105 protein-coding genes and 1 other RNA gene (2 of these 106 cut by a window edge) are annotated in these 114127 nt (G+C 71.2%); 62 read left to right on the forward strand and 44 right to left on the reverse strand.

Going from position 1 to position 114127, the window contains the following annotated elements; all coding sequences use genetic code 11:
* Positions 1-63: the 5' portion of a multifunctional oxoglutarate decarboxylase/oxoglutarate dehydrogenase thiamine pyrophosphate-binding subunit/dihydrolipoyllysine-residue succinyltransferase subunit gene (locus ISG29_RS04300; RefSeq protein WP_407940154.1), read on the reverse strand. 3615 nt of this gene lie to the left of the window's left edge; 63 of the gene's 3678 nt are visible here — the first part of the coding sequence; it begins with the start codon at positions 61-63; its stop codon lies beyond the left edge, outside the window.
* A gap of 230 nt (positions 64-293) precedes the next feature.
* Here ISG29_RS04300 and ISG29_RS04305 point away from each other — a divergent pair, with 230 nt between their 5' ends.
* Complete coding sequence (locus ISG29_RS04305) at positions 294-989, forward strand: hypothetical protein (protein WP_194502067.1); 696 nt, start codon at positions 294-296, stop codon at positions 987-989.
* Entirely contained in the window at positions 986-1885 is a 900-nt protein-coding gene (locus tag ISG29_RS04310) for an LCP family protein (RefSeq protein WP_194502068.1), read from the forward strand. The genes ISG29_RS04305 and ISG29_RS04310 overlap by 4 nt, the downstream gene beginning before the upstream one ends.
* 92 nt (positions 1886-1977) lie before the next feature.
* On the opposite strand, the gene ISG29_RS04315 is transcribed toward ISG29_RS04310, so the two are convergent.
* A complete protein-coding gene (locus ISG29_RS04315; RefSeq protein ID WP_194502069.1) occupies positions 1978-3498 on the reverse strand; it encodes a hypothetical protein in 1521 nt (506 codons plus the stop codon).
* A 380-nt stretch (positions 3499-3878) separates the two neighbouring features.
* On the opposite strand from ISG29_RS04315, the gene ISG29_RS04320 reads away from it, so the two are divergent.
* On the forward strand, positions 3879-5147 hold the full coding sequence (locus ISG29_RS04320; protein WP_194502070.1) for an HNH endonuclease signature motif containing protein: 1269 nt from the start codon (positions 3879-3881) through the stop codon (positions 5145-5147).
* A 515-nt stretch (positions 5148-5662) separates the two neighbouring features.
* Here the strand turns inward: ISG29_RS04320 and rnpB are convergent.
* The 4 genes from rnpB to ISG29_RS04340 form a co-directional block, all read right to left on the reverse strand.
* An RNA gene (gene rnpB, locus ISG29_RS04325) (RNase P RNA component class A) lies at positions 5663-6064 on the reverse strand.
* A gap of 29 nt (positions 6065-6093) precedes the next feature.
* A complete protein-coding gene (locus tag ISG29_RS04330) occupies positions 6094-6930 on the reverse strand; it encodes a transglutaminase family protein (RefSeq protein ID WP_194502071.1) in 837 nt (278 codons plus the stop codon).
* Positions 6930-7868 carry an alpha-E domain-containing protein gene (locus ISG29_RS04335; protein WP_194502072.1) on the reverse strand — a complete coding sequence of 313 codons (939 nt, stop codon included), beginning with the start codon at positions 7866-7868 and terminating at the stop codon, positions 6930-6932. Before ISG29_RS04335 ends, ISG29_RS04330 begins: the two co-directional genes overlap by 1 nt.
* Complete coding sequence (locus ISG29_RS04340; RefSeq protein ID WP_194502073.1) at positions 7862-9424, reverse strand: circularly permuted type 2 ATP-grasp protein; 1563 nt, start codon at positions 9422-9424, stop codon at positions 7862-7864. Before ISG29_RS04340 ends, ISG29_RS04335 begins: the two co-directional genes overlap by 7 nt.
* A 181-nt stretch (positions 9425-9605) precedes the next feature.
* On the opposite strand from ISG29_RS04340, the gene ISG29_RS04345 reads away from it, so the two are divergent.
* Complete coding sequence (locus ISG29_RS04345; RefSeq protein WP_194502074.1) at positions 9606-9818, forward strand: hypothetical protein; 213 nt, start codon at positions 9606-9608, stop codon at positions 9816-9818.
* A gap of 9 nt (positions 9819-9827) precedes the next feature.
* A complete protein-coding gene (locus ISG29_RS04350; protein ID WP_194502075.1) occupies positions 9828-10109 on the forward strand; it encodes a hypothetical protein in 282 nt (93 codons plus the stop codon).
* A gap of 13 nt (positions 10110-10122) precedes the next feature.
* Here ISG29_RS04350 and ISG29_RS04355 read toward each other — a convergent pair whose 3' ends face one another.
* From ISG29_RS04355 to ISG29_RS04380, 6 genes are all read right to left on the reverse strand, one after another.
* On the reverse strand, positions 10123-11685 hold the full coding sequence (locus ISG29_RS04355) for a hypothetical protein (protein ID WP_194502076.1): 1563 nt from the start codon (positions 11683-11685) through the stop codon (positions 10123-10125).
* The gene (locus ISG29_RS04360) at positions 11685-13199 is read right to left on the reverse strand and encodes a hypothetical protein (RefSeq protein WP_194502077.1); all 1515 of its coding nucleotides are present in this window, start codon (positions 13197-13199) and stop codon (positions 11685-11687) included. Before ISG29_RS04360 ends, ISG29_RS04355 begins: the two co-directional genes overlap by 1 nt.
* A 99-nt stretch (positions 13200-13298) precedes the next feature.
* Positions 13299-14570 carry a PQQ-dependent sugar dehydrogenase gene (locus ISG29_RS04365; protein WP_194502078.1) on the reverse strand — a complete coding sequence of 424 codons (1272 nt, stop codon included), beginning with the start codon at positions 14568-14570 and terminating at the stop codon, positions 13299-13301.
* A gap of 38 nt (positions 14571-14608) precedes the next feature.
* Positions 14609-15493, reverse strand: a complete 885-nt coding sequence (panB, locus tag ISG29_RS04370) for a 3-methyl-2-oxobutanoate hydroxymethyltransferase (RefSeq protein WP_194502079.1) — start codon at positions 15491-15493, stop codon at positions 14609-14611.
* Between the two features lie 98 nt (positions 15494-15591).
* On the reverse strand, positions 15592-16350 hold the full coding sequence (locus ISG29_RS04375; RefSeq protein WP_194502080.1) for a hypothetical protein: 759 nt from the start codon (positions 16348-16350) through the stop codon (positions 15592-15594).
* 61 nt (positions 16351-16411) lie between these two features.
* Positions 16412-16918, reverse strand: a complete 507-nt coding sequence (locus tag ISG29_RS04380) for a VOC family protein (RefSeq protein ID WP_194502081.1) — start codon at positions 16916-16918, stop codon at positions 16412-16414.
* Between the two features lie 75 nt (positions 16919-16993).
* On the opposite strand from ISG29_RS04380, the gene galE reads away from it, so the two are divergent.
* From galE to ISG29_RS04400, 4 genes are all read left to right on the forward strand, one after another.
* On the forward strand, positions 16994-18013 hold the full coding sequence (gene galE, locus ISG29_RS04385) for a UDP-glucose 4-epimerase GalE (RefSeq protein ID WP_194502082.1): 1020 nt from the start codon (positions 16994-16996) through the stop codon (positions 18011-18013).
* Positions 18014-18240: 227 nt separating this feature from the next.
* Positions 18241-20301 (forward strand): NAD(+) synthase, encoded by a 2061-nt coding sequence (locus ISG29_RS04390; RefSeq protein ID WP_194502083.1) that lies wholly within the window; start codon positions 18241-18243, stop codon positions 20299-20301.
* Positions 20302-20400: 99 nt separating this feature from the next.
* A complete protein-coding gene (locus ISG29_RS04395) occupies positions 20401-21000 on the forward strand; it encodes a hypothetical protein (RefSeq protein WP_194502084.1) in 600 nt (199 codons plus the stop codon).
* Positions 21001-21031: 31 nt separating this feature from the next.
* A complete protein-coding gene (locus ISG29_RS04400) occupies positions 21032-21814 on the forward strand; it encodes a GntR family transcriptional regulator (protein ID WP_328827925.1) in 783 nt (260 codons plus the stop codon).
* Between the two features lie 15 nt (positions 21815-21829).
* Here ISG29_RS04400 and ISG29_RS04405 read toward each other — a convergent pair whose 3' ends face one another.
* On the reverse strand, positions 21830-22198 hold the full coding sequence (locus ISG29_RS04405; protein WP_194502085.1) for an ArsR/SmtB family transcription factor: 369 nt from the start codon (positions 22196-22198) through the stop codon (positions 21830-21832).
* 110 nt (positions 22199-22308) lie between these two features.
* Between ISG29_RS04405 and ISG29_RS04410 the strand changes: the two genes are divergently transcribed.
* The 3 genes from ISG29_RS04410 to ISG29_RS04420 are packed head-to-tail and all read left to right on the forward strand — an operon-like array spanning position 22309 to position 27832.
* Complete coding sequence (locus ISG29_RS04410) at positions 22309-23826, forward strand: 4Fe-4S dicluster domain-containing protein (protein WP_194502086.1); 1518 nt, start codon at positions 22309-22311, stop codon at positions 23824-23826.
* Between the two features lie 17 nt (positions 23827-23843).
* Positions 23844-26705 (forward strand): molybdopterin-dependent oxidoreductase, encoded by a 2862-nt coding sequence (locus tag ISG29_RS04415; protein WP_194502087.1) that lies wholly within the window; start codon positions 23844-23846, stop codon positions 26703-26705.
* Positions 26702-27832: an Mrp/NBP35 family ATP-binding protein gene (locus ISG29_RS04420; RefSeq protein ID WP_194502088.1), complete on the forward strand. Its 1131-nt coding sequence runs from the start codon at positions 26702-26704 to the stop codon at positions 27830-27832. Before ISG29_RS04415 ends, ISG29_RS04420 begins: the two co-directional genes overlap by 4 nt.
* 9 nt (positions 27833-27841) lie before the next feature.
* On the opposite strand, the gene ISG29_RS04425 is transcribed toward ISG29_RS04420, so the two are convergent.
* From ISG29_RS04425 to ISG29_RS04435, 3 genes are all read right to left on the reverse strand, one after another.
* The gene (locus tag ISG29_RS04425) at positions 27842-28420 is read right to left on the reverse strand and encodes a rhodanese-like domain-containing protein (RefSeq protein ID WP_194502089.1); all 579 of its coding nucleotides are present in this window, start codon (positions 28418-28420) and stop codon (positions 27842-27844) included.
* Positions 28421-28484: 64 nt separating this feature from the next.
* Positions 28485-29684 (reverse strand): NAD(P)/FAD-dependent oxidoreductase, encoded by a 1200-nt coding sequence (locus ISG29_RS04430; protein ID WP_207792660.1) that lies wholly within the window; start codon positions 29682-29684, stop codon positions 28485-28487.
* 45 nt (positions 29685-29729) lie between these two features.
* Positions 29730-31121, reverse strand: a complete 1392-nt coding sequence (locus tag ISG29_RS04435; RefSeq protein WP_194502091.1) for an MBL fold metallo-hydrolase — start codon at positions 31119-31121, stop codon at positions 29730-29732.
* Positions 31122-31271: 150 nt separating this feature from the next.
* Between ISG29_RS04435 and ISG29_RS04440 the strand changes: the two genes are divergently transcribed.
* From ISG29_RS04440 to ISG29_RS04450, 3 genes are read left to right on the forward strand one after another with little or no spacing between them, the layout of a single operon-like run.
* Positions 31272-31619 (forward strand): rhodanese-like domain-containing protein, encoded by a 348-nt coding sequence (locus tag ISG29_RS04440; RefSeq protein WP_194502092.1) that lies wholly within the window; start codon positions 31272-31274, stop codon positions 31617-31619.
* On the forward strand, positions 31619-32518 hold the full coding sequence (locus ISG29_RS04445; protein ID WP_194502093.1) for a sulfite exporter TauE/SafE family protein: 900 nt from the start codon (positions 31619-31621) through the stop codon (positions 32516-32518). Before ISG29_RS04440 ends, ISG29_RS04445 begins: the two co-directional genes overlap by 1 nt.
* Before the next feature lie 30 nt (positions 32519-32548).
* Complete coding sequence (locus tag ISG29_RS04450) at positions 32549-33958, forward strand: MBL fold metallo-hydrolase (protein ID WP_194502094.1); 1410 nt, start codon at positions 32549-32551, stop codon at positions 33956-33958.
* Between the two features lie 200 nt (positions 33959-34158).
* Here ISG29_RS04450 and ISG29_RS04455 read toward each other — a convergent pair whose 3' ends face one another.
* From ISG29_RS04455 to ISG29_RS04465, 3 genes are all read right to left on the reverse strand, one after another.
* On the reverse strand, positions 34159-34626 hold the full coding sequence (locus tag ISG29_RS04455; RefSeq protein WP_194502095.1) for a hypothetical protein: 468 nt from the start codon (positions 34624-34626) through the stop codon (positions 34159-34161).
* Between the two features lie 99 nt (positions 34627-34725).
* Positions 34726-34890: a hypothetical protein gene (locus ISG29_RS04460; protein WP_194502096.1), complete on the reverse strand. Its 165-nt coding sequence runs from the start codon at positions 34888-34890 to the stop codon at positions 34726-34728.
* A gap of 58 nt (positions 34891-34948) precedes the next feature.
* A complete protein-coding gene (locus ISG29_RS04465) occupies positions 34949-37117 on the reverse strand; it encodes an MMPL family transporter (protein WP_194502097.1) in 2169 nt (722 codons plus the stop codon).
* 132 nt (positions 37118-37249) lie between these two features.
* Here ISG29_RS04465 and ISG29_RS04470 point away from each other — a divergent pair, with 132 nt between their 5' ends.
* The 3 genes from ISG29_RS04470 (at position 37250) to ISG29_RS04480 (ending at position 39635) form a co-directional block, all read left to right on the forward strand.
* Positions 37250-37609, forward strand: coding sequence for a hypothetical protein (locus ISG29_RS04470; RefSeq protein ID WP_194502098.1), 360 nt, complete (start codon positions 37250-37252; stop codon positions 37607-37609).
* An 80-nt stretch (positions 37610-37689) separates the two neighbouring features.
* Positions 37690-38280, forward strand: coding sequence for a dephospho-CoA kinase (gene coaE / locus ISG29_RS04475; protein WP_194502099.1), 591 nt, complete (start codon positions 37690-37692; stop codon positions 38278-38280).
* Positions 38277-39635 carry a glycoside hydrolase family 3 N-terminal domain-containing protein gene (locus ISG29_RS04480; protein ID WP_194502100.1) on the forward strand — a complete coding sequence of 453 codons (1359 nt, stop codon included), beginning with the start codon at positions 38277-38279 and terminating at the stop codon, positions 39633-39635. Before coaE ends, ISG29_RS04480 begins: the two co-directional genes overlap by 4 nt.
* A gap of 36 nt (positions 39636-39671) precedes the next feature.
* Here the strand turns inward: ISG29_RS04480 and ISG29_RS04485 are convergent, their stop codons facing one another.
* Positions 39672-40664 (reverse strand): sigma-70 family RNA polymerase sigma factor, encoded by a 993-nt coding sequence (locus tag ISG29_RS04485; protein WP_194502101.1) that lies wholly within the window; start codon positions 40662-40664, stop codon positions 39672-39674.
* A 298-nt stretch (positions 40665-40962) separates the two neighbouring features.
* Between ISG29_RS04485 and manA the strand changes: the two genes are divergently transcribed.
* Positions 40963-42144, forward strand: a complete 1182-nt coding sequence (manA, locus tag ISG29_RS04490; RefSeq protein WP_194502102.1) for a mannose-6-phosphate isomerase, class I — start codon at positions 40963-40965, stop codon at positions 42142-42144.
* Between the two features lie 15 nt (positions 42145-42159).
* Here manA and ISG29_RS04495 read toward each other — a convergent pair whose 3' ends face one another.
* Both ISG29_RS04495 and ISG29_RS04500 read right to left on the reverse strand, forming a co-directional pair.
* Positions 42160-44322, reverse strand: coding sequence for a S9 family peptidase (locus ISG29_RS04495; RefSeq protein ID WP_194502103.1), 2163 nt, complete (start codon positions 44320-44322; stop codon positions 42160-42162).
* Positions 44323-44332: 10 nt separating this feature from the next.
* On the reverse strand, positions 44333-45712 hold the full coding sequence (locus ISG29_RS04500) for a DNA polymerase IV (RefSeq protein ID WP_194502104.1): 1380 nt from the start codon (positions 45710-45712) through the stop codon (positions 44333-44335).
* 233 nt (positions 45713-45945) lie between these two features.
* Here ISG29_RS04500 and ISG29_RS04505 point away from each other — a divergent pair, with 233 nt between their 5' ends.
* Both ISG29_RS04505 and ISG29_RS04510 read left to right on the forward strand, forming a co-directional pair.
* Entirely contained in the window at positions 45946-46905 is a 960-nt protein-coding gene (locus tag ISG29_RS04505; RefSeq protein ID WP_194502105.1) for a DUF4192 domain-containing protein, read from the forward strand.
* 54 nt (positions 46906-46959) lie between these two features.
* On the forward strand, positions 46960-48432 hold the full coding sequence (locus ISG29_RS04510; RefSeq protein WP_194502106.1) for a glutamate--cysteine ligase family protein: 1473 nt from the start codon (positions 46960-46962) through the stop codon (positions 48430-48432).
* 27 nt (positions 48433-48459) lie between these two features.
* Here the strand turns inward: ISG29_RS04510 and ISG29_RS04515 are convergent, their stop codons facing one another.
* Complete coding sequence (locus ISG29_RS04515; protein ID WP_194502107.1) at positions 48460-48909, reverse strand: hypothetical protein; 450 nt, start codon at positions 48907-48909, stop codon at positions 48460-48462.
* A gap of 141 nt (positions 48910-49050) precedes the next feature.
* Between ISG29_RS04515 and ISG29_RS04520 the strand changes: the two genes are divergently transcribed.
* From ISG29_RS04520 to ISG29_RS04545, 6 genes are all read left to right on the forward strand, one after another.
* Complete coding sequence (locus ISG29_RS04520; RefSeq protein ID WP_194502108.1) at positions 49051-49347, forward strand: hypothetical protein; 297 nt, start codon at positions 49051-49053, stop codon at positions 49345-49347.
* Positions 49344-50474 (forward strand): hypothetical protein, encoded by a 1131-nt coding sequence (locus ISG29_RS04525; RefSeq protein ID WP_194502109.1) that lies wholly within the window; start codon positions 49344-49346, stop codon positions 50472-50474. Before ISG29_RS04520 ends, ISG29_RS04525 begins: the two co-directional genes overlap by 4 nt.
* On the forward strand, positions 50471-51235 hold the full coding sequence (locus ISG29_RS04530) for a hypothetical protein (RefSeq protein ID WP_194502110.1): 765 nt from the start codon (positions 50471-50473) through the stop codon (positions 51233-51235). The genes ISG29_RS04525 and ISG29_RS04530 overlap by 4 nt, the downstream gene beginning before the upstream one ends.
* Positions 51228-51812, forward strand: coding sequence for a hypothetical protein (locus ISG29_RS04535; protein WP_194502111.1), 585 nt, complete (start codon positions 51228-51230; stop codon positions 51810-51812). The genes ISG29_RS04530 and ISG29_RS04535 overlap by 8 nt, the downstream gene beginning before the upstream one ends.
* Before the next feature lie 18 nt (positions 51813-51830).
* On the forward strand, positions 51831-52403 hold the full coding sequence (locus ISG29_RS04540) for an HhH-GPD-type base excision DNA repair protein (protein WP_207792661.1): 573 nt from the start codon (positions 51831-51833) through the stop codon (positions 52401-52403).
* A gap of 113 nt (positions 52404-52516) precedes the next feature.
* Positions 52517-53950 carry an RNA polymerase sigma factor gene (locus ISG29_RS04545; RefSeq protein WP_328827942.1) on the forward strand — a complete coding sequence of 478 codons (1434 nt, stop codon included), beginning with the start codon at positions 52517-52519 and terminating at the stop codon, positions 53948-53950.
* 245 nt (positions 53951-54195) lie between these two features.
* Here ISG29_RS04545 and ISG29_RS04550 read toward each other — a convergent pair whose 3' ends face one another.
* Positions 54196-55041: an EamA family transporter gene (locus ISG29_RS04550; RefSeq protein WP_194502113.1), complete on the reverse strand. Its 846-nt coding sequence runs from the start codon at positions 55039-55041 to the stop codon at positions 54196-54198.
* Positions 55042-55130: 89 nt separating this feature from the next.
* Positions 55131-55373 (reverse strand): DUF7455 domain-containing protein, encoded by a 243-nt coding sequence (locus ISG29_RS04555; RefSeq protein ID WP_207792662.1) that lies wholly within the window; start codon positions 55371-55373, stop codon positions 55131-55133.
* A 394-nt stretch (positions 55374-55767) separates the two neighbouring features.
* Between ISG29_RS04555 and ISG29_RS04560 the strand changes: the two genes are divergently transcribed.
* Complete coding sequence (locus tag ISG29_RS04560) at positions 55768-57831, forward strand: DNA gyrase/topoisomerase IV subunit B (RefSeq protein WP_194502287.1); 2064 nt, start codon at positions 55768-55770, stop codon at positions 57829-57831.
* 76 nt (positions 57832-57907) lie between these two features.
* Positions 57908-59659, forward strand: coding sequence for a glycoside hydrolase family 3 protein (locus tag ISG29_RS04565; RefSeq protein WP_194502115.1), 1752 nt, complete (start codon positions 57908-57910; stop codon positions 59657-59659).
* Positions 59660-59671: 12 nt separating this feature from the next.
* Here ISG29_RS04565 and ISG29_RS04570 read toward each other — a convergent pair whose 3' ends face one another.
* Genes ISG29_RS04570 through ISG29_RS04585 form a run of 4 tightly spaced genes read right to left on the reverse strand, consistent with a single transcriptional unit; the run spans position 59672 to position 65113 of the window.
* Positions 59672-60172: a beta-class carbonic anhydrase gene (locus tag ISG29_RS04570; RefSeq protein WP_194502116.1), complete on the reverse strand. Its 501-nt coding sequence runs from the start codon at positions 60170-60172 to the stop codon at positions 59672-59674.
* The gene (locus tag ISG29_RS04575) at positions 60169-61908 is read right to left on the reverse strand and encodes an MFS transporter (protein WP_194502117.1); all 1740 of its coding nucleotides are present in this window, start codon (positions 61906-61908) and stop codon (positions 60169-60171) included. Before ISG29_RS04575 ends, ISG29_RS04570 begins: the two co-directional genes overlap by 4 nt.
* Positions 61909-61922: 14 nt before the next feature.
* Positions 61923-62636 (reverse strand): LppX_LprAFG lipoprotein, encoded by a 714-nt coding sequence (locus ISG29_RS04580; protein ID WP_194502118.1) that lies wholly within the window; start codon positions 62634-62636, stop codon positions 61923-61925.
* A 5-nt stretch (positions 62637-62641) separates the two neighbouring features.
* The gene (locus tag ISG29_RS04585; protein WP_194502119.1) at positions 62642-65113 is read right to left on the reverse strand and encodes a DNA gyrase/topoisomerase IV subunit A; all 2472 of its coding nucleotides are present in this window, start codon (positions 65111-65113) and stop codon (positions 62642-62644) included.
* Between the two features lie 89 nt (positions 65114-65202).
* On the opposite strand from ISG29_RS04585, the gene ISG29_RS04590 reads away from it, so the two are divergent.
* The 5 genes from ISG29_RS04590 to ISG29_RS04610 all read left to right on the forward strand — a co-directional run bounded on the left by ISG29_RS04590 (position 65203) and on the right by ISG29_RS04610 (position 71890).
* Complete coding sequence (locus tag ISG29_RS04590) at positions 65203-67929, forward strand: bifunctional acetate--CoA ligase family protein/GNAT family N-acetyltransferase (protein WP_328827948.1); 2727 nt, start codon at positions 65203-65205, stop codon at positions 67927-67929.
* 28 nt (positions 67930-67957) lie between these two features.
* The gene (locus ISG29_RS04595) at positions 67958-68608 is read left to right on the forward strand and encodes a sulfotransferase family 2 domain-containing protein (RefSeq protein WP_194502120.1); all 651 of its coding nucleotides are present in this window, start codon (positions 67958-67960) and stop codon (positions 68606-68608) included.
* The gene (locus ISG29_RS04600) at positions 68608-69201 is read left to right on the forward strand and encodes a DUF5998 family protein (RefSeq protein ID WP_194502121.1); all 594 of its coding nucleotides are present in this window, start codon (positions 68608-68610) and stop codon (positions 69199-69201) included. Before ISG29_RS04595 ends, ISG29_RS04600 begins: the two co-directional genes overlap by 1 nt.
* An 11-nt stretch (positions 69202-69212) precedes the next feature.
* Entirely contained in the window at positions 69213-70343 is a 1131-nt protein-coding gene (locus tag ISG29_RS04605) for an alkaline phosphatase family protein (protein ID WP_194502122.1), read from the forward strand.
* Positions 70344-70621: 278 nt separating this feature from the next.
* Positions 70622-71890, forward strand: coding sequence for an HNH endonuclease signature motif containing protein (locus ISG29_RS04610; RefSeq protein WP_194502123.1), 1269 nt, complete (start codon positions 70622-70624; stop codon positions 71888-71890).
* Positions 71891-72164: 274 nt separating this feature from the next.
* On the opposite strand, the gene ISG29_RS04615 is transcribed toward ISG29_RS04610, so the two are convergent.
* The gene (locus tag ISG29_RS04615; protein ID WP_194502124.1) at positions 72165-72824 is read right to left on the reverse strand and encodes a thymidine kinase; all 660 of its coding nucleotides are present in this window, start codon (positions 72822-72824) and stop codon (positions 72165-72167) included.
* Between the two features lie 293 nt (positions 72825-73117).
* Entirely contained in the window at positions 73118-73588 is a 471-nt protein-coding gene (locus ISG29_RS04620) for a hypothetical protein (RefSeq protein WP_194502125.1), read from the reverse strand.
* 79 nt (positions 73589-73667) lie between these two features.
* Between ISG29_RS04620 and ISG29_RS04625 the strand changes: the two genes are divergently transcribed.
* Positions 73668-74513: a sulfurtransferase gene (locus ISG29_RS04625; RefSeq protein ID WP_194502126.1), complete on the forward strand. Its 846-nt coding sequence runs from the start codon at positions 73668-73670 to the stop codon at positions 74511-74513.
* Here the strand turns inward: ISG29_RS04625 and ISG29_RS04630 are convergent.
* Positions 74494-76503, reverse strand: coding sequence for an SDR family oxidoreductase (locus ISG29_RS04630; RefSeq protein WP_194502127.1), 2010 nt, complete (start codon positions 76501-76503; stop codon positions 74494-74496). The genes ISG29_RS04625 and ISG29_RS04630 overlap by 20 nt on opposite strands.
* 61 nt (positions 76504-76564) lie before the next feature.
* Positions 76565-77509, reverse strand: coding sequence for a septation protein SepH (gene sepH / locus ISG29_RS04635; RefSeq protein WP_194502128.1), 945 nt, complete (start codon positions 77507-77509; stop codon positions 76565-76567).
* 127 nt (positions 77510-77636) lie between these two features.
* Between sepH and ISG29_RS04640 the strand changes: the two genes are divergently transcribed.
* The 5 genes from ISG29_RS04640 to ISG29_RS04660 all read left to right on the forward strand — a co-directional run bounded on the left by ISG29_RS04640 (position 77637) and on the right by ISG29_RS04660 (position 82473).
* Complete coding sequence (locus tag ISG29_RS04640) at positions 77637-78272, forward strand: trimeric intracellular cation channel family protein (protein WP_328827953.1); 636 nt, start codon at positions 77637-77639, stop codon at positions 78270-78272.
* A gap of 74 nt (positions 78273-78346) precedes the next feature.
* Positions 78347-79996, forward strand: a complete 1650-nt coding sequence (locus tag ISG29_RS21510; protein ID WP_194502130.1) for a histidine kinase dimerization/phospho-acceptor domain-containing protein — start codon at positions 78347-78349, stop codon at positions 79994-79996.
* Positions 79997-80006: 10 nt separating this feature from the next.
* Entirely contained in the window at positions 80007-81146 is a 1140-nt protein-coding gene (locus ISG29_RS04650; protein WP_194502131.1) for a ferrochelatase, read from the forward strand.
* The gene (locus ISG29_RS04655; protein ID WP_194502132.1) at positions 81143-81985 is read left to right on the forward strand and encodes an inositol monophosphatase family protein; all 843 of its coding nucleotides are present in this window, start codon (positions 81143-81145) and stop codon (positions 81983-81985) included. Before ISG29_RS04650 ends, ISG29_RS04655 begins: the two co-directional genes overlap by 4 nt.
* A gap of 197 nt (positions 81986-82182) precedes the next feature.
* The gene (locus ISG29_RS04660) at positions 82183-82473 is read left to right on the forward strand and encodes a DUF4193 domain-containing protein (protein ID WP_194502133.1); all 291 of its coding nucleotides are present in this window, start codon (positions 82183-82185) and stop codon (positions 82471-82473) included.
* 14 nt (positions 82474-82487) lie between these two features.
* On the opposite strand, the gene ISG29_RS04665 is transcribed toward ISG29_RS04660, so the two are convergent.
* Together ISG29_RS04665 and ISG29_RS04670 are read right to left on the reverse strand one after the other, a co-directional pair.
* A complete protein-coding gene (locus ISG29_RS04665; RefSeq protein ID WP_194502134.1) occupies positions 82488-82796 on the reverse strand; it encodes a DUF4235 domain-containing protein in 309 nt (102 codons plus the stop codon).
* Between the two features lie 24 nt (positions 82797-82820).
* Complete coding sequence (locus ISG29_RS04670; protein ID WP_328827957.1) at positions 82821-83276, reverse strand: DUF3093 domain-containing protein; 456 nt, start codon at positions 83274-83276, stop codon at positions 82821-82823.
* A gap of 43 nt (positions 83277-83319) precedes the next feature.
* Here ISG29_RS04670 and dut point away from each other — a divergent pair, with 43 nt between their 5' ends.
* From dut to ISG29_RS04690, 4 genes are read left to right on the forward strand one after another with little or no spacing between them, the layout of a single operon-like run.
* Positions 83320-83811 (forward strand): dUTP diphosphatase, encoded by a 492-nt coding sequence (dut, locus tag ISG29_RS04675; RefSeq protein ID WP_328827959.1) that lies wholly within the window; start codon positions 83320-83322, stop codon positions 83809-83811.
* Positions 83808-84437 carry a DUF3710 domain-containing protein gene (locus ISG29_RS04680; protein WP_194502137.1) on the forward strand — a complete coding sequence of 210 codons (630 nt, stop codon included), beginning with the start codon at positions 83808-83810 and terminating at the stop codon, positions 84435-84437. Before dut ends, ISG29_RS04680 begins: the two co-directional genes overlap by 4 nt.
* Before the next feature lie 33 nt (positions 84438-84470).
* On the forward strand, positions 84471-84848 hold the full coding sequence (locus ISG29_RS04685; RefSeq protein WP_328827961.1) for an OB-fold nucleic acid binding domain-containing protein: 378 nt from the start codon (positions 84471-84473) through the stop codon (positions 84846-84848).
* Complete coding sequence (locus tag ISG29_RS04690; protein ID WP_328827963.1) at positions 84845-85558, forward strand: DUF3159 domain-containing protein; 714 nt, start codon at positions 84845-84847, stop codon at positions 85556-85558. Before ISG29_RS04685 ends, ISG29_RS04690 begins: the two co-directional genes overlap by 4 nt.
* 37 nt (positions 85559-85595) lie before the next feature.
* On the opposite strand, the gene ISG29_RS04695 is transcribed toward ISG29_RS04690, so the two are convergent.
* Together ISG29_RS04695 and ISG29_RS04700 are read right to left on the reverse strand one after the other, a co-directional pair.
* Entirely contained in the window at positions 85596-86276 is a 681-nt protein-coding gene (locus tag ISG29_RS04695; protein WP_194502138.1) for a potassium channel family protein, read from the reverse strand.
* Positions 86276-86938, reverse strand: coding sequence for a potassium channel family protein (locus tag ISG29_RS04700; protein WP_194502139.1), 663 nt, complete (start codon positions 86936-86938; stop codon positions 86276-86278). The genes ISG29_RS04695 and ISG29_RS04700 overlap by 1 nt, the downstream gene beginning before the upstream one ends.
* 83 nt (positions 86939-87021) lie before the next feature.
* On the opposite strand from ISG29_RS04700, the gene ISG29_RS04705 reads away from it, so the two are divergent.
* From ISG29_RS04705 to ISG29_RS04725, 5 genes are all read left to right on the forward strand, one after another.
* On the forward strand, positions 87022-89067 hold the full coding sequence (locus ISG29_RS04705; protein WP_194502140.1) for an APC family permease: 2046 nt from the start codon (positions 87022-87024) through the stop codon (positions 89065-89067).
* Complete coding sequence (locus tag ISG29_RS04710) at positions 89064-90170, forward strand: class I SAM-dependent RNA methyltransferase (protein WP_194502141.1); 1107 nt, start codon at positions 89064-89066, stop codon at positions 90168-90170. The genes ISG29_RS04705 and ISG29_RS04710 overlap by 4 nt, the downstream gene beginning before the upstream one ends.
* A 416-nt stretch (positions 90171-90586) precedes the next feature.
* Positions 90587-91306, forward strand: a complete 720-nt coding sequence (locus ISG29_RS04715; RefSeq protein ID WP_194502142.1) for a helix-turn-helix domain-containing protein — start codon at positions 90587-90589, stop codon at positions 91304-91306.
* On the forward strand, positions 91303-92025 hold the full coding sequence (locus ISG29_RS04720; RefSeq protein WP_194502143.1) for a hypothetical protein: 723 nt from the start codon (positions 91303-91305) through the stop codon (positions 92023-92025). The genes ISG29_RS04715 and ISG29_RS04720 overlap by 4 nt, the downstream gene beginning before the upstream one ends.
* A 2-nt stretch (positions 92026-92027) precedes the next feature.
* Entirely contained in the window at positions 92028-93002 is a 975-nt protein-coding gene (locus tag ISG29_RS04725) for an ERCC4 domain-containing protein (RefSeq protein ID WP_194502144.1), read from the forward strand.
* A gap of 339 nt (positions 93003-93341) precedes the next feature.
* Here ISG29_RS04725 and ISG29_RS04730 read toward each other — a convergent pair whose 3' ends face one another.
* The 7 genes from ISG29_RS04730 to ISG29_RS04760 form a co-directional block, all read right to left on the reverse strand.
* Entirely contained in the window at positions 93342-94802 is a 1461-nt protein-coding gene (locus tag ISG29_RS04730) for a DUF2079 domain-containing protein (protein ID WP_194502145.1), read from the reverse strand.
* Positions 94803-94857: 55 nt separating this feature from the next.
* Positions 94858-96348: a HAMP domain-containing sensor histidine kinase gene (locus tag ISG29_RS04735; RefSeq protein WP_194502146.1), complete on the reverse strand. Its 1491-nt coding sequence runs from the start codon at positions 96346-96348 to the stop codon at positions 94858-94860.
* On the reverse strand, positions 96345-97022 hold the full coding sequence (locus ISG29_RS04740) for a response regulator transcription factor (RefSeq protein ID WP_194502147.1): 678 nt from the start codon (positions 97020-97022) through the stop codon (positions 96345-96347). The genes ISG29_RS04735 and ISG29_RS04740 overlap by 4 nt, the downstream gene beginning before the upstream one ends.
* A gap of 111 nt (positions 97023-97133) precedes the next feature.
* Complete coding sequence (locus ISG29_RS04745; RefSeq protein WP_194502148.1) at positions 97134-97817, reverse strand: hypothetical protein; 684 nt, start codon at positions 97815-97817, stop codon at positions 97134-97136.
* 118 nt (positions 97818-97935) lie between these two features.
* Positions 97936-98916, reverse strand: coding sequence for an ABC transporter ATP-binding protein (locus ISG29_RS04750; protein ID WP_194502149.1), 981 nt, complete (start codon positions 98914-98916; stop codon positions 97936-97938).
* Positions 98913-99713 carry an ABC transporter permease gene (locus ISG29_RS04755; RefSeq protein ID WP_328827972.1) on the reverse strand — a complete coding sequence of 267 codons (801 nt, stop codon included), beginning with the start codon at positions 99711-99713 and terminating at the stop codon, positions 98913-98915. Before ISG29_RS04755 ends, ISG29_RS04750 begins: the two co-directional genes overlap by 4 nt.
* Positions 99714-99729: 16 nt before the next feature.
* On the reverse strand, positions 99730-100536 hold the full coding sequence (locus tag ISG29_RS04760; RefSeq protein ID WP_207792666.1) for an ABC transporter permease: 807 nt from the start codon (positions 100534-100536) through the stop codon (positions 99730-99732).
* Positions 100537-100824: 288 nt separating this feature from the next.
* On the opposite strand from ISG29_RS04760, the gene acnA reads away from it, so the two are divergent.
* The 13 genes from acnA to ISG29_RS21515 form a co-directional block, all read left to right on the forward strand.
* Positions 100825-103497, forward strand: coding sequence for an aconitate hydratase AcnA (gene acnA / locus ISG29_RS04765; protein WP_194502150.1), 2673 nt, complete (start codon positions 100825-100827; stop codon positions 103495-103497).
* A gap of 47 nt (positions 103498-103544) precedes the next feature.
* Positions 103545-104249 (forward strand): sulfite exporter TauE/SafE family protein, encoded by a 705-nt coding sequence (locus ISG29_RS04770; protein WP_328827976.1) that lies wholly within the window; start codon positions 103545-103547, stop codon positions 104247-104249.
* 58 nt (positions 104250-104307) lie between these two features.
* On the forward strand, positions 104308-105642 hold the full coding sequence (locus ISG29_RS04775; RefSeq protein WP_194502152.1) for a hypothetical protein: 1335 nt from the start codon (positions 104308-104310) through the stop codon (positions 105640-105642).
* Positions 105629-106123, forward strand: coding sequence for a SigE family RNA polymerase sigma factor (locus tag ISG29_RS04780; protein WP_194502153.1), 495 nt, complete (start codon positions 105629-105631; stop codon positions 106121-106123). The genes ISG29_RS04775 and ISG29_RS04780 overlap by 14 nt, the downstream gene beginning before the upstream one ends.
* Positions 106124-106209: 86 nt before the next feature.
* Positions 106210-106488: a hypothetical protein gene (locus tag ISG29_RS04785; RefSeq protein WP_194502154.1), complete on the forward strand. Its 279-nt coding sequence runs from the start codon at positions 106210-106212 to the stop codon at positions 106486-106488.
* A gap of 89 nt (positions 106489-106577) precedes the next feature.
* Positions 106578-107789, forward strand: coding sequence for an EfeM/EfeO family lipoprotein (locus ISG29_RS04790; RefSeq protein ID WP_194502155.1), 1212 nt, complete (start codon positions 106578-106580; stop codon positions 107787-107789).
* Positions 107786-109027 (forward strand): Dyp-type peroxidase, encoded by a 1242-nt coding sequence (locus tag ISG29_RS04795; protein WP_328827978.1) that lies wholly within the window; start codon positions 107786-107788, stop codon positions 109025-109027. The genes ISG29_RS04790 and ISG29_RS04795 overlap by 4 nt, the downstream gene beginning before the upstream one ends.
* Before the next feature lie 38 nt (positions 109028-109065).
* Positions 109066-110775 (forward strand): phospholipase C, encoded by a 1710-nt coding sequence (locus ISG29_RS04800; protein ID WP_194502156.1) that lies wholly within the window; start codon positions 109066-109068, stop codon positions 110773-110775.
* A 120-nt stretch (positions 110776-110895) separates the two neighbouring features.
* Entirely contained in the window at positions 110896-111975 is a 1080-nt protein-coding gene (locus tag ISG29_RS04805) for an NAD(P)H-dependent amine dehydrogenase family protein (protein ID WP_194502157.1), read from the forward strand.
* 61 nt (positions 111976-112036) lie between these two features.
* Positions 112037-112771: a glucose 1-dehydrogenase gene (locus ISG29_RS04810; RefSeq protein ID WP_194502158.1), complete on the forward strand. Its 735-nt coding sequence runs from the start codon at positions 112037-112039 to the stop codon at positions 112769-112771.
* A 41-nt stretch (positions 112772-112812) separates the two neighbouring features.
* Positions 112813-113112, forward strand: coding sequence for an MTH1187 family thiamine-binding protein (locus ISG29_RS04815; protein ID WP_194502159.1), 300 nt, complete (start codon positions 112813-112815; stop codon positions 113110-113112).
* On the forward strand, positions 113105-113710 hold the full coding sequence (locus ISG29_RS04820) for a DUF3105 domain-containing protein (protein WP_194502160.1): 606 nt from the start codon (positions 113105-113107) through the stop codon (positions 113708-113710). The genes ISG29_RS04815 and ISG29_RS04820 overlap by 8 nt, the downstream gene beginning before the upstream one ends.
* Before the next feature lie 117 nt (positions 113711-113827).
* On the forward strand, positions 113828-114127 hold the 5' end (the start) of the coding sequence (locus ISG29_RS21515) for a glycoside hydrolase family 26 protein (RefSeq protein WP_194502161.1). Its footprint extends 708 nt past the window's final position; the window shows 300 of its 1008 coding nt (coding positions 1-300); the start codon lies at positions 113828-113830; its stop codon lies off the right edge, out of view.

Consider the following 114127-nt stretch of genomic DNA (forward strand, 5'->3'; position numbering starts at 1 on the left):
CTTGAAGTAGTCGGCCCACTGCGGGTCGACGCTGGCGGGGTCGCGGCGGTACTGGTCGTACATCTCCTCGACGAGCCACTCATTGGCGCCGAAGTCGTCGCCGACCTCTGCTGAGCGGGTGGTGGTGGACTTGCCAGAGGACTGCGGCACGGCCTGGATCGCCTCTTCCGATGAGCGCGCGGGTTGGTGTTTTTCGACAGCCCAAGGCTAGTGCCCCGCGGCCTCAAATACACGGGGGATCGCCACCCATCGGGCAGGGTGTCACGAACGTCTCGTCCGATGGGAGGACACCGATGCTGCCAAGCCCTCGAGAGGGAGCCGGAACCGAGCTGCGGCTGCGCGTGGGGCGCGCCCTGGTCGTGGTCGTGACCGTGCTGCTCATGGGAGTCGCCGGCGGGTGCTCGAGCGACGAGGACGCCGGTCCCGCCGGCCGCGGACACCAGGACGCCGGCACGCAGGCGACGCACCGCGACGTCCGTACCCATGTCGTGGTGGGGCAGGTCACCGGTCTGCTGAAGCGGCAGCAGCGCGAGCAGGTCGCCGGCCGGGTGGCAGCGGTGGTGGACCGCTGGTGGGAGGCGTCGTTCGTCGGTGTGGACTACCCGCATCGGCGCTTCCGGAGCTCCTTCCCCGGATTCACGCCCGGAGCGCGGGACCAGGCCTTCGCCCAGCGAGACGTGATGACCGCGCGGCGCATCGGCTCTCGCATCGACGGTCTCCACGCGCTGCGGCGCCGGGTGGCGGTCGACGTGCTGGCCGTCGGCGGCCGTCCGCGCAGTGCGACGGCGCGGGTGCGGATGGACCTACAGACCACGGGTGGACTCGAGCAGCGCATCCGGGTGCAGGGCCAGCTGTTCCTCACGCTCTCGAAGGGGTGGAAGGTGTTCGGCTTCGACGTGACCCAGCAGCCGATGCCGCGACATCAGAGCACCCCGGAGAAGGCCCACAAGAAAGCGCAGGGGAACGACTCGAGGAAGGGACGACGATGAGACGGTCGGTGCGCACGGTCGTGCTCGGCGTGGTGCTGGCCCTGATCGCGCTGGTGGTGCCGACCTCGCAGGTGCACCCGGAGCAGGCGACGCTGGTGGCGGTGAGGCAGGCACGCGGGTTGGACGTCGACCCGCACGTGGTGTGGATTCTCGCGGTGGGCTCCGACGCGCGACCAGGGCAGCTGATGACGCGCACCCGTGGCGACGCGCTCCAGCTCGTCGGTATCGACACCCGCACCGGCGCGGCGGCAGCCATCGGAGTCCCGCGGGACTCCTTCGTGGACATCCCGGGCCACGGTTACGACAAGATCAACGCCTCGATGGTGTTCGGTGGCCCGCAGTTGCTCGCACGGACGGTCGGCAACCTGGTGGGCATTCGGCCGGACTTCGTGTTCGTGACCCGATTCCCGTTCTTCGAGGACATGATCGACGACATCGGTGGCATCACGGTCGTGAACCCACGCCCCTTCTCCGACTCCGCCCTGAAGCCGAAGGGTTTTCGGGCCGGACGCATCAGCCTCGACGGCTATGCCGCGATGGCGTTCTCCCGGATCCGCCACGACCTGCCCCGCGGTGACTTCGACCGATCGGCCAACCAGCAACGGGTGCTGCGCGGGATCCAGGCCAGGGTCGCGCAGCGCGCCGCGGAACCAGGGTTCATCGACCGCGGTGTCTTCTCGGTGCTCCAGCACACCTCGACCGCGCTGGGCCCGGCGGCGCTGTTCCGCCTGGCGCGCGCCGTGGCGGCCGTGGACCCGGCCAAGATCACGACCTGCGTCGTGACCGGCTCCATCGGCACGGCCGGCGCGGCCAGCATCGTGCGTCCGAACGTCGCGCAGGCGCGCCGGCTCGGACATGCCGCACGCAGCGACGCCACCCTTCCGCGCGGCTGCTGACGCCCTCGGGACGCCACCGACCCCGCCCGGCGGATGCCGGACGGGGCCAGTGGTGGAGCGAGGAGAGAGGTGCGATCAGGTCTCCGCCGGGGTCAGCGGGGGTAGATCGCGGACTCGGCCCAACCGACCTTGAGGTTGGCGACACCGGGGATGTCGACCTTGATCGCGGAGAGGTCGGCGCCGTAGTAGGTGCGGCGGCGCACCTGGCCGAAGGTGATGAAGTTCTCCTGGCCCGTGAGGTCGTCGACGAAGCTGATCGTCTCACCGATCTTCAGCCCCCCGGCCGGGATGATCGACTCGCCGTTGTGGGTGATGTCGGCGACCCGGAAGATCGGTGTGTTGGTGCCGCGCACCCGCTGACGCTTCACGTTCTTGCCGGGCTTGACGAGGTCGAGCTTCGAGGTGGCCCCGGTGATCTTGAGGCCGAGAGCCGGGATCTCGAGGGCGCCGAGGCGGCTCTTGACCATGGACTTGGCTCGGCCGTTCTTGAGCTGCTTGCCCATGTAGGAGTAGGTCAGGCCGGTCAGCTTGGCCACACCCAGGTCGGCGCCTTCGGAGGTCACTCCGAGCGGGATGCTGCGGGTGCCGAGCTTCTTGGTGACGACGTCGCCGCCGGTGCCCTCGCACGGGATCGACTCGGTGCCGATGCCGCCCATGTGCAGCAGGGACACGTCGTCCGAGAGCACGCCGGCGTTGAAGTCCAGACCCATCACGGTCGAGCGGAAAACGCCCGAGCGGACCGGCTTGGAGATGCGGGACGACGCGTAGCCGAGCTTGAGCAGGGTCTCGTCGTTGGGCTCGTCGGGCGTGGTGTCGACGACGATCTGGAGCGCGTTCGCGCCGGAGGAGGCGAAGTTGCTGCCCTTCGGGTGCTTGGTGAACGTCTTGCCGAGCGCGATGGTGCCCAGGCCGGGGATCTGGATGACGCCGACGTCGGTCAGCGCCTCGAGCAGCTGGTTCACGGTCGCCGTGACGGGCTCGGTGATGTCGCTGGGCTGCACGCCGATGATGTCGAACAGCGTCTGGAGGGTGCTGCCGACCTCGTCGGAGGTGGTGTCGTCGGGCAGGTCGATGGTCAGGCCGCCGAAGGTGAAGCTGGGGTCGGCGCCGTAGGTGTCCGTGGACTTGTCGTAGAACGAGTCCGCCGTCGTGGTGAGCCCGTCCAGCGAGATGGTGGGCAGCGAGACGATCTGCGGCAGGCCGTCGGGCGTGAGGTTGAGCTTCACGTGGGCGATGGTGTTGATGCCGCGCACGCCGGTGATGGCGCCGTCGGTGTAGGTCTGGGTGTCGGACTTCGACGCCGAGACGTTGATGAGGTCGTTGGGGATCGGCAGGCTCGTGGAGCCGAGGCCGTAGGAGGTCCGCTGCTTGCCGGCCGTGCGCGTGCAGGCCTGGATCAGCTTGGCGTCCTTCACGGTCTTGAGCTCGACACCGCCGATGTTGACCTTGGTGCCGAAGGCGACGGCCTTCATGCCGAAGTCGGTCAACTCCGATGCGGCGCCCTTGGCGTCGGCGCCGTCGGCCGAAGCGGTCGGACCGCTCGCGAGGGTTCCGGCGAGCCCGGCGGCGCACACGGCGGAGACCGCCACGGCCCGGGTCAGGGTCTTGTTCACTCTGGCTCTTCTTTCGTCAGCGCTTCGTCAAGCGGAGTCGTCGTGTCAGGAAGAGTGCTGCACACGCTTCCCCTCCCGTGACGAGTTGTGCGAAAGCACCTCGTCTAGGAGTCCAAACGGCCCGGGGGAGTGTGAGTTAGGTGACGAGGGAGGGTGGTCCAGACTGGTCAAATCGGGCCATTCGGCCGTGGGTGCGACCGCGCTCGTCGCTGACCCGTCACCAGTTTTCACCTGACCTGCCACGAGTTTTCACGTGACCTGCCACGAGTTTCGGGGCCGGCGTGGAGCGAGGTCACGGTTGGGTCACGGTCTTCGGTGAGGCCGCCGGATGGGCGGTTTTCGGGGGCTGGTTGTCGGTGGTGCCGGCTTGACTGATCCACATGAGTTCTCTGGTGGCCGAGCCACTCGATCACCCGATCGGTCGGGTAGTCGAGCAACTCGATGCTGCCTTGGACGACGCCGAGTCGCTGTCGCTGTTGGGGCTGGACCAGGCCACGACGGCGGGGGCGTTGAGCGTGTTGACGGCGTTGGAGTCACGCCTGGTCGAGCTCGAGCACCGGGTGCTGGCGCACGCGGGCGAGGTCGTCGTGGCGGACACCACCGGCGCCGTTCAGACCTCGGCCTGGCTCGCCGGCACCGCCCGGTTGACCCGTGCCGAGGCGCGGCGGCGGGTGTGGCTGGCCCACGCCCTCGAACGCTACGAGGTACTCCGGGCCGCGTTCGCCGACGGAGTGGTGAACCGGGAGCAGGCACCCGTGATCGCGGGCGCCCTCGACGACCTCCCCGACGACCTCGATGCTGATCTGGTCGAGAAGGCCGAACGCTTCCTCGTCGAACAAGCAGCCCTCCACGATGCCCGGGATCTGCGGGTGATGGGTCGGCATCTGTTGGAGGTCGTCGACCCCGAACGCGGCGAGCGCGAGGCCGCGAAGAGGCTCGAGGCCGAGGAAGAACAAGCTGCCCAACGGGCTCGGTTGACGATGAGCGATGACGGGCACGGGACCGTGTTCGGACGCTTCCAGCTACCCGTCCTGCACGGTGCGATGCTGCGCAAGGCGTTGGATGCGATCCTCGCCCCCGGCCACTGGAACAGCGAGGGCCATGAACCGAAGGCGAACCTGACCACGCCGCAGCAGAACGGTGAAGCACTCTGCGAGCTCCTCGAAACGCTCACCGAGCGGGATCTGCCCACCACCGGCGGCCTCGGCGCGACCGTGGTGGTGACGATGACCCTCGATGCGTTGCGCGGTGGCTTGACCGAGGCCGTGCTTGACACCGGCGACCGGCTCTCCGCGGCCACCGCGCGCAGGTTGGCGTGTGGAGCGAATCTGGTCCCGGTGGTCCTCGATGGTGACGGGGTGCCGCTGGACCTGGGTCGTGGGCAGCGGCTCTACTCCAAGGGCCAACGCCTGGTCCTCGCCGTCCGGGACCGGCACTGCACCGCCGAGGGGTGCGACACGCCTGCCCATCGCTGCCAGGCGCACCACGACACCCCCTGGTCACAAGGAGGGCCCACCGACCTCGCCGACGGCCGGTTGTTGTGCTGGCGGCACCACCGGATGGTCCACGACCCCGGCTGGGCCTACGAGATACACCGCACCGGCCCACCCGGCACCCGATCCACCATCAGGTTCAGACTGCGAAACTGAGCGGAGCGTGCCGTTGACCAGCATGGTGCTGCCGGGCCGCGTGATCGAGACACGGCGAGGCGTGTCGACGGTTCGAGCACGTCGCCGGCAGGGCGCACGTCGACGCCTACGGCTCCGGCTCCCGCCCTGATAGGAACCCATCACGTCGTGGTATGCAGCCAGCACGATCGGATCTCTGCTCAACCTGGTGGGCATCTGTTTCCTCATCGCCGCGCAGGTCGGCGCATCTCGCGATCGCGACCGGCGCGAGCGAGCCACCGGCCAGCGTCCGCAACCCATCCGATACATGGGGCGGGCCCGACTCTTTCGCGGCTTCGCCACGGGCCTTCATTGCAGTGGGCAGCGTCGTTCTGCTGGGCGGCGTCGTCGCTGGGTGACCTCGGTTGAGAAACCGCTTCCCCGACGGAACGCGCGGGCGCTGGCGCCGACCCCTTCGTGGGGGAGGGGCACACCCCCCAGTTCTGCGCAAGATGCCACCCCCTGGCCCGCGTTTGTGGAGGTCAGGGGGCTGAGGTGGGACGGGCTGGCCAATAGGCCGGGTTCTGTCTCGCTGCACGTAGCCGGCAGCAAGGGCGACCATCCATCTAGGCCCACCGTTGCCGATGGGCTCGAGCGGCCTACCCGCGCACTCGGGCGAGCAGCCCTCGAACGTGCGCGCACCACCTCTCGGTGGCTTCTTGGCCTTGCTCCAGGTGGGGTTTGCCGAGCCGGCCGGGTCGCCCCGGCCGCTGGTGGTCTCTTACACCGCCCTTTCACCCTGACCGCATCGGCGAACCGATGTGGCGGTCTGCTCTCTGTGGCACTGTCCCGCGGGTTGCCCCGGGTGGGCGTTACCCACCACCTTGCCCTGCGGAGCCCGGACCTTCCTCGACACACCCGGCGTGAGCCCGGTGTGGCGCGGTCGCCCGGCCAGCCCGTCCACCGACCAGTGTAGGGCGCGACGGACTCAGTCGATGCGCGTGATCTCGACGACGACTTCGTAGGAGCCCGGCTCGGCGTTGGCCACGATGCCCGCCAGCGGAGTGGCGTCGTCGTGGTCGCGACCCTTGGCCACCGACACGTAGGTGTCGCCGATCTCGCAGAGCCGGGCGGGGTCGTAGCCGTGCCACGCGTCGTCCCACCACTCGATCCAGCCGTGCTCGTCGGCCCGCACGGTGGTGCCGATCTGCGGATCGGCGTCGGGGTGGGAGTAACCGGAGACGTAGCGCGCCGGGATGCCGAGGGTGCGCAGGGCACCGATGGCCAGGTGGGCGACGTCTTGGCAGGTGCCGGAGCCAGCGGCCCACGCGTCGGCCGCCTGGGCCAGTATCGGAGCCCGGCAGGTGGTCGAGACCTGCTCGTGGACGACGCCACACACTCGACGCGCGATCTCGCCAGGCAGTCCGCCCTCGGCCTTGATCGCTTCGGCCCGCTCCACCAGCTCTTCCGGCGGCTGGACCCGCGGTGGGAGCATGAGGAACTCGGTCCAGCGGTCGGCGACCTCGCGCTCGGCCATCTGCTCCCAGGAGAGCGTGGCCTCCTCCGAGGGACTGCGGCCGGTCTGCACCGTGCAGGTCGCCTCGACCACGAGTGCGTCGTGCGGGTCACTGATCTCGAACGCGGTGACCAGGGAGCCGAAGTAGTCGCGGTACTCCGAGATCCATGGTTGCGGGGTGATCTCGACGCGTGAGTGCACGACGATCTGGCCCGGTGTGGTGACCGGGGTCAGCCTGGCCTGGTGCAGGCCAGCCGTGGCCTTCTCGTCGTAGCCGACGGTGGTGGTGTGGCTGATCCGCAACTGCATCAGTGGCTCACCTCTGTCCAGGTCTTGGCTTCGGCGCCGGAGAAGTAGCGGCGGGTCACGGCGTCCGTGGCCATCGCGCAGGTGCGCTGGAGACGCTCCATCTCCGTGGGCAGGTCGGCGACCAGCTCGGAGAGCGAGCGGTACTCCAACTCGGCGCGCATGCGACCGAGCAGCCGCTCGGCCTCGTTCTGGAAGCCGGCCCGTGCCCCGGCCGCCTCGAGATTGATCAGGCACTGCTCGGCCCGGTTGAGCGAGAACACGACCGATCGGGGGAAGAGCCGGTCGAGCAGCAAGAACTCGGCCGAGCGCCGCTCGGTCTCCAGGCCGCGGTAGGTGCGCAGGAAGGCCTCGTGGGCGCCGCAGGCTCGCAGGGTGCTGGTCCAGCCGGAGTCGCTGCCCGAGGCCAGCGCCGAGGAGGCGATAAGGCGCGAGGTCATGTCGGCGCGCTCGACGCAACGGCCGAGCACCAGGAAGTGCCAGCCCTCGTCGCGCACCATCGTGGCGTCGGCGGTGCCGTTGATGAGCGCCGCTCGCTCGCGTGCCCAGTTGAACACCACGGGTGAGCGCAGCGCCGCGAACTGGCCCGACGGGATAGCCCGATAGGTGGTGTTGATGGCCTCCCACATCGTCACCGAGAGCGTCTCGCGTGCCCGGCGCGCCGACTCCCGGGCTGCCGCGAGGCTGGCCGCGATGGACGAGGAGTGGTCGGGGTTGTAGCAGAGACGGTCGAGCACCAGGTCGAGCCCCACCTCGAAGTCGGGCTCGTAGGCGTCCTCTATGCCCATGATCGACAGCAGCGCGCGACATGTCGCGTCGGCGTCGATGGTGGCGTCCTCGAGGATGAGCTGGGTCTGCACGTCGAGGATGCGCGCGGTGTCCTCCGCACGCTCGACGTAGCGGCCGATCCAGAACATCGACTCGGCGATCCGGCTCAGCATGCGTCGTCCCCCTCCTCGAGCAGGTCGAAGCCGTGCTCGTCGGCCAGCTCGTGCAGCGCCTCGATCTGGGCTCCGGCCTGCATCTGCTGTTGGCGCTGCATCTGCTGGGACTGTCTCGCGGCGCTGGGGCCGGCCAGCACCCAAGTGTCCTTCGAGCCGCCACCGCGTGAGGAGTTCACGATGAGCTCGCCCTTGGCGAGCGCGACGCGGGTCAGGCCGCCCGGCAGCACCCACACGCGGTTGCCGTCGTTGACGGCGAACGGTCGCAGGTCGACGTGGCGCGGACCCAGCTCGTCGTCGATGTAGGTGGGCACCGTGGACAACTGCACCACGGGCTGGGCGATCCACGCGCGCGGGTCGGCCAGCACCTTGGCGCGCAGCTCGTCGAGCTCGGCGGCGTCGGCGCGGGGCCCGATGACGATGCCCTTGCCACCCGAGCCGTCGACCGGCTTGAGCACGAGCTCGTCGAGCCGGTCGAGCACCTCCTCGCGGGCGTCGGCGTCGCCGCACCGCCAGGTGTCGACGTTGCGGAGCATCGGCTCCTCGTCGAGGTAGTAGCGGATCAGGTCGGGCAGGTAGGTGTAGACGAGCTTGTCGTCGGCGACACCGTTGCCCACGGCGTTGGCCAGCGTGACGTTGCCGGCGCGAGCGGCGTCGATGAGACCGGGGCAGCCCAGCACGGAGTCGGGGCGGAAGTGCACCGGGTCGAGGAAGTCGTCGTCGATGCGGCGGTAGATCACGTGCACCGGCTCGAGGCCCTTGGTGGTGCGCATCATCACCCGGCCGCGATTGCACTCCAGGTCGCGCCCCTCGACCAACTCGACGCCCATGGTGCGGGCGAGCAGGGCGTGCTCGAAGTAGGCGCCGTTGTAGACACCAGGGGTGAGCACCACGACGGTCGGGTCGGCGACGCCGGCCGGCGCGGCGGCGCGCAGGGCCTCCAGGAGCCGCTGCGGGTAGCTGGCGACGGGCCGGATGCGGTGCTGGCGGATCGCCTCGGGCAGCGCGGCCGAGATGGCGCGGCGGTTGGTCATCACGTACGAGACCCCGGACGGCACCCGGCAGTTGTCCTCGAGCACCCGGAACTCACCGGCGTTGTCGCGGATCAAGTCGATGCCCGACACGTGCACGCGTACGCCGTTCGCGGGCCGGATGCCGGCCGCGGCGCGGTGGTAGTGCGAGGAGGTCGTGATGACCCGCCGGGGGATGACGCCGTCGTCGAAGACCTTGCCGGCGTCGTAGACGTCGGCGAGGAAGGCCTCGAGCGCCTTGACGCGTTGTTGCACGCCGCGCTCGATACCGGACCAGGTGTCCATCTCGATCACGCGCGGGAGGATGTCGAGCGGGAAGGCTCGCTCCTCGCCACCGATGTCGAAGGTCACGCCCTGGTCGAGGTAGGCGGACTGCAGCGCCTCCACCCGGCCGGTGAGGTCGGCTTTGGTCATCGACGCCAGCGATGAGTTGAGCCCCTCGTAGGTCGGACGCAGACGGTTGCCGTCGAACATCTCGTCGAAGGCGGGACCATCCGATTCGTAACCCTCGAACATCCCCGTCATGCGTCGGACCCTATCGACACGGGTCGGTGATGCCAGGTCCGCGGGGGTGTGTTCACCGGTTGTTGACGAACTGTCGCCGTGGCGGCGTGATGCAGGTCTCACGTGCCGGGTCGTGGTCCGGTTCTCAAGCCTGCTCGGGTCTTCGACCGGGCGCACTCGTGGCTGGCGGTACGGTCGAGGCATGGCCGACGGATCACCCGATGAGTTCTGGTACTGCGTGAAGCACCACCGCGTGGAGTCCGGGGAGGATCTGTGCAAGATCAAGCACCGCCTCGGCCCGTACAAGACGCACGGCGAGGCCGAGCGGGCGCTGGAGACCGCCCAGGCGCGCAACGAGGCGTGGGAGGAGTCCGACCGCGAGTGGGACGCCGGGTCAGAGGCAGGCGACGACTAAGCGCCGCCCGTGCAGATCCACCGCCGTCCGCGCTACCGCCAAGACGGCATCTCCCCGTGGCCGTTCGTCGGCCTCATCGGCATGGCCGCGGTGTTCTTCCTCGTCGCCGCCAGCGGCCCGTTCACCCCGTGGTGGGCGCAGACCCTGCTGTTCCTCGGGTGGGGCGCCGCTCTCGTGGCGGCCATCCGCTGGTGGGAGCCGCACCCCGCTCGGGTCGTGTGGGTTCCGCTCGCCTGTGGCGTCATGTGGTTCGTGGTGATCCTGGCAGGCGTCTCCGCGCTGGGTTGGTGAACGGGGCCCAGTCTCACCTCAGCGCCCAGCGCAGCACGCGGATGCGGAACTTCGAGACGTCGTAGCGTGTCCCGGCGGGTGCGTCGAGCTGCCAGACGACGTGGTGTCGGCCGGTCGCGGAGTCGAGGCTCACGAGGTCGTGGTTGGGGGACCGGACGGTGTCTCCAGGGTGCTCGCCCCACGTGCCGTCGAGCCGAGCCGGGCGCGCCAGCCGGTGACGGCGGTCCTGAAAGGCCAGGTCCAGTGCAGCCGACCTCGTACCGCGGGCGGCGCCGCCGACGACGGTGATGCGCAGGCCGCGATAGCGGTCGTTGCGCGTGTGCTTGGTGGGCGTGAAGCCGGCCGGCAGGGCGGCGCCGAACGCGGCCGCGATGTGGCCCTGGGAGCGGTCCGAGCAACGCGTCAGTGTCACGAACCCCAGTGAGCCGGCACCGCCGTGGCTCGAGGGGCGCTTCAAGGTGGAGCACCGCCCGACCGCCGTGCCACCCATCACCGAGCCTGCTCGCACGGTGCGCTCCCACTCGACGCGCTGCAGGCGTTCGGTGCCGACGTGCATCGGGCCGAGATCCCGCTCGGTCCGGTTTCCGGCCGGGTCCGTGGCGACGAGGCGCACCTCGAAGTCCCCCACCAGCGGGTGGGCTCCGCGGTGCGGCGGCACCCAGCGGTCACTGCCCTGGTGGATGTTGGCGACGTGCACGACGGTCCCGTCGTGATCGAGCACCTCGAGCCTCACAGCAGCGGACTCGTCGGTGCGGGCGTGGACGCGCACGAAGTCGAGGTAGTCGTCATCCGCCGGGTAGACGACATCGCCCGACAGATCCGCTCGGAGGAAGGTGGGCGAGGTGTCGTCCACCTCCACCTCGACGGTGACGTCGTCGGGGAGCGGGCCGAAGCGCTCGGCCTCGTAGTCGAGGTGCGCCGCCAGGGTGAAGGAGCCCTCGGGCGCACCGGCCAGGTCGACGACCAGCGGGAAGCCGTAGTCGGCCCGGTCCGGGACGACGAAGTCGGAGGTGCCGTGGAGCACGGGGGTGTCGGCGCCGGGCGCGGTCAGCTGCCAGGTGGCCGTGCCCTCGCCGGGAGGCGGGATCCACGAGGAGCGGAGGCCGAGGGAGACTGGTCGCGGCCGCACGTACGACGGCGCCCACGCCTGGACGTCGAGCGAGCTGTGCACGTGGAGCACCGGCGAGGTGGCGATCGTGGTGCAGCTCTCGGCGAGGCAGCCGACGACATACACCGAGGCGTCGCCCTCGGGGGAGAGGTCGACCTCGGTCGAGCCGTGCGGGTCGAGAGGTTGGTCGCTCGCCCACTGCGAGCCCCAACGCGCGGAGACGGTGTCGTACTCGTCGGTGTCGACCTGGACGGCGTAGGGCGTCGTCGTCGGGTTGAGGGCGACGACCGGCGGGAAGGTGACGCTGGTGGCCCGGGCCGGCGCGGCGTCGTCCGCGCCGGCGGGCGGCGGGGCGACGCCGACGAGCGCCGCGAGGAGCAGCAGCGTGGCGGGCACCGCCCTGGCGAGCGCCACTCTGGCGAGCATCACGGCCGTGAGGCCCGCGGCCGAGGTGCGGGTGGAGGACATCAGCGCAGCACCCAGCGCTTGACCTGGATCCGGAACTTCTGGAGGTCGTAGCGGCTGCCGGCGGCCAGCCCGGCCTGCCACCACACGTAGTAGCGGTCGCTGCGGCGGTCGTGGCGCACGACGCGGGTGATGCCGCGCGCCAGCTTGTCGAGGTCGTGACGCCCGTAACCCTCGTAGAACGTGCGCTTTCCGAGGAGGCGGTCGTGCAGGTCGGTGTAGGCCATGACGAGGTAGGGGTCACGGCCCGCGTCGCGAGCAGGGCCTCCGAGGAGCGAGATCTGCAGCCCCGAGTACCGGGAGCGGCGCGTCTTCTGGGTCGGGGTGAAGCTGTCGGGGAGGTAGGCGCCGAACCCGGCCGCCACCACCGACTGGCTCGCCGTCCGGCACCGGGTCAGGGAGGCGAATCCGAGGGATCCGGCGCCGCCGTGGGTCGACGGGCTGCGCAGCTGGGAGCACCTGTCCACGTGGGTTCCGCCGAGCACCTTCTTGGCCGACATCTGACGAACGGTGACCACCTGGCGCAGCCGCTTCTTCGGCGTCACGCGCACCTGGCCGGCGACCACCCTCGCCGTGTTGCCGGCCTCGTCAGTGGCGACGAGCCGCAGGGTGTAGACGCCGGCGTCGATGCGGTTCGGGTACTTGGTGCGGGGGTACCACTTGGCGCGGTCGTGCACGAAGGTGTCGCCGGCCACCACCGTCCCGTCGCCGTCGAGCACCTCGTAGGCGCGTTCGGTCTCGCCCGACCAGGTCGCGGAGAACGAGGCGAAGTCGAGGTAGTAGTCGCGCTCGGGGTAGACGTGGTCCTCGTAGAGGCGCACGGCGGTGATGGACGGCGGCGTGTCGTCGACCACGATCGGTGCCTCGACGGCGCTCGCCAGGGGGCCGTAGCCGTCGACGTCGGCCGTGACGTCGACCCGGGCCAGGTAGTCGCCCTCGGGAAGGTCGCTGAGGTCGACGGGCACGCTCACCTCGCCGAGCCAGTCGGCCTGGAGGTCGACCGTGCCGGACCCCTCGGTGAGCGCCGCAGCCTCGGGCGTGGCGGCCGGTACGATGCTCCAGCTCGCCTCACCCACGGTGCCCTCCGGCAGCCGCCAGGAGATCTGCAGGTGGAGGGCGGTCGCTTGGGACGGGCTGCGCAGCGTCCGGGAGGGCGGCCAGAGCCCCAGCGTGCGATGGACGGTCACCTCGGGGCCAACCCCGATCTCATCGCAAGCGCTCGCGATGCACCCGTAGACCAGGACCGGGCCGGAGCCGTCCCGCGGGAACTCGATGGTGGTGCCGCCGTGCGCGTCGAGGGTCTGGGGTTCTGCGTAGTGCGAGGGCCACCGCGCCTGGACCGTGTCGTAGCCGTCGACCTCGACCTGCACCACGTAGTCGGTGGTGTCCGGGTTCAGCGTGGTGATGTCGGGGAAGGTCACGGTGGCCGTCGGGTCACCCTCGGCGGCGAGGGACGGCGACGTCACGCCGAGCGCGAGGGTGCTGGCGGTGAGCAGGGCGAACAGAGCAGAGCGCACGAGAGTCCCCAGAGCGTGGCCGACCCGGGCGGCTCCCGAGGCGTCGTCGCGGCACCTTAACTCTCTCTCAGGCCATCCTCAGGAATATGGGGCGCTTTGTTACCGGGGTGAGACCCGCAGGATCACGTCGTTGCCGTCGCCGTTGTCGGTGAGCAGCACGACGTCGTTGCCTGGGATCTGCACGACCTGGCGGATCCGTCCGTACTGCTTGAGGCTCTGCGGCGCCTTGACACCCTTGAGTCGCCCGCGAGAGTCGAAGCGCAAGAACAGCACCTCGGTGTCCTTGAGCACCCCGACTGCCATGGTGCCGCGCAGCCCGCCCCACTTCTTGCCGTACACGAAGGTGCCGCCGCTGGGGGCGACGGTCGGGTCGCCCGAACGCCACCGGGCGCCGACCTGGCGGCCTGGCAGGGAGAAGTCGGTCATCGGCACCGACTCGTCGTAGGTCGTGCTGCCGTTCGACGACACCGGGTTCCAGCCGTAGTCGCCGCCCTTGACGAGCTTGTTCACCTCGTCGTCGCGGTAGCTGCCGTGCTCCACGTTCCACACCGTGCCGTCGTTGCGCTGCGCGAGACCCTGCACGTTGCGGTGGCCGTAGGTGTAGACGTACCGCTTGCGTTGGTTCGTCGCCTTGGCGAACGGGTTGCCGGGCCACGGCTTGCCGGTGAAGCGGTTCAGCCGCAGCGTCTTGCCGCCGAGGGAGCGCAGGTTCTCGGGGTTGGTGCCGATGGCCGCATCGCCGGTGCCGACGTGCAGGGCGCCGTCGTCGGCGACCAGGAGCCGACAGCCGCCGTGCCGACCGGACGACGTCGGGAACCCGGCCACCAGGGTGCCGCGCCGCAGCGCCTTCGTGCCGTCGTCCGAGAGCTTCCACGCCTTGACCCGCACGTCGTGACCAGTGCTCGTGGTGGCGCCCTGGCAGGTGTAGAAGCGGCGGTTCTTCGCGAAGTTCGGATCGACCGCCAGGCCCATGAGCCCGGTCTCGCCCGAGACCCACACGTTCTCGCTCGGGAAGTCGACCGTGCGCACGGTGCCCCCCTTCGTGAGCACCGAGAGCGTCGCCCTCTCACGCTGGGTGAAGAGCAGGGCACCGTTGCCGATCGGCGCGGCGTCCCACGGGTGGTCGAGCCCCTCGGCGATCGTCGTCACCTTCAGGTCCGGGACGCCGCGCGCGTCGGTCTCGGGGCTGGCCGTGTTCGCGGGCTCGGTCTCCTGGCCGCTGACAGACGCCGACGAGGACGCCGAGGGCCCCGAGGGCGCCGGATCCCGGCCGGCGTCCTCGGCGTTGCAGGCGACGGTCGTACCGAGAGCGAGAGCGAGGGTCAGGCCGGTGCCGAGGCTGACCTGGCGGGCGCGTCGGGGCAGGTGCATCTCGACACGGTACGTCGCGGGCCGAGGTCGCGGCCTCGTCAGAAGGTGTGGTCCGGCCCCGGGAAGGTGCCGGCCTTGACGTCGTCGGCGTAGGCGCGGGCGCCGTCCAGCAGCACCTGGTGCACGTCGGCGTACTGCTTGACGAAGCGCGCCATCTTGCCGGTGCGCAGGCCGAAGGCGTCCTGCCACACCAGCACCTGGCCGTCGCACTGGTTGCCGGCGCCGATGCCGATCGTCGGGATGACCAGCTCGCGGCTGATCTCGCCGGCCACGTCGCCCGGCACCATCTCCATGACCACCGCGAAGGCTCCCGCGGCCTCGACCGCCTTGGCGTCGGTGCGCATCCGGTCGGCGGCGTCGCCGCGACCCTGCACCCGGTAGCCGCCGAGTACGTGCTCGGACTGCGGGGTGAAGCCGATGTGCGCGATGACCGGGATGCCGCCTGCCACCAGCTTCTCGATGACCGGCGCCATCTCGGCACCGCCCTCGAGCTTCACGCAGTGCGCGCCCGCCTCCTTCATGAACCGCACGGCGGTGCAGTAGCCCTGCTCGGGCGAGGCCTGGTAGCTGCCGAAGGGCAGGTCGCCGACGACCATCGCGCGCCGGGTCGACCGCGAGACCGCACGCGTCAGGGGGAGCAGTTCGTCGACCGTGATCGGCAGGGAGGTCTCGTTGCCGAGCACGTTGTTCGACGCCGAGTCGCCCACCAGCAGCAGGTCGATGCCGGCCTCGTCGAAGGTCGCCGCGGTGTACATGTCGTACGCCGTCAGCATCGTGATCTTCTCCCCGCGCTCCTTCATCTCACGCAGGTGGTGGGTGCGCACACGACGTACGGGGCTGCTCGCCTCGGGCGAGGGCGTCGCGGAGCCGCTGCCGTAGGGCGCAGTCTCCTCGGGGGTGCCGGATGCGGGGTTCTGGCTCATCGTCGAGCTCCTTCTTCCATCTCGCGGCTCCCTGACGGAGTCCACGGACCGCCATCCAGGCTAGGGCCATCACGACCCCGCCGCCGACGTGTCGCTCGTCACTCCGGGTCGAGGTGCGCCTCGAGGTCGAAGAGCTCGAGCAGGCCTGCGTCGACGTCGACGAGGTGCTCCGCCCCGGCCCGCACCAGGTGCCGCAGGTCGCGCTCGACCGGGGCGAGTAGCAGCCCGGACCAGCCGGTCAGCAGCAGCCGGCCGGTGGGCGCGCGCATCCGGTGAGCCGCGTGCGGGGCGCCGTGCGTGGGTACGAGCGGGCGCGCTCGGGCCCTCTCGGCGAGGTCCAGGTACCGCTCGGTCCACGCCTCGTCGGGCAGCTGGGTGCGGGTGCGGGGCCGCCAGTGGCGGACGCTCGGCGGGGGCGCGGCGCGGTGCAGGCGCATCAGCAGGCGGGTCAGCGCCTCGACCTCGGTGCGGTCGCGCGGCGGATCCTCGACCGGCTCGCCCCAGACCCAGGGCGCCGCGGTGACGCCGAAGCCGGACGCCGGTCCCCGCAGGCCGGCGACGTAGCCGCCGGTGGCGCGCGGGAGGCCGGCGACGACCCCGTCGACGGCGAAGGCCAGGTGCCCCGCCCCGGCCTGCGCGGCCTCAAGCGCCTCCAGCCCCCCGACCACCTCCTGGTCGGTGCCTCCGAGCGCTCGCGCCGTGACGAACAGCTGCGGGGCTCCCCGCTCGTCGGCGCGCCAGTGCAGGCTCCGCCCGCCGAGCGGGAGCCGCTCCACCGCGTCGACGTCGACGTCCCAGTGGGTGCGCAGGGTGCGCAGCACGTCATGGTCGGCGACGTCGGGTGATGCCTCGGGCACGGCGCCAGCGTGTCACGGCCGAGGCCGCGCCTGGAGGCCCGGACGAGTGCCCCGAGCGGGCCTACACGGCGGCGACGGCCGCCTCGAGGTCGGCGACGACGATGCGCTGCATGCCGAGCATGGCCTGGGCGGCGGCGCTCGCGCGGGCCGGGTCGGGGTCGCTCATCAGCTCGTAGAGGCGGGTCGGGACGATCTGCCAGGAGAGCCCGAAGCGGTCCTTGAGCCAGCCGCACATGGACTCCTGCCCGCCGCCCTCGAGCAGCGACGTCCAGTAGTGGTCGACCTCGGCCTGGTCGGCGCACGAGACCGAGAACGAGACCGCCTCGGTGAACGAGAACATGGGCCCGCCGTTGATCGCCTTGAAGGTCAGGCCGTCGAGGGTGAACTCGCCGGCCATGACCGTTCCGGGCTCGCCGGGCCCGGCCTCGGAGTAGCGGGAGAGGTGGCCGACCGAGGAGTTCGGGAAGATGGCGGCGTAGAAGTGCGCCGCCTCCTCGAGCTGGTCGTCGAACCACAGGCAGGGCTGGATGCCGGTCCCGGCGCCGGGACGGTCGGAGGTGAGGGTCATGCGGGTGCAGACCGCGCGACACGTCAGGACTCATCGTTTCCGGCCCGGGGAGCCGCGCACGCTACGGTCGTGCGCATGCGCGTCCTGGTCTCCGGCGGTGCCGGCTACATCGGATCCCACACCGTCCTGGCCCTCATCGAGGCGGGCCACGACGTGGTGGTCGTCGACGACTTCTCCAACGCCAAGCCCACCGTCGTCGCCCGGCTCGAGGCGCTGTCGGGCCAGCACATCCCCGTGCACGCCTTCGACCTGACCGACGTCGACAAGACCGCGCACCTCTTCGGGATCGAGGAGATCGACGCCGTCATCCACTTCGCCGGTTTCAAGGCGGTGGGGGAGAGCGTCGAGAAGCCGCTGGAGTACTACCGCAACAACCTCGACTCCTCCTTCGCGCTGCTGGAGGCCATGCGCCGCCACGACGTGCGCCGGCTGGTCTTCTCCTCCTCGGCCACCGTCTACGGCGAGCACGCCCCCGTGCCCTACGAGGAGGGGTTCGCGCACCTGTCGGCCAGCAGCCCCTACGGGCGCACCAAGGTGATGATCGAGCAGGTCATGACCGACGTCGCCCTCGCCACCCCGGGCCAGAGGGTGGCGCTGCTGCGCTACTTCAACCCGGTGGGCGCCCACCCCTCGGGCCAGATCGGCGAGGACCCGCAGGGCATCCCCAACAACCTGATGCCGTTCATCGCCCAGGTGGCGGTGGGGCGTCGCGAGAAGCTCAACGTGTTCGGTGACGACTACCCCACGGCCGACGGCACCTGCGAGCGCGACTACATCCACGTGCTCGACCTCGCCGCCGGGCACGTGGCTGCGCTGGAGCACCTCGACGACATGGCCGAGCCGGTGCGTGCGTTCAACCTCGGCACGGGCACCGGCACCTCGGTGCTCGACCTCTTCCACGCCTTCGAGCGCGCCGTCGGCCGCGAGCTGCCCTACGAGGTGGTCGGACGCCGCGCCGGCGACCTGCCCGCCTTCTGGGCCGACCCCACCCGCGCCCACGAGGAGCTCGGCTGGCGCGCCTCCCGCACCATCGACGACATGTGCGCCGACGTGTGGCGCTGGCAGTCCGAGAACCCCCTCGGCTACCCGGACTGACCACCTCGGTGGTCGCCCTTCGACGCGCCTGGTACCTCGGCGGCTCAGGAACCGCAGCGAGCGCCAGCGAGCGTCGTCGAGACCGGGTGAGTGTTCGTGGGGGCGTCTCCTCTGACCTCGCGAGGTCTCGACGACGCTCGTCAGCGCTGCGCGCTGTCTCGCTGCTCGACCTGCGGTGGTGGGCGCTGTCTCGCTGCCCGACCACCGGCGTCTGACACAGTAGGCACGTGGACTTCTACAACGCCTACGACCAGGGGTTCGCCCGGGTCGCGGCGTGCTCGGCGCCGGTGGCGATCGCGGATCCCGCGACCAACGCCGCCACCGTGCTGGAGCAGGCGCGGCTGGCCCACGACGACGGGGTGGCCGTGGCGGTCTTCCCGGAGCTGTGCCTGACCGGCTACGCCATCGAGGACCTGCTCCTCCAGAGCACGCTCCTCGAGGCCACCCAGGAGGCTCTGACCAGCGTCGTCGCGGGCAGCGCCGACCTCACCCCGGTGCTCGTCGTGGGTGCGCCGCTGGTGGCCGGCAACCGGGTGCTCAACTGCGCCGTGGTCATCCAGGGCGGCGAGATCCTGGGCGTGGCGCCGAAGTCGTACCTGCCCACCTACCGGGAGTTCTACGAGCGGCGCCACTTCGCCCCCGGCGACGACCGCCGCGGCACCATCTCGGTGGCCGGCCGCGACGTGCCGTGCGGTCCCGACCTCCTCTTCGACGTCGTCGACGTGCCGGGGCTGGTGCTGCACGTCGAGGTCTGCGAGGACATGTGGGTCCCGGTGCCGCCCAGTGCCGAGGCCGCGCTGGCCGGCGCCACCGTGCTCGCCAACCTCTCCGGCAGCCCCATCACCGTCGCCCGCGCCGAGGACCGTCGCCTCCTGGTGCGCTCGGCCAGCGCCCGGTGCCTCGCGGCCTACGTCTACGCCGCGGCGGGGGCGGGGGAGTCCTCGACCGACCTCTCGTGGGACGGGCAGACCCTGGTCTACGAGTGCGGCGCGCTGCTGGCCGAGGGGCCACGCTTCGAGCCGGACGCCGTGCGCACGATCGCCGACGTCGACCTCGACCGGCTGCGCCAGGAGCGGCTGCGCCAGGGCACCTTCGACGACAACCGCCGCAGCCACGACACCCGCGTCTCGGCTCTCCGTCGCATCGAGGTGCGGCTGGGTCGTGCCGAGAGCCTGACCGGCGACCTCGGGCTGCGGCGTCCGCTCGACCGGTTCCCGTTCGTGCCCGACGACCCGCAGCGGCTCGCCCTGGACTGCTACGAGGCCTACAACATCCAGGTCTACGGCCTCGAGCAGCGACTGCTCGCGGTCGGTGGCGATGCCTGGCAGCCGAAGGCCGTGATCGGGGTGAGCGGGGGACTCGACTCCACCCACGCGCTCATCGTGGCCGCCCGGGCGATGGACCGCATGGGCCGCCCCCGCAGCGACGTGCTGGCCTACACGATGCCGGGGTTCGCCACCGGCGACACCTCCAAGAAGCTCGCCACCCAGCTCGCCGAGAGCCTGGGCGTGACCTTCGCCGAGCTCGACATCCGGCCTGCGGCCGAGCAGATGCTGCGCGATCTCGACCATCCCTTCGGCGACGGCGAGCCGGCGTACGACGTCACGTTCGAGAACGTGCAGGCCGGGCTCCGCTACGACTACCTCTTCCGGCTCGCCAACCATCACGGTGGCCTCGTCGTCGGCACCGGCGACCTCTCCGAGCTGGCACTGGGGTGGTGCACCTACGGCGTGGGCGACCAGATGAGTCACTACAACGTCAACGCCGGCGTGCCGAAGACGCTCATCCAACACCTCATCGGCTGGGTGGCGGACTCCGGCGAGGTCGACGAGCCCACCGGGACGCTGCTGCACGAGATCCTCGCCCAGGAGATCACGCCCGAGCTGGTGCCGGCCGACGAGCACGGCACCGCCCAGTCGACCGAGAGCAAGGTCGGCCCCTATGCGCTGCAGGACTTCACGCTGCACCAGGTGCTGCGGCACGGCGCCCGGCCCAGCAAGGTCGCGTTCCTGGCCTGGCACGCGTGGCGCGACGCGAGCGCCGGCACCTGGCCGCCGGGCGTGCCCGACGACAAGCGGGTGGACTACGACCTGCCGACGATCAGGCACTGGCTCGAGGTGTTCATCACCCGGTTCTTCGCCAGCCAGTTCAAGCGCTCGGCGTTGCCGAACGGCCCGAAGGTCAGTGCGGGCGGCACGATGTCGCCGCGCGGCGACTGGCGCATGCCCTCGGACGCCTCGCCGGCGGCCTGGCTGGCCGAGCTTCGTGCGCACGTGCCCGATCACTGAGGTGAACTCTGGGGTTGCTGGCGGCAACTTTCCGGGTCGGGCGCGACGTCTCCCCTCCGAGAGCCGGCACCGGGCCGGCGCACCACCTCGGAGGAAGACATGTCCACGCGACTCCCCACTCGACGCATCCTGGCCGGCCTGGTCACCACCGCCGCCCTGGCCGGGGGTCTGGGTGCCGCCGCGGCGGCACCCGCTCACGCCGACGACCAGCCCACCCGCACCAAGGTGACCGTGAAGATCGCGCACTGCGACGGCTGCACCGTGCACCTGGTGCAGGCCATCGAAGGAGAGCAGGACGTCTGGCAGAGCCGGGTGCGCGACGTCGTCGACGGCGAGGCCCACTTCTCGGTGCCGGTCGAGCACACGGCCGGCATGAGCCTCGACTTCACCGCTCCGTGGGAGAACCACATCGGGGCGGTCACGACGGCCGCGTTCCACTACCCCGGACACCAGGTGGGCGACAAGGTCACGAAGTCCGACGCGCTGGGTCGCAGCCGAGCCTCGGGGTGCTTCGCCGGAACCGACCAGCGGCACCTCACGCTGCGGCTGCGCGCGGTGCAGATCCCGGTGCAGGAGGAGGGCAAGGGCACCGGCACCACCCTCTTCGCCGTGCACTCGACGGCCTTCGACAAGCCGATGTATCGCGCCTACCACGGACGTCTCGGCACGCAGGACGCGACCTGGTGCCGTCTGCCCTGAGCACCGGCGGGAGCTGGCATAGGGTGACGGCGTGAGTCCTCGCAGCGCCGCCACCCACGCCGCGCGCACCGTCGCGCGCGGCGCCGGCGCTCCGTTGTGGCAGCAGGTGCACGACGACCTGCTGCGGCGAGTCGAGGCGGGTGCGTTCACCGACGCGTTCCCGGGTGAGCTGGCCCTGGTCGAGGAGTACCAGGTGAGCCGGCACACCGTACGCGAGGCACTGCGCCGCCTGCGCAGCGCGGGCGTCGTCCGGGGGGAGCGGGGCCGCACCTCCCGACTGAGCGAGCCCGCCGAGATCGACCAGCCGCTGGGCACGCTCTACAGCCTGTTCTCCTCGGTCACCGCGGCCGGCCAGCAGCAGCACAGCGTGGTGCGCACCCTCGACCTGCGCGCCGACGGGGTCGTGGCGGGGCGGCTCGGTCTGGAGGAGTCCTCGCCGCTGCTCTATCTGGAGCGGCTGCGCATGGCCAGCGATCGTCCGCTGGCGGTCGACCGGGTGTGGTTGCCGGCCGAGCTCGCGCGGCCGCTGCTCGATGCCGACTTCTCCACCACCGCGCTCTACCAGGAGCTCGCCGCGCGCTGCGGCGTCCGGCTGACCGGTGGCAGCGAGCACATCCGCGCCGTCATCCCGACCCCTGCCGAGCGCAGCCTGCTCGAGATGCCCGACGGCGTCGCGGCGTTCGCGATCGAGCGCAGCGGATTCGCGGGGGAGCGGCCCGTGGAGTGGCGGCACACGCTGGTGCGCGGTGACCGGTTCGCGGTGAGCGCGGAGTTCTCCGGGCGTACCGGCTACCAGTTGGTCGCCAACGGCTGAGCACGCCCCGGCAGGTCAGCCGAGGAAGACGCCGTCGAGCCGGCGGCTGGGGGTCGTGGGCTCGACGGCAGCGGTGGCGCGTTGCTCGGCCGCGAACTCGCGCAGCAGGTCGAGGGCGGCGAGCACCTTGGTGCTGCTGAGCGAGTAGTAGACCGACGTGCCCTCGCGGCGCCGGATGACGACACCGCGTTCGCGCAGCACGGCGAGGTGCTGGCTGGTGTTGGACTGGCTGATGTCGAGGACGTCGCAGAGGTCGCCGACGCTCAGCTCACCCTCACGGAGCGCGGCGATGATGTGCAACCGCTTGGGGTCGGCGATCGCCTTGCACACGCCGGCGTAGAGCGCGTCGAGCTCGCGGCCCAGCGACGCAGTCGGGTCGGTCACATCGATCTCCTGTCCGGACAAATATTCAGCGTGTGACGGTGGTGTATGCGGCTAGCCTAACGTAGTGTGATCGAGCGCACACCGCCGAGCCACTGAAGGGGGAGTCGCCCATGAGGTACGGCTTCGCCATCGACCAACGCACCTGCATCGGCTGCCACGCCTGCACGGTCGCCTGCAAGACCGAGCACGAGGTGCCGGTCGGGCAGTTCCGCACGTGGGTGAAGTACGTCGACTCCGGCACGTTCCCGGACACCACGCGCTCCTTCGGCGTCATGCGGTGCAACCACTGCACCGACGCCCCGTGCGTGAAGATCTGCCCGACCCAGGCGTTGTACAAGCGCGACGACGGCATCGTCGACTTCGACAACGAGCGCTGCATCGGCTGCAAGTCGTGCATGCAGGCGTGCCCCTACGACGCGATCTACATCGACGAGAACACCCACACCGCGGCCAAGTGCAACCTCTGCGCGCACCGGGTCGACGACGACCTCGAGCCGGCCTGCGTGGTGGTGTGCCCGACGCACTCGATCTGGGTCGGCGACCTCGACGACCCCACCTCGGGCATCGCCAAGCTGATCGCCACCGAGCAGACCCAGGTGCGCAGCCCGGAGCAGAACACGGGGCCGAACGTCTTCTACCTGGGGGCCGACCGGGCCGTGCTCGACCCGTTGGCCGCCCCGGTCGACGACACCTACATCTGGGCCAAGCCCGACGCGCAGCGTCTCGCCACGCAGGGCGACGTGCAGCCCGATCCCACCACGCACGCCCGCACCACCCTCAACACCGCGCACCCGCGGCCGTGGGGGTGGCGGGTCACCACCTATCTGTGGACCAAGGGCGTCGGGGCCGGGGCGCTCGCGTTGGCCCTGCTCGCCCACCTGCTCGGCGTCGACCTCGGCGGTCTCGGTGACGTCGTCGCGCCGGTGCTCGGCATCCTCGGCGGTGCGAGCACCGGGGCCCTGCTCGTCTGGGATCTCAAACGGCCCGACCGGTTCTACTACCTCTTCACCAAGCCGCACTGGAGTTCCTGGCTCGTGCTCGGCGGACTCGCGCTGGCCGGGTTCACGGGCGGCTCGGTGCTGTGGCTGATCGCCTCACTGGCCGACCTGGGCGCGGCGCAGACGGTGCTCGCGTGGCTCGGCCTGCCGGCCGCGGCGATGATGGCCGGCTACACCGCGTTCCTCTTCGGCCAGGCCGAGGGACGCGACCTCTGGCAGTCGCCGCTGCTGTTCTGGCACCTGCTGGCCCAGGCCGTGATGGTCGGTGGCGGCGCGATGGCGCTGATCGCGCTGGCGGGTGACCTCTCGTCGTCGGCGATCGCCCTCGCCGGGGCGTTCCTCACGCTCGGCACAGCGCTGCACCTACTGATGCTCGCCGGCGAGTACGGCGGCCGGCACTCCAGCCGTCAGGCGGCCGTCGCCGCGCACCAGATCACCCACGGCCGTTACGCCGGCCACTTCTGGGGCGGCGCGGTGCTCCCGACCGGCGTCGCCCTCGTCGTGGCCGGACTCGGCTGGGGCCTCGGGTCGCTGCCGCTGCTGGCGGTGGCCGGCCTGATCGTGCAACCCGCCCTGCTCGTCTACGAGTCCTGCTTCGTGCGCGCCGGCCAGGATCCGGCGCTGTCCTAAGAGTCGAGGAGCACCCGATGAGCACAGACCAGAACCGCCGCGAGACCGCGGGCTCGCCCGTGCCGGGCCCTGGCGTCCGCACACACGAGCACCTGCGCAGCTACCCGCACCCCGACACCTGGGACCACCACGTCGAGCACGACGCGAAGGCGCACCCACGCAAGGTGGCGCACACCTACTCGCTCATCCCGACCACGTGCTTCAACTGCGAGTCCTCCTGCGGCCTGCTGGCCTACGTCGACCACGACGACCTCTCGGTCAAGAAGTTCGAGGGCAACCCCGTGCACCCCGGCTCGCGCGGGCGCAACTGCGCCAAAGGCCCGGCCACGATCAACCAGGCGAACGACCCCGAGCGCATCCTGCACCCCATGAAGCGGGTCGGCCCGCGCGGCTCGGGCCAGTTCGAGGCCGTCAGCTGGGACGACGCCATCGCCGACATCGCGGCCCGCATCCGGTCCGCGATCGTCGAGGACCGACGCGACGAGGTCATGTACCACGTCGGCCGCCCGGGCGAGGACGGCTTCGCCGAGCGGGTGCTGGCCGCGTGGGGCGTCGACGGGCACAACAGTCACACCAACGTGTGCTCCTCCTCGGGCCGCACCGGCTACACGCACTGGATGGGCTTCGACCGGCCCTCGCCGGACTACGCGAACGCCCAGACCATCGTGCTGCTCTCCGCGCACCTGGAGACCGGGCACTACTTCAACCCGCACGCCCAGCGCATCATGGAGGCCAAGCAGCGCGGCGCCAAGGTCGTCGTCCTCGATCCGCGGCTGTCGAACACCGCCAGCCACGCCGATCTGTGGATCTCACCCTGGCCGGGCAGCGAGGCCGCGATCTTCCTCGCCGTGGCGGCCACGCTGATCCGCGAGCGCCGCATCGACCGGGCGTTCGTCGAACGCTGGGTCAACTGGGACGTCTACCTGGAGCGCAAGCACCCCGGCACCCCCGTGGTCTTCGAGACCTTCCTCGAGCACCTCGAGGCCGACTACGCCGAGTGGACGCCGGAGCGCGCCGCGGAGCTGGCGAGGATCCCGGTCGAGCAGGTGCACGAGCTGACCAAGCTCGTCGGGCAGGCCGGCACCCGACTGGCCACCCACACCTGGCGCTCGGCCACCGCGGGCAACCTCGGCGGCTGGCAGATCGCCCGGGCGCTGTTCTTCCTCAACGTGCTCACCGGCGCGGTCGGCACCGAGGGCGGCACGCACCCCAACGGCTGGGACAAGTTCATCGCGCACTTCCCCGACAAGCCGGAGGCGAACGACGTCTGGTCGGAGATGCTGTGGCCTACCGAGTACCCGCTGTGCACCAACGAGATGTCGATCCTGCTGCCGCACTTCTTGAAGGACGGGCGCGGCAGGCTCGAGGTCTACTTCAGCCGCGTCTACAACCCGATCTGGGTCAACCCCGACGGGTTCTCGTGGATCGAGGCGCTGACCGACGAGTCCAAGGTCGGCCTGCACGTGGCGCTCACGCCCACGTGGAGTGAGTCGGCCACGTTCGCCGACTACGTGCTGCCGATGGGTCACGCCGGCGAGCGGCACGACACGGTGTCGATGGAGACCCACGCCGGCAAGTGGCTGGCCTTCCGCCAGCCCGTACGCCGGGTCGCGATGGCGCAGCAGGGCATCGCGTTCCAGGACTCCCGCGACGCCAACCCCGGCGAGGTGTGGGAGGAGAACGAGTTCTGGTACGAGCTGTCGTGGCAGATCGATCCCGACGGCTCACTCGGCATCCGACGCTTCTTCGAGTCCCGCGAGCACCCGGGGCAGAAGATGACGATGGACGAGTACTACGAGATCCTCTTCGCCGAGTCCGTGCCAGGGCTGCCCGAAGCCGCCGCCGAGCGGGGCCTCACGCCGCTGGAGTACATGCGCAAGTTCGGCGTGTTCGAGGTCGCGAAGGACCAGTTCGCCCTGCACGAGCGGGTGCTCGGTGCCGACGAGCTCGCCGGCACCCACGTCGACGACCAGGGCGTCGTACGCAAGCCGGACGTCGGGCTCGACGTCGCACCGCCACTGGTGGGCGAGGCCGACTCGGTGGGCGTGCAGCACCGCGACGGCACCGTGACGCAGGGCTGGCTCTCGCCGTCCCGACGGCTGGAGCTGTTCTCCGAGACCCTGGCCGACTGGGGGTGGGAGGAGCACGCGGTGCCCGCCTACTTCGAGTCACACGTGTCGGCGCGGCGCATCGACCGCGGCAACAGCGAGTTCGTGCTGATGCCGAACTTCCGGCTGCCCACGCTGATCCACACCCGCTCGGGCAACGCGAAGTACCTGAACGAGATCTCCAACACCCACCCGCTGTGGACCAACGTCGACGACGCCCGCGGGCTGGGCATCGCCACCGGCGATCTCGTGCGGGTCACGACCGAGATCGGCCACTTCGTGGCGCGGGCCTGGGCCACCGAGGCGATCCGGCCGGGCGTCGTGGGGCTCAGCCACCACATGGGCCGCTGGATGCAGGCAGGTCACCCCGGCTCGCGCTGGGTGATGGGCACGGTGGAGCTCGGCCACGAGGGCAGCGTGTGGAACCTGCGCTACACCGACGGCATCAGACCCTTCGAGAGCTCCGACCCCGACTCCTCGCGCATCACCTGGGACGACCCCGGCGTGCACCAGAACCTGGCCTTCCCGGTGCAGCCCGACCCGGTCTCCGGCATGCACTGCTGGCATCAGTTGGTGCAGGTCACGCCCGCGCAGCCAGGCGATGAGTACGGCGATGTGCAGGTCGACGTCGCGAAGTCGCGCGAGGCCTATCGTCGCTGGCTCGAGATGACTCGCCCCGGGCCCGGCCCGGGCGGGCTGCGGCGTCCGGAGTTCCTCATGCGGCACGTCACGCCCAAGCGCTCGGCCTACCTGGCGGAGGTGCCGCGGTGAGGCTGTTCTCCTCCGCCTCCGACGCGGCCGTCGACGCCGCCGGCGTCGAGGCCGCGGTCGGTGCGGTGCACGACCCCGAGCTGAAGATCGGCCTCGCCGAGGCGGGCATGGTCGCGGCGGTCGAGGTCGACCGCCGCGGCACCGTGCACGTCACCCTGCGGCTCACCACCCCCACCTGCCCGATGAAGCAGCAGTTGGCCGACGACGTCACGGCCGCCGCCGCGGCCATCGACGGCGTGCGCGGTGTCGAGGTGGGCTACGCCGCGATGACCGACTCCGAGCGGATGGCCCTGGCCCAGCGACTGCGCGGCAACCGTGGCCGGCAGCACCCGTTCGGACCCGACTCCGGCACCCGCATCTACGCGGTCGCCAGCGGCAAGGGTGGCGTGGGCAAGAGCTCGATCACCGCCAACCTCGCCGCCTCGCTGGCCGCGCAGGGCCAGCGCGTCGGTGTGCTCGACGCCGACGTGTGGGGCTACTCCGTGCCGCAGCTGTTCGGTGTGCGGCAGGCGCCGGTGGCGCTCAAGGGCCTGATGCTGCCGCCCCAGGCGCACGGGGTGTCGCTGATGAGCGTCGGCTTCCTCGTCGACGACGAGGAGCCCGTGATCTGGCGCGGCCCGATGCTGCACAAGGCCATCGAGCAGTTCCTCACCGACGTGCACTGGGGCGAGCTCGACGTGCTGCTCGTCGACCTGCCGCCCGGCACCGGTGACGTGACGCTCACCCTGCTCGAGCTGCTGCCCGACGCGCAGTTGATCACGGTCACCACGCCGCAGCCGGCCGCCCGCACGGTCGCCGCACGTGTGGGTCGGATGGCACTCGATGCCCGCATGCCGATCGCCGGGGTCATCGAGAACATGAGCGCGCTGGCGTGCGGCTCCTGCGGCGAGCACACCGCCCTGTTCGGCGAGGGCGGGGGAGCGCAGCTCGGCGAGCAGCTGGGCGTGCCGCTGCTGGGGCAGGTGCCGCTCGACCTCTCCCTGCGGGCAGCAGGGGACGCCGGGGTGCCGGTCGTCGTGGCCGACCCCGACGCCGCCTCGGCCCGCGAGCTGGCGCGCGTGGCGTCGTCCCTGCCCCACGTGCGGCGCAGCCTGGTCGGCCGGTCGCTGCCGCTCGCCGTCGTCTGACCGCGAGGCTCAGGCAGACAGCTGGGCCAGGGCGGAGTCGAGGGTGGGCTCCTCGGAGCCGCGGTTCCACGGCATCTTCGAGAGCACCTGGGCCATGGCGCAGGTGTTGCTGGCCGCCGAGAACGTGAGTCCGGCGCCGATGCCGCCGGCCAGGAACTTGGCGCGCGGCGCCTTCAGGCTGGCCAGGATGCCGAGGAGCACGATCGAACCGGCCGTCATGCGCACCTGGCGCTCCATCGCCCAGACCTGCTTGCCCCGGCGCACCGGCCGGCCCTCGCCGTCCCAGGCGCCGACGCCGCCACGCAGCACCCGGACGCCGGGAGCACCTGCGCTCGCGAGCGCTGCGGCGCCCTGCTCGGCGCGGGGGCCGGACTGGCACAGCACGACCGTGCCCGGCTTGAGCCGGGGCGCGATCGTGGCCGCGTTCGCCGACACCAGGGAGACCGGCACGTTGACGGCACCCTCGAGGTGGGCTGCCTCGAACTCGGCGGGCGTGCGCACGTCGAGCAGCAGCGGCCGGTCGGCACTGTCGAGCAGCGTGGCGAGCTCGGCGGGGTCGATCTTGGAGCAGACGTCTGTGGCGGTCATGACGTGGTCAACTTCTCCTGGTTGGTGGGTGTTCCCGGATGCCGGATCAGATCTCGAGAGGCCTTCAGGCCCTGCCCTTGAGCATCAGGTTCCAGTACATGAACGGTAGCCCGTAGCGCTTGAGGTACCACATGTCCCTGCGCTCCTTGGTCGTGTCGATGATCGGGAACGACGGGGTCACGTTGAACTCGTAGTCGAACTCGGCGAGCAGCATCTTGTTGCGGGCGGTGGTCAGCGGACACGAGGCGTAGCCGTCGTAGGAGGCGCTCGGCGTGCGACCGGCCATCACGTCGACGAGGTTCTGCACCAGCACCGGAGCCTGCTTGCGGATCGCCGCACCGGTCTTCGAGTTCGGGGTCGAGCCGGCGTCGCCGAGGGCGAACACGTCGGGGTAGCGGGTGTGTTGGAGGGTGTGCTTGTCGACCTGCACGTAGCCTCCTGCGTTGTCGGGGTCGGCCAGGGGCGTGGCCTTGACCCAGTCCGGAGCCGACTGGCGCGGCACCGCGTGCAGCATGTCGAAGTCGATCGACTCCTTCGAGCCGCCGTCGGCGTTGTGGGAGATGACCGCCTGCTTGCTCTCGCCGTCGATCTCGACGACCTCCGAGCTCTTCATCACCTCGATGCCGTAGTGCGCGACGACCTTCTCCAGTTCCTGGGCGAAGACCGGTACGCCGAACATGCCCGGCGTGGGCAGCGACAGCACCACGCGGATCTGGTCGAGTACGCCCTGCTGACGCCAGTAGTCCGCGGCCAGGTAGGCGATCTTCTGGGGCGCACCGGCGCACTTGATCGGGTTGGCCGGCATCATGAAGACCGCGGTGCCCGAGGTCGTCCTCTTGATGTTCTCCCACGTCTGCGGGGCGGAGGAGTAGTCGTAGTTGCTCGTGACGCCGGGCGTCCTCATCGCCTCGGGCAGGCCGGGGGTCTTGTCCCAGTCGAGCTGGATGCCCGGGCACATGACGAGGTAGTCGTAGTCGACCGTGCGGCCGTCCTCGAGGCTGACCGACTTGTTCTCCGGGTCGACGCCGGCGGCCGCCGCCTTGATCCAGACGACGCCCTGCGGCATCACCGACGCCTCGGTGCGCTCCGACTCCTTGGCCGGGGCGCAGCCGCCACCGACGAGGGTCCACAGCGGCTGGTAGAAGTGCTGGTCGGAGGGCTCGATGAGACCGATGTCGCCGACCCCCTCCTTGCGCAGCCGCGCGGCGACGCTGATGCCCGCCGTGCCGCCGCCGACGATCAGGACCTTGTGGTGCTCGGCCATCCGACTCATCTCCCTGGATTGATGGCTGTGTTGCAGAACCGGTTGCTAGGGCTGGGACGCGTCGGAGGAGGTGAGCCCGAGCTCCTCGGCGTGGTCGTAGGCATCGTCGACCAGGACGACGTCGCGCCCGGCCCGCGCGAGCAGGCTCGCGGCGATCGAGGCGCGGAAGCCGGCCGCGCAGTGCACCCACAGCCGTCCCTCGGGCACCTCGTCGAGGCGGTCCAGCAGGCCGTGCATCGGCACGTGGGCAGACCCGCGGACGCCGCCGGCCGCGCGCTCGTCGTCGCGACGCACGTCGAGCACGACGGACCCCTCGTGCTCGCCCTCGAAGTGGCGCTGGAGCTCCTTGAAGTCCACGCGCGGATAGCTGGCGAGTCCGTCGCTGCCGGCGAGGTCGCCGATGTCGCCGACCGCCTGGCCGTCAGGGCGATCGATGCCGATGCGCACGAGCTGGCGCTGCGCCGCAGCCACGTCGTCCGCGCTCTCGGCGAGCAGCGTGAGCGGGGTGCCCCATGGGATCAGCCAGCCCAGGTAGGTCGAGAACTGCCCGCCGAGCTCGATGCCCACGGAGCCGTCGAGGTGGCCGCCGGGGTAGACGGTGCGGCTGCGCAGGTCGACCACCCACTCGCCGGCGGAGATACGACGGCGCAGCTCGGCGGCGTCCACCGGCTCGGGCGCACTCAGGTCGATGGGGGCCGGACCCTCGAGGTTGCGCGGAGCCATGTGGGCGTAGTAGGCGGGGTACGCGGTGAGGTTGGCGACGAGCCGGGTGACGAAGGCGTCCTCGTCGGTCTCGGTGAGGGCGTCGTTGACCTGCTTCTGGTCACCGATCGTCGAGGAGTCGCCGCCGGAGGCCGAGCCGGAGGAGCAGAAGCTGCCGAAACCGTGCGTCGGGTACACGCCGGTGTCGTCGGGCAGGGTGTCGGCCAGCTTGTGGGCGGTGCGGAACTGGGCCCGGGTCAGCGCGTCGGTGTGCTCCTCGCCCAGCAGGTCGGTGCGGCCGACGCTGCCGAAGAGCAGCGAGCCGCCGGTGAACACGGCCGGGGACTCATCGCCCGCGACGGCGTCGACGACGAAGGCCAGGTGGGTGTGGGTGTGGCCGGGCGTGGCCACGACTCGCACCCGCAGGCCGCCGTAGGTGCGCTCGTCGCCGTCGTGGACCGCCACGCGCTCGAAGGCCACCGGATCCTCGCCGTTGACCAGGTAGTCGGCGCCGGTCTCCTGGGCCAGCTGGAAGCCGCCCGTGACGTAGTCGTTGTGGATGTGGGTCTCGGCCACGGCGGCGATCTGCACTCTCAGTTCGCCGGCGCGGGCCACGACGCGGTCGATGTCGCGCTGAGGGTCGACGACCACGGCGGTCGTGCCGTCGTGGGCGATGTAGCTGCGATCTCCCAGGTCGCCCGTCTCGACGACCTCGATCGTGATTGCCGCTGCCATGACCACCCTGCCTTCTCATCCGAACAGTCCGGACATTTCGTCCGACGTCACGGTAGACCCGTGTGATCTGGATCTCAAGGTTTCTGCTTGTGGTGAGCGAAAAGATGTCCGTACATTACTAGATGTACGGACATTAGAAAGGGCGCATAGATGAGCGAGACACACCAGGTCGTGACCGATCTCGACCCCGCGCAGGCCCGGCAGTTGATGAGCGACGGCGCGCTCGTCGTCGACGTCCGAGAGCCGCACGAGTGGGCGGCCGGCCGCATCGACGGAGCCGTGCACCACCCGCTGTCCGCCCTGGACCCAGTACTCCTGGCCGCTCAGCAGCGGCCGGTCCTCGCGGTGTGCCGCTCCGGCGGCCGCTCGAGCCGAGCCGCGCAGGTGCTGGCCGCCCAGGGCGGGCCCGCGGTCTACAACCTCGCCGGCGGCATGCAGGCCTGGGCCCGGGCCGGCCTGCCGATGGTCGCCGACGGCGAGACCCCCGAGGTCGCCTGATGCCGATCGCCGCTCTCGCCCAGCCGGCCGAACTCCTCACGCTCGGGATCCTGGTGGGTCTCGTGCTCGGGGGACTCGGCGGTGGCGGCGCGATCCTCACGGTGCCGTTGCTGGTGTTCGCGATCGGGGAGAGCCCGGCCGACGCGGCGACGAGCAGCCTGGTGATCGTCGGGATGGCGGCCGCCACCGGGGCGGTGTCGCACCTGCGGGCGCGCCGTGTGGACTGGCGCTCCGGGCTCGTGTTCGGCCTCGCCGGAGTGCCGGCCGCGCTCGTGGGCTCACGCCTCAGCGGCGCCGTCGACGGCCGTGTGCTGATGAGCGTCTTCGCGATCGTCATGGTCGCGGCCGCGGCCAGCATGGCTCGCGGTGTCCTGAGTCGTGGATCCGCCGCCTGCTCGCGCCCCGCCGCGAGCGAGGCGGCGGACGACGCACCCGGCGACTACGCGGGTATCGCCGGAGCCTCCCGAGCCGGCACCACCCTGCTGGAGCGCACCGTGCCGTCGACCACGACGCCGCAACGTATCCGCCGTCCGGTGGCCGTGCTGCTCTCCGGCCTCGGCGTCGGTCTGCTCACCGGCTTCCTCGGCGTCGGCGGTGGTTTCGTCGTCGTCCCGGCGCTCGTCCTCGTGCTGGGCCTGCCCATGGAGCTCGCCGTGGGCACCTCTCTCGTGGTCGTCGTCATCAACACGCTGGCCTCGCTGGTCGCGCGGATGCCCGACCTGCACGTCGACCTCGCCGTCACGGCGCCGTTCGCGGCCGCGGCGATGATCGCCACCCTCATGGGCCGCCGACTCGCGTCGCGACTCCCCACCGCACAGCTCCAGCTCGCCTTCGCCGGACTGCTCGTGCTGGTCGCCGGTTACACCCTGCTGAAGGTCGCCACCGGCGCCGCAGCCTGACCCGTCACCCCGCACACCTTCGGAGGAACCATGTACTTCGCCCAGCACTACCTCGACTGCCTCTCCCAGGCCTCCTACCTCATCGGTGACGAGACCACCGGCCGCGCGGTCGTCGTCGACCCCCGTCGCGACGTGGCCGAGTACCTCGACGACGCCGCGGCGCACGGCCTGGAGATCGTGGGCGTCATCAACACCCACTTCCACGCCGACTTCCTCGCCGGACACCTCGAGATGGCCCAGGCCACCGGCGCCTGGATCGGCTACGGCGACCGCGCCGAGGCCGACTACGAGGTGCGCAAGCTGGCCGACGGCGAGCGCATCGAGCTCGGCGAGCCCGGTCAGCACGGCTCGGGCGTCGCGCTCGAGATCATGCACACGCCCGGCCACACCCCCGAGTCGATCAGCGTGCTGGTCTTCGAGAACGCCGGCGACGAGACCGCCTACGGCGTGCTCACCGGCGACGCCCTCTTCATCGGCGACGTCGGCCGCCCCGACCTGCTCGCCTCGATCGGCGTGACCGCCGCCGAGCTCGGCTCGATGCTCTACGACTCCGTCCAGCACAGACTGATGGGCCTCGACGACGCCGTCCGGGTGTTCCCGGCGCACGGTGCGGGCTCGGCCTGCGGCAAGAACCTCTCGACCGAGAAGCAGTCGACGATCGGCGAGCAGCGCCGGTCCAACTACGCCTGCCAGCCGATGAGCGAGGCGGAGTTCGTCGCGATCGTCACCGAGGGGCAGCCGTCGGCTCCGGACTACTTCGTCTACGACGCCACGCTCAACCGCCAGGTGCACGAGACCTTCGACGACTCCCCGGCCCCCATGCTCGCCGTCGGTGCCGTGTTCGAGGCTCTTGCCGACGGCGCCCTGCTGCTCGACACCCGCGATGCCGCGGAGTTCAGCGCCGGTCACCTGCGCGGCTCCATCAGCGTGCCGCTCGACGGTCGCTTCTCCGAGACCGCCGGCATGATGCTCGACCCCAGCGACCAGATCGTCGTGGTGGCCCCCGAGGGCCACGAGAACGAAGCCGTCATGCGGTTGGCGCGCATCGGCTTCGACGGCGTGCTCGGCTACCTGCCCGAGATCGAGGACGTGCTCACCGACTGCGAGGCGGCCGGTGTCGGCCACGCCAGCCGACTCACGCCGTCCCAGCTCGACCAGGCCCTCGCCGACGAGGGTCGCGCCGTCACCGTGGTCGATCTGCGCAACGCCGGGGAACTCGCAGCGGGCGGCGTGCCCGGGGCCCACCACCTGCCCTTGGCGCAGCTGCGGCGACGCCTCGACGAGATCCCGCGCGACGGCGCGGTGGTCGTCTACTGCGCCGGCGGCTGGCGCTCCAGCGTGGCCGCGTCGTACCTGCGCGGTCAGGGCTACCCCGACGTCTCCGACATCCTCGGCGGCTTCAACGCCTGGGAGACGACCCGGGAACCCGTCGGCGCCTGAGTCTCGCGGCGATCCACGCCAGACCGAGCACGAGCAGCGCGAGCGGCAGCACCCACGGCGGCACACCGGCCGGCCTCGGGCTCGACGCGGTGGGAGCCGGCTCCTGCTCTTCGCCTCCCTGCGGCAGGACGACGACGAGGGCTGGCGCTGCCACGGTCACGACGACGAGGGGAGCGGCGAGCCGGCGACCCCTGCTGGTCTCAGACATCGCTCGCCACCCTCGTCGGCAGCGGGCAGGTCTGGTCATAGCGAAGGCGCCGACGCAACGCCCAGGCCAGGAGCCCGAGCGCGGCCACGGCGAGCAGGGGCTGGACGGGCTGGAACCAGGTCAGCGCGCCGGAGTAGCCGAGGGCGAGCAGGACGACTTTGTTGCACACCGGGCAACCGACGGCGAAGAAGGTGAGCAGCCCGCCGAGCCAGCCGCCGCGAACCATCGGTTCCTCGTCGCCAGCTGGCTCGGGTCGGGGGGACTCGCGCACGTAGGTGGCCGCGAGCATCCCGAACAACACCGAACTGATCAGCAGCGCTGGCCACGACCACCACGTGGGCGGCACGTCGCGGCCGAACCACGGGGTGTCGATGAGATCGGTCGGCACCGCCACGACGACCACCGAGGTCGCGGCGGCCGCGAGGGCGACCAGCCACCGGCGCGCCGTCCACGTGCTCATGCCAGACGTCCGTACGTGTCCGAACCAATCACGATTCGCGACCCCTCGCGGGACGATTCGCGACCCCTCGCGGGACGATTCGCGACCCCTCGCGGGTGATCAGCCGCGGCCGAAGAGCTTGCGCAGGAGGCCGGTGGAGGGCTCGTTGTCGTGACCGGCGCACCGGTCACCCTGCGGCACGCCGGCCATCACCTGGTCGACGTGCTGGCCGCAGCCGGCCCAGGTGGTCTTGCCGCACTTCGTGCAGGTCACTGCTCGGCACATGGTGTAGATCCTCTCGTTGGTCCGACGGTAGGGGTCGTGCGGGGTGGGAGCCGGAAGGTCAGCCGTGGGAGAAGGTGATCTTCGGCAGCACACGGTCCAGCCAGCCGGGCACGTGCCAGGCGGCGCGGCCGGTGAGGCGCAGCAGCACCGGCAGCAGCACGAGACGCACCACGAAGGCGTCGAGCAGCACGGCGGTGCCGAGCACGATGCCCATCTCCTTCGGCGGCAGAGGGCCGGCCAGGGAGAAGGTGAAGAACACCGCGACCATCACCGCGCCGGCGGCGAAGATGACGCGACCGGAGTGCGCCATGGCGCCGACCATCGCCTCGCGCGGGTCGCCCGAGGCCTCGTAGTGCTCCTTGGCGGAGGCGAGCAGGAACACGGTGTAGTCCATCGCGATCGCGAAGATCATGGCGAAGAAGAACACCGGCGCCCACGCGTCGAGGAAGCCCTGGTGCTCGAAACCCATCAAGCCGGTGCCCCAGCCGTCCTGGAACACCAGGCGGGCCACACCGAACGCGGCGGCGGTCGAGAGCAGGCTCACCACGGTGCCCAGCAGCGCGATGAGCGGGGCGCGCAGCGCCACGAGCAGCAGCACGAAGCCCAGCGCCAGCACGACACCGATCACCAGCGGGGTCGACTCGTCCAGCTGTGACTTCAGGTCGAGGTTCTCCACCGCGGCGCCACCCACCAGGGCAGACGACGGCAGGTTGGCACGCAGCCGGTCGACGGTCTCGCCGAGCGCGGGGTCGGAGGGGTCGACCGTGGGCACGGCCTGGACGAGGACGAGCTTCGCGCCGTCCAGCGCCGGCATGGCGGGCAGCACCGCGGCGATGCCGTCGTCCTGCGAGAGCACTCGGCTCGCGGCCTTGGCCTGCTTCGCGGGCACCACGACCTGGAGGGTGCCGGGTGCGCCGTCTCCGAAGGCGTCCTGCACCAGGTCGTAGCCGACCCGGGCGGAGGCGTCCTCGGGGAGCACCTTGATCGAGGGCATCGCCGTGCGCAGGCCGACGATGGGCGCGGCCAGCGCCACGAGCACCACCACGGCGGCGGTGCCGAAGAGCACGGGACGACGCCACAGCCGCTCGCCCCACGCCGCGAAGAACGGCGAGCGGTGCTCGCCGGTGCGCACCCAGGGCAGGGCCAGCTTGTTGATGCGGTGGTCGAGCTGGTGCAGCACCAGTGGCAGCAGGGTGAGCGTGGCCGCGAGCACGAACACGACGGCGAGCATGATGCCGGCCGACATCGAGCGGAACGCGGGGCTCGGCACGAGCATGACCGCGGAGAGCGAGATGAGCACGGTGAGGCCCGAGAGCAGCACGGCCTTGCCGGCGGTGTCCATGGTCTCGGCGATGGCGTGCTCACGGGTGCGCAGGTGGCCTTCGCGGGCGCCGCGGTAGCGCACCACGAGGAAGAGGGCGTAGTCGATGCCGAGCGCGAGGGCGAACATCATGGCGAAGTTCATCGCCCAGATCGACACCGGCACGAACTCGTTGATGAGCACCAGGCTGCCGGCGGAGGCGACGAGGCCGGCGAGCGTGAGCAGCAGCGGGAGCCCGGCTGCCACCAGCGCCCCGAAGGCCAGCACGAGGATCGCCAGCGTCACCGGCCACGAGATCATCTCGGACTTCATCATCGCGTCGAGGTTGGCCTCGTTGAAGTCCGACCAGAGCAGGGAGGAGCCGGTCGGCTCGACGCTCACGTTGCCCGTGGAGAGGTCGGCGAGCTCGGCCTTGAGATCGTCGGCGACCCGCACCATCTCGTTGGTGTCCGCACCGGCTCCGGCCAGCAGCACGGCGGTGTGGCCGTCCTGGCTGACCGTGGCGCCGGGCTGCGGGGCGATCACCTCGCCGATCCGGGGGTCGGCCTCGAGGATCGCCGTAGCCTGGCGCAGCACCCTCGCGCCCACGCCGGTCGTCACGTCGCCGTCGGCGTCGTGCACCACGACTTGGATCGCGGACGACGCGTTGCCGCCGAAGTGCTCGACGGCGAGATCCCGGGCGGTCACGGAGTCCGAGCCCTGCGCCTGCCATCCGGCTCCGGAGAGGTTCGCCTCGACCTTCGGGGCGAAGGCCCCGAGGCCCACCACGAGCAGCAGCCAGACGACGGCCACGAGGCGACCGTGCCCGGTGACCCACAGCCCGAGCCGGCCCAGGGGACCGGCCGTCTCGTGCGGGTCGGGCACGCCGGAGGCGGCGTCAGCGGGGGTGGCCGGGGCCGTGGTCATGGGGACTCCTGCGGGTGAATGATGCCGTACATGCGTTGACATGAATGTACGGACAAATAACATGACATGCAAGTCGACGCATATACCGGGCCGGTCCGCGTGCCGCAGACGCGCGCTGGGAAGATGACACCCGTGAGTGACCCGAGTCCGACCTCGCCCGACACCCCACGCGCCCGACACCTCATGGACCCCGCGAACATCACGCGCGACAATCTGGAGTCGCCGGGCATCAAGCGCGTGCAGAAGTGGGTCGTGTCGGTCCTGGTCGTCACCACGATCCTGCATTTCGCAGGCGGCCTGTTGGTCGCCGCGTGGTTCATCGACCCGTCCTTCGCCGCGCAGCGCTACGGCCTGGCGGTGCTGGCCGGGGCCGTCAGCGTGCTGGCGGTGGCTGCGGGGCGCGCTATCCACCGGGTGTCGCCGTTCACTCCCTGGTTGCTGCTCGGCGTGCTCCCGACCGCCATCGCCATCCCGCTTCTCGCGCGCGGCTGACCCGCGGCTGACCCGTGGCTGACCCGTGGCTGACCCGTGGCTGACCCGGGCGGTCCAGACCCCTCTGTAGCCTGCCTCGCATGCGGGTGGGACTCACGGGGGGCATCGCCTCCGGCAAGAGCACGGTGGCGCGGATGCTCGTCGACCTCGGTGCCGTGCTCATCGACGGCGACGCGCTCGCGCGCGAGGTGGTGCAGCGCGGCACCCCCGGACTGGCCGCGGTGATCGAGGAGTTCGGCGAGGGGTTGCTGACACCGGACGGCGACCTCGACCGGCCGGCGCTGGGTCAACTGGTCTTCAACGACGACGACGCCCGCAAGCGTCTGGAGGCGATCGTGCACCCGCTGGTGTTCGAGCGCTACGCCGCGCTCGAGGCGGCCGCACCCGAGGGCGGGCTCGTGGTCCACGACATCCCGCTGCTCGCCGAGACGGGCCGCGCGGGCGACTTCGACGCCGTGCTGGTCGTCGACGTGCCTCGCGAGCTCCAGGTCGAGCGAATGCTGTGCGACCGCGGCATGAGCGCCGACGACGCCGCGTCGCGCATCAACGCCCAGGCCACCCGCGAGCAGCGGCTGGCGATCGCCACCCACGTCATCGACAACTCCGGTTCGCTCGGAGCCCTCCGTGAGCGTGTCGAGCAGGTGCACGCCGAACTCCTGACTGCGGCATGAGGCGGCTGGGTCTCGCAGCGGCCGCCGTCGTCGCGGCAGGTGCGCTGGCCGGGTGCGCGAGCGACGGCCCCGCCCGCCCCACCGCCCGCGAGTCGGCGTCCGGGCCCCCGTCGACGAGCGTGACCCCGAGCACGACGTCGACGCCCACCACGACCCAGGGCCCGGCCCAAGATCCCACCCAGGAACCGACCCAGGATCTCGGCGAGCCGCTGCCGTGGGGCCCGACCGTGGGCGAGCTGGCGCAGGCCCACGAGATCGTCGCCGCCATGACGGCCGGGGAGCTGGCCGGCCAGGTCATCGTCGGGCGCTACGCCGGCACCGACCCGTCCGTGGCAGCACGGCTGGTGCGCCGGCTGCACCTGGCGGGCGTGTGCGTCACGAACGACAACGTCGTCGACGCCGACCAGGTGCGGGCGACCACGCGAGCCGTGACCCGCGCCGCGCACCACGACGGACGCGACTTCCCGGCCGTCATCGGCATCGACGAGGAGGGCGGCACGGTCTCGCACCTGCGCGGCATCGCCACCGACTTCCCTGCCTTCGAGGACGCCGGTCTCGCCATCGGGCAACACGAGCGGCGGGGCCGTCAGGTCGTGCAGCAGGCCGCCTACGCGACCGCGCAGGAACTGCGCGCCTTCGGGTTCAGCTGGGTGTTCGCCCCCGACGCCGACGTGACCATCGGCCCGGCCGACGTGACCATCGGCTCCCGCTCACCCTCCAGCGACCCCAAGCTGGCCGCGCTGGCCGTCGGCGCGGCCGTGCGCGGCTACGACGACGCCGGACTGGTGTCGACGATCAAGCACTTCCCGGGGCACGGGTCGGCCACCGTCGACTCCCACCGCACCCTGCCGCACATCGACGCCTCGATGCGGCGTCTGGAGCATCGCGACCTGCGACCGTTCGCCCGAGGCATCGACGCCGGTGCCCCGGCCGTCATGGTCGGGCACCTCGACGTCGAGGCGATGGCGCCGGGTGGGCCGTCCAGCGTGGAGCCGAAGATCTACGACTACCTGCGCGACGACCTCGGCTTCGAGGGTGTCGCGATCACCGACTCGCTCGGCATGGGTGCGGTCGCCGGCATCCCCGACCTCGGCGTCAAGGCGCTCGAGGCCGGCGCCGACCTGCTCCTCATGCCGGCTGACACGACGACCATGCACCGGGTGGTGAAGCGGGCCGTCGAGGACGGCACCCTGAGCCGTGATCGCGTCGAGGACGCTGCCGCACGCGTCGTCGCGCTCCAGTTGTGGCAGGCCAGCGCGTCGCAGGACGACCCGCTTCCGGCCGATCCGGCGAAGGTCGCCGAGAACGCCGAGGCCGCCTCGGCGGCATTGCGCGAGGCGGCCTACGGGTCGTGATCAGGGGGTCGTGATCAAGGGGTCGTGATCAAGGGGTCAGGCTGCGGAGCCCGACGCGAGATCGGGGTCGGCGAAGCGACGCAGCTTCTGCAGCGCCTCCCGCTCCAACTGGCGCACCCGCTCGGCGGAGATGCCGTGCTTGGCGCCGATGTCGGCCAGCTTGTGCTGGCGACCGTCGGTGAGGCCGTAGCGACTGCGGATGATGTCGGCCGCCCGGGCGTCGAGCCGGTCGACCAGCGCGTTGAGGCGGTCGCGGGACTCGACGTCGAGCACCGTGAGGTCCGGACCGGGTGAGGTCTCCTGGGCCATCAGGTCGCCGAGCGAGGTGTCGCCGTCCTCGTCGACGGGGGTGTCGAGCGAGACGTGCTCGCGGCCCCACGAGAGCAGGTCCAGGACGCGGTCGACCTCCATGCCGAGCTCGGTCGCGATCTCCTCGGGCTCGGGGTCACGGCCCAGCTGCCGCTCCAGGGTGCGGCGGGCGCCGCCGACCTGGTTGAGCTCCTCGACGACGTGCACGGGCAGCCGCACGACGCGGGCCTGCTGGGCGATGCCCCGGGTGATGGCCTGGCGCACCCACCAGGTGGCGTAGGTGGAGAACTTGTAGCCCTTGGTGTAGTCGAACTTCTCGACCGCGCGGATCAGGCCGGTGTTGCCCTCCTGGATCAGGTCGAGCATCGGCATCTGCGCACGGCCGTACTTGCGGGCGATGGAGACCACGAGGCGCAGGTTCGCGGTGATGAAGGTGTCGACGGCCTTCTCGCCCTCCTCGGCGAGCCACTCCAACTCCTCGCGCGTGGCCCGGGAGGGGGCGCCACCGCCGGCACGGCCGACCCGGCCCTGGTCGAGCAGCGACCGCGCGTAGAGACCCGCCTCGATGGTCTTGGAGAGCTCCACCTCCGCGGCCGCGTCGAGCAGGGAGTTGCGGGCGATCTCGTCGAGGTAGAGCCCGACGCTGTCGCGACCCTCGATCTCTCGAGTGGTGCTCGTGCGGGTGGAGCGGGTGCTACGGGTGGCGGTGGTACCGGCCATGGGGGTCCCTCCTTCGCAAAGCGCGGGCGCCGACATTGCGGTGCCTCACGTGTGTCCCAACGCTCGAACGGTGCCCCGGATTCCCGTGGTCAGCTCACCCGGACGGTGGGTGAGTGGCCTCCGTGCGGCCCGGGGGGACCGGTGGAGCCTTCACTGGGACTGACGACCGAGCGCGACCAGGAGTTGCATGCCGCCGGTACTTTCAGCGAGTTCTCAGGGCATCGTCTCCTTCGGGCTTCCTCTCTTGGGGGGCATCCTGACTGCGGGCCTCGCAGTGCAAAGGGCCTACTCTCGCCCCATGCATCTGCTGGAGTGCCCCTCCCAGGACTACGCATGGGGAACGGCGCACGAGATCCCGGCCTTCCTCGGTCGCCCCTCGCTGGGTCGACCGATGGCCGAGGTCTGGATGGGCACCCACCGGCTCGGGCCGGCGATGGTGCAGACCGCCGCAGGTCGGCGGCCGCTGAGCGAGCTCGCCGGCGAGCTCCCGTTCATGATGAAGATCCTCTCGGCCGCCCGGCCGTTGTCGATCCAGGTGCACCCGAACGCCGAGCTCGCCCGCAAGGGGTTCGAGTCCGAGGAGGTCGCGGGCATACCACTCGACGCCGCGCACCGGTTGTACAAGGATCCGAACCCCAAGCCGGAGATGGTCTACGCGCTCACGGCGTTCGACACCCTGGTCGGGTTCCGGCCCACGGCCGAGATCCTGCGCATCCTGGCGCCGCTGGCCCACCCGGTCATCGAGGCGATGGTGGCGCAGCTGGCGGCCAACCCGGGGTTTCACGGCATCGTGCGCGTGCTGGAGCGCCTGCTGCTCGAGCCCCCGAGCCCTCAGGAGGTGCACGAGATCGTGGCCCTCTGTCATGCCCGTCTTGGGCTCGGGCTGGACATCAAACGGGCCTACGCCTCGGCCACCGAGATCGCACCCCACTACCCCGGCGACGTCGGGGTGATCGTGTCGCTCCTGCTGAACCGGCTCACGCTCCAGCCCGGAGAGGCCGCGTACCTGGGCGCCGGGATCATCCACGCGCACCTGAGCGGCATGTGCCTGGAGGTCATGGTCAACTCCGACAACGTGCTGCGCGCCGGCCTCACCTCGAAGCATCTCGACCCGTCCGGAGTCGTGGCCAGCATCGACGCCGAGATGTCGCGTCTGGCGCGGGTCAGTCCCGATCTCTTCGGCTTCGGCACCGACGTCTTCGCCCCGGGCGAGGGCGACTTCGCCCTCGCCGTGTGCCAGACGTCCCCGGCCGACCCCGACGGCGCCCCGCTGCCGGAGTCCGGCCCTCGCCTCCTCGTCTGCACGGGCGGCGAGGTCGAGGTGCACAACGAGGCGGGCGAGTCGGTGCTGCTGCGCCGCGGCGACGTGCTGTTCGCGGGCCCCTCCGACGGCGCCGTCCGGCTGACCGGCACCGGCGAGGTCGCCCAGGCCTACCAGCCCACGGCCGAGGGGCGTCGCCTGCTGCACGACCTCGTCTGAATCCGTCGAGCCTGCTCAGCCGCCGGCGGCCAGGCCCATCCGGTCGAGGATCCACGCCAGGGTGAACGCCCGGTCGCGCCACGACTTGTAGCGGCCCGACACCCCGCCGTGTCCGGCCGCCATCTCGGTGCGCAGCAGCACATCGGGGCGGGCGTCCGGCGCCGTGGCGCGCAGTCGCGCGACCCACTTGGCGGGCTCCACGTAGAGCACGCGCGTGTCGTTGAGCGAGGTCTCGGCGAGGATCGGCGGGTAGGCCTGGTCGGTCACGTTGTCGTAGGGCGCGTAGGTGCGCATGTAGGCGTAGACCTCGGGGTCGGCCTCCGGGTTGCCCCACTCGTCGTACTCCGTGACCGTGAGCGGCAGCGTGCTGTCGAGCATGGTCGTGAGCGCGTCGACGAAGGGGACGCCGGCCACGATGCCGCCGAACAGCTCGGGCACCTGATTGGCGACGGCTCCCATCAGCAGCCCACCGGCGCTGGCGCCCTCGGCGACGAGCGAGTCGGGGCTCGCCCAGCCGGTGTGCACGAGGTGGCGGGCGCAGGCGGCGAAGTCGGAGAAGGTGTGCTGCTTGCGCATCAGCTTGCCATCGTCGTACCACCGCCGGCCCATCTCCCCGCCGCCGCGAACGTGGGCGATCGCGAAGGCGGCACCCCGGTCGAGCAGTGAGAGCCGGGCGATCGAGAAGTACGGGTCGATCGAGGCCTCGTACGAGCCGTACCCGTAGAGCAGCGTGGGCACCGGCCCGTCGACGACGGCCCCCCGCCGGGCGACCAGCGAGATCGGCACCCGCTCACCGTCGTCGGCGATGGCCCAGAGCCGGTGCTCCTCGTAGTCGGCAGGGTCGTAGCCGCCGAGCACGGGCGCGCGGCGCAACAGGGTGAGCTCGCGGGTGCGCACGTCGTAGTCGTAGACGCTGGAGGGGATGGACATGGTCGTGTAGCCCAGCCGCAGCACCGGAGAAGCAAAGGAGGCGTTGCCGCCCGTGCCGACCGTGTAGACCGGCTCGTCGAACTCGATCAGGTGGTCGTCGGCGACCCCCGACCCGGTGGCTGTGTCGTCGAGGTCGAGGATCCGCAGCTGGGTCAGGCCCTCGCTGCGCTGGTGCAGGACCAGGTGGGTGGCGAACGCGTCGACGTCCTCGAGCCGGACGGCGGGGTCGTGCGGCACCAGGGCGCGCCATTGCTCCTGCGGGGTCGGTCGGCAGGGGGCCGTGCCGAGCTCGAAGTCGGGGCCGGTCGCGTTGTGCAGCACGAAGAACGTGTCGTCACCGAGCAACCTGCCGTGGTCGAGGGAGTACTCGACGCCCTCGACCCGCTCGGCGAAGACCTGCCACCCGGCGTCCGGGTCGTCGGCGTCGAGGAAGCGGAACTCCGAGGTGGTCTTCGATCCGGAGACGATCATGAGGAAGCGATCGGACCGGCTGCGTCCGACGCCGGTGAAGAATCGCGCGTCGGTCTCGTGGTGGACGAGCTCGTCGTCGGCCTGCGCAGTGCCGACCCGGTGGCGCCAGATCTTGTCGGCGCGCCAGGCGGCGTCGACGGTGGAGTAGTAGAGGTTCTCGCCGGCGCGGTCCCAGGTGCCGCCGCCCAGGGTGCCCTCGATGACGTCGTCGAGCAGGTCGCCGCTGGCGAGATCCTTGATGCGCACCGTGTAGCGCTCGTCGCCGACGACGTCGGTGGCGTAGGCGAGCCGGCCTCCGTCGGGGCTGATGCTCGCGCCGCCGAGGGAGAAGAACTCGTGGCCCTCGGCGAGGGCGTCGAGATCGAGCAGCACCTCCTCGCCGGGGAGCGCAGGCTGGTCGGGCGCGCAGTCCTCGGCCGGGCGCGGCGGGGTCCAGTCGTCCGGTCCGCCGGCCGGCACCCGACAGGTGGCGCCGTACTCGCGGCCCTCGAACGAGCGGCCGTAGTACCAGTGGTCGCGGTTGCGCGACGGCACGGAGAGGTCGGTCTCGCGGGTGCGAGAGCGGATCTCGGTGAAGATCGTCTCCCGCAGGTCGGCCAGGTGCTCGGTGCGGGCACGGGTCCAGGCGTTCTCGGCCTCGAGGTGCGCCTGCACCGCCTCGGAGTCCTTCTCGCGCAGCCACTCGTAGTCGTCGTCGCGTACCTGCCCGTGGATCGTGCGAGACGTCGGGCGGCGGGTCGCCACCGGTGGGTGGTCGGGCGGCGGCTGCTCGGGCATGGGGGCGAGGCTACGGGTCGGCCGGTGGGTCGAGGTCGGGTGGCTGCCAGCGGTGCAGCGCGGGGTCGTCGTCGGCGAAGGAGCGCACAGGTCCGGCCGGCGACTCGCGGGTCTCGAAGCGCACGGTGACCACGCCCCGCCCGGAGCCCCACACCCAGCCGCGGCCGTGCTCGTCGTGCTCGACGTCCAAGCCCGGAGCCCAGCCCGACGACCGGGCGCGCGGCGGCTCGGGCGGCTCGGTCTCGGTGGCCGGCTCGACGGCATCGGTCGGGTCGGTCGGGCCGGTCTCCAGCAGATCGCCGAAGAGGTCGTCCTGCACCCAGTCGGCCAGCCCCGAGACGCCGACGCCGAGCAACCGCACGCCGCCGCGCACCTGCGCCTCGCTGTCGGGATGCGCCAGCAGTTCGGCCAGCAGCCCGCGGGCCAGCCGGCCGACCACGTTCTCCTGGTCGGTGGGGGAGGCGAGCGTGGTCGAGCGAGACAGTGTGGTGAAGTCGTGCAGCCGCACCTTGATCGTGACCGTGCGCCCCGAGAAGCCGGAGGCCCGCAGCCGACGCGCGACGTCCTTCGCCTGGCTCGTGAGCAGGCTCTCCATGAGGCGGGTGTCGGTGAGGTCGGTGTCGTAGGTGCCCTCGACGCTCACGGACTTGGTCTCGCGCTCGGGCTCGACGGCGCGGTCGTCGCGCGCGTGCGCGAGCCGGTGCAGCCCGGAACCGTGCGCGCGGCCGAGCAGGCGCACCAGCTCCTCCTCGCTCACGCGCTCGAGGTCGGCGACCGTGTGCAGGCCGGCCCGGCGCAGCCGCTCGGCGGTAGCGGGCCCGACGCCCGGGATCACGGTGGCGGCCATCGGACGCAGCAGCTCGAGCTCGGTCCCAGGCGTGACGACGACCAGACCGTCGGGCTTGTCGAGGTCGCTGGCCACCTTCGCCAGGAACTTGCTGGAGGCGACGCCGACCGAGGCGGTGAGGCCGTCGGTGGCCTCGTACACCCGGGCGCGCAGCCGCTGCGCTGTCTGGGTGACGGTGTCGACGTCGAGATCGGGCAGGCCGGCGGCCGCGAGGTCGACGAACGCCTCGTCGAGCGAGAGTGGCTCGACCAAGGGCGAGAGCTCGCGCAGCAGAGCCATCACCACCGCGGAGGCCTCGCGGTAGGCGTGGAACCGCCCCGAGAGGAACGCCGCGTGCGGGCACCGGGCACGCGCCTCGCGGGTCGACATGGCCGACCCGACGCCGTACCGCCGAGCCTCGTACGACGCCGTCGACACGACGCCGCGGCCACCCGTGCCGCCGACGACGACCGGCTTCCCGCGCAGCGACGGCTTGTCGCGCTGCTCCACCGAGGCGAAGAACGCGTCGAGGTCCAGGTGCAGCACGGAGGCGTGGGCGCGCACCGGTGGCCTCCTGGATTCGTCGGGCGGGTTCGTGGGGGCGGGTTCGTGGGGGCGGGTTCGTGGGGGCGGGTTCGTGGGGGCGGGTTCGTGGGGGCGGGTTCGTGGGGGCGGGTTCGTGGGGGCTAACGAGAGGCGGACGCACCAATCTTCCACAGGCCACCGACACGTCCGGGTTCTCCACAGACCGTGTCGGCACCGTCTCGTCGCTGCCCCCGGGCCGCGAACGTGGCTGTATGAGACGAGAACCCACACCCGATCCGACCCTTCCCGACCGGCACGCGCCGCTGGTCGCCCGCAACCCGCAAGACATCGCCGCCGCTGTGCCGGTGGCGCTCGGCTTCGAGCCCGACGACTCGGTGGTCATGCTGACCATCGGCGGGCGCGACGGCTTCCACGCCCGCGTCGACTTCCCGCCCGCGGCCGCGGCCGACGACGAGGTGATCGACCTGCTGATGGCACCGGCCCTGACCCATGAGGTCGAGGCGGTGCTCTTCGTGCACTACGCGGCCGACGCGAGGGCCGTACGCCGGCTCGCGCGTCGGCTGGAGCGGGAGTTCCGCGCCGCGAGGGTGCGTGTCATCGTGCAGCTCCGCGTCACCGACCAGCGCTGCTACGCCGCGCTGGGCCGGCTCCCAGGGGTGACTGCCCACGGGCTGCCGCTCGACGTGCGCAGCCACGCCTTCCGAGCCGCCTCGGTGCTGCACGGGCGAGTGACGCTCGGCTCGCGGGCCGAGGTGGCTGCCACCGTCGCACCCGACGTGCCCTCGCAACGCGCGGTCGAGGCGCTCCCGATGCCGATCCCGTGCACGGCGCCGGGGTTGCGGCTCCGGCTGTGCGAGCTCCTCAGCGACGAGACGACCGTGCGCCTCGACGACGCCGAGGTGGCCAGGATGGCGCACTCCCTCGTCGACCCGCGCATCCGCGACGAGGCGCTGCTCCTGGTCTCCCGCGACACGGCGGATCGACATGTCGCGCTGTGGAGCGACGTGGTGCGCCGCGCTCCGGAGCACCTGGTGCCCGACGTGGCTGCGGTGCTCGCGCTGGCCGCCTGGGTCGCGGGGCACGGCGCCCTCGCGTGGTGCGCGGTGGAGCGGTGCCGCGAGGTGGCGCCCGACCACCGCCTGGCCGGATACGTCGCCGCGGCGCTCGAGAACGCCCTCCCGCCGAGGGTGTGGGACGAGAGGGTGGGGTGAGCGATCGGCGCACCTGCACCGAGAGGGGGAGCGGGCTCCGCTAGGTTCTCGTCCATGGGCGAGAGGGTGGAGCGCCAGGAGTTCACACGCGCCGACCGTACGCAGCACCGGGAGAAGGTGCGGCGCTGTCTCGACGTGTTCGCCCGGATGCTGCGCGAGTCGGCCTTCGACACCGACGACCCGATGGTGGGTCTGGAGGTCGAGCTGAACCTGGTCGACGACGCGGGCGATCCGGCGCTGAAGAACGGCGAGGCGCTGGAACGCATCGCCGACCCGGACTTCCAGACCGAGCTCGGTCAGTTCAACCTCGAGATCAACGTGCCGCCCACGCACCTGCGCGGCGACGGTCTGGCGCGCATCGAGGCCGAGCTGCGCGCCGACCTCGACCACGCCGAGGTGGCGTCCGCCGACGTGGGCGCGCACCTGGTGATGATCGGCGTGCTGCCGACGCTGGCCGAGGGTCACCTGACCCGCGACACCATCAGCGCCAACCCACGCTATGCGCTGCTCTCCGACCAGATCCTGGCTGCGCGGGGCGAGGACATCGCCCTCGACATCTCCGGGGTGGAGCGGCTGCAGTGCACCGCCGACACGATCATGCCGGAGGCCGCCTGCACCAGCACGCAGTTCCACGTGCAGACCTCGCCCGACCAGTTCGCGGCCTACTGGAACGCCTCGCAGGCGATCGCCGGCGTGCAGGTGGCGGTCGGCGCGAACGCGCCCTACCTGCTGGGTCGCCAGCTGTGGCCCGAGACGCGCATCCCGCTGTTCGAGCAGGCCACCGACACCCGCAGCGAGGAGCTCAAGGCCCAAGGTGTGCGGCCGCGCGTGTGGTTCGGCGAGCGGTGGATCACCTCGGTCTTCGACCTCTTCGAGGAGAACGTCCGCTACTTCCCGGCCCTGCTGCCGATCACCGACGACGAGGATCCCCTCGCCGAGCTCGAGGCCGGCCGGGTACCGCGGCTGCCCGAGCTGCGGCTGCACAACGGCACCGTCTACCGGTGGAACCGCCCGGTCTACGACGTCACCGACGACGGCCCGCACCTGCGGGTCGAGAACCGACTGCTCGCCGCCGGTCCCACCGTCGTCGACACGGTGGCCAACGCCGCCTTCTACTTCGGGCTCGTGCATGCGCTCGCCCACGACGAGCGGCCGCTGTGGTCGCAGATGTCGTTCAGCGCCGCGGAGGAGAACTTCCACACCGGCGCCCAGCAGGGCATCCACGCCCAGCTCTACTGGCCGGGCATCGGCCAGGTCGCGGCCACCGAGCTGGTGCTGCGCCGCCTGCTGCCGCGCGCCCACGCCGGGCTCGAGTCCTGGGGTGTCGACGCCGAGGTTCGCACCCGGCTGCTGGGCGTCATCGAGCAGCGCTGCCTGCGTCAGACCAACGGTGCGGAGTGGTTCGTCCGCCGCATGCGAGAGCGCGACGGCGACCCCGCGAGCCGCTTCGACGACCTGCGTGCCGTGCTGGGGGAGTACCGCGAGCGGATGCACACCAACGAGCCCGTGCACACCTGGGACCGCTGACCTCGCACCGGGTCTCGCACAGCCGGCTCAGCGGGGTGGACGTCGCCACTCGCGCTGGTCACCGGTGAGGGGCAGCCGCCAGCCGTGCGTGGTGACGACCGCGAAGTCGATCGAGGCCCCGCCGCGTTCTGCCACCGCGCCGAGGGTGGCGGCGAGCCACGCCTGGTCGGCGTCCTGTGCCGCAAGGTCGCCGGTGCGAACGAGGCACACCAGCAAGGGGAGCGTGCGGATGCGCGGGTCACGGCACCGTGCGTCGAGGGCCGCGCCGACCAGGTCGCGCCGCAGGGCGTCGTCGAGCGACGTGGTGCCGAGACCGGGGTCGACCACCGGCGGCCAGTGCTCGCTCGGGCACCCGATGCGGGCGGTGGTGGGGAACCAGCGGCGACCGGCCCGTGCCGTCTCGGCGACCGCGAGCCGCAGTCGTGCCCGCAGCGCGCTGTCGACGCCCGCGGTGGCGAAGGTCTGCGAGCCGGCCATGCGGCTATCGTGCCCGCCCTCGGCGGGCGTGGGCATACGTCGTCCACAGGTCGCCTGACGTGCGAGGATACGGGGGTAGGTGGCGACGTCGGGCGGGTAACGAGCCCGGGCCGGAGCCGACACCCACGACGAGAGCCCCCCATGTCTGACCTCTACATCGACCTCGACGCCCTGGAGCGCACCCGCCACGACCTCGAGCACGTGGCCGACCTGCTGCGCGACCCGGTGAGCCGTCTCGCCGACGAGGCCGGCGCCGTCACCTCGATCAGCCACCTGCGCTCCCGGTTGCAGGACTTCGGTCACGAGTGGGACTACGGCATCGGCAAGCTCTCGGAGTTCAGTGGCACGGTGGGCGAGGCCCTGGTGCACATCCGCGACGCGTTCACCGAGGTCGACCAGAAGCTCGCCGCCACCTTCGACCAGGCCGACGGCCGATGAGCGCGCACGTCTACCCCCACCTCGGCTTCGACCCGGTGGCCAGCGACGAGTCGGCCGGTGCCGAGCTCGCTCGCCGCTTGAAGTACGCCGTCGACCGACTCACCGAGGTCGATGCGGTGCTCGGCGGCACCGGGCGACAGCACTGGGAGGGCCGCACGGCCGACGCGTTCCGCGCCTCGGTGAAGGACGAGCTGCGCCCGCGCGTCGCCGACGCCCTCGCGAGCTTCGGTCATGCCAGCAGCGCCTTCGAGGGCTGGGTGCTGGCGCTCGGCGGCTACCGGCGCCGCGCCGACGCACTCGAGGTGGAGGCCGCCGGAGCAGCGGAGCGCGTGAGCAGCGCCACCTCGCACCTCGGCGGTCTCACGGTGCCCGGTCACGACGCCGACCGGAGCGCGGTCGACCGCTACCACGACGACCTCGGCCAGGCGCGCTCGCGCCTCGACGGCGCCCAGGGCGAGCTCGCCGACATCCACCGCCGAGCCCGGGATCTGCGCGACGAGGTCGAGGACCACGCCGACACGGTGGCGGGTGCCTTCGACACCGCCATGAAGAAGGCGCCCGACGAGCCCGGCCTCTGGGACAAGCTGGGCGGCGTCCTCTCCGACATCAAGGACGCCCTCGGCGCGGCCTTCGACTGGTTCATGGAGAACCTGGCGCCGCTGATCCAGCAGCTGGCGCGCGTCATCGGTGCCGTGGCGACGATCCTGGCGATCGTCTGCTTCGTCGTCGGGTTCGTCTTCCCTCCCGCCTTCGCTCTCGCCGGGACGCTGGGCACGATCGCCCGGGTGGCCTCGTTCGTCGACCTCGGCATCCAGGGCCTGCGCGTGCTGCACGGTGAGGACGGCGCTCTCCAGGGCTTCGCGCTCCAGTCCGCCGGCATGCTGCTGGGCATCGGGGCGGCCAAGGCGATCGGGCCGATCGCGGTGAACGCGACCTCCAACATCCGCAACGGCCTCTACATCCCGCAGGTCGCGATGGCCGGCGTGGGCAGCAACGGCGGCGCCGCGGTCGCGGCGATCCAGTACACGATCAACCCGAGCTTCTTCCACTCGCTGCTCTACTGGGGCGTCACCAGCTACCAGGATCTCGACAGCTCCTTCGACACCTTGGAGTCGGGCGGCCGATGAGTCAGAACCCAGCCGACGAGCTGCCGAGCATCGCCACGGGGCTGCCGCCGGGGTGGATCGAGCTGGTGGCGTTCTCGTCCGTTGACGTGCTGGCGTCGTTCCTGCGCGCCCAACTCGCCGTCGACGCGGACCGGTTCGACGACGACGAGATCGAGCGCATCGTCGACGCCTGCGTGCGTGCTCACGCCGTGGCCGCGCCGCAGCGGTGGCTGCACCTGGGCTGCGTCGTCACCGAGTTCCCGGTCGAGGAGACCTCGCGCAACACGGTGTGGACCATAGGAGTGGGGGTGATCACCCCGCCGTCGTTCGGTGACGTCGACCCGGTGGCGGTCGCCTCGCGGGTGGTCGGCTCACTCGGCGAGATCTCCCAGGTCGAGCGATTCAGCACCGACGACGGTCGCGAGGGCGTCGTCTTCGGCGGCACCACCAGCGCCACGTCGCTGCCCGACGGACTGACCGACGCCGATGTCGTGCGGATGCTGCCGCAGATCGATCTCGCGGCGCTGGGCCTCTACGCCGTCGTGATGCCACTGCGCGGGCTCCCCGACCGGCTCGTGCTCACCCTCGGCGTCGCGCCGTGTGTCGAGGAGCGCCAGGCGATGTCGGTGCTCGCCGGCCAGATGGCCGCCAGCGTGCACGCGATCGCCGACCTGGCCGCCTACCCCCGGGCCAACGTGCTCGTCGACCGCACCGGCGCGGTGCACGAGCGCGGATTCCTCGCGGCCGAGGACACCGAGCCCGCCGAGAGCACCCGTGGCTGAACCCTCGCGTGACGTCGCCCTGGCCGATCTGGAGTCCAGCCTCGTCACGTGGCGCTGCACCGGCGGCGGTGCGCTCGCCGCCCTGCTCGGCGTCGCCGGGAGCACGCTGGTGGCGGCCGCGATCGATTCCGCGGGTGACATCGGCCTCGTGCTCGCCCTGGGGCTGCCCGGGCTGCTGCTCGCGGCCGGGGGAGCGGCGCTCGGTCGGTGGGCACTCCTCGCCGGACGACGAGTCGTCGGCGCGTACGTCGACCGCTGCGCGCAGGTGGCGTCGTCCGACCCCAGGGCGGTGAGCGACCACCTGCTCTCGTCGCGGGGCCTGCTGCGCGGCGCCCTGCTGGCGCTCGCCGTGATCGGCCTGCTCTTCGCGGTCACGATGCTCTATGTGGGCTTCGCGCCCGGGGATCCGGCCGACCTGGCCGACGGCCGCACCCTCACCGGCCTCATGGGCGTCGGCTGGTCGCTGAGCCTGCTGCCCGTCGTGCTGGCCCAGGGGTCGGGCCAGCTGCGCACCGCGCGTGCGGTCGGTGGTCGCCTCGCCCGCGAGACGCCGCGCCATGACGGCGTCTCCGGCTGATCGGGGAGGATGGCCCGCATGGCCATCCACATCACCGGCGACGACGCCGCCGACCAGGTACTGACCGAGGATCCCTTCGCGCTGCTGGTGGGCATGATGCTCGACCAGCAGTACCCGATGGAGCACGCGTTCCGCGGGCCGTCCAAGGTCAAGGACCGCCTCGGCACCTTGGACCCCGCCGCGATCGCCGCAGCGGATCCGGAGGAGTTCAAGGAGTTGTGCAGCACCACGCCGGCGATCCACCGCTTCCCCGGCTCGATGGCCGGCCGGCTCCAGGAGCTGGCCGCACTCGTCGAGGAGACCTACGACGGCGACGTGACCCGGCTGTGGGGCGAGGCGACGTCGGGTAGTGATCTGCTCAAGCGAGTGCAACAGCTGCCCGGGTTCGGCAAGCAGAAGGCGCAGATCTTCGTGGCGCTGCTCGCCAAGCAGCTCGGCGTCCGGCCCGAGGGCTGGGAGCAGGTCGTGGGCGACTACGCGCTCGAGGGCCACCGCTCGGTCGCGGACGTCGTCGACGACGCATCGCTGCAGAAGGTGCGCGACTTCAAGAAGCAGAAGAAGGCCGCAGTGAAGGCGTCCTCGGCCCGTTGATTCGTCGCAGAGGCCCCTCTGGATGTCACCCTCCTGGGTGGGCGTGGCAGAATGGTCGGCGCGGCTCTTGACAACTACGGCCTTTGCCGCGCCCCTACGCCAGTAGACGAGAGGTGTTCGTGTCCTCGAACGCACGCAAGATCCCCGCCGAGGTGCTCGCGCACCCGGCTGTCGTCGCACTCATCGAGGCGGGCACGCCCAGTGGTCGTGTCGGCCCGGAGCAGGTGCGACGCGCCAGTGAGCATGCCGCGGTGGAGCCGCAGCATCTCAAGGCGCTGATGGCTCATCTGAGCAGTCTGGGGATCACCGTCGACCTGGGACAGTCGGACGGCACCCGGGTCGCTGCCGCGACCTCCACTCGTAAGGCCACCGCCTCGGCCGCCGCCAAGAAGGCACCGGCCAAGAAGGCGGCGGCCAAGAAGGCCCCCGCCCAGAAGGTGGCGGCCGAGACGCCGGCCGCCGACGGCGCCGTGGTCGGTCAGGACGGCCCGAAGGTGCTGCCCGACGTCCCGGACGAGCAGTTCGAGAAGGACGTCAAGAACGACCCCACGATCAAGGAGGACGAGAAGGAGGCGACCTTCGTCGTCTCCGACGCCGACGACTCCGGTGAGCCCGAGCAGCAGGTCACCGTCGCCGGCGCGACCGCCGACCCGGTCAAGGACTACCTCAAGCAGATCGGCAAGGTTCCGCTCCTCAACGCGGAGATGGAGGTCGAGCTCGCCAAGCGCATCGAGGCCGGCCTCTTCGCGGAGGAGAAGATGGGCAAGGGCGGCAAGATCAAGGCCGACCTGGTCGAGGAGCTCGAGTGGATCATCGACGACGGCCGCCGGGCCAAGAACCACCTGCTCGAGGCCAACCTGCGCCTCGTCGTCTCGCTGGCCAAGCGCTACACCGGCCGCGGCATGCTCTTCCTCGACCTGATCCAGGAGGGCAACCTCGGTCTGATCCGAGCGGTCGAGAAGTTCGACTACACCAAGGGCTACAAGTTCTCGACCTACGCCACGTGGTGGATCCGGCAGGCGATCACCCGCGCCATGGCCGATCAGGCCCGCACGATCCGCATCCCGGTGCACATGGTCGAGGTCATCAACAAGCTCGCCCGCGTGCAGCGCCAGATGCTCCAGGATCTCGGCCGCGAGCCCACGCCGGAGGAGCTCGCCGTCGAGCTCGACATGACCCCCGAGAAGGTCATCGAGGTCCAGAAGTACGGCCGCGAGCCGATCTCGCTGCACACCCCGCTCGGCGAGGACGGCGACTCCGAGTTCGGCGACCTGATCGAGGACTCCGAGGCCATCGTCCCGGCCGACGCCGTCTCCTTCACGCTGCTCCAGGAGCAGCTGCACGCCGTGCTCGACACGCTCTCCGAGCGTGAGGCGGGTGTGGTGAGCATGCGCTTCGGGCTCACCGACGGCCAGCCCAAGACCCTCGACGAGATCGGCAAGGTCTACGGCGTCACGCGCGAGCGCATCCGCCAGATCGAGTCCAAGACGATGAGCAAGCTGCGCCACCCCAGCCGCTCGCAGGTTCTGCGCGACTACCTCGACTGAGGCGCGGGCCGAGGGGTTCGGCTCGAAAACACCGACCGCCCGCATGGCGTGCTGCCAGCGGGCGGTGAGGTGTCGTCGGCGACCGTTCCCCCTTGCTGTGGCTCCTCTCCGCGGAGGGAGCCTCGATCGTCGACGGAGGAATAGTGCGTCGTGGAGCGACTGCGAGGCAACGGGCGGCGAAGGTTTGTAGACCCTTTGTTACCGACAAGTAGCTCATGGTGTGGTGCGGGTCACGCTGCGGCGCGTCATCCCGCCGAGATCAGCACCACCGCGGCACAGCAGGCGACCAAGCCCATGCCCTGGGAACGAGCGACGGGCTCGCGCAGCAGGGCGGCCGCCAGCAGCACGGTGACGGCCGGGTAGAGGGAAGCCAGCACCGCCACGACGCTGAGGCGCCCGCCCTGGCTCGCGAGGAGGAACGCCGCGGTGGCCGCGGCGCCCAGCAGGCCGGGGGCCACCGACCAGAGGCCGGACCTCCCGCGTGGTCGCCAGTCGGCCCGGGTGGACACGGCCAGCGCCAAGACGAGCGACCCCGCGACGGCGTGGTTGAGCGCCAGCGGCAGCAGGCCGGCGTCGTCCGGGATCTGCCCGAGTGCCGCGAACAGCGTGCCGAAGCCCAGCCCGGCGAGGATGCCGTCGCGCACACCTGCGGCCTGCACGCCGGGGCCGCTGCCGGCCTCCGGGGCGGGCTGGCGGGCCACCAACCAGATGCCGGGCAGTGCCAGCACGACACCGGCCCACACGAGCGCTGAGAGCCGGTCGCCGGCGGCGACGACCCCCACGACCACGGGCACCAGGGTGGCCCCGACCGCGGAGACCGGCGCCACGACGCCCATGCGACCCAGCGAGAGGCCCCGGTAGAGCGTGACCGTGCCGACTCCGCCGCCGAGCCCGGCGAGTGCGCCCCACCCGAGGTCGACGCCGGACGGTCGCCCGGGCACGGCGATCGAGAGGACGGCGGTGGCGGCGGCGGCGGTCGCCAGGACGACCAGCGCGACCGCCCACGGACTCGCCCGGCGAGACGTCAGTCCGCCGAGGAAGTCGCTGGTGCCGTAGGCGACGGCGGCGGTCAGGGCGAGTAGCACGGCCATGGTGGTCCCGTCGGAGGATGCGAACAGACGACGACGGCCCCGGACGTCGTCGTCCGGGGCCGTCGGCTATGGCTGTGTGGAGTGGGCGCTCAGCGCTCGCCCTCGGGGGCGGAGACGGGAGTGGTGCCCAGCTTGTGGGTCTCGTCGACGATGCTGGCGGCCTGCTCCTTGAGTGCGTCACCGTGCTCGCGAGCGTGGTGGGCGCAGAAGAGGAGCTCGCCACCGCTTTGGAGCTCGACGCGGAGGTAGGCCTGGGCTCCGCACCGGTCGCAGCGGTCAGCGGCAGTCAGCGCGGCGTCGGGGGCAATCGCAGTGGTCACTGTCGGCCTCATTTCTCTCGTGCTCATGTCAGGTGGTTCAACGTAACGAGCGGACTGAAAGATTCCCACCGCGATGTGGCGAACTCCACGTCCATCCGGTCGATGGTCGTGCTTTCGTTCCTGGCCCAGTGTTACCCACTTGTCCGGCTGGATAGTCACTGTGCCGTCGCGTGTCGTCCACGTCGTCCACGTCGTGTCGAGACTCTTCGAGCGGCGTTGCTCCTCCAGTGTGCCGCGCGGCTGGTGACCAGGAGGGTGATTTCCACAGGCCGAACCGGTTCGTGTCCACATCGTGACCGCGTGCCGCCGGTCCGCGTGCCTGCGCCGTCCTCAGGTGGGCCGTCGACTAGATTCGAGACACCCGGCGCGACCGCGCCGCGGGCCGTTCGCAGCAGGAGCAGGGACGATCGCCGACAACACCTACAACGCAGCGCACCTCCTCGTCCTCGAGGGTCTCGAGGCGGTGCGCAAGCGCCCGGGCATGTACATCGGGTCGACCGACACGCGCGGTCTCATGCACTGCGTGTGGGAGATCATCGACAACGGCGTCGACGAGGCGCTGGCCGGTGCCGCGCACCGGGTCGAGGTGACGCTGCACGCCGACGACTCTGTCGAGGTGCACGACGACGGCCGCGGCATCCCCACCGACAAGGAGCCCCGCACGGGCCTGCCCGGTGTCGAGGTGGTCGCGACCAAGCTGCACGCCGGCGGCAAGTTCGGAGGTGGTTCCTACGTGGCGACCGGTGGTCTGCACGGAGTCGGCCTCTCGGTCGTCAACGCGCTCAGCGCGCGGATGGACATCGACGTCGAGCGATCGCCGTCCGAGCAGGGCATCAGCTTCCAGCGCGGCGTGCCCGGCGTGTTCGCCGCAGACGGGCCGAAGGCGGCCTTCGAGGCGAGGTCGGGCCTCTCGCGCAAGGGCAAGCGGGTCGCGAAGGGCCGCACCGGCACCCGCATCCGGTTCTGGCCGGACCGCCAGATCTTCACCCGCGACGCCACGTTCGTCTGGGACGAGCTGGTCACCCGCGCTCGGCAGACCTCCTTCATCGTGCCCGGCCTCGAGCTGGTGCTGCGCGACGAGCGCGGTGACCAGCCGGTGGCCGAGTCGTTCCGACACGACGGCGGCATCACCGAGTTCACCGACTTCTTGAGCCACGACGAGCCGGTCACCTCGGTGCTGCGGCTGCAGGGCTCCGACACGTTCACCGAGACCGTGCCGATGCTCGACGACCAGGGGCACATGACTCCGCAGGAGGTCGAGCGCGAGCTGACGGTCGACGTCGCCGCTCGCTGGGGCACCGGGTACGAGACCGAGCTGCGCTCGTTCGTCAACGTGATCGCCACGCCCAAGGGCGGCACTCACGTGTCGGGTTTCGAGACCGCGATCACCAAGACGTTCAACGACGTCATGCGCGCCACCAAGGCGCTCAAGCAGGCCGACGCCGACGTCATCAAGGACGACGTGCTCGAGGGCCTGACCGCCGTCGTCACCGTGCGGCTGGCCGAACCGCAGTTCGAGGGCCAGACCAAGGAGATCCTCGGCACCCCGGCCGCGCGCACCATCGTGCGCAAGGTCGTGGCCGCCGAGCTCAAGGCGTTCCTGACCAGCACCAAGCGCGCCGAGAAGGCCGAGGCGAAGCTGGTGATGGAGAAGGTCGTCGGGGCGCAGAAGACGCGTCTGGCGGCCCGAGCGCACAAGGAGAACCAGCGCCGCAAGAACGCCCTGGAGTCCTCCGCACTCCCGGCCAAGCTCAACGACTGCCGCACCTCCGACATGGAGCGCTCCGAGCTGTTCATCGTCGAGGGCGACTCCGCGATGGGCACGGCCAAGGCGGCCCGCAACTCCGAGTTCCAGGCCCTGTTGCCGATCCGCGGCAAGATCCTGAACGTGCAGAAGGCTTCGGTCGGCGACATGCTCAAGAACGCCGAGTGCGCCTCCATCATCCAGGTCGTCGGAGCCGGCTCGGGTCGCACCTTCGACCTCGACGCGCGCCGCTACGGCCGGATCATCCTCATGGCCGACGCCGACTCCGACGGCGCGCACATCCGATGCCTGCTCGCCACGCTGTTCTTCAAGTACATGCCCGAGCTCGTGCGCGACGGCCGGCTCTACAGCGCGGTGCCGCCGCTGCACCGCATCGAGCTGACCAACCCCAAGAAGGGCATGGAGAAGTACATCTACACCTATTCCGACGGCGAGCTCCAGCGCAAGCTCGCCGAGCTGCGCAAGAAGAACCTGCGCTGGAAGGATCCGGTGCAGCGCTACAAGGGTCTCGGTGAGATGGACGCCGACCAGCTGGCCGAGACCACCATGGACCCTCGGCGCCGTACCCTGCGCCGCATCACCATCGACGACGCCGACGCTGCCTCCACCGTGTTCGAGCTGCTCATGGGCTCCGAGGTCGCCCCGCGCAAGGACTTCATCGTCGCCGGCGCCTACGAGGTCGACGCCGACGCCATCGACGCCTGACCTCCGTGCGCCCGGGGCGGAGGCCCGGAAGGGTCAGCTGCTCTGGCCCGTGGCGTCGGCGGTGCACTCTTCCCAGATGTCGATGAGCGCCCCCTGGTCGGGCACACTCGACCGGGTGCGAGCAGGGCTGGTCGGGCGGTGGCGGGGGAGGGTGGCGATGCTCGCCGTCCTGACTCTCCTCGGGGGAGCCGCGGGGTGCTTCGACGACGGCTCCGGTGGGTCGCCGGACGGCAAGGCCTCACCGTCGGCGCGGTCCAGCCCCTCGCAGCGTCTCGGACTCACCACCGGCTGGGGACCGACCCGGGCCGAGCTCGACCGTGCCGCCCGCCAGGTGCACCGGCTGGCGCTGCCGGCGCTGGCGGGGCAGGTGATCGTGGCGCGCTGGCCCGGCGGTACGGCGGCTCCCATCGGACTGGTGCGGCGCCTGCACCTCGGCGGGGTCGTGGCCTTCAGCGAGAACGTCGCCTCCACCGGCGCTCTGCGCTCGGCGGTGCGCGCGCTCGAGCGGGGCGTCGACCGCCCGTGGCCGGTCGCCGTCGGCGTCGACCAGGAGGGTGGGCTGGTACAGCGCATCCGCGGCGACGCCACCGACTATCCGACCTTCATGGCAGCGGGTGCGGCCCGGCGTCCGAAGCTCACCCAAGCGGCCTACCGGGCCTCGGGCGCGGAGCTGCGCGGGCTCGGCGTCAACCTCGTGCTGGCCCCCGATGCCGACGTCACGGTAGGCCCGACCGATCCCGTCATCGGATCCCGTTCGGCCGGATCCGACCCCGAGGCCGTCGCGCGGCAGAGCGTGGCCGCCGCGGAGGGGTTCCTGGCGGCGGGGGTGCTCCCCGTGGTCAAGCACTTCCCGGGGCACGGCTCGGTCACCACCGACAGCCACCTGGGTCTGCCGCGCCAGACGGCGTCGGTGGCGCAGCTCATGCGACGAGACCTGGTGCCCTTCCGGGCCGCCGCGAAGGCCGGGCTGCCGGCGGTGATGGTGGGCCACATCGCGCTTCAGGCCGTGCAGCCGGGCGTACCGGCCACCGTGTCGCGCCCGGCCATCACCGGAATCCTGCGCGAGCGGCTCGGCTTCGACGGCCTCGTCATGAGCGACTCGTTGGAGATGGCGGCCCTGGCGGGCACGCGGCGTCCGGCCGTGGGGTTCCTGCGCGCGGGGGGAGACGTGGTGCTGATGCCGCCCGACCCGGCGGCTACGCGCGACACGATCGTGGCGGCCGTGAAGCGCGGGCAGCTCTCCCGCGCGCGGCTGGAGCAGGCGGCGGCTCGCCAGGTGGCGCTGCTCGAGCACGAGTCGGGCCGCGGCGAGCCGGCTCCACCGGGGTCGGCGCGAGCCGTGGTGCAGCGGTTGGCGACGAGCGCCGTCACGGTGGTCGCCGGGGCGTGCCGTGGTCGGCTGGTGCAGGGCAAGGTCGTGCCGATGGGCGATGCGAGTGCGGTGGCCGGCTTTCGCGCCGCAGCCGCCCGGGAGGGCCTGGCCCTCGGCAGCGTGCGCCAGGTCAAGCCGCCGCGACCCCAGCGCACCGGGCATGAGAAGAGGGATCGGATCCGACTCCAGCGGTGGCGCCGTGCGCCCGCGCGAACGGTCGTCGACGGCACGCCCCTGCATCTGGACGTCGCCGGCGTGACACCGCCGTCGACGGGCATCGCGGTCAGTGTCGACACGCCCTATGGCCTGGGTCGCACCGCGGCGCCGGTGCGGCTGGCCGCCTACGGCACCGACCCTGCGTCGATGGACGCCGTCGTGCGGGTGCTGCTGGGTCGTGCCAAGGCACTCGGGCACCTGCCGGTGCCGGTGCCCGGCGCGCCCCGCCAGGGCTGCTGAGTCGCCGGCGGTTCAGTACTTCTGGTCGAGCAGGCCGCTGTCGACGTCGTAGAGGAAGCCGCCGACCTGTACCGACTCGGGAACCAGCGGGTGCGACCGCACCTTGTGCACGTCCTGACCGAGGGCCGCGACCTGGTCGTCGATCACGTGGAAGCGCTGCCAGGCGGCGTCGGTGCCGGCGGAGGCCGCGATGCGCTCGCGGATCTCGTCCTCGGAGCTGGACGCCACGGCGCAGCGGGTGTGCGGCACGATCAGCACCCGGTTGACGTTGAGCAGGTGGGTGGCGAGCACGATCGCCTCGAGCGCGGCCTCGGTCACGCGGCCGCCGGGGTTGCGGAAGATCTTCGCATCGCCCGGCCCGAGGCCGATCATGCGCAGCGGGTCGATGCGGGAGTCCATGCAGGTCACGAGGGCGACGCCGGCTCGGGCGATGCCGTCGAAGCCGCCGTAGGCGAAGTCGGAGGCGAAGTCGCGGTTCGCGGAGAGAAGGTCGTCGAATCCAGATCCGGTCACAGCACAGACGCTAGTGCGTCACCTCGCGGACCGACACTGCGGGTCTCAGCGCCGCGCAGCAGCACCAGCGCCAGCACCGCGGCTATGACAGCGCAGGCCGCCGCGCCGGCGAACACGGTGTGCTCCTGGGCGATGGCGGCCTGTTTGAGCAGCATCGAGTACTCGCTGCACCGGGTCGAGCCGCCCGTGCAGACCTCCTGGACGGGCGGGATGTCGGCCTGCTCGGCATAGAACCGCCGCAATCCGAGCGTCGTGAGTGCCGAGATGCCCACGAGCATGCCGACCATCCGCGCCACCACGACCATGGCGGAGGCGAGACCGTGCACCGATTGGTCGGTCGTGGCGAGCACGGCCGCGTTGACCGGCGCCAACGCCAGACCGAACCCGAGACCTCCGACGACGAGCGGGAGTGTCGCTGTCCAGGAGTCGAGCGCGTCGATGCCCCACCGCGACATGAACCCGAACCCGATCGCGGCCAGCAGCATCCCGGTCGCGGCCACCACGCCCGCAGGCAGGGTGCGGGTGAGCACGCCTCCGAGCACGGCGCCGATGGGCAGCGCGACGAGGAAGCGCAGTAGCACCAGCGCCGCCATCAGTTGTGAGTCGGGGTAGGCGGTGGTGCGGGCGAAGAGCGGCACGTCGATGAGGGCCGCGATCAGGGCGCCCCCGATGAAGAAGCTGACCAGCACCGAGCCCCAGGCCGGACGAGCGACGAGGGCGCCGCGAGGCAGCAGGGGCGCCTTCGCGCGCCGTAGGTGCACCACCAGCACGATCGTGGCGATCGCCGCGCCGAGCAGGTACCACAGACCGGCGTCGGAGAAGACCTGGATCTTCGGGTCGGCCGTGGCGAAGGCGAGGATCACCCCACCCAGCGCGAGCGCGAACAGAGCAGCGCCCACCACGTCGGCCTCGCGCAGCGACCGAGACCAGGCGGGCAGATCGACGAGCGGACGACGCGCCGTGGCGCACCGGACGACGAGCAGCACGGTGGCCGCGATCGCGACGGCGCCGATGGGCGTCGTCCAGCGACCGGCCCCGGAGGAGAACGGGATGAACAGCTGCCCCCACGTCAGATCGGTGACCAGCGCGTTGGGAGGCTGGAAGACCAGGCCGCCGGTGGCGAGGGCCACCAGGAGGAGGAGCACGCCGAGCGGATCCGGAAGGCGCAGCCGTGGTCGGTCGGCGTCGCGGGCGGCGGTCGCGATCGCGGCCGCCAGCACCAGGCCGACGGCCAGGTTGAGCAGGAAGATGGCGCGCCAGTCGGCGACCGCGAGCACGGCGGCGCCGTAGAGCGGGCCGAGCACGCTGCCGAGCTCTTGCACGGCGGAGACCACGCCGAGAGGCACGGCGCGGCGCTCGCGGGGGTAGATGTCGGCGACCAGGGCGAGCGTGGCCGGCACCAGCCCTCCACCGCCGAGCCCCTGGAGGAACCGTCCGCCCACCATCGTGGTCATGTCGTAGGCGGCGGCGGTGACCAGCGACCCGAACGCGAAGACGACCAGGGCCGCGGTGAGCACGGGCACCCGGCCGCGCAGGTCGGCGATGCGCCCGATCAAGGGCAGCATCGCCACGTAGCCGAGCAGGAAGCCCGAGACGATCGGCGCCGCACGCTGGAGCTGCTCGGGGGAGAGCCCGATGCCCTGCATCATGTCGACGAGAGCGAGGACGACGACGTAGGTGTCGGCGGCTGCGAACGCGACGGCGAGCGCCGCCAGGGACAGCAGGGTGCGCCTCATCGCGGCCCGGCCTCCTACTCCGGTGCGGTGATGTCGGGCGTGGAGCCGTAGTCGGAGAAGTCGACGGTGTAGGTGACGTCGTCGCCGCTGGCGTAGAAGTCGCCGGTGAGCTTCATCTGCGTGAGCTCATCGGAGTCGGTGAGGGTGAGGGTGGCGTCGAACTCGCCGGTGGCCGCGGGAACGATGCCCGCGACCGACTCCTCGGGCACCGTGCCGGTGTAGGTGGTGAGGATGTCCTTGTTGTCGGTGCCACCGCGCACCTGGTCGCCCTGCTCGAGGCCCTGCACCGACGCGAGCAGCGCCGAGAACCCCTCGTCGGGTGCCAGCAGCGAGGCCGGGTCGACGGTGCCGTAGTCGGTCGGGTCGATCGTCGACCAGCCCGTCGTGAGCGGCACCTGGGCGTAGACCTTGCCATCGACGGCGATGATCGGCACCTGCGGCTCGATGCCGGAGTACCGCACGGTGACCGAGCCGTCGAACGCGGGAGCGTGGGTTGCCTGACCCTCGGCCGAGAGCAGACCGGACACGCCGTCGGGGAGCGCGTCGGTGCGCAGGGCGATGGTGACGCCGCTGGTGTCGTCGAGGGCCGAGCGCGCGGCGTCGAGGGCCTCTTGCGGCGTGGCCGCCTTCTCGTCGGCCCCGTCGCTGCCGTCGTCGCTGCCGCTGCACCCGGTGAGCAGCAGCGCCGGGACGAGGGCGAGAGGAACCAGGGCGCGGCGCATCGACATGCGGCTCACTGTGACACAGCGCCCTCAGCGGAGGCGGCGACCGGGCCGGAGCACGCGACGATCGGTTGCGCTGCGGGCAGGCCGGAGCCGTCGCGACGCCCGGTCGGGTCGGGCAGGTCGACGGGTGCGCCGCTGGCCGCGGCGGCTCGCGCGGGTGCCGCGCCGACCCAGGCGAAGACGAGGGCGTCCTCGCCCTTGAGGAACCGGTGGCAGCGCACGCCGCCGGTGGCTCGGCCCTTCGCCGGGTACTCGGTGAACGGCGAGACCTTGACCGCGCCGGCCTCGGTGCCGGGCAGGGCGGAGGAGGAGCCGGAGACCGTGACGACGACGTTCCCGACACCCGGGTCGAGCGCCCCGAACGACACCACCTGCTGACCCGCTGCGAGCCGGACGCCGGCGATACCGCCGCCGCTGCGGCCCTGCGGGCGCACGGCCTCGGCACCGAAGTGCAGCAGTTGGGCGTCGCTGGTGACGAAGCAGATCTCCTCGGAGCCGGTGGCGAGCTCGACGGCGCCGACGACCGCATCGTCGTCCTTGAGCGAGATGACCTCCCACTCGTCGCGGCCGAGCACCTCGGGGTTGACCCGCTTGACCACGCCCTGCCGGGTGCCGAGCGCCAACCCGGGCCCGTCGGTGGCCAGGCTGCAGAGCGCGAGAGCCTTCTCACCGGGCTCGAGGGCGAGAAGTTCGGTGAGCGGCACGCAACCGTTGAGGTTCGGGTGGTTGGCCGAGGGCGGCAGCACCGCGGTGACCTCGAGCATGTCGAGTCGCCGCAGTCGCCCGGCGCTGGTGAGCACCCCGATCTCGCCGCGCGCGGTGGTGCGCACGGCCGAGATCACGACGTCGTGGTTGGTGCGCGCGCCCTCGGTGCCAGGTGGCTCGTCGCCCGCCGTGCGGGCGATGAGGCCGGTGGAGGACAGCAGGACGTGGCAGGGGTCGTCGCTGATCTCGGTGGGTGCCTTGAGGGCGCCGGCGTCGGGTGCAGCACCGAGCAGCACCGTGCGGCGCGGGGTGCCGTACACCTTCGCCACCTCGGCGAGCTCGTCGGAGACGACCTTCCGCAGGAGCGTGTCGTCGGCCAGGATCGCCTCGAGCTCCTCGATCTCGCGGCGCAGGGTCTCCTGCTCCCTCTCCAGCTCGATGCGGCTGAACCGGGTGAGCCGGCGCAGCTGCATCTCGAGGATGTACTCCGCTTGAGCCTGACTGAGGTCGAAGACGCTCATCAACCGTTCCTTGGCGGCGGCGGAGTCGTCGCTGGAGCGGACGACCTGGATGACCTCGTCGATGTCGAGCAGCGCGACGAGCAGGCCGTCGACGAGGTGGAGTCGCTCGGCCTTCTTGGCACGCCGGAACTCCGAGCGGCGGCGGACGACGTCGTAGCGGTGCCCGAGGAAGACCTCGAGCATCTCCTTGAGCCCGAGGGTGCGGGGCTGGCCTTCGACGAGGGCGACGTTGTTGATGCCGAAGGAGTCCTCGAGAGGAGTGGAGCGGAACAGCTGCTCGAGCAGCGCCTCGGGCACGAACCCGTTCTTCACCTCCACGATGAGCCGCAGACCGTGCTCGCGGTCGGTGAGATCCTTGATGTCGGCGATGCCCTGGAGCTTCTTGCCCTGCACCAGCGTCTTGATGCGCTCGACCACCTTCTCGGTGCCGACGCCGTACGGAAGCTCGGTGACGACGATGCCCTTGCGGCGTCCGATGGTCTCGACGCGGGTGGTGGCGCGCATCTTGAACGAGCCCTTACCGGTCTCGTAGGCGTCGCGGACGCCGTCGAGGCCCACGATCTTGCCGCCGCTGGGGAGGTCGGGCCCCGGGATGAACCGCATGAGGTCGTCGAGCGTGGCCCTCGGGTGGGTGATCAGGTGCCGCAGCGCCTGCACGACCTCGACCAGGTTGTGCGGCGCACAGTTCGTGGCCATGCCGACCGCGATACCGCTGGTGCCGTTGACCAGCAGGTTCGGAATGGCCGAGGGCAGCACCACCGGCTCGGTCTCGCGGGAGTCGTAGTTGGGCCGGAAGTCGACGGTGTCCTCGTCGATCGACTCGGTCATGCCCACGGCGGGAGGCGCCATCCGGCATTCCGTGTAACGCATGGCCGCGGGCGGGTCGTCGGGAGACCCGAAGTTGCCGTGGCCGTCGACCATGGGCAGCCGCACGGTCCAGGGCTGGGCCAGGCGCACGAGGGCGTCGTAGATGGCGCCGTCGCCGTGCGGGTGCAGCCGACCCATGACCTCGCCGACGACGCGAGCGCTCTTCACGTGACCGCGGTCGGGCCGCAGGTTCATGTCGTGCATCGTGTAGAGGATGCGGCGCTGCACCGGCTTGAGGCCGTCGCGGGCGTCGGGCAGGGCGCGGGAGTAGATGACCGAGTAGGCGTACTCCAGGAACGAGGAGCGCATCTCGTCGCCCACGTCGATGTCGAGGATGTGCTCCTCGAAGTCGTCGTCGGGGAGATCGCTCTTGGTGCGCCGTGCCATGCCGCCATTCTCACCAAGCGCACCGACAACCGGCACGGGGGCACGCCGCGGGCAGCGGTGAAAGCCTGCTCACCGGTAGATTCGACCCCGTGACCGCAGGCCCCGACCAGAGCCAGCAGACCGGCGACCCCCTGCCCCCCGACGCGCCGCCGCGCCACTGGGAGGCCGACGTGCTGCTCCGAGACGGTGGCACGGCGCACATCCGGCCGATCACGCCGGACGACGCGGGCCTGCTGGTGGAGTTCTACGCGCGAGTCTCCGACCGGTCGAAGTACTACCGGTTCTTCTCGCCGATGCCGAACCTCTCCGATCGCGACGTCACCCGCTTCACCCACGTCGACCACGTCAGCCGGGTGGCGCTCGTGCTGACGCTCCAGGGCCGCATGATCGCGGTCGGCCGCTACGACGTCGTCCGGCCAGGCGAGGCCGAGGTGGCGTTCTTGGTCGAGGACGAGCACCAGGGCCGCGGCATCGCCCAGCTGCTGCTCGAACACCTGGCACAGGCCGGTCGCGAGCGCGGGGTCGAGAAGTTCCTGGCCGAGGTGCTGCCCGACAACGCCCGGATGATCCAGACCTTCCGCGAGGCCGGGTACCGCATCGCCAGCGAGTACGACGACGGCGTGCTGTGCCTGGAGTTCCCCATCGACGCCACCGACACCGCGATCGGCGTCATGCAGGGTCGCGAGCACCGTGCCGAGGCGGCGTCCATCGAGCACTTCTTCCGGCCTCGCTCGGTCGCGATCATCGGTGCCAGCCGGCGCCAGGACACCATCGGTCAGACGCTGGTGCGCAACCTGGTCATGGGCGACTACACGGGGCGCGTGTTCGCGGTGAACCCGAGCGCGCAGGCGGTCTCCGGTCTCCCGGCGTACGAGTCGGTGGGGGAGATCCCCGGGCCCGTCGACGTCGCCATCGTCGCGGTGCCTGCCGACGCCGTGCAGGACGTCGTCCTCGACTGCGCCGCGAAGGGCGTGCGCGGCCTGGTCGTGATCTCCAGCGGCTTCGCGGAGTCCGGCGAGGAGGGGCGCCGCCGACAGCGCCGGCTGGTCGGCCTCTCGCGCTCCTACGGGCTGCGGCTGATCGGCCCGAACTGCCTGGGCATCATCAACACCGACCCGAACGTGTCGATCAACGCCTCGCTCTCGCGCGTGATGCCCCCGCGCGGACGAGCGGGGTTCTTCTGCCAGTCCGGCGCGCTGGGCTCGGCGATCCTCGAGACGGTGCAGAACCGAGGCCTGGGCCTCTCGACGTTCGTCAGCGCCGGCAACCGCGCCGACGTCTCGGGCAACGACCTGCTGCAGTACTGGGAGGAGGACGACTCCACCGAGGTGGTGCTGCTCTACCTGGAGTCGATCGGCAACCCGCGCAAGTTCTCGCGCATCGCGCGCCGGGTGAGCCTGCGCAAGCCGATCATCGCCGTGCGATCGGGCCGCACCACCCAGGGCGTGCCGATGGGCCACGCGGTGCGCAAGATCGCGGCACCGCCGGAGGCCGTCGACGCGATGTTCCGCCAGGCCGGCGTGATCCAGGTCGACACCCTCGAGGAGATGTTCGACGTCGCCCAGCTCGTGGCCCACCAGCCGCTGCCGCGCGGACGCCGCGTCGCGATCGTGGGCAACTCCGACGCTCTCGGCCTGCTCGCGGCCGACGCCGCCGCCGCGGTGGGCCTGGTCGTCAACCGGTCGGTCGCCCTCGGTGCCGAGGCCGGCGCCGAGGACTTCGAGGACGCTCTCGACGCCGCGATCGACGACCCCGACATCGACGCCGTGGTGGCCGTGTACATCCCGCCGCTCAACGTGTCGGGCGAGCAGGTCGCGAACGTGCTCGCGGCGATCGGCGAGCAGTCCGACAAGCCACTCGTCTCGACCTTCCTCGGAGTCGAGGGCGTGCCGGAGCTGCTGCGCGTGCCCGACGTCGCCGGCTCCACGGCCGGACGCGGGTCCGTGCCCTCCTACCCGGCGGTCGAGGCGGCCGTGCGCGCGCTCGCGCGCGTGGTGGAGTACGCCGTCTGGCTGCGTACGCCCGACGGCGCGCCCCCCGATCCTGCCGACGTCGACGGGACGACGGCACGCGACCTGGTGCTGCGCCGCCTCGGCGACACCCCCGGTGGGGTCGAGCTGAGCCGTGACGACGTCACCGCGCTGCTGGGCGCCTACGGCATCGAGCTGTGGCCTGCCCGGGAGGTGACGAACGCCGACGAGGCCGTGGCGGCGGGGGCGGAGTTCGGGTGGGACGTCGTGCTCAAGGCCACCGCTCACCACCTGCGCGAGCGGCCCGACCTGGCGCACGTGTGGCGCAACATCGACACCGAGGTCCAGATGCGCGATGCGTGGGCGAGCCTCACCGCGCTCGTGCCGGTCGACGTCGCCGGCTTCGTGGTGCAGCGGACGGCGCCGCCCGGCGTCCCGATCACGGTGCGCAGTATCGAGGATCCGCTCTTCGGGCCGGTGGTGTCGTTCGGCATCTCCGGGCCCATGACCGAGCTGCTCGGCGACCGCGCCTACCGGATCCCGCCGCTGGGCTCGCGTGACGCGGCGGCCATGGTGCGCGAGGTGCGATCCTCGCCGATGCTGTTCGGCTACCGGGGGGCCGAACTGGTCGACACCGGTGAGATCGAGCGGCTCATCATGCGGGTGGCGCAGATGCAGAACGACCTGCCCCAGATCAGTGCCCTCGAGCTGGGGCTGGTGCTCGCCGGGGCCGAGGGGGCGAGCGTGCTCACGGCCTCGGCGCGGCTGGAGCAGGTGGCCGACGCGCGCTCGGACTGGTTCGTTCGCCGGATGCCGACGCAGGCGGGGGACACCCTCCCCTCCTGAGCGGTGCCGAGACAGTAGGCTCGCGGCCATGGTGATCTCCGACCGCGTGCGCCTGCTCTTCGTGCACGTGCAAAAGACGGGTGGGTCCACGATCCACAACCGCCTGAGCGAGGTGCTCCCGGACGCCCGGCAGGTCAAGGGGCTCGAGCGGCACAGCCAACTGGCTCAGATCCTGCGGGCCGAGCCGGAGCTCTCGAGCTACTGGACCTTCGGCGTCGTGCGCAATCCGTGGTCGAGGATGCTCTCCTGGTACAACATGGTCGACCGGTTCCGCGGCGACGAGGACAGCAAGAGCAAGCTCGACCGCAAGAACGGCTTCATCCGTTCGGTCGCCGAGGCCTGCCCCGACTTCGAGTCGTTCGTGATGGTCGGGCTCGACGAGTTCAAGCGACTCCAGATCCCGCAGGTGCGCTACCTCACCACCAAGCACCGCCGTGCCGACTTCATCGGCCGCCAGGAGACCCTGGAGGCCGACCTGCGCGCCGTCCAGGCGAAGTTCGAGATCGAGTGGACGCCGCTGCAAAGCGTCAACATCGACCGCTCGCGACCCGACTACAAGAGCGGACCCGAGCTCGGCGGCCGCGACACCCGCTACCGCGAGTTCTACACCGACGCGATGCAGCGCCGGGTCGAGGCCGTGTTCGCTCGCGACGTGCAGGCGTTCGGGTACGAGTTCTGATGCGTGGCACCCGCCCCGGGGGTCGTCCCGACGATCGCCTCGATCGTGAGTTGCGCCGCGCCATCGAGCGCACGGGCTACTACCCCGACATCGTGGCCGAGGCGGTCGCGTCGTCCGTCGCCGGCGAGGAGGTCGTCTCCTCGTTCGTGCACCACGAGCCGACGTTCGAGCGCGATGAGGTGCGACGCCACCTCTCGGTGCTGGTGCTGACTCCGACGCGGTTGGTGCTCACGCACACCGACGAGCACGCCGGCGACGACCTGCTGCCCGAGCCCTACACCTCGACCTCCACCGAGGCGGTGCGGCTCTCGTCGGTCACCTCGGTGGTCGTGACGCGCATGGTCACGAGCCCCGCCAAGGGTGCCGGGCGTACCGCCGAGGTCAACCTCACCATCGGTTGGGGCGGGGTGAGCCGGGTCGACCTCGAGCCCGCCGCGTGCGCCGACCCGGCCTGCGACGCCGACCACGGCTACTCCGGCGTGCTCGCCACCGACGACTTCGCGCTGCGGGTCTCGGCGGCCGCCGACGGCGGCGAGGCGGTCTCCGGACTGCTGGCCTTCGCCGATCAGCTCTCGGCTCGCACTCACAGTTGAGCGACCCTCACGTGACCGGCTTCGTCGAGCCCGCCTACGGCACGGCGTCGCTCGCGGACGTCGTGCCGGGCGTCGCGGCCGCCCTCGGCCGTCCGCTCGCCGGGCTGACCGAAGGTCCGACGGAGGGCCTGCTGCTGCCGTCCGCCGACTCCTACGTCGTGCTGCTCGTCGACGGTCTCGGCGCTCGGTTGCTGGAGCGCTATCGCCACGTCGCGCCGTTCCTGGCCTCGATGCGGTCGGTGGCTCCGTCCGCCACCGCGGGCGTGCCGTCGACGACCGCCACCAGCCTCACCTCGTTCGGTACCGGGCTGGTGCCGGGCCACCACGGGGTCGTGGGATTCACCTCGCGGTTGCCCGGCACCGACCGGTTGCTCGTGGCCCTGACCTGGGACAAGTCCGTCGACCCCGAGGAGTGGCAGCCCCACCCCACCGCACTGGCCCGGCTCGCGGCGCAGGGAGTGGAGGTGAGCGTGGTCAACAAGCGCGAGTTCCGCGACTCCGGACTGACGCGGGCCGCCGCCCGGGGCGCCGACTACGTCGGCGCCGACCGCGTGGGAGAGCGCATCGCCGCCGCCGTCACGGGAGCCGGGCGGACGCCGTCCCTCACCTACCTCTACGACCCCGACCTCGACTGGACCGGTCACCAGCACGGCGTCGCCTCCCCGCAGTGGCTCCAGCAGCTCGCGATGATCGATCACGAGGCCGAGCAGCTTCGTGACGCGCTGCCCGCCTCGACCCGCCTGCTGATCGTCGCCGACCACGGCATGGTCGACGTGCCCCCGACCGCCCGGGTCGACGTCGACCAGGTCGACGAGTTGCGCGACGGCGTCTCGCTGCTCGGCGGCGAGGCCCGCTTCCGCCACCTCTACTGCTCTCGAGGCGCCGTCGACGACGTCGTCGCCACCTGGCGCTCGGTGCTGGGGGAGCGCGCCGACGTGCTCACCCGCGACGAAGCCGTCGCTCGCGGCTGGTTCGGCCCCGTCGAGTCACGCGTCGTGCCACGGCTGGGCGACGTCATGGTCGCGTGTCGTGACGAGACGGCGGTGCTCTCCACGAGGTCGTGGGCGTACGAGGCGACCTTGATCGGGATGCACGGGTCGCTCACTGCCGAGGAGATGTTGATCCCGTTGTTGGTGGGGTGAAGCTTGTAGCGACGTGTTCCGCGTCGCGCGCCCGATTTGTGTTGACGCAGAGATGTGCGGTCAGGCGATCGCCGATTGAACACACTGGTACCTGCTGGCACTCAAACAGTCAGCAAGTAATTGGGCTTTGAATCTGCCCGCACTGGTCCGCATCGGCCTCCGCATCCGTCGACACTCAGAGTTCATCAGGTAACGGTTGGGTCACGGTCTTCGGTGGGGCTGTGGAATGGGAGGTTTTCGGGGGTTGGTTGTCGGTGGTGACGGCTTGACTAGACCACATGAGTTCACTGGTGGCCGAGCCACTCGATCACCCGATCGGTCGGGTAGTCGAGCAACTCGATGCCGCCTTGGACGACGCCGAGGGCTTGTCGCTGCTGGGGCTGGACCAGGCCGGCACGGCGGGCGCGTTGAGCGTGTTGACGGCGTTGGAGTCACGCCTGATCGAGCTCGAACACCGGGTGCTCGCGCACGCGGGCGAGGTCGTCGTGGAGGACACCACCGGCGCCGTTCAGACCTCGGCGTGGCTCGCCGGCACCGCGCGGTTGACCCGTGCCGAGGCGAAGCGGCGGGTCTGGCTGGCCCACGCCCTCGAACGCTACGAGGTACTCCGGTCGGCCTTCGCGGACGGGTCTGTGAACCGGGAGCAGGCACCCGTGATCGCGGGCGCCCTGGACGACTTGCCTGACGACCTCGATGCCGATGTGGTGGAGAAGGCCGAACGGTTCCTGGTCGAGCAGGCAGCGCTGCACGATGCCAGGGATCTGCGGGTGATGGGTCGGCATCTGTTGGAGGTCGTCGACCCCGAACGCGGCGAACTCGAGGCCGCGAAGAGGCTCGAGGCCGAGGAAGAACAAGCCGCCCAACGCGCACGGTTGACGATGAGCGACGACGGGCACGGGACCGTGTTCGGACGCTTCCAGCTACCCGTCCTGCACGGTGCGATGCTGCGCAAGGCGTTGGATGCGATCCTCGCCCCCGGCCACTGGAACAGCGAAGGGCATGAGCCGAAGGCGAACCTGACCACGCCGCAGCAGAACGGTGAAGCGTTCTGCGAGCTCCTCGAAACGCTGGCCGAGCGGGATCTGCCCACCACCGGCGGCGTCGGTGCGACCGTGGTGGTGACCATGACGCTCGACGCTCTGCTCGGTGGGCTGGGTGAGGCGGTCCTCGACACCGGCGACCGGCTCTCCGCGGCCACCGCGCGCAGGTTGGCGTGTGGAGCGAATCTGGTCCCGGTGGTTCTCGACGGCGACGGGATCCCGCTGGACCTGGGGCGTGGGCAGCGGCTCTACTCCAAGGGCCAACGCCTCGTCCTCGCCGTGCGCGACCGGCACTGCACCGCCGAAGGGTGCGACACGCCCGCGCACCGGTGCCAGGCGCACCACGACCATCCTTGGTCACAAGGAGGGCCCACCGACCTCGCCGACGGCCGGTTGTTGTGTTGGCGGCACCACCGGATGGTCCACGACCCCGGCTGGGCCTACGAGATACACCGCACCGGCCCACCCGGCACCCGATCCACCCTCGGGTTCAGACTGCGGAACTGAACCCCGGAGTTGGGGTTGCTTTTCGTCTCACCGGGTTTCGACACGCTCGTCGCTGGCGCTCCTCACGGCTCAACCACCGGGACGTGCTTGTCGCTGGCGCTCCTCACGGCTCAACCACCGGGACGTGCTTGTCGTTGGCGCTCCTCACGGCTCAACCATCGGGACGTGCTTGTCGTTGGCGCTCCTCACGGCTCGACCACCGGGACGTGCTTGTCGTTGGCGCTCCTCACGGCTCAACCACCGGGACGCTTGCTGCTCCGGCACCGGCGCGCGCTCAGCCGTCGAAGGGCAACGGGTCGGGGGCGAGGGAGACGGCGCGGGCGCGGGCGGCGGTGAGACCGCGGCGGTGGTGTTGGCGGCAAAGCACCTCGTAGGCCACCTCGGGTGGCGGCGTGCCGTCGTGCGCGTCGACGTCGCCGACGACGACCTGGTCGCCCTCGGTGACCATGACGCCGTTCTCCGTACGGGCGTTGTGGGTGGCGCGCTGGCCACACCAGCACAGCGCCTCGACCTGGAGCACGTGCATGCGGTCGGCGAGCTCCACCAACCTCGCCGCACCCGGGAAGAGGCGAGTGCGGAAGTCGGTGAGGATGCCGAAGCAGAACACGTCGACCTGCAGCTCGTCGACGACCTTGGCGAGCTGGTCGACCTGCTCGGCGGTGTAGAACTGCGCCTCGTCGCAGATGAGGTAGTCGATGCGGGAGCCCCGAGTCAGCTCCTCGACCACGTAGCGCCAGAAGTCGAAGGAAGGGTCGACCTCGAGCGCGTCCTTGGTCAGGCCCAGGCGGGAGGAGAGGCGCCCCGAACCGGCTCGGTCCAGCGCCACGAAGATGCGACCTGACAGCCCCCGGGCGGCCCGGTTGTGGTCGCTTTGCAGGGCCAGGGTCGACTTGCCGGAATCCATGGTCCCGGTGAAGAACTGGAGCTCTGCCACGGTGCCGGATTCTCGCACGTCGGCACGCGTGACGAGGGAGGCCCCGACCGATCTGCCCTGGCTTCCCCGGCCAGGGTTCAACGTCGTGGGGAGGCTGCACGTGGCAGGCATCGGGGCTCGTGTGCATGCGGATTACCTGCACCGCGTCGCCGACGATCACCGCGGTCGCGAGCAGTGGGTGGGCTCACCTCGCAGCCCGGTTACGGCCGCGCTGTGCACCTCGACCGACTCGAGCCCACCAGTGCGCCACCACGCGCGGCCGCACTCGCCCGGGGCCTCGTGGCTCGAGGCCCTCAGGTCGCCCCCTGGGCTGCCGCGTTGCTGCGCCGGCGCAGCACCACGGAGTCGAGCCACAGCAGCACCACGACGTCGAGCACTGGCGGCTCGGACTCCGGCCCCACCACCACGTCGAACACGGGCCGCCGGCTGAAGAAGGACGACGTGGCGAGCTCGCCGATGGTCTGAGTCGTGTCGCTGACCGTCATGCGCTGGGTGAGCCACCCGGCCGGCGCGACGGTGAGCTCGACGGGTCCGCCGGTGACCGTCCAGCGACTGACCGACCACCCCTGCCGGACGAGGGTGCGGTGCACGGCACCTGCCAGCGTCACCTCGATCGTGCCGCCCGTGAACCCGTGCGAACTCACCTCGTAGTCGCGGCCCTCGACGCTCAAGGTGGCGCGTTCGCGCCAGAACGACTTCTCGGCACGGGCCACGATCGTGCCGTCGCGGGTGATGGTGCCGTCGGACTGCCACTCATAGCGCATGGCCGGATGCTTACCCGGTCGCACGATGTTCACTCGCGCCCTGCACTCCCGGGCTGGCGGATGGTGCCAGGATCGGGCCATGGCAGACCCGACCTTCGGCCCGCTTCTCACGGCCTCCGACCTGCGCGACCGCGTGGCGGCACGGGCGGTGACGTTGCTCGACGTCCGCTACCGGCTGGGGGCCCCGCCCGAGTCGACCGGGCGTACCGCCTTCGCGGCCGGTCACATCCCCGGTGCCGCGTACGTCGACCTCGACACCACGCTGGCCGCGGAGCCGGGCGTCGGTGGGCGACACCCGCTGCCCTCGCCCGACACCTTCCTCGCCGGCATGCGCGCCGCGGGCGTGGACCGCGATCGACCGGTCGTGGTCTACGACGACTGGTCTGGGCACGCCGCCGCGCGCGCCTGGTGGCTGCTGCGGCACTACGGACACCGCGACGTGCGCCTGCTCGACGGCGGTTGGACGGCATGGCAGGCTCTCGGCGGCACGGTCGAGCGCGGCGAGGCGCCGGTCACCGCCGGGGACTTCGACGGTGCACCCGGCGCCATGCCGGTCGTCGAGGCGGACGACGTGTCGCGCGTCGGCGTGCTCGTCGACGCCCGCGCGGGGGAGCGGTACCGCGGTGAGGTGGAGCCCGTCGATCCGGTGGCGGGGCACATCCCCGGTGCGGTGAGCGTGCCGACCTCGGCGAACCTGCGCCCCGACGGCACCTTCCGTGACCAAGGCGAACTGCGCGAGCTGTACGCCGGCGTCGGGGCTACCCCGCAGAGCGACGTGGCGGTCTACTGCGGGTCCGGCGTCACGGCGTGCCACGACCTGGTCGCACTCGAGGTGGCCGGCGTGCGAGGTGCGCTCTACCCCGGCTCGTGGAGCGGTTGGATCACCGATGCTGCGCGACCCGTGGCTACCAGTGGATGCCCTTGAAGATCTTGGCCAGCATGATCTGCTCCGACTCCCGGGTGCCGCCCTGCGCGGCCTGACCGCGCGCGGCGGCGCTGTCGGGGAACACGTGGTAGGCCATGTTGAGCACCCGGAACGCCAGCTTCGGTGCCACCGTGTGTGCGATCGCACCCGCGTTGCCGAGCGCGGTGTTGATCTCGTGGGGGCGCTCGACGATCGCCTTGATGACCAGGTCGGCGGCCTGGGCCGGTGAGATGGTGGGGAACTTGTCGTAGATCTTGGTCGGCGCGATCATCGGGGTGCGCACCAGCGGCATGTGGATGCCGGTGAAGGTCACGCCGTCACCGACCAGCTCGGAGGCGACGACGTTCGACCACGAGTCGAGCGCCGACTTCGAGGCGACGTAGGCGGAGAACCGCGGTGGGTTGGTCTGCACGCCGATCGAGCTGATGTTGACCACGTGGCCGCGCTTTTGGTCGCGCATCGCCGGGAGCAGACCCATCACCAGGCGGATCGCGCCGAAGTAGTTGAGCTGCATGGTGCGCTCGAAGTCGTGGAACCGGTCGTGCGAGAGCGCGAGCGACCGGCGGATCGACCGGCCGGCGTTGTTGACGACGACGTCGACCGAGGGCAGCTCGCTGATGAGCTGCTCGCACAGCGCGTCGATGGCCTCGAGGTCGGAGAGGTCGCACGGGAAGACGTGGGCGGTGCCGCCGCGGGCCTCGATGTCGGCCTTGGTGGCCTCCAGCTTGTCCTTGCCGCGGGCCACGAGCACCGGGATGCCGCCGCACTGTGCGACCTTGAGCGCCGTCACCTGACCGATGCCCGAGGAGGCGCCCGTGATGACGACGTGCTTGCCGGTGAGGGCGGCGACGTTGTCGGCGTCGCGGCCGGTGGAGTCGTCGAGGTGCTCCTCCCAGTAGCCCCACAGGGTGCGCGCGTAGGACTCCAGGTCGGGGACGCCGATGCCGGAGCCGGCCAGCGCCTTCTCGGTCTCACGCGAGCTGAAGACCGAGGCGAAGTTGACGTGCCCGAGCACCTCTGCCGGCACGCCGAAGCGGCTGGTGGCAGGGTCGAGCAGCGACTGCACGAGCGTGTTCTTGGCCAGCGCCCCCACGTACGTGGAGGGGCGCAAGGCCCGCGGCACCAGGCCCAGCGGACCGGCACCCGTGACGCCGCGGTCGATGGGCGTGGCGAACTTCGGGGATCCGGCCGCGGTGCAGAAGGTGTTGATGAGCTCGACCACCGGCTGGGGCTCGGGGTTGACCAGGTGGAAGGCGCGCCCGTCGAGGTCGGGCACGTGCGCGATGTGGTCCATGGCGGTGGCGACGTAGTCGACGGGCACCACGTTGGTGTCGCCCAGGTCGACGCCGACCAGCGGCAGCCACGACGGCAGGGTGTCGCGCATGGCCTTCATGAGCGGGAAGAAGTAGTAGGGCCCGTCCACCTTGTCCATGGCTCCGGTCTGGGAGTCACCGACCACGATCGCCGGACGATAGACGCGCCAGGGCCGGGTCAGCTCGGTGCGCACGATCCTCTCGGACTCGTACTTCGTGCGGTGGTACGGCGAGGGCAGCTTCTGGCCCTCGTCGAACATCGACTCGTCGAACCGGCCGCGGTACTCGCCCGCGGCCGCCACCGACGACACCTGGTGGAAGCAGCCGACCTCGAGATCCTCCGCGAGCTCGACCGCCGCCCGGGTGCCGCCCACGTTCATCGCCTCGTTGGTGGCGTCGTCGGCGGTCATGTCGTAGATCGCCGCGAGGTGGAAGAAGTGGTCGATGCCGCCGCGGTGCTCCTCGACCCACACCGGGTCGACGCCGAGGCCCGGCTCGCCGAGGTCACCGACGACGGGGGTGACCCGGTCGCTGCCCCAACGCCGGATGAGCGCCTCCATGCGGGGCAGGGAGCCGGCGCGGCAGAGCACGAACACCTCGCCCTCGCGGTGGTCGAGCAGTTGCTCCACCAGGTGCCGTCCGATGAACCCTGTGGCACCCGTCACGAAGTACGTCATGGGCGGAGGTTACCCGTCAGAAGCATCGGAGGGGAGGGAGCGAACGGGCCGGTCCAGGGGGCTAGTCCTTGGACCCGCCGAACATGATCTCGTCCCAGCTGGGCACCGAGGCGCGACCACGGCTCTTGCGCACCGGACGACGGGCGGCCGGCGCCTCGACCTGCGGCTCCTCCGAGACCGGATCCTCGGACCGGTCGGAGGCCTCGGTGTCCGTCTCGGTGGTGGCTGCGGCGGCCGGGTCGACGGGGGTGGCGTCGGCGCCCGGCTCGGGCTCGGGTGCCGGCTCGAGGAAGGCCTCGAGCGGAGCGTCGGCACCGAGCGACTCCTCGAAGGTCAGCTGCTCGGCGACCGGCTGCTCCGGAGTGGGGTCGGTGGCCGCCGCGCGGCGCTGCCGCACCTGGGCGAGATCGTCGTGCGGGGCTGGCGCCGGGGCCGCCACCTGCTCGCCGACGAGCCAGCGCGCGTCGTCTTCGTCGGCCAGGGCGTAGTTGCCGGGGACGTCGAAGGTGAACCGCGCGGTGCCGGTGCGCTCGGGGGTACTGAACCCTGCGACGACCTCCCAGCGGCCGTCGTCACGGCGCCAGGCGTCCCACTCCACGGACTCCGCCGCGGCGTGCAGACTGCGCAGATGGGTGGCCACCGCCTCGCCCAACACGCGCGCTCCCTCGCCGGACCGTCGGCGCAACGACCCCTTCTGCGCCCGCTCGGCCATGTGCTCGCGTTCGGCGAGCACGGGGCCGGCGTACGGCATGATCTTCTCGACCGTGGTTCCAGCGGCCTCGGCCACCGACTCCGGGCTCTCCCCGCCGCGGATGCGGGTCTGGATGTCGCGGGGGCGCAGGGCGCTGCTCATGGTCATCTCCACCTGTCCGAGTCGTGAGGTCTCGCCCCGGCAGGCGGCACGCAGCCGCGCGTCGAGGTCGAGGGTGAACTCCCCGCCTGCGTCGCTGACCAGCAGCAGTCGCGAGCCGTCGTCGCTCACGCCCGCGAGGGTCAGGTGCGCCACGGTGCTCACCCTCCTGGCTTGTCGTCCAGCCTGCTCACGTCGGGGTCGTGCGTAGGCCCCGAACCTTGTCGGTCGAGCCTACGTCAGCATGGGCTCCGGCCCGCGGACCTCGGTAGCGTGCTGCTGCGTGGCGTCCCCTCACCTGACCGGCCTGCTGGTCGTGCTCGACCTCGTCGGCATCTTCGTGTTCGCGCTGTCGGGCGCCCTCGTGGCGGTGCGCAAGGAGCTCGACGTGTTCGGCGTCTTGGTGCTGGCCGGTGTCACGGGCCTCGGTGGCGGCTTCGTGCGTGACGTGCTGATCGGTGCCACCCCGCCGTCCGCCCTCAGCGACTGGCGCTACCTGCTGGTGCCGGTGGCCGCCGGTCTGGTGACGTTCCTCTACCACCCCGCCCTCGGCCGGATGGAGCGCCTGGTGGCGGTCTTCGACGCCTGCGGCCTCGCGGCGTTCTGCGTGGCCGGGGCGCTCAAGGCGGTCGACTACGGACTGGGACCGCTGCCGGCGGCGCTGCTCGGCATGGTGACGGGCATCGGCGGCGGCATGGTGCGCGACGTCCTGGCGGGCCGGGTGCCGGTGATCTTCCGGGGTGAGCTGTACGCCACCCCGGCGCTGGCCGGTGCCGTGGTGGCGGTGCTGGGGCAGCGCTACGGGCTGCCGCTCGTGCCCGTGGCCCTCGTCGGGGCAGCGGTGTGCCTGGTCTGGCGACTGCTGGCCCTCAGGCGGGGCTGGCAGGCGCCCGTGGCGCGGCTCCGCACGGGCGGGTGAGGTGCTGCTCTCCTGCGCCCCGGAACCTGTGAAAGGGCCTGCCACCCGCGGGGGATTCTCCTAGACTCGCTCAGGTGTCACCTGGGGATGTCGACCGCGCCCCGGTCCAGGGGGTGTTGGCACTCGAGCGCGTGTTCGTCGACGCGTGGAGCAACGAAGCCGTCTTGACGACGCTGCGAGAGGTGTCGCGTGGCGCGGTGGAGCTGGGCGGCACCGCCTGGTGCGCCGTCGCGGCGATGGAGAACCTCGACGACATCCGCTTCGTCAGCGGGTGGGGCGACCCCGAGGTGGTGGAGACACTGATCGGCACGACGCTCTCCGCGTCCGGCGTCATCTCCTACATGAGACGCGCCGAGCGGGTCGGCAGCGCCATGTGGCGCCTGCGCGCCGAAGACGTGCCGCCCGACCTCTGGGCTGGCGTCGGGCGGGCCGACGACCTCATCCTCGCCTCCGCGCGCGACGCCCGCGGCGGACTCATGGGGGCGCTGGTGTGCGCACACCCGTCGGCGTCGCCCCACCCCGAGGGCCGCGAGCTCACGGCCCTCGATGCCTGCGTGCGCCAACTGGGTGCGGCCATGTCGGCCGCGCTGCAAGGCGCGCACGACCGGCATGCCCTCGAAGCTCTCTCCACCGGTGAGCGCGAGCTGTGGGAACGGGTACAGCAGGGCCTCACCTGGGAGGTCGTGCTGCCCACCGTGCTCGACGCCCTCGACGCCGACGACGCCTGGGCCGTCGTCGACTGGCCCCAGCCGCACCAGCACGTGGCCAGTCGCACCGAGATGCCGCCCTCGGCCCTGGACGCCGGCATCGCGGCCGAGGTACTGGCACACGCACCCGACCTCGCCCCGACCGTGCGCGAGGAGCTGGCACGGATCGCCCGCTCCCGCGGTGGTGGTCATCTGCGCCTGGTGCCGCTCGTGACCGGTGGCCACCAACTGGGAGTGCTGCTGGCGCGCACCCACCCCGAGGCCTCGGGGGCCGCCGGCACGGGATCGCTCGTCACCGACGCCAACGCCGCGCGGATCGGGAGCGCCGCCGCGCGCGCGGTGCTGTACTCGGCCGAGATCGCCGAGCTGGCCCGGGTGCACGACTACGCGGTCGAGGTGGCGGCGATGGTCGGGCACGACCTGCGCACACCCGTGGCCATCGCGGCCGCGAACCTCGAGCTGCTCGACGCCGAGGCGCGCGCCGATCCCGGCGCCAGCCGCCCCGGTCTCGACGGCCTCCAACGCGGTGTCGACCGGCTCACCCGCCTCGTCGACGACATGGCCTTCGCCTCCTCGATGCTGCGCCGTGACGGCAGTGACCGCGCCGGCCAAGTCGACATCGACTCGCTACTCGACCAGATCCTCGCGTCGGTCTCGCCGAGCGCCGCGCGCCGCGGCGTCCTGCTGGAGCGGCGACGGCTGTCGTCCGAGCCGTGCGTGGTGACCGGGCACACCTTGCAACTCGACCGCGTGTTCGGCGAGATGCTGCTCGCTGCCGTCGCGACCAGCGACCGCTCGGTCACGGTGACGACCGAGGTCACCGACGCCGAGGCGGTCGTCGCGGTGGAGGTGTCGATGGCGCACGTGAGCACCCGGACGAAGAACATCAGCCGCATGGTCGAGCTCGTGGTCTCACACCATCGCGGCACCCTGGCCCAGGAGCGATACGAGGGCGGTGGCCGGGCCGTCATCCGGTTCGCACACGCGGCCTGCGAGGGTGAGCCCGCCCGTTCCTAGGATGAGGGCCATGGCGACCCCCGATGTTCGGCCCTACGACGCGCTGCTCCTGGTCTCGTTCGGCGGGCCCGAGGGCCCCGACGACGTCCTCCCGTTCCTCGAGAACGTCACTCGCGGGCGCGGCATCCCGCGCGAGCGACTGGAGGAGGTGGGCGAGCACTACCACCTCTTCGGCGGGCGCTCGCCGATCAACGACCAGTGCCGGGCGCTGCTGGCCGAGATCCGCCACGATCTCGAAGGCGCGGGCATCGACCTGCCGGTCTACTGGGGCAACCGCAACTGGGATCCCTACCTGGCCGGCACCGTGGCGCAGATGGCCGAGGACGGCGTCACGCGCGCCGCCTGCTTCGTCACCAGCGCCTACAGCTCGTGGTCGAGCTGCCGGCAGTACCGCGAGAACCTCTACGACGCCTTGGCACCGCTCGGCGGCGACGCCGGCCCAGCAGCCGCCCCGCTGCGGCTGGACAAGCTGCGCCATTACTTCAACCACCCCGGGTTCGTCGAGCCCGTGAGCGATGCGGTGCTGGCCGCGCTCCAGCAGCTGCCCGAGGCGGTGCGTGAGGCCGCCCGACTGGTCTTCGTCACGCACTCGATCCCGACCTCGATGAGCGCCACCAGCGGTGATCCGGGGCGCGAGTGGGAGCAGGGCAGCGGGTACGTCGCCCAGCATCTCGACATCGCCCGCGCGGTGAGCGCCAAGGTCGCGGCCGAGACCGGCGTCGATCACCGGCACGACCTCGTCTACTGCTCCCGCTCCGGACCGCCGCAGGTGCCGTGGCTCGAGCCCGACGTGAACGACCATCTCGAGCAGCTCGCCACCTCGGGCACCGAGTCGGTCGTGATCGTGCCGGTGGGCTTCGTCTCCGACCACATGGAGGTCGTGTACGACCTCGACACCGAGGCGCTGGAGACCTGCGAGCGCGTCGGCCTCCCGGCGGCCCGGGCGGCCACGGCGGGCACCGACCCCCGCTTCGTCGCCATGGTGCGCGACCTGCTGCTGGAGCGTGCGGCGGTCGAGCGGGGCGAGGAGGTGGCCCGGGTGGCCGAGGGCGAGATCGGGGCACTCTGGGACGTCTGCCCAGTCGACTGTTGCGCCAACCCGCGAGCCGAGGGCGGGCAGCGGCCCGCGCTGTGCGGGCGCGACGCGTGACCGGCCCCGCACCCGATCCACAGAACCTGCTCGACCTCGCGCTCGAGGTGGCCCGCGAGGCCGGCGCGCTGGTGCGCTCCCGCCGTGAGGGCGTCGTGGCGGTGGCGGCCACCAAGAGCAGTGCCACCGACGTCGTCACCGAGGCCGACCGCGCCAGTGAGCGGTTGATCCGGGAGCGGCTACGGGCCGCGCGACCCGACGACGCGCTGCTGGGTGAGGAGGGCGACGACGAGCCGGGCACCTCCGGGGTGCGTTGGGTCGTCGACCCGATCGACGGCACCGTCAACTTCCTCTACGGCCTCCCGCAGTACGCGGTGTCGATCGCGGCCCAGACGCGGGCGTCTGCGCCGACGTCGGGGGACGAGGGGTGGACGACGATCGCCGGCGTCGTGCTCGACGTCGCCCACGACGTGGCGTGGGCGGGACTGCGCGGACCGGGCGGACCCGTCTCGACCCGCGACGGCGTGCGACTGCGCGTCGCCGAGGAGCCGCGTCCGCTGGGTCAGTTGCTGGTGGGCACCGGGTTCTCCTACGACAGCGACGTGCGGGCGCGGCAGGGCGCCGCCGTCGCGGCGCTGCTGCCGCGGGTGCGCGACATCCGGCGGTTGGGTTCGTGTGCCCTCGACGTGTGCCTGGTCGCCGCCGGCGCGTTGGACGGTTACGTCGAGGAGGGCGTCAACCTCTGGGACCACGCCGCTGCCACACTCGTGGCCGAGGGGGCCGGAGCGAGGTGGCGACTGCGCCGCGGGGCGTCGGGTCGTGACCTGCTCGTGTGTGCTCCTGCTCACACGATCGACGCGCTCCAGACGGCCGCCGAGAACGCCGGATTCACGGGCTGAGCAGGCACTTTCCGCACCGCCGATTGGATCGGTCGAACCCGGAATACGCAGCGAGGGGGTGGTGTTCGTCTGCTGCCGCCGGAGGCGGTGTACACGGCTCGGGATCCATGGTGCACACTGTGGCGCCGACCAGCAGTTCACCCGTCGGGGGTGGACCGGTCCACCGAGCCAGACGACGTGAAAGAGGGGAGTGAACGATGGCGACCGACTACGACGCACCGCGCAAGAACGATGACGACTCCAGTGAGGAGAGCATCGAGGAGCTGAAGGCGCGCCGGCACGACAAGAACTCGGGCAAGGTCGACGAGGACGAGGTCGAGGCTGCAGAGTCCTTCGAGCTCCCCGGAGCCGACCTCTCCCACGAAGAGCTCGCCGTCGAGGTCAAGCCCAAGCAGTCCGACGAGTTCACCTGCATGAGCTGCTTCCTCGTGCACCACCGCTCGGCGCTCGCCGACGCCAAGAAGCTCATCTGCGTCGACTGCGCCTGAGCATCACCGACGGGCTACTTGCCGTCCTTCTGCAAGGCGGGCGGCAGGTGGCCTGTCGACTTGACGAAGTACTCCGCGGCCCGGCGCTGGGCGATCATCCGCGCCAGCGCCACGCCGGCGCCGGTCGCCATGGCCCACGACACGGCCTCCCACATCTCGACGTCGGGGTCGGCCGGGTTGTCGGGCGGGTTGCGCTTGGTGGCGGTCTTCCAGCCGGTGTTCAGCGCCTTGCGCGCGACCGCGGCCGCGCCGAGGGCCGAGACCAACGACATCGCCGACCAGACCTTCGCGCCGCCCTGACCGGGAGCCTTGTTCTTCGCCATGGCTCGACCCTAGATCATGGCCCGTCAGGTGTTGGCGCGCAGCGCCTCGACGATCGCCTGCGGGCGGCGTGAGCTGATCAGCCAGTAGGGCGCCGGGTCGGCGGGGTCCGCGATCTCCACCATCAGGGCGCGCTTGCGGTAGGGCCGCAGCAGCAAGAAGGCGCGGGCGTCGGCCTCGACGCCGGCGGCACGGCGTGCGGCGTCCTCGTCGAGTGCCGTGGCCTCGCCGAGATGGCGCACCTCGATCTGCGCGCGCCCGGCGTGGAGCACGCCGTCGGAGAGGGTCACGGCCGCGGAGCCGTAGCTGAGGAACAGCAGCGCCATGAGGCCGAGGGCGGCCGCCGTGAGCACCCAGGCGAGCGGTCCGGGTACCGCCACGACCATGGCCAGCCAGAGGCTGGCGACGAGCATCGTGCCCTGGACCCACCATCGCAGCGGCACCCAGAGCCGCTCGTGGTACGCGGGGGTCGACGACGGCACGGGCGGCATCCTCCCACCCCCGGCGGGGCGTAGCGTTGCCCGGGTGAGTCAGCCGACCCCCGACCCCCTCGCCGTCGAGATCGTCCGGCTCGATCCCGATCTGCCGCCGCCCGCCTACGCGCACCCCGGCGACGCCGGCGCCGACCTGGTCGCCGCCGTCGACGTCCGGCTGGAGCCGGGGGAGCGCGCGCTGGTGCCCACCGGCCTCGCGCTGGCGCTGCCGCGCGGGTACGTCGGGCTGATCCACCCCCGCTCGGGCCTGGCGGCCCGGCACGGTGTGTCGATCGTCAACACCCCCGGCACCGTCGACGCCGGCTATCGGGGCGAGGTCAAGGTGCTGCTGGTCAATCTCGACCCGCGCGAGCCGGTCGAGCTGCGCCGTGGCGACCGGGTCGCGCAGTTGGTGGTGCAGCGCGTCGAGCAGGTCCGGTTCGTCGAGGTCGAGGTGCTGCCGGACTCCGACCGCGGTGTCGGGGGTTACGGTTCTACGGGCGGCTTCGCCGACCATCCGTCCGAGGATCGAGGAGATCAGTGAAGTTCCGCCGCAAGTCCGCCAGCCCGACCGACGCCGCTGCCGAGGAGGTCGAGTCGGCGCAGGCGCCCGGCCTGACCGACGGCCCCTTCGACATCGACGACGCACCCGCACTCCCCGAGGGCGGCCAGCGGGTCGACCTCGGTTCGTTGCTCATCACGCCCGCGCAGGGCATCGAACTGCGCATCCAGGTCGACGACAGCACCGGCGAGGTGCAGGCCGTCATCCTGGCCGGCCCGGACGGCGCCCTCGAGCTACGTGCCTTCGCAGCGCCCCGCGGTGGCGACCTCTGGAGCGAGGTGCGCCCCCAGATCGCAGCCGACATGGCCCAGCGCGGCGGCACCGCCACCGAGGCCGAGGGCCGCTTCGGCACCGAGCTCGAGTGTCAGGTGACCCGCCAGCTGCCGGACGGCACGACCGGCGCACAGGCCTCGCGCATCGTGGGTGTCAACGGCCCCCGCTGGCTCCTGCGCGCCACCTTCATCGGCGCCCCCGCCCAGGGCGGCGATGCCGTCGAGGGGTGGGAGAACCTGCTCGGCGCGGTCGTCGTCAGCCGCGGCACCGGTGCGATGCCGGTCGGCGAGGCGCTGCCCGTGATCCTGCCCGACGGCGCGCGCCCGGTCTCCTGACGCGCTCAGGCCGAGCCCACTACCCTGAGCCCCGTGTCCGACAAGCCCCGTGAGAAGAGCCGGCTGCGCCGGAGCATCTCGCGGTGGGCGAATGCGCAGGACCAGGAGTCGCGCGACCTGCTCAAGACCTACGTCCAGCCCGGCCGCGACAAGATCGCCGAGGCGCAGGACCGCGAGGTGGTGCGGCTGCGCGGCACCCTGCGCACCGTGACGCTCACGCCGCGTGGCGGGGTTCCGTCGCTCGAGGCGGAGCTCTACGACGGGTCGGGCTCCATCACGCTGGTGTGGCTCGGGCGTCGACGCATCGTCGGCATCGACCCGGGCGTCTCGATATCGGTCGAGGGGCGCATCGGGCTGCACGAGGACCGTCGCATCATGTTCAACCCTCGCTACGAGCTGATCCCGTCGTGACCTCCGCGAGCACGTCGGGCGCCCCGATCACGGTCGACACCGTCGAGGCGCTGGTCCGCCGGCAGATGGCGGCGTCCCTGGGCGGACGCCGCGGCATGGTCGAGGCCGCGATTCCCGGCATCGTCTTCACGGTGACCTACCTGGTCACGAAGGATCTGCGCACCACGCTGATCGCGGCCGGCGGTGCCGCGGCCGTGGCGGTGGTGCTGCGGCTGGTGCAGCGCCAGACGCTCCAGTTCGCGATGAACGCGGTGTTCGGCATCGCGATCGGCTGGGTGTTCATCCGCCTCGCGGGCGCCGGTGGCGGGTCGGAGAGCGACCAGGCGCTGGCGTTCTTCCTCCCCGGCATCCTCTGGTCGACCGGCTACTCGCTCGTCCTCGCGATCACCTGCCTGGTGCGCTGGCCGATGGTCGGCTTCATGGTCGGCAACGCCTCGGAGGATCCCCTCGCGTGGCACGACGACCCGCAGATCGTGCGGCTGTGCACCCGGCTCACCTGGCTGTTCCTGGCCCCCGGAGCGATCAACGTGTGCCTTCAGGCGCCCGTGTGGATCCTGGGCCACTCGGGGGCGCTCGACAAGGACGTCGCCATCGCGATCTTGGGCGTGCTCCGCGTCGGCGTCGGCTGGGCGGTGCGCGCCGTCTCGTGGTCGGTGATGGTGTGGGTGCTGGCCCGCGACGCGACGCCCATCGAACCGCGTCAGGCGTGAGCTCGCCGGGCTCCCCGGGATACCCCGGCTCCGCCGGCTACTCGGTCTTCTCGGGGTGCATGGAGGGCGCCAGCAGGCGCTCGACGGCGTCCTCCTGCTCCTCCGGGACGACGAGGAGCAGCTCGTCGTGGGCCTCGACCGGCTGCTCGGGGTCGGGCACGTAGACCTGACCGTCACGCAGGATCGTGACGAGGGCGCAGTTGCCGGGCAGCGGGATGAGCCCGCTGGGCTTGCCGACGAAGGGGGAGTCGTCGGGCAGCGTGATCTCGACGAGGTTGGCGTTGCCCTGGCGGAAGGTGAAGAGCCGCACGATGTCGCCGACGGCCACGGCCTCCTCGACCAGGGCCGACATGATGCGCGGCGTCGAGACGTTGACGTCGACTCCCCATGCCTCGCTGAAGAGCCACTCGTTGTTGGGGTGATTGACCCGGCCGACGGTGCGCGGCACGCCGAACTCGGTCTTGGCCAACAGCGAGGCGACGAGGTTCGCCTTGTCGTCGCCGGTGGCGGAGATGAGCACGTCGCAGTCCTCCAGCCGGGCTTCCTCCAGCGACGACATCTCACAGCAGTCGGCGAGCAACCACTCGGCGTCCGGCACCCGCTCGGGTTTGATGGAGTCGGCGTTCTTGTCGATCAGCAGCACCTCGTGCCCGTTGCCGATGAGCTCGCGGGCGATGGAGCGGCCGACGGCGCCGGCCCCGGCGATGGCGACGCGCATCAGGCCTCCTGGGGTCCGGCGTCGAGCACGGAGAACGTGTGCGAGGCGCGGTCCTCGCGGATGACCAGGTGCAGCATGTCGCCCTCCTGGAGGATGGTCTCGCGGTTGGGCAGCATGCCCTCGCCCAGCCGGTCGATCCAGGCGATGCGCGACTTGCTGCGCCGCTGGAGGTCGATGGTGCGCTGGCCGACCCAGGCGTCCGGCACCCTGATGTGGTCGACGCGGATGGTGCCGCTGGGGTCGCGGAAGTCGGGCTCCGCGCCTGCGGGCAGGATCCGCCGCAGCACCTGGTCGGAGGTCCACTTGACCGTGGCGACGGTCGTGATGCCCAGCCGCTGGTAGACCTCGGCTCGGCCGGGGTCGTAGATGCGCGCCACGACCTGGCTGATGCCGAAGGTCTCGCGGGCCACGCGGGCGGCGATGATGTTGGAGTTGTCTCCGCTGGAGACCGCCGCGAAGGCATCGGCCCGACGAATGCCCGCCTTCTCCAGCACCTCCTGGTCGAAGCCGACCCCGGCGACCTTGTCACCGTTGAAGCCTGGCCCGAGGCGGCGGAAGGCGTCGGGCTCGCTGTCGATGATCGACACGGTGTGGTTGCGGTCCTCGAGGCTGCGGGCCAGCGTGGAGCCCACGCGTCCGCAGCCCATGATCACGACGTGCACGGGTTCACGGTAGCCGCATCCCTCTCGGCGCGCCTCGACGTGGGGTCACCAACCGGGCGTGGCGTGCCGTAGCCTTCCCAGACGTGGGTGTCGGTGACGTCTCGAAGCGCATCCTGCTCGGGCGCAAGCTGCGGAGCAGTCAGCTGGGGGAGACCCTCCTCCCCAAGCGCATCGCGCTGCCGGTGTTCGCCAGCGATGCGCTGTCGTCGGTCGCGTACGCCCCCGACGAGGTCTTCATCATGCTGTCGCTGGCCGGGGCCAGCATGTACGTCTGGTCGTGGAAGATCGCGCTCGCGGTGGCGGTGGTCATGGCGGCCGTCATCGCCTCCTACCGGCAGACCGTGCACGCCTACCCCTCCGGCGGCGGCGACTACGAGGTCGCCACCGTCAATCTCGGCCGGACGGCGGGTACCACGGTCGCGAGCGCCCTGCTGGTCGACTACATCCTGACCGTGGCGGTCTCGATCTCCTCCGGGGCCCAGTACGCCGCATCGGCGATCGGACCGCTCAGCGGTCACGAGGCGACGTTCGCGATCGTGCTGGTGCTGCTGCTCACGGCGATGAACCTGCGCGGCATCCGCGAGTCCGGCGGCTTCTTCGCGGTGCCGACCTATCTGTTCATGGTCGCGATCTTCGCGATGGTGGCGTTCGGTCTCGTCGAGATGCTCTCCGGCAATCTGCCGGCGGCCGAGTCGGCGAAGCTGACGATCGTCCCCGACGACCGCTACGAGGGGGCACTGACCACCTTCGGGCTGCTGTTCCTGCTCGCGCGGGCGTTCTCGTCGGGCTGTGCCGCCCTGACCGGCGTCGAAGCCATCTCGAACGGCGTGCCCGCCTTCAAGCGGCCCAAGTCGAAGAACGCCGCCACGACGCTGTTGCTGCTGGCGCTGATCGCCATCACCATGATGGTCAGCGTCATCGCCCTCGCGCGGGAGATGGGCGTGCGGATGGTCGACCCGGCTGACCAGGGACGCCTGCTCGACAACGGCGTTCCGGTGGGCGACACCTACGACCAGCACACGGTGATCTCGCAGATCGCCCGGGGCGTCTTCCACGACTTCTCGCCCGGCTTCTACCTCACGGTCTCGATCACCGGCGTGATCTTGGTGCTGGCCGCCAACACGGCGTTCAACGGCTTCCCGGTGCTCGGCTCGATCCTCGCCCGCGACGGGCTCGCCCCGCGTGCCCTGGGCTCGCGCGGCGACCGGCTCGCCTACTCCAACGGCATCGTGTTCCTCGCCGTCATGGCGTGCATCCTCATCTGGGTCTTCGACGCCGAGACCACGCGACTGATCCAGCTCTACATCGTCGGCGTCTTCGTGTCGTTCAACCTCAGCCAGCTCGGCATGATCCGGCACTGGACCCGCGAGCTGAGGACCGAGCGCAACGCGGCTGCTCGGCGGCGGATGTACCGTTCGCGCGTCATCAACACCATCGGTCTCTCCTTCACCGGCGTGGTGCTGGTGATCATCCTCATCACCAAGTTCCTGGCCGGCGCCTGGATCACGCTGCTGGCCATGGCGGTGTTCTTCGTGCTGATGAACGGCATCCGACACCACTACGACCGCGTCGCCGAGGAGCTCGCCGCCGACGAGGAGGACAAGGTGCTCCCGACGCGGGTGCACGCGATCGTCCTCGTCTCGAAGCTGCACAAGCCCACGCTGCGGGCGCTCGCGTTCGCCAAGGCGACCCGCCCCAATGCGCTGGAGGGCGTGTACGTCGCCACCGACCCCGCGTCGACCAACGCGCTGGTCAAGGAGTGGGACGACCGCAACATCGACATCCCGCTGAAGATGCTGCACTCGCCCTACCGCGAGCTGGTGCGGCCGATCGTGCAGTACGCCACGGAGATCCGGAAGGCCAGCCCGCGCGGTGTCGTCGCGGTCTACATCCCCGAGTACGTCGTGGGTCGCTGGTGGGAGCAGCTGCTGCACAACCAGACCGCCCTGCGCCTCAAGGGCCGCCTGCTGTTCACCCCCGGCGTCATGGTCATCTCGGTGCCCTACCAGCTCGCGTCCTCGGAGGCGGCCCGCGAGCGTCGCATGCGTGAGGATCTGCGCACCCGCGCCGGCGACCTGCGCACGGGCCGGCTGCGCCGCGAGGACGACCGCGTCGGCCGCCGCCGGTGACCGACTCGTTGCGGTGGGAGGGCGTGGTCGGTCCGGTCGCCCACGGCGGGCACTGCGTGCTGCGCCCGAGCGAGGGTCCGGTGGTGTTCGTGCGGCATGCACTGCCTGGCGAGCGAGTGGTCGTCGAGATCACCGAGGGCGCCGAGGGCGATCGGTTCTGGCGCGGCGACGCCGTCGAGGTGCTCGAGGCCTCGCCCGACCGCGTGCAGGCGCCGTGCCCGTACTCCGGGCCGCACGCCTGCGGCGGCTGCGACTTCCAGCACGTCGACCTCGCGGCGCAGCGTCGGCTCAAGGCGTCGGTCGTGCGGGAGCAGTTGCAGCGGCTGGCCGACCTGGAGTGGGACGTCGAGGTCGAGGCCGTGCCAGGCGATACGCCCGAGGTTGCTCGAGGGCTGCGGTGGCGCACCAAGCAGCGCTACGTCGACCTGGGGGGTGGACGCCGCGGCATGCGCAAGCATCGCTCCCACGAGGTCGTGGAGGTCGACGACTGCCTCATCGACGCCCACCACCCGCCCGATCCCACGGTGCGCGGGGTGCGCTTCGAGGTGGCCGACGACGGCTTCTGGCAGGTGCACCCGGGTGCTGCGGAGGCGCTGGTCGACACCGTGATGTCGTTCGGCGCGCCACGGTCCGGCGAGCGGGTGCTCGACCTCTACGGCGGGGTCGGACTGTTCGCCCGTTTCCTGGCCGAAGCGGTGGGGGAGTTCGGGGCGGTCGGTCTGGTCGAGGGTGACCAACGCGCCTGCGGCCACGCCCGCACCAACCTGGCGGACGTGCCGGCCCGCACCCAGGTGGTGGCCGGCGACGTGCGCCGCGTGCTCGAACGGCCCCGCGGCTCACTGCTCACCGACCCGGTCGACCTGGTCGTGCTCGACCCGCCCCGCCAGGGAGCCAAGCGCGCGGTCGTGGCGGCAGTGGCACAGCGTCGTCCCTCACGGGTGGTGTACGTGGCCTGCGACCCGGCCGCGCTGGCCCGCGACGTCGCCTACTTCGCCGATGCCGGATACGTGCTCACGCACCTGCGGGCCCTCGACCTGTTCCCGATGACACATCATGTGGAGTGCGTCGCTCTGCTGACGAAAACCGGATCTGACCTGCAGTGATGCAAATCGCGGTGTCGGTGCTGACCTCGAAAATCGAGGCTTAGGGCGCACTTTGGGCGCAATGCATGCCGACCGGCCGACATTGTGAGGTGACTGTAGGAACTGCCGGTGCCTACGAACGCAACGCAGCCCCTCGCGGAGCCCACTCATCCCGTCGCCCCGAAGGACGCGTCGGATCTCGCCGCTGTCATGCCCTGGCTGTCGGGCCCCGCTCCCCGGCCCCGGCGAGGTTTGACCGACCAGGAGTCCCAACGGATCACCGCCGCCAGCGGGGCCGCGTGGGCCCCGGGGATCTCTCGGTCCTCTTCAACCGCTACATCCGCCCGGTCGACGCGCTCGAGTTCAGTTCCAGCAAAGACCTCGGGCTATGACCCAGGAGGCTTCACAATCCTTGAAAGACTTCTATGATTGTGCGCATGGGGTCGATCAGCGTCGCTCAAGCCGCACAGCGGCTCGGCGTTAGCGTGCCCAGGATCCACCAGCGCATCGCGGACGGCTCCTTGGTCGCCGAGCGGATCGGTGCCCAGTGGGTCGTCGATGAGCGATCGCTTCTGCACGTGCAGGAGCGAAGCAAGGCAGGCCGTCCCTATTCGGCCCGCTCCGCGTGGGCACTCATCGAAGTCTCGGAGCACGACCGCGATGCTGTGCGCCCGAGCGGATCCGCGGCAGTCTCGCGCGCTCGCAAGCAGTTGGGCCGCCTGCTTGAGATGGCCGTCGCTCGACCCGACGGCGAGGAATCCGTGAAGGAACTGGCGGCCTCCCTCCGCTCGATGTTCCGCAACAGGGCCGAGCGCCGACAACTCCGGGCGGCGCCCGCAGACCTCGCCGACCTGCAGGCCGATCCGAGATGGTCCTCGCTGGTCGACCTGGGCGCGAGCGGCATCGCCTCGGCCGACGTCGAGGGCTACCTCGAGGAGTCGCAGGTCGCCGGAGTCGTCAAGGACTACCTCCTCGTCGAGTCCGACCGCGACGCCAACGTCGTACTCCACGTCATCCCGGACGCGCAGAACCCGTTCCCGAACTCACGACTCCGGCTTGCGGCCGACCTCGCCGAACACCGCGGACCGCGCGAGGAGGCCCGCGCGGTTGAACTCGTGCACGACCTCGCCATGGAGTGGAAGGACGCGGCCCGGTGATCGTCCTGCCCGCCATGCCGCCGGAACAGACCGCCTCCTGGCTCGGCCTCCTCGACCTGCACGTAAGGTTGGCGGACGGCTGGACGCTCATCGGTGGACAGCTCGTCCACCTGCACTGCGCCGAACGAGGTCAATTCCCGGTCCGTCCGACGAACGACGCCGACACTGTCATCGACGTCCGCGCAGATCCCGGCATGCTCGCCACCTTCACCGGCGTGCTCACGGACATCGGGTTCGAGTCAGATGGCATCTCCGCCGAGGGTCTCCAGCATCGCTGGGTTCGTGGCGATGCCTCCATCGACGTCCTGCTTCCCGAGGGGATCGGCGAGCGCGCGAGCCTCCGCCAAGGCGTTACCGGCAGTCCGACCCTCCCGACCGCTGGCGGGACCCAGGCGCTCCAGCGCAGCGAGACCGTCGCCGTGACGGTCGCTGGCCGCGAGGGATCCGTACGCCGCCCCAACCTGGTCGGCGCTCTGGTGGGAAAGGCAGCGGCCCTGAGCAACGTCAGCGACCCCGGACTCGGTCGCCATCGCCGCGACTTCGTCGTATTGGCCGGCCTCATTGCGGCTCGCGACTTCCGCGACGTTGAACTCACCAAGAAGGACCGGCAGCGGTTGCGGGCCATGGTCGCCGCCATCAAGGAGGACCGCGCGCTACTGCTCGACCTCCCTGACGCCGAGAACTCGATCGATCGACTCGTGACTGCGGGGAAGTTGTAGCCATGTCCGAGGACTTCGTCATCGCCAGGAACACCGAGCCCGGGTCGACGCTGCCCTACCTCCTGCGAATCCCGCTTGGTGCAGGGATCATCCTCAAGGCCAAGGACACCTGGCCGCGCACTGGCAAGGTCTACTGTCACCGCGTCGAGGAGTGGCCGGACGACGCCGAGATCATCGAGCGAGTGCCCGTGCGGTCTTGCGTCCGACGCGGCGCTGCTATCGACCTCGTCCTCGCCCGGGGCCGGGAGAACCGCTCCCAGATCGTCATCACCAACGCCCGCGGACGCCAGATGATCTTCTGGCAGACCGCCCGCACCGCCAAACAAGCGCGCCCCGCGGTGTCCCTGCCGGGTGCCCGCGCCAGCGGCGTCGCCGACCTGGAGATCGCCGTAGACATCCGCGAGCGCTACCCGTTCACCTTCGCCGACCGGCAGGCCACGACCCGATGCACGCCGCTGCGCGCCGGCGACTACGGACTCGTCGTCGACGGGGTGCTCCAGGCAAGCGTCGAGCGCAAGTCCCTGGCTGACCTCGTCACCTCACTGACGACCGGCAAGCTGAAGTTCCAGCTGACCGAACTGGCCGCGATCCCGCGGGCGGCAGTGGTCGTCGAGGAGCGCTACTCGCAGGTCTTCAAACTCGACCACGTTCGGCCCAGCGTCGTGGCCGACGGGATCGCCGAGTGCCAGATCCGGTTCCCGACCGTGCCGATCGTCTTCTGCGAGACCCGCAAACTCGCTCAGGAGTGGACGTACCGCTTCCTCGCGGCGGCGCGCGTCGGGTTGTCGGAGGCGGTGGTCGGGGATCTTGTCGTACGCGGTCTTGAAACCGCGCCGCCACTCGCGCCTGCGCCACCGACTCCCGCAGATGTACGGCGCTGGGCTGCGTACGCCGGCATTGCCGTCTCCGGCCGCGGCCGGATCCCTGCCGTCGTCGTGGACCAGTACCTCGAAGCCCGCGCTCGCGGCGAGACGTGACGGGCGATCGAATGCGGCCGATTGTGCCTGTGCGCGCGAGGGCGCGGTTTGGGCGCACTTTGAAAATCGCTGACCCGCAAGCGGGTGCAGCCCACGGCACGACCTGAAGGTGACATCTCCGCAGGTCAGAGTACCTTTTTAGTCGATCGGAGCAGCTGATCGCAAACGATCGGGGCCACGCTCGGGCCCCGATACTCCTTCCCGATGACGCACCACGTCGAGTGCGTGGCGCTGCTGGTGCGGGCTCCCGGACCACGCGCCTGACCGGGTGCTGTCCGGGCCCTGGCGGCGTACCCACCGAGTTCCTCCTCCAGCGTCACTTCGTGGATCAAGCCCGCGTCACGGCGCCGCCCGCAGGAGGTAGACCCCCTGGTCCTCGGCGAGGAGGCGGTACCCGTCGCGCCGGGCCGCGTCGAGGGCGCGGATCTGCTCGGCGGGGCCGATCGGGAACGTCAACGGCGAGCCGGTGTCGACGACGATCCATTCCGGGCGCGGCCGGTCCAGGTCGGTGCCTGCGAACAGGCTGACGTCGTCGCGGCTGGTCAGCTGGGGCGCCAGCCAGTTCGAGGCGCTCACCGTGGCGTCGTCGGGGATGCGTGCGAGCAGCCGATGGGCGGCGGCGACCCGAGGAGACTCCTCCCACAGCGATGGCTGCCAGAGCCGTGAGAGGGGATGCGAGCCCACGAGAACCACCGTCACTGCCACCGCCACCGAGCACGGCAGCCACCGAGCACCGGGAGGCCTGCGCGAGAGCGCGTCGACCATGGCGGCCACCGCGACGGGTGCGAGGACGGCGCTGTAGTGGTAGCCGGTGCCCCAGTAGGCGGGGTTGTCGGCCAGGAATCGCCAGGTCAACGTCGGTACGGCGACCAGGCACAGCGGCGAGCGCAGCGCCAGGAACGCCGTGGGAGCGACGAGCAGGAACAAGGTGCTGAGCTTGGGTTCCGAGCCCAGCACGCCCGCGAGCTGATGCCACGGGCCTGCTCCGATCGAGATCTGCCCGCTGTAGGGGTTCGTGCCCGACGCGTTGTAGGCGGGGATCACGACGAAGGTCTCGACCAGGGTCGCGGTGACGCCGCCGAGGGCGGCGGCCGCGCCCAGGATCCGGTTGCCGCGCCAGGCGACCAGCGCCCCGATGACGGCAACGGTGAGGCCCAGATCCTCCTTGACCAGCACCAGGGGCACGGCGTACCAGACGGCGGCGGTCAGCCGGTCCTGCCCCAGGGCGCTCAACGACCAGGCCAGGAGCGGTACGGCCAGGGCGACCTCGTGGAAGTCGAACCCGACGGCCTCGGCCAGCTCCCACGACAACCCGTAGACGACCGCGACCGCGATCGCCGTCCAGATGCCGCAGCACCGGTGTGCCCACGCCGTCAGGGGCATCACACCCAGCGCCAGCAGCAGCGCCTGGGCGACCAGGAGCGTCTGCGCGCACGGGAAGAGGCGGTAGAACGGTGCGAGGACGGCGACGGCGGGGGAGAAGTGGTCGCCGAGCAGTTGGAAGCCCGGCCCCTTCAGGGTCGAGACGGGCAGGTGGCCCAAGGCGTAGGAGCGGACTTCCTGGACGAAGATGCCGAGGTCGTAGCCCGAGGTCATCAGCATCTCGTGCTGGCGCAGTGCCAGGACCGTGTACACCGTGGCCAGGATCCCCGCCGCGACGAGGGGGACCACGACGTCCGCGCCGGGGCGCAGCCGCCGGGCGCTCGGACGAGAGCCGCGTCGCAGGCTCGGTCGCAGGTTCGGTCGAAGACCCGGTCGAAGCGGGTGCGGCGCAGTGCGCGAGGGCGTCGAGGTCGACATGCCCCGATGGTCGGGTGGCTCCCTGACCTGGCCCTGACCGAGCCTGACCGGTCTGTCAGGTTCGGTCTCCTACCGGCCCGCCAGGAGCGCGACCACGCAGCGTGAGGCGCACCCGGCAGCCCGGTCCGCCCCCGGGGCGGTCGAGGATGGTCAGGCTGCCGCCGCCGACCGCCACCGCGTCGCGGGCGATGGCCAGTCCGAGGCCGGAACCCCCGGTGTCGCGGGCCCGGGCGTCGTCGAGCCGGGTGAAGCGGCCGAGGACGCGAGTCCGGTCCGCCGGTGCGATGCCCGGTCCGTCGTCGTCGACGTCGATGGTGACGGTGTCGGAGGTGCGGCCCGGGGCGAGCGACACGGTGATCTCGACGGCGCGGGTGGCGTGCCGCAGCGCGTTGGCGACCACGTTGTGCAGCGCCCGGGCGAGCAGTCCGGCCACGGCCAGCACCTCGCACTCGAGATCGAGGTCGGCGGGCGGCACGAGCGTCACGTGGCCGGGCGTGGGGAGGTCGGACAAGGCCTGCGCCATCACGTCGCGCAGGGGCACCTGGGTCGGCTCCGCCACTGCGCCGGCGTCCAGCGTGGCCAGGTCCAGCAGGTCGGCCACCAGCGCCTCCAGCCTCCTGGCCGAGCCCAGGGCGGACTCGACGACCTGCGCGGGCGGGGTGAGCTCGGGGTGGTGGTGGGCGACCTCGAGCCCGAAGGCGAGGGCGGCCAAGGGCGAGCGCAGCTCGTGCGAGGCGTCGGCGACGAAGCGGCGCTGCTCGTCCTGGGTGCGCTGGAGGCGGTCCAGCGTCTCGTTGATGGTGTCGGCCAGATCCTCGATGGCGTCCCCGCTGGGGGGCACGGGGACGCGCTCGCGGGGGTCGCGGGCCGTGACGCCCCGGGTGTGCGCCGCGATGAGCCGCACGCTCCGGAGGGTGACTCCGACCGCCGCCCACACGATGAGGCCCACGAAGAGGCAGGCCGTGGGGAGGGCCACCAGGGCCAGGTGGTCGACCCGGGCGCGTGCCTGGAGGGCGGCGTCGTCGAGCACGAAGACGTAGACCCGGTATCGAGCTCCGGGGGAGACGTCTCCGGGCCGCCCGGCGCTGCCGGAGGCGACGTCGCGTGCGGAGATGGTCCCGCTGATCGTCTCGACCTCGCGGCCGGCGAGCGGACTGTCGATCGAGGCGGGGAGCCTGACCGGGTAGATCGCGTACAGGGGCTGCGGGCCTCCGTAGCCCGGGGCCGGCATCAGGCTGTGACCGTCCTCGAAGGGCGTGACGACGCTGCTGGCGCTCACGACCTCCCCCCGGCCCGCGACCAGTTCGTAGGGGAACGAGCCGTAGTCGCCGCCGAGCCGGGTGCCGTCGACGGTCTGGGCCAGGATCTGGTCGACCTGGGAGCGGGCCAGGGCGCGGCTCGCGTCCATCTGGTCGTCGTAGGTGCTCGTCCTGGCCCACCACCAGGCGGCGAGGCCCAGCACGAGCACTGCCAGCACCGCCGCCGCGACCGAGCGGCCGACCAACCCGCGGGGGCGCACCCGGAGCCGACGGCGTGGAGATCTCATGTCACCGCGCTGAGGTTGACGCGGTAGCCGACCCCTCGCACCGTCTCGATCAGGCGGTCGCCGTCGAGCTCGCCGAGCTTGCGGCGCACCCGCGCGATGGCCGCCTCGACGAGGTTGTCGTCCGGGGCGGACTCCTGCCACAGCTCCGCGAGGAGCTCGCTCTTGGAGGCCACCCGGCCGGGGTTGCGTGCCAGCTCGGTGAGCAGCCGGAACTCCAGGCGCGTGAGGAGCACCCGCCGGCCACCTCGTTCCACGCTCAGCTGCTCGGAGTCCACCGACAGCGCGCCGAGCGTCAGCCGCGCCGGCCCCGTGAGAGAGCCGCGGCGCAGGAGGGCGCGCACGTGGGCCATCAGCACCGGGTAGCTGAACGGCTTGGCGAGGAAGTCGTCGGCGCCGGCGTCGAGGGCGTCGGCGTGGTCGAGGTCGCCGTCCTTCGCGCTCAGGACGAGGACCGGCGTGGTGACGCCCTCGCGCCGCAGCTTCTCGCAGACACGGAAACCGGAGACGGAGGGCAGCATCAGGTCGAGCAGGACGAGGTCGATCCCGCCGGCCCTCGCGGCGTCGAGGCCGGCCTGCCCGTCGTGCGCGACCAGGACGTCGAAGCCCTGCGCGAGCAGACCGCGACGCAGATGCTCGGCGAGGACGGGTTCGTCCTCGACCACCAGGATCCGCACGAGTCCCCCTGCGCTGTCGGCCGAGCATGCCGCTTCAGGGTACCCAGCCGACGGCTCACCGGTACGAGGACGACGGGCCAGGTGGTCGGCTCGTCGAGAGCCGGCACCACCTCACGGGAGCTGCACGCGGAACGCACTGATGCGGTAGCTGGCCGTGATGTCGGGGCTGCCGCTCCCCGTGTTGCACGTCAGGCCGAGGGACTGACCCGAGGTGGCGAACGTGTAGCCGAGCATCGGCAGCTGGGTGACCTGAGCCGGCACTGCGGTGTTGGTCAGCTGGTCCATGATCCCGCCGCTGGTGCCGAACGAGCAGAAGATGCGAGCCGTCGCGCTGGTCTGGGAGAAGGCGCGAATCGTGACCATGACTGCGTAGTACCCGGTCTCGGGAGCAGTGACCGAGCCGAGGGTGACCCCTGCGTTGTTCACCGTCTGGATGGAGCCGCTACTGGAATCGACGATGATCGGACTGCCGTTCTGCTGCCCGGCGTCGAGGGCCGCATCCAGGTCGTTCGCGAAGGTGGGCTCGAGCTTGTCGGGCGTCACACTGCCCGCGGCGAGATCGCCGTTCTCCACACCGCCGTCGGCCAGGTCGGCGGTGCCGATGCTGCCGTCCTTGATCTTCGGGCCCTTCACGGCGTTGCTCTTGATCTTGGCCGTCGTGACGGCGTTCTTCTGGAGTTGCCGGGTGCCGACGCTGTTCTTGGGCAGCTGAGTGGCGGCGTAGGCGCCGCCCGAGAGAGCGATGACGAGAGCCAGGGTCGAGGTGACGCCGGCGTAGGTGGGACGCAGCTTCATGAGGATGACCTTCCGTGGTGCTTGACCCGAGATCCGACCCCTCACTATTGCCAGGAGCGGAGGCGTCGCGCAGCGCCCTGGTGATCGCGATCTCGACCCTCATGATCAGCCGGGATGATCACCGTCGTGCGGCGTAGACCCGGCGGACGACGTCCTCGACGTCGGGCTCCTCGATGGCGAGGTCGCGCACTTCTGCGTGGGCCGACAGCGCGGCCAGCAGCGCCACGACGGTGGTCTGCTCGGCGTCGAAGGCGAAGCGGTGCCGCAGCCCGTGGCCCTCGTGGCCCTGGTGGCGGACGCCGGGCAGCGTCGCGACCGTGCCCAGGTCGGGAACGGGCTCGGCGAGGTCGACGGTGAGCACGCGATCGGCGCCGACCGTGCGGGAGAGGCCGGCGAGCGTGCCCTCGAAGGCCACGCTGCCGCGGTCGACGAGCACCACGCGGTCGCACAGCCGCTCGACATCACCCATGTCGTGGGTGGTCAGCAGCAGCGTGGTGCCGTGCTCGTGGCGCTCGGTGACCAGGAACTCGCGCAACCGTTGCTTGGAGAGCACGTCGAGCCCGATCGTCGGCTCGTCGAGGATCACCAGCCGCGGCCGGTGCAGCAGCGCCGCGGCGACCTCGGCCCGCATCCGCTGCCCCAGGGAGAGCTGGCGCACCGGGGTCGTGAGGAACTCGTCCAGCTCCAGGCGCTCGACGAGCTCGCTGCGGCGGCTGCGGGCGTCGTCCGGGCTCAGGCGGTGGATCGCGGCGAGCAGCTCGAAGGACTCCTCGGTGGGCAGGTCCCACCACAGCTGGCTGCGTTGTCCGAACACCACGCCCACGTGGCGAGCCAGCCGGCGCCGGTCGGGCACCGGGCGCAGGCCGCAGGTGCGCACCTCGCCCGCGGTCGGCACCAGGATGCCGGTGAGCATCTTGATGGTGGTCGACTTGCCCGCACCGTTCGCGCCGATGTAGCCGACCGCCTCGCCGGGTTCGATGCGCAGGTCGAGACCCTCGACCGCCACGACGGTCCGTCGCCTCAGTCCGTCGCGCACGGTGAAGGTGCGGCGCAGGCCATGGGTCTCGATGATCGGGCCGTCCATGGAAACGCTGCTCATCCGCCTGCTCCTTGGTAGTGCCGGACGCCGACCCGCCAGGCCAGGGCGGCGAGGACGACCGCCCACAGCGCCGCCACCGGTGCGCACCATCCCAGCCAGGTGGGCAGCCCGTCGAGGCCGGGCAGACCGAGCAGGGTGACGACGGGCAGGTAGGCGGTGAAGGCCATCGGGAAGAAGAAGCCGAACAGCACGACCAGCGGCCGACCCCACACCGACGCCGGTTGCGTGGCGCCGTAGCGGCCCCCGTACACGAACGCGTTGGTCATCTCGGCTCCGTTGACCAAGAAGAACTGGCAGCCCGCCGCGGTGACGAAGAGCGAGCCGAACGTCACCAGCCCGCTGAGCAGCGCCAGCACGAGCAACAGCACCGCGGCCGGTGACCACGGCACGTCGTTGATCGCCAGTGCGATCACGAGCACCACCAGGCCGACACCGCCGCGAGCGATGCGGCGCAGGCTGATGTCGGAGGTCACGAGCTGGGCCAGCAGCGGCTGCGGGCGCAGGTAGAAGACGTCGATCGTGCCGGCTCGGATCAGCGTCGGCAGGTCGTCGCAGTGCCCGAAGGCCATGTCGGCCAGCGAGAAGGAGAGATCGGCCAGGCCGAAGACCAGGAGGATCGCGGCGAGGTCGAGCCCACCGATGCCGTGTACCGAGGTGTAGAGCACCGCGATCTCGGCCAGCTCGACGACCCCGACGAGCAGCGAGCTGCCCAGGTCGAGGGCGAAGCTGGCACGGTAGGAGGCCTGCGCGCGCATCCGGCTCGCGAGCACCGCGCGGTACGCGCTCAGGTCGGTCACCTTGCCGGCCCCTGTGCTAGCCACCTTGGACCTCCAGCTTGTGCCGGCCGCGCCGGGTCATCTGTTGTCCGAGGGCGGCGGTGACCACGAGCCAGCCGGCCTGAGCCGCGACCAGCCCCACGGCGTCCCACCCCGCGACACGACCGGAGAGCACGTCGACCGGGTACATCATCATCGAGGGGAACGGGGTGGCCGAGGCGACGGCGAACAGCGGGGTCGGGAAGAGCCCGATCGGCACGAACAACCCGGCGAGGAAGCCCGAGACCACCATGTAGAGGATCTGCACGCCGCGCGTCTCGACCAACCAGAAGCCCGTGGCGGCCACGAGGTAGACGGTCGTGCACGACACGACGATGCCCAGCACCATGCTCACGGCCCCGAGCAGGAAGCCCGCCACGGACGTCGGCACGGCCATGCCCACGACGACGGCGCCGATCACGACCGAGGGCACGCCGCGGGGGAGGAGGGCCCACAACGAGCGCCCGACATCGGTGGCGACGGCCGCCGCGTGCACGTCGAGCGGACGCAGGAAGTCGACGACGACGTCGCCGCTCTTGATCCGCTCGGCGATCTCGGTGCGACCGAAGAGGTTGACCGACCCGAGCAACCCCTGGGAGATCCAGATGTAGGCCGACATCGTGCCCGCGTCGTACCCGTTCAGCTCGCCACCGGCCGCCTCCACGGTGGCCAGGAGCACCGCGACCTTGAGGAACCCGAAGGTCACGTTCGCGACGAGGCCGGCGAGGGCGGCCAGGGGATAGGCCGTCTGCTGTCGCACGCCCGCCGCGACGAGTCGCAGGAGGATCGGGGCGCGCGCGGACACAAGCACGAGAACCTACCCGCCCCCACGCTGACCTGCCACGAGTTTTCACTCGACCTGCCACGAGTTTCCACTCGACCTGCCACAAGTTCTCACAGCCCGGAAGTTCGTGGCAGGTCAGGTGAAAGTTGGCGACGGGTCAGCATGGAAGATGCCTCGACGTCGTGTATCTTGACATCAAGATAAACCGGGTGGGTGTCGCCCACCCCGGCTGGAGCGGCAAGATGGACCCCGCAGCCCGTTCCCGGCAGTAGTACCCCCGGCAGCGAACCTCAGAGGAGATGTTGGTCAGTGGCAAGCAAGGACAGCTTCGGCGCCAAGAGCACGCTCGACGTCGACGGCAAGGCGTACGAGATCTTCCGCCTCGACGCGGTCACCGGTGAGGGCCTGGACGTCGCGTCCCTGCCGTTCAGTCTCAAGGTGCTGCTCGAGAACCTGCTGCGCACCGAGGACGGCGCGAACATCACCGCCGATGACATCAAGGCGTTGGCCGGGTGGGACGCCGACGCGGACCCCTCCAAGGAGATCCAGTTCACTCCGGCGCGGGTGATCATGCAGGACTTCACCGGCGTGCCCTGCGTGGTCGACCTCGCCACCATGCGCGAGGCGATGGCCGAGCTGGGCGGCGACGCCACCAAGATCAACCCGCTCGCCCCGGCCGAGATGGTCATCGACCACTCCGTCATCGCCGACGTCTTCGGCAACCCCGAGGCGTTCGAGCGCAACGTCGAGATCGAGTACGAGCGCAACCGGGAGCGCTACCAGTTCCTGCGTTGGGGCCAGGGCGCGTTCGACGACTTCAAGGTCGTGCCGCCGGGCACCGGCATCGTGCACCAGGTCAACATCGAGCACCTCGCCCGCACCGTGTTCACGCGTGAGGTCGATGGCGAGCTGCAGGCCTACCCCGACACCTGCGTCGGAACCGACTCCCACACCACCATGGTCAACGGCATCGGTGTCGTCGGCTGGGGCGTGGGCGGCATCGAGGCCGAGGCCGCCATGCTCGGTCAGCCGGTGAGCATGCTCATCCCGCGCGTGGTCGGCTTCAAGCTGGCCGGCGACCTGCCCGAGGGCTCGACCGCCACCGACCTGGTGCTCACGATCACCGAGATGCTGCGCCAGCACGGCGTGGTCGGCAAGTTCGTCGAGTTCTACGGCCCCGGCGTCTCGGCGCTGCCGCTGGCCAACCGGGCCACGATCGGCAACATGAGCCCGGAGTTCGGCTCCACCATCGCGGTGTTCCCGATCGACGAGCAGACCGTCGACTACCTGCGCCTGACCGGACGCAGCGACGAACAGCTCGCGCTGGTCGAGGCCTACGCCAAGACCCAGGGCATCTGGCACGACCCCGACCACGAGCCCCGCTACTCCGAGAGTCTCGAGCTCGACCTCGCGACCGTCGTCCCGAGCATCGCGGGCCCGAAGCGCCCGCAGGACCGCATCGAGGTCACCTCGGCCGGCTCCGCGTTCGACACCGCGCTCGGCGACTACACCGACGAGCCCGAGAAGAAGGTCGCGTTCTCGCTCGACGGCCAGGAGCTCGAGCTCGAGCACGGGGCGGTCACCATCGCGGCGATCACCTCGTGCACGAACACCTCCAACCCGAGCGTCATGATCGGCGCGGCGCTGTTGGCGAAGAACGCGGTCGACAAGGGCCTGGCCCGCAAGCCCTGGGTCAAGACCACGCTGGCCCCGGGCTCGCAGGTGGTCACCGACTACTACGAGCGCTCCGGCCTCACGCCGTACCTCGACAAGCTCGGCTTCAACCTCGTCGGCTACGGCTGCACCACCTGCATCGGCAACTCCGGCCCGCTCATCCCCGAGGTCTCGGCCGCGGTCAACGAGGGCGACCTCGCGGTCACCTCGGTGCTCTCGGGCAACCGCAACTTCGAGGGCCGCATCAACCCCGACATCAAGATGAACTACCTGGCCTCGCCGCCGCTGGTGGTCGCCTACGCGCTCAAGGGCACCATGCGCGGCAGCCTCTTCGACGACCCGCTGGGGCAGGACACCGACGGCAACGACGTCTACCTCAAGGACATCTGGCCCAGCCCGAGCGACGTGCAGTCGGTGATGGACGACGCCATCGACACCGACATGTTCGACCGGCGCTATGCCGACGTGTTCAAGGGCGACGAGCGCTGGCGCTCGCTGAGCACCCCGGAGGGCGACACCTTCGCCTGGGACGAGGACTCCACCTACGTGCGGCGTGCGCCGTACTTCGACGGCATGCCCGCGGAGCCCGAGGCCGTCACCGACATCGAGGGTGCGCGGGTGCTCCTCAAGCTCGGCGACTCGGTGACCACCGACCACATCAGCCCGGCCGGTGCCATCAAGAAGGACAGCCCCGCGGGCACCTATCTCGCCGAGCACGGCGTGGAGCAGCGTGACTTCAACTCCTACGGCTCGCGCCGAGGCAACCACGAGGTCATGATCCGCGGCACGTTCGCCAACATCCGGCTGCGCAACCAGTTGGCGCCGGGCACCGAGGGTGGCTTCACGAAGGACTTCGCCGGCGACGGTGAGATCACCACCGTCTACGAGGCCTCGGAGAAGTACATCGCGGCCGGCACCCCGCTGGTCGTGCTCGCGGGCAAGGAGTACGGCTCGGGCTCCTCGCGCGACTGGGCCGCTAAGGGCACCGCGCTGCTCGGCGTCAAGGCCGTGATCGCGGAGTCCTACGAGCGCATCCACCGCTCCAACCTCATCGGCATGGGCGTGCTGCCGCTCCAGTTCCCGGCTGGCGAGTCGGCCGAGAGCCTGGGGCTGACCGGTGAGGAGACCTTCTCCTTCACCGGCGTCACCGAGCTCAACGACGGCACCATCCCGCGCACGGTCAAGGTCAAGGCCGACGACGTCGAGTTCGACGCGGTCGTGCGCATCGACACCCCCGGCGAGGCGAGCTACTACCGCAACGGCGGCATCATGCAGTTCGTGCTCCGCTCGTTGAAGAACAAGGGCTGAGCCCCACGCTCGATCACCTGCCCATGATCGGGGGAGTCTCACTCCCCGTGCTGCTGACGGTGGCCCTGGCGCTTCTCGCCGGGGCCACCGTCCAGTCGTTGGTGGGTCTGGGACTCGGTCTGGTGGCGGCACCGATCGTCACCCTCGCCGACCCGCGACTGATGCCGGAGCTGCTGCTCCTGCTCGCCGCCGTGCTGCCGATCGTGACGCTGGCCTCCGAGCGCGAGGACATCGACTGGTTCGGCTTGCGCTGGTCGCTGCCCACGCGGGTGCCCGGCACCGCGGTCGGCGTGTGGGCGGTCGCCGTGGTCGCGCCGGCCACGCTCGGTGTGCTGGTCGCCCTCATGGTGCTGGCCGCCGTCGCGCTGACGGCGCGGGCGGTGCGCCTGCCGGTGACGCGGACGACGCTCGCCCTGGCCGGCCTCGCCTCCGGTGCCGCGGGCACGACCACCTCCATCGGCGGCCCCCCGATGGCGATCCTCTACCAGCACGAGGCGGCTCGTCGGATCCGCACCACGCTCGCCGTCTACTTCATGATCGGCGCCGCCCTCTCGCTGGTCGGCCTGCTCCTCGCCGGTGAGCTCGACGGACCGACGTCCCTGCTCGCGCTCGTGATGCTGCCGGTGCTGCTGCTCGGTGCCTGGCTCGGACGACGCCTGCGCCCCGTGTTGCCCGAGCACCGGGTGCGCGTCGCCGTCCTGGTGGTCTGCGCGTCGTCGGCTCTGGTCCTGCTGGTGCGCAGCGTGGTCTGAGAGACTTTTACTCGGATCGGCCCCCTCCGTGAGCGGGTCTGGGAGCGTGTGATGGGTCATGAGCACCTTGCACGAGCGTCTCGAGGCGCTGGCGGACGACGCCCCGTCGGGCGGACTCGACCCCGCCCTCTACGACCGGGCTCGCCGCTACCACCGCCGACGGCGAGCCGGGACGGCGCTCGTCGTCGCCGCGGCAGTGCTGGGCGTCCTCGGGATCGCTGGCGGGGCGCACCTGCAGACGCGGGCCGACGTGCAGCCGGCGGCTCCCAGCGCCGCGGCAGCCGTGCCGGAGAGGTTGTACGCCCCGAGCCCCTGGTTGTCGGGCACCGACGACGACGGTCCGCTGGGGCGTATCGCCGTGCTGATGACCGACCAGGAGCGCAAGAGTTGGATCAGTGCCGACCACGAGGCGGTCGTAGGCATCTCCGCCACCACCGGGGAGTATCGCTTCCTCGACCTGCCCGACGACGCGGGCCAGGGGTGGGCGCTCTCGCCGGACGGGAGGCGGGTCGCCTTCTGGATCACCGGTGCCACCACCGGCACCGCCAACACTCAAGCGGGACAGGCCCTGCCCGTGACCGGCTTGGCCGTCTACGACGCCGACACTGGAGGGGTGCTGCGGTATCCGGTCGAGACCGCACACGGTCTGATGGTGGACCGGAACAGCTCCCTGGCCTGGGCCGACGCCGATCATCTCGTCTTCAGCTTCTCGCAGTGGAGGGGTGGAGACGGCGCGTCCGGCGAGAGGGCCAGCATGTCGGGTCCAGGCGCGCCACTGTCAGTCTGGAAGGTGGGGGCCGAGGCACCCCGGACCATCGACCCCGAGACGGTCTCGAGCGAGGTCGAGGCCACCAACGGTCGCGGTGAGGTGCTCGTGGGTGACTACGCCTACGCGGTGTCGGACGGCTCGCGCCATCGGTTGCGGACGCCGGGCCGCAGCATGACCCGCTCCAGCGCCCTCTCGCCATCCGGCGGACTCGTCGCCTACCCGCGAGGGAACGGCAATCCCGCCCCCATCGTGATCGTCGGGCACGCCGGCAACAGAGTGGTCGATAGCTCGGTTCCAGGCAACGACGAGACCTTCTCCGTGTTCGCCTGGCTCGACGCCGGGCATCTCCTCGCCGAGGAGTACGCGCCCCAGAGCCGCTACCGCACGGACCTCTACCGGGTGAACATCCGCACCGGCGTCTCCCAGCGCGTGGTACGGCTGGCCGGGCCGGGGAACTTCCGCTACTCGGGTCAGCTGGCGACCGATCTGCTCGACGCCGGATTCGTGGCCCGCCCGGCGCCCCCCACGCCGTGGGATCCGCGCACAGTGGCGGGAGCCGTCGCTGCGCTGATCGCGGCGGCCTGCGTCGTCCTGGTTCTGTGGAGGCGACGTGTCCGCCTCTGAGGTTCGAGCGGGGTTCGAGGAGTTCGTCGCTGCCCGCCGTGGGGCCCTGCTGCGCACGGCGTACCTGCTCACCGGCGGCCACGAGGACGCCGAGGATCTGGTGCAACTGGCACTGGTCAAGGCCCTGCCGCACTGGACGAGGATCGCCGATGCCCCGGAGCCCTACGTGCGGCGGATCCTGGCTCGCGAGTCGGTCACCCGCTGGCGGCGGAGGCGGTGGCGGGAGGTCAGCGTCGACAGGCTGCCCGAGAGCTCTGCAACGGGGGAGGATCCGACGGATCGCGAGCTCCTGCGGCGAGCCCTGCTCCAGCTCTCGCCCCGTCAACGGGCCGTGGTCGTGCTGCGCTACTTCGAGGATCTCACCGAGGCGCAGACCGCGGACGTACTCGGCATCCGACTCGGCACGGTGAAGTCCCACGGCCGGGAAGCGTTGGAGCGGTTGCGCTCGATGCTTCCCGACGACGACGCAGTGCAGGTGTGACGCCAGGCGAGAGATCAGGCCCAACCATCCCTCGGTGTCGCTGCGTAGGAGAGGGTGAACCCACCTCCGACGCCCGGGGAGCACCGATGGACGACCTCACCGACCTGCGCAGGCGCCTCGGCGCGCTCGCCGACGCGGACCTACCCGCGACCGCACCCGCGGATGCCGACGCCGCCTGGGCGCGAGGCGCCGACTGGCAGCGGCGCCGCCGCGCGGGTGCGGCGCTGGCCGGCGCCCTGGTCGTGGTGTTGCTCCTCGCGTCCGGTGTGGCCGTCGCGCCGCTGGGGATCTCGGTGGGCACCGTGACGTCGCAGTCCCACGACGCTCTCGAGCGGATGCGCGGGGTGCTCGAGCCGGTGTCGTGAACGGCAGACGAACACCGCACGCACAGTTGTCGACGTCCACCGTTTCGCCCTTCCGGAGGGGTGGTGGGGCCGCTTAGCGTCGTCGCGTCATGCCTCGGATCTCCTCTTTGGCCACTCGGGTCGTCGCTGCCCTGGTCGTGGGCACCCTCGGTCTGCTCGCCGTGCTGGCGGTCGTGGGCCTCGGCCCCCGTCACGTCGCGACGCGGCCGGCGCGTGGGCGGTCACGACCGGTCGTGACGGCGTCCGTGACCCGGTGCGGCGACGGGTTCGACGCGGTCGCCACCCAGCCCGTGGGCCAGATCGACGTGCGTGACGACGACTCGCGCCCGGGCGAGGTGCGCGTCGTGGCCGTGGGCGGAGCCCGCGACGGCGCCGTGTACGCCGACCTCGAGCTGCTCGCGCCCGGCACCACGGTGCCGCTGGCCATCGACCTGCCCACCGGCAGCTACGCCGTGCAGTGCCTCATGGAGGACGAGGAGCCGGTCACCGGGGGAGTCGTCGACGTCCAGGGGGCGAGCACCGGCACCCGTGGCGTGCCGCCCGTCGACCAGAGCGAGCTGCTGCGCACGACTCTCGACTACCAGGCCGCGGTCGGTCACCGTCTCGGCCGGGTGCGGCACCGGATCTCGGGCCTGGTGCAGCACCTGGCGAGCGGTGACCTCCCCGCCGCCCGCCACGACTGGATCGCCGCGCACCGCGGCTACCAGCTGCTCGGCGGTGCGTACGGCGCCTTCGGCGAGCTCGGCGATGCCATCGACGGGCTCCCGCACGGACCACCCACGCTCGACCGCCACCCCGTCACCGGCTTCCACCGCATCGAGCACGACCTCTTCACCGCACGCCCCCACACCGCCCGCCTGATCGGCGACGCACGCGCCCTCGCCAGCGACCTGGCCGCGTTGAGTCATCGGCTCCGCAGCACCCAGCTCGCCCCGCTCGACCTCGTGCTCCGAGCCCACGAGATCACCGAGGATCTCCTCCAGCGCACCCTGACCGGCCGCGACGACCTCGGCTCGCACACCGCTCTCGCCACCGCGGACGGCGACCTCGCCGCCACCGCCGACGTGCTGCGCCGGCTGCGCCCGGTGCTCACCGGCCGGGTACCCCATCCCGCCCGTCTGTTCACCGACCTGACGACCACGCGCGCCCTCGTGCGGCGCCTGGCCCGCACCCCGGACGCCCACCGATCCGTCGCGCAGTGGCCACGCGTCGACCGCGAGCAGCTCGCCTCGGCCGTCGCCGGACTGGCCGAGTCGCTGGCGCCGCTCGCGGTCGCCCTTGAGCCGAGGAGAACCTCGTGAGTGCCTCGATGGATCGCCGCGGGCTGTTCCGCGGCCTGGCCGGTACCGGGCTGGCCGCAGGTGCTGCCGGGCTGGCGGCGGGCTGTGCCCACGCCGGTGCCTCCGCCCGGGCCGACGAGCCCGCCACCGACGCTCCTGACGGGCCGGACCGGGTCATCAGTCCCTACGGCGAGCACCAGCCCGGCATCGCGGGCGAGCCCGGCTCGGCGGTCAGCGTGCTCGCGCTCGACGTGGTCGCGACCGATCGCGGCGGCCTGGCCGAGGCGTTGAAGGCGCTGAGCAGCCGGGTCGGCACCCTGACCCAGGGCTATGCGCCCCGACCCACCGGCATCAGCGGGCCGCCGTCCGACTCAGGTGTCCTCGGCCCCGACGTTCCGGCCGACGGCCTCACGGTCACGGTCAGCGTGGGCGCCAGCCTCTTCGACCACCGCTTCGGTCTGGCCGGTGCGAAGCCGCTGCGGCTCAAGCCGATGCATGCCTTCGCCGACGACGACCTCGACGCGGCGCGCTGTGGCGGAGACCTGCTGCTCCAGGTGAGCGCCGACCACGGCGACACCGTGCTGCACGCCGTGCGCGACCTGATGCGGCACACGCGCGGCGCGCTCGCACCGCGCTGGCGCATCGACGGCGCCCGGCCGCCGTCTCGCCCGACCGGCGCCCCGCGCAACCACCTCGGCTTCAAGGACGGCATCGCCAACCCGAGCGCCGACGACTTCGACGCGCTCGTGTGGGCGGGCGACGACGAGCCGGCCTGGACCGCTGGCGGCAGCTACCACGTGGTCCGCATCATCCGGATGCTCACCGAGTTCTGGGATCGCGTGGGCCTCTCGGAGCAGGAGCGCATGATCGGACGCCGCCGCGACAGCGGTGCCCCACTGTCGGGCTCGACGGACGCCGACGACCCCGACTACTCCGACGACCCGCGCGGCTCCGTGACCCCGCTGGACTCGCACATCCGCCTGGCCAACCCGCGCACCGACGCCACCGCCGACCAGCGGATGCTGCGGCGGGCGTGGAACTACGACGCCGGCCTCGACCTCGCCGGCAACCTCGACCTGGGGCTGGTCTTCACCTGCTTCCAGACCGACCTCGAGCGCGCCTTCGAGACCGTCCAGCACCGGCTCCAGGGCGAGCCGCTCGTCGACTACATCACTCCCGTCGGCGGCGGCTACTTCTTCGCGCTGCCCGGGCTCCGCGACGAGCAGGACCGGTACGGCCGGGGCCTGCTCGACACCTGACGCACCCGTCCCCACCGCACCAACCGAGAGGAACCCGCATGTCGTCATCACGTCGAGGCCCGGCCATCGCCGGCCTCGCGAGCCTGGCAGTGGTCGCCGTCGCCGCTGCCACCAGCACCGGCGCGTTCGCCCAGCCCGAGCCGGCCGCCGCTCCCGCCGTCCGCCCTGCCCAGCAGACCCAGCAGACTCAGCAGACCCAGCAGACCCAGCAGAAGGGCAAGGCGGCGTATGAGACGAAGACCCCGATCAAGCACGTGGTCGTGATCTTCGACGAGAACATCTCCTTCGACCACTACTTCGGCACCTACCCGAAGGCGGCGAACACCGACGGCACCACGTTCCGCGCCTCGAAGAGGACGCCACACGCAGACACGTTGGCCTCGGCCGGCCTGCTGAAGGACAACCCGAACGCCTACGACCCGTTCCGGCTGACCTCGGACCAGGCCATGACCTGCGACCAGAACCACGCCTACGGACCCGAACAGCAGGCGTTCGACGGCGGCGCCATGGACCAGTTCGTCGAGAAGGTCAGCACCGACACCTGTTCGGGTCTCTACGGCGCACCCGGGCTGACCATGGGCTACTACGACGGCAACACGGTCACCGGCCTGTGGAACTACGCCCAGCACTACGCGATGAACGATCACTCCTTCTCCTCGACCTTCGGTCCGTCGACGCCCGGCGCGCTCAACCTCGTCGCCGGTCAGACGCACGGTTTCGTCGAGGTCGACCCCGAGACCGGTGAGCAGGTCGGCACGCCCGGCTCCTACGTGCTGGCCTCGCCCGACGCGAGCGGCGTCGGCACGGTCGTGAACGACCCCGACCCCGCCTACGACGACTGCTCGGACAAGAACCACACCTCGGGCAACACCCTCGCCGCCGCCGTGCAGGAGGGCGATCAGGGCAAGAACATCGGTGACCTGCTCAACGCCAAGGACGTCACCTGGGGCTGGTTCCAGGGCGGCTTCGCGCCGACCACGGCCGCTGCCGACTCCGACACCGGCTATGCCGTCTGCGGCGCGACCCACACCAACCTGGGCGGTGCCAGCGTGGCCGACTACAGCCCGCACCACAGCCCCTTCGAGTACTACCAATCGACCTCGAACCCGCACCACCTGCCGCCGGCCTCGATGGACGAGGTGGGCCACGACGGTCAGGCGAACCACAACTACGACCTCTCGGTGTTCAACCAGTCCTTGACGCAGGGCACGCTGCCGGCCGTGAGCTTCGTGAAGGCTGCGGAGTACCAGGACGGTCACGCCGCCTACTCCGACCCGATCGACGAACAGCACTTCCTCGTGCACGAGATCAACAAGATCCAGCGCTCGAAGTACTGGAAGAACACCGCCATCGTGGTGGCCTACGACGACTCCGACGGCTGGTATGACCACGTGGCCTCCGACGTCCTCAACGCCTCGCACGACAGCACCAAGGACGCCGCATTCTGCGACGACTCCGACGCGCCGGTGGCCCAGGGATACGCAGACCGCTGCGGTCCGGGCACCCGGCAGCCGCTGCTGGTGATCTCGCCCTACGCCAAGCGCAACAAGATCACCCACAACGCCACGGAGCAGACCTCGATCACGCAGTTCATCGAGGACAACTGGGGCCTGGGCCGGATCGGCGACGGGTCGTTCGACGAACGGGCCGGCACGCTGGACAACCTCTTCCACTTCGGGCGCCGACGCAACGACGTCGTCTTGTTGAAGAGCGACGGGGCGGTCAAGGCGGTGCGTCGCACGCACTGATCCCGCTCCCGGCGGGCGCAGGTGTCGGGGAGGTCCGGCTGCTCGTGTTCTAGAACATGTTCTAGTAGCGTGCAACCGGATCAACCCGACACCTGTCCAGTTCCACCGAGAGGCAACCCCATGGCGATCCGCGTCGCGCACATCGGCACCGGCAACGTGGGCGCCATGGCGCTGCGACACCTGATCACCGACGACCGCTTCGAGCTCGTCGCCTGCGTGGTGTCGAACCCGGAGAAGGTGGGCAAGGACGCCGCCGCGCTCGCCGGCTTCGACCTCCCGGCCACCGGCGTGGTCGCCACCGACGACCTCGACGCCCTCGTCGCCACGCGTCCCGACTGCGCGGTGTACTGCGCGCTGGCCGAGACCCGCTTCTTCGAGGCGTTCGGCGACATCGACCGGCTGCTCCGGGCCGGCATCAACGTGGTCGGCACCTCGCCGGTCACGCTGATGTACCCGTGGGGCACCTTGCCGGACTCCATGATCGACCCGGTCATCGCCACGGCGAAGGAGAACGGCGTCAGCCTCTTCGTCAACGGCGTCGACCCCGGCTTCGCCGGCGACGTGATCCCGCTGGCCCTGGCCGGCACGTGTCGTGAGGTGCACCAGGTGCGGTGCCTCGAGCTCGCCGACTACGGCACCTACGACGGTCGCGAGGTGATGGTCGACGTCATGGGGTTCGGCATGAGACCCGACCAGACGCCCATGCTGCTCAACCCGGGCGTGCTCAAAGCCGCCTGGGGCGTCACCATCCACCAGCTCGCGCAGGCGTTCGACATCGAGATCACCGAGATCCGCGAGCAGTTCGAGCGCGACTGGGCCGAGGACTCCTACGACATCGCGATCGGCACCATCGAGGCCGGCACCCAGTCCGGGCTCTGGTTCGAGGTCGCCGGCATGGCGGGCGATCACCAGGCCATCGTCGTCGAGCACGTCACCCGCACCTTCGAGGGTCAGCGCCCCGACTGGGCGAGCCCGGGCCAGGAGGGTGGCTCCTACCGCGTCGAGATCACCGGCGAGCCGTCGTACACCGTCGAGATCTGCCCCACGAGCGCGGACGGCGACCACAACTACGCCGCCATCCTCGTCGGCGCCGGCCGCGTGGTGAACGCGATCCCCGCCGTCGTCGCAGCCGAGCCCGGCCTGCTCACCACGCTCGACCTGCCGCTGGTGACCAACCCGCCGCTGACCACTCCCTCCTGAACCATCCCACCCGCATCCACCCGCATCCACCCGCATCCACCCGGACAAGAGGAGACACCCCATGGGACGCTGCGACGGCAAGGTCGCGATCATCACCGGCGGCGCGAGCGGCATGGGCGCCGCGGGCGCCAGGATGCTCGTGGCCGAGGGCGCCGAGGTCGTGATCGGCGACATCCAAGACGAGCTCGGACGATCGCTCGCCGCCGAACTCGGTGAGTCCGCCCGCTTCGTGCACCTCGACGTCGCCCAGCAGGACCAGTGGGAGGCCGCCGTCGCGTTCGCCGTCGCGGAGTTCGGCTCGCTCAGCGTCCTGGTCAACAACGCCGGCATCGCCAACGGCGCCCTGGTGCAGCAGTTCGACATGGGTCAGTGGCAGCGAGCGATCGACATCAACCTCACCGGCACCTTCCTCGGCATCCGCGCGGCCTCCGACGCCCTCATCGCCTCGGGCAGGGGCTCGATCATCAACGTCTCCTCCATCGAGGGCATCCGCGGCACCCCCTGGGCGCACGCCTACGTCGCTACCAAGTGGGCCGTGCGCGGCCTCACCAAGTCGGTCGCCATGGAGCTCGCCCCGCACAACGTGCGCGTGAACTCGGTACACCCGGGTCTGATCAAGACCCCGATGACCGCCGGGATCCCCGACGACATGATCCCGATCCCGCTCGGTCGCCCCGGTCAGCCCGAGGAGATCGGTCACTGGATGGTGTTCTTGGCCAGCGACGAGTCCTCGTTCGCCACGGGTGCCGAGTACGTCGTCGACGGTGGCACGGTGCAGGGAGTGCCGCACAAGTAGCCACGGCCGCCTCGCGGTCGGGCCCGGACTACCGTGGACCCATGATCGTGGCGTTCAGCATCTCCCCGTCGGCGGCCGACGAGACCGGTTCGGTCTCGGAAGGGGTGGCGGCGGCCGTGCGGGTGGTGCGGGAGTCCGGGCTGCCGTACGAGCTCACCTCGATGTTCACCAGCATCGAGGGGGAGTGGGACGACGTGATGGCGGTGGTGAAGCGAGCCGTCGAGGCGGTGGCCGAGACCAGCTCGCGGGTGGGTCTCGTGCTCAAGGCCGACATCCGTCCCGGCTACGAGGGTCAGATGAGCGCCAAGGTCGAGCGCGTGCAGCGACTGCTCGGTGAGTAGCGCGCGTCGGCGGCTGGTGCTCGTGGCCCTCACCGGGCTGGCCGCCCTCGGCGTGCTGGCGGTGGGGCTGCTCGCACCCCCGGCGCCGAGGCCCCCCGGGCCCGTGGACCTCGACGCCGTGCTGGTGGTCGACGATCTGCCGACCACGCACGTGCGAGGGCCGATCGAATACCCGCAGAGCCCGCCCCTGGGCGGGCGCCACAACCCGGTGTGGCTCGACTGCGGCGTCTACGACACCCCCGTGCAGGCCGAGAACCTCGTGCACGACCTCGAGCACGGCACCGTGTTCATCGCCTACCGAGAGGATCTGTCCGACGACGACGTCGCGGCGCTGTCCGAACAGCTCCCGAGCAACGGCATCATGTCGCCGTGGGCCGATCTCGCTGCGCCCGTGGTGGTGACGGTGTGGGGGCACCAGTTGGCGCTCGACGGAGCCCACGACCCGCGCCTGCCCCTCTTCTTGCGCACCTACGGCGGGGGAGAGACTGCGCCCGAGCCCATGGCCTCGTGCGCCGGCGGGCTGCACGACGCCGACGGCACTGCGGACACCAGGCGCGGGGGAGCGGCCCAGACGGGCGACGATGTGACGGCTGTGTAGAAGACGAAGCACCTCAGGGGCGCTTGTTACCGATCTGTGTCAATGCGGATACTCTCCTCCTCAGCCGCACTCGGGCGGTTCTCGCTCCCGCGTCCCGTCCCATCTGGTGAGGCCCTCGTGATCCGCAGCCGTATCGTGCGCCGACTGGCCCTGGTTCTGTGCGCCGTGACGATGGGAGTGTGTGCCGTCCTCCTCGCTCCGGGCGCCGCCCAGGCCGCGCGCAGGACGACCCCGAGTCTCGCGTCGGCGTCCGAGCAGGCCGAGCGCCCCTTCGGCGTCACGATGCCGGGCACGCCCGGCGGTTCCCAGCTCGCCTCGCTCGCCAGCGCCCTCGGGCGTACCCCCGACGAGGTCATGTGGTACGTCGCGTGGAGCACCCAGACGGGTTTCCCGACCACCGACGCCGCCCGGGTGCGC

The sequence above is a fragment of the Nocardioides acrostichi genome (assembly GCF_015319165.1).
In the GTDB taxonomy this organism is placed as follows: Bacteria; Actinomycetota; Actinomycetes; order Propionibacteriales; family Nocardioidaceae; genus Nocardioides; species Nocardioides acrostichi.

What these genes read in the sequence shown, in the direction of transcription:
- ISG29_RS04480 (WP_194502100.1), top strand. Translation starts at nt 38,277, where the DNA reads ATGAGGCGGCTGGGTCTCGCAGCGGCCGCCGTCGTCGCGGCAGGTGCG.
- ISG29_RS04810 (WP_194502158.1), top strand. Translation starts at nt 112,037, where the DNA reads ATGGGACGCTGCGACGGCAAGGTCGCGATCATCACCGGCGGCGCGAGC.
- ISG29_RS04485 (WP_194502101.1), bottom strand. Translation starts at nt 40,664, where the DNA reads ATGGCCGGTACCACCGCCACCCGTAGCACCCGCTCCACCCGCACGAGC.
- ISG29_RS04595 (WP_194502120.1), top strand. Translation starts at nt 67,958, where the DNA reads ATGGTGATCTCCGACCGCGTGCGCCTGCTCTTCGTGCACGTGCAAAAG.
- ISG29_RS04520 (WP_194502108.1), top strand. Translation starts at nt 49,051, where the DNA reads ATGTCTGACCTCTACATCGACCTCGACGCCCTGGAGCGCACCCGCCAC.
- ISG29_RS04465 (WP_194502097.1), bottom strand. Translation starts at nt 37,117, where the DNA reads ATGACCACGGCCCCGGCCACCCCCGCTGACGCCGCCTCCGGCGTGCCC.
- ISG29_RS04725 (WP_194502144.1), top strand. Translation starts at nt 92,028, where the DNA reads ATGTCCGAGGACTTCGTCATCGCCAGGAACACCGAGCCCGGGTCGACG.
- ISG29_RS04515 (WP_194502107.1), bottom strand. Translation starts at nt 48,909, where the DNA reads ATGGCCGGCTCGCAGACCTTCGCCACCGCGGGCGTCGACAGCGCGCTG.
- ISG29_RS04335 (WP_194502072.1), bottom strand. Translation starts at nt 7,868, where the DNA reads ATGCTGAGCCGGATCGCCGAGTCGATGTTCTGGATCGGCCGCTACGTC.
- ISG29_RS04665 (WP_194502134.1), bottom strand. Translation starts at nt 82,796, where the DNA reads ATGGCGAAGAACAAGGCTCCCGGTCAGGGCGGCGCGAAGGTCTGGTCG.
- ISG29_RS04580 (WP_194502118.1), bottom strand. Translation starts at nt 62,636, where the DNA reads ATGTCGATGCGCCGCGCCCTGGTTCCTCTCGCCCTCGTCCCGGCGCTG.
- ISG29_RS04425 (WP_194502089.1), bottom strand. Translation starts at nt 28,420, where the DNA reads ATGACCGCCACAGACGTCTGCTCCAAGATCGACCCCGCCGAGCTCGCC.
- ISG29_RS04530 (WP_194502110.1), top strand. Translation starts at nt 50,471, where the DNA reads ATGAGTCAGAACCCAGCCGACGAGCTGCCGAGCATCGCCACGGGGCTG.
- ISG29_RS04735 (WP_194502146.1), bottom strand. Translation starts at nt 96,348, where the DNA reads ATGAGATCTCCACGCCGTCGGCTCCGGGTGCGCCCCCGCGGGTTGGTC.
- ISG29_RS04575 (WP_194502117.1), bottom strand. Translation starts at nt 61,908, where the DNA reads ATGAGGCGCACCCTGCTGTCCCTGGCGGCGCTCGCCGTCGCGTTCGCA.
- ISG29_RS04340 (WP_194502073.1), bottom strand. Translation starts at nt 9,424, where the DNA reads ATGACGGGGATGTTCGAGGGTTACGAATCGGATGGTCCCGCCTTCGAC.
- ISG29_RS04550 (WP_194502113.1), bottom strand. Translation starts at nt 55,041, where the DNA reads ATGGCCGTGCTACTCGCCCTGACCGCCGCCGTCGCCTACGGCACCAGC.
- ISG29_RS04460 (WP_194502096.1), bottom strand. Translation starts at nt 34,890, where the DNA reads ATGTGCCGAGCAGTGACCTGCACGAAGTGCGGCAAGACCACCTGGGCC.
- ISG29_RS04815 (WP_194502159.1), top strand. Translation starts at nt 112,813, where the DNA reads ATGATCGTGGCGTTCAGCATCTCCCCGTCGGCGGCCGACGAGACCGGT.
- ISG29_RS04715 (WP_194502142.1), top strand. Translation starts at nt 90,587, where the DNA reads ATGGGGTCGATCAGCGTCGCTCAAGCCGCACAGCGGCTCGGCGTTAGC.
- ISG29_RS04355 (WP_194502076.1), bottom strand. Translation starts at nt 11,685, where the DNA reads ATGTCCTCCACCCGCACCTCGGCCGCGGGCCTCACGGCCGTGATGCTC.
- ISG29_RS04505 (WP_194502105.1), top strand. Translation starts at nt 45,946, where the DNA reads ATGAGACGAGAACCCACACCCGATCCGACCCTTCCCGACCGGCACGCG.
- ISG29_RS04380 (WP_194502081.1), bottom strand. Translation starts at nt 16,918, where the DNA reads ATGACCCTCACCTCCGACCGTCCCGGCGCCGGGACCGGCATCCAGCCC.
- ISG29_RS04775 (WP_194502152.1), top strand. Translation starts at nt 104,308, where the DNA reads ATGAGCACCTTGCACGAGCGTCTCGAGGCGCTGGCGGACGACGCCCCG.
- ISG29_RS04555 (WP_207792662.1), bottom strand. Translation starts at nt 55,373, where the DNA reads ATGAGGCCGACAGTGACCACTGCGATTGCCCCCGACGCCGCGCTGACT.
- ISG29_RS04805 (WP_194502157.1), top strand. Translation starts at nt 110,896, where the DNA reads ATGGCGATCCGCGTCGCGCACATCGGCACCGGCAACGTGGGCGCCATG.
- ISG29_RS04650 (WP_194502131.1), top strand. Translation starts at nt 80,007, where the DNA reads ATGGCGACCCCCGATGTTCGGCCCTACGACGCGCTGCTCCTGGTCTCG.
- ISG29_RS04745 (WP_194502148.1), bottom strand. Translation starts at nt 97,817, where the DNA reads ATGAAGCTGCGTCCCACCTACGCCGGCGTCACCTCGACCCTGGCTCTC.
- ISG29_RS04440 (WP_194502092.1), top strand. Translation starts at nt 31,272, where the DNA reads ATGAGCGAGACACACCAGGTCGTGACCGATCTCGACCCCGCGCAGGCC.
- manA (WP_194502102.1), top strand. Translation starts at nt 40,963, where the DNA reads ATGCATCTGCTGGAGTGCCCCTCCCAGGACTACGCATGGGGAACGGCG.
- ISG29_RS04610 (WP_194502123.1), top strand. Translation starts at nt 70,622, where the DNA reads ATGAGTTCACTGGTGGCCGAGCCACTCGATCACCCGATCGGTCGGGTA.
- ISG29_RS04495 (WP_194502103.1), bottom strand. Translation starts at nt 44,322, where the DNA reads ATGCCCGAGCAGCCGCCGCCCGACCACCCACCGGTGGCGACCCGCCGC.
- ISG29_RS04395 (WP_194502084.1), top strand. Translation starts at nt 20,401, where the DNA reads ATGTCCACGCGACTCCCCACTCGACGCATCCTGGCCGGCCTGGTCACC.
- ISG29_RS04365 (WP_194502078.1), bottom strand. Translation starts at nt 14,570, where the DNA reads ATGCACCTGCCCCGACGCGCCCGCCAGGTCAGCCTCGGCACCGGCCTG.
- ISG29_RS04345 (WP_194502074.1), top strand. Translation starts at nt 9,606, where the DNA reads ATGGCCGACGGATCACCCGATGAGTTCTGGTACTGCGTGAAGCACCAC.
- ISG29_RS04630 (WP_194502127.1), bottom strand. Translation starts at nt 76,503, where the DNA reads ATGACGTACTTCGTGACGGGTGCCACAGGGTTCATCGGACGGCACCTG.
- ISG29_RS04620 (WP_194502125.1), bottom strand. Translation starts at nt 73,588, where the DNA reads ATGCGCTATGAGTGGCAGTCCGACGGCACCATCACCCGCGACGGCACG.
- ISG29_RS04415 (WP_194502087.1), top strand. Translation starts at nt 23,844, where the DNA reads ATGAGCACAGACCAGAACCGCCGCGAGACCGCGGGCTCGCCCGTGCCG.
- ISG29_RS04625 (WP_194502126.1), top strand. Translation starts at nt 73,668, where the DNA reads ATGGCAGACCCGACCTTCGGCCCGCTTCTCACGGCCTCCGACCTGCGC.
- ISG29_RS04510 (WP_194502106.1), top strand. Translation starts at nt 46,960, where the DNA reads ATGGGCGAGAGGGTGGAGCGCCAGGAGTTCACACGCGCCGACCGTACG.
- ISG29_RS04730 (WP_194502145.1), bottom strand. Translation starts at nt 94,802, where the DNA reads ATGTCGACCTCGACGCCCTCGCGCACTGCGCCGCACCCGCTTCGACCG.
- ISG29_RS04430 (WP_207792660.1), bottom strand. Translation starts at nt 29,684, where the DNA reads ATGGCCGAGCACCACAAGGTCCTGATCGTCGGCGGCGGCACGGCGGGC.
- ISG29_RS04330 (WP_194502071.1), bottom strand. Translation starts at nt 6,930, where the DNA reads ATGCAGTTGCGGATCAGCCACACCACCACCGTCGGCTACGACGAGAAG.
- ISG29_RS04310 (WP_194502068.1), top strand. Translation starts at nt 986, where the DNA reads ATGAGACGGTCGGTGCGCACGGTCGTGCTCGGCGTGGTGCTGGCCCTG.
- ISG29_RS04435 (WP_194502091.1), bottom strand. Translation starts at nt 31,121, where the DNA reads ATGGCAGCGGCAATCACGATCGAGGTCGTCGAGACGGGCGACCTGGGA.
- ISG29_RS04525 (WP_194502109.1), top strand. Translation starts at nt 49,344, where the DNA reads ATGAGCGCGCACGTCTACCCCCACCTCGGCTTCGACCCGGTGGCCAGC.
- ISG29_RS04750 (WP_194502149.1), bottom strand. Translation starts at nt 98,916, where the DNA reads ATGAGCAGCGTTTCCATGGACGGCCCGATCATCGAGACCCATGGCCTG.
- ISG29_RS04585 (WP_194502119.1), bottom strand. Translation starts at nt 65,113, where the DNA reads ATGGCACGGCGCACCAAGAGCGATCTCCCCGACGACGACTTCGAGGAG.
- ISG29_RS04565 (WP_194502115.1), top strand. Translation starts at nt 57,908, where the DNA reads ATGTCGATGAGCGCCCCCTGGTCGGGCACACTCGACCGGGTGCGAGCA.
- ISG29_RS04450 (WP_194502094.1), top strand. Translation starts at nt 32,549, where the DNA reads ATGTACTTCGCCCAGCACTACCTCGACTGCCTCTCCCAGGCCTCCTAC.
- ISG29_RS04695 (WP_194502138.1), bottom strand. Translation starts at nt 86,276, where the DNA reads ATGCGCGTCGCCATCGCCGGGGCCGGCGCCGTCGGCCGCTCCATCGCC.
- ISG29_RS04785 (WP_194502154.1), top strand. Translation starts at nt 106,210, where the DNA reads ATGGACGACCTCACCGACCTGCGCAGGCGCCTCGGCGCGCTCGCCGAC.
- panB (WP_194502079.1), bottom strand. Translation starts at nt 15,493, where the DNA reads ATGAGCCAGAACCCCGCATCCGGCACCCCCGAGGAGACTGCGCCCTAC.
- ISG29_RS04660 (WP_194502133.1), top strand. Translation starts at nt 82,183, where the DNA reads ATGGCGACCGACTACGACGCACCGCGCAAGAACGATGACGACTCCAGT.
- ISG29_RS04305 (WP_194502067.1), top strand. Translation starts at nt 294, where the DNA reads ATGCTGCCAAGCCCTCGAGAGGGAGCCGGAACCGAGCTGCGGCTGCGC.
- ISG29_RS04790 (WP_194502155.1), top strand. Translation starts at nt 106,578, where the DNA reads ATGCCTCGGATCTCCTCTTTGGCCACTCGGGTCGTCGCTGCCCTGGTC.
- coaE (WP_194502099.1), top strand. Translation starts at nt 37,690, where the DNA reads ATGCGGGTGGGACTCACGGGGGGCATCGCCTCCGGCAAGAGCACGGTG.
- galE (WP_194502082.1), top strand. Translation starts at nt 16,994, where the DNA reads ATGCGCGTCCTGGTCTCCGGCGGTGCCGGCTACATCGGATCCCACACC.
- ISG29_RS04455 (WP_194502095.1), bottom strand. Translation starts at nt 34,626, where the DNA reads ATGAGCACGTGGACGGCGCGCCGGTGGCTGGTCGCCCTCGCGGCCGCC.
- ISG29_RS04600 (WP_194502121.1), top strand. Translation starts at nt 68,608, where the DNA reads ATGCGTGGCACCCGCCCCGGGGGTCGTCCCGACGATCGCCTCGATCGT.
- ISG29_RS04540 (WP_207792661.1), top strand. Translation starts at nt 51,831, where the DNA reads ATGGCCATCCACATCACCGGCGACGACGCCGCCGACCAGGTACTGACC.
- ISG29_RS04445 (WP_194502093.1), top strand. Translation starts at nt 31,619, where the DNA reads ATGCCGATCGCCGCTCTCGCCCAGCCGGCCGAACTCCTCACGCTCGGG.
- ISG29_RS04320 (WP_194502070.1), top strand. Translation starts at nt 3,879, where the DNA reads ATGAGTTCTCTGGTGGCCGAGCCACTCGATCACCCGATCGGTCGGGTA.
- ISG29_RS04800 (WP_194502156.1), top strand. Translation starts at nt 109,066, where the DNA reads ATGTCGTCATCACGTCGAGGCCCGGCCATCGCCGGCCTCGCGAGCCTG.
- ISG29_RS04410 (WP_194502086.1), top strand. Translation starts at nt 22,309, where the DNA reads ATGAGGTACGGCTTCGCCATCGACCAACGCACCTGCATCGGCTGCCAC.